The 115,343-nt window shown below is 61.2% G+C and carries 96 protein-coding genes, 1 pseudogene and 1 riboswitch (2 of these 98 cut by a window edge); of the genes and pseudogenes, 36 read left to right on the forward strand and 61 right to left on the reverse strand.

Annotated elements, in window-relative coordinates:
- The 12 genes from EI969_RS27760 to EI969_RS27815 form a co-directional block, all read right to left on the reverse strand.
- Positions 1-60, reverse strand: partial view of a methyl-accepting chemotaxis protein gene (locus tag EI969_RS27760; protein ID WP_160390519.1) — the 5' end (the start) only. 1,875 nt of this gene lie to the left of the window's left edge; only the first 60 of its 1,935 coding nucleotides appear in the window; the start codon lies at positions 58-60; its stop codon lies beyond the left edge, outside the window.
- A gap of 138 nt (positions 61-198) precedes the next feature.
- Positions 199-1,488 (reverse strand): adenylosuccinate synthase, encoded by a 1,290-nt coding sequence (locus tag EI969_RS27765; protein WP_160390520.1) that lies wholly within the window; start codon positions 1,486-1,488, stop codon positions 199-201.
- Positions 1,489-1,542: 54 nt separating this feature from the next.
- Positions 1,543-2,730 carry an ATP phosphoribosyltransferase regulatory subunit gene (locus EI969_RS27770; RefSeq protein WP_008048076.1) on the reverse strand — a complete coding sequence of 396 codons (1,188 nt, stop codon included), beginning with the start codon at positions 2,728-2,730 and terminating at the stop codon, positions 1,543-1,545.
- Between the two features lie 310 nt (positions 2,731-3,040).
- A complete protein-coding gene (gene hflC / locus EI969_RS27775) occupies positions 3,041-3,910 on the reverse strand; it encodes a protease modulator HflC (protein WP_056725458.1) in 870 nt (289 codons plus the stop codon).
- A complete protein-coding gene (hflK, locus tag EI969_RS27780) occupies positions 3,910-5,085 on the reverse strand; it encodes an FtsH protease activity modulator HflK (protein WP_160390521.1) in 1,176 nt (391 codons plus the stop codon). The genes hflC and hflK overlap by 1 nt, the downstream gene beginning before the upstream one ends.
- A gap of 96 nt (positions 5,086-5,181) precedes the next feature.
- A complete protein-coding gene (hflX, locus tag EI969_RS27785) occupies positions 5,182-6,483 on the reverse strand; it encodes a ribosome rescue GTPase HflX (RefSeq protein WP_160390522.1) in 1,302 nt (433 codons plus the stop codon).
- Positions 6,484-6,495: 12 nt separating this feature from the next.
- A complete protein-coding gene (gene hfq, locus EI969_RS27790) occupies positions 6,496-6,756 on the reverse strand; it encodes an RNA chaperone Hfq (protein WP_057397732.1) in 261 nt (86 codons plus the stop codon).
- 95 nt (positions 6,757-6,851) lie between these two features.
- A complete protein-coding gene (miaA, locus tag EI969_RS27795) occupies positions 6,852-7,823 on the reverse strand; it encodes a tRNA (adenosine(37)-N6)-dimethylallyltransferase MiaA (protein ID WP_160390820.1) in 972 nt (323 codons plus the stop codon).
- Positions 7,823-9,733, reverse strand: coding sequence for a DNA mismatch repair endonuclease MutL (gene mutL, locus EI969_RS27800; RefSeq protein WP_160390523.1), 1,911 nt, complete (start codon positions 9,731-9,733; stop codon positions 7,823-7,825). The genes miaA and mutL overlap by 1 nt, the downstream gene beginning before the upstream one ends.
- The gene (locus tag EI969_RS27805; RefSeq protein WP_160390524.1) at positions 9,730-11,160 is read right to left on the reverse strand and encodes an N-acetylmuramoyl-L-alanine amidase; all 1,431 of its coding nucleotides are present in this window, start codon (positions 11,158-11,160) and stop codon (positions 9,730-9,732) included. Before EI969_RS27805 ends, mutL begins: the two co-directional genes overlap by 4 nt.
- Positions 11,161-11,631 (reverse strand): tRNA (adenosine(37)-N6)-threonylcarbamoyltransferase complex ATPase subunit type 1 TsaE, encoded by a 471-nt coding sequence (tsaE, locus tag EI969_RS27810; protein ID WP_046819842.1) that lies wholly within the window; start codon positions 11,629-11,631, stop codon positions 11,161-11,163. It lies immediately after the preceding gene.
- Positions 11,619-13,118: an NAD(P)H-hydrate dehydratase gene (locus EI969_RS27815; protein ID WP_160390525.1), complete on the reverse strand. Its 1,500-nt coding sequence runs from the start codon at positions 13,116-13,118 to the stop codon at positions 11,619-11,621. The genes tsaE and EI969_RS27815 overlap by 13 nt, the downstream gene beginning before the upstream one ends.
- 63 nt (positions 13,119-13,181) lie before the next feature.
- Here EI969_RS27815 and queG point away from each other — a divergent pair, with 63 nt between their 5' ends.
- Positions 13,182-14,261: a tRNA epoxyqueuosine(34) reductase QueG gene (gene queG, locus EI969_RS27820; RefSeq protein ID WP_160390526.1), complete on the forward strand. Its 1,080-nt coding sequence runs from the start codon at positions 13,182-13,184 to the stop codon at positions 14,259-14,261.
- Here queG and EI969_RS27825 read toward each other — a convergent pair.
- Positions 14,243-14,854, reverse strand: coding sequence for a trimeric intracellular cation channel family protein (locus tag EI969_RS27825; RefSeq protein ID WP_160390527.1), 612 nt, complete (start codon positions 14,852-14,854; stop codon positions 14,243-14,245). The genes queG and EI969_RS27825 overlap by 19 nt on opposite strands.
- Before the next feature lie 153 nt (positions 14,855-15,007).
- Positions 15,008-15,550 (reverse strand): oligoribonuclease, encoded by a 543-nt coding sequence (gene orn / locus EI969_RS27830; protein WP_110658016.1) that lies wholly within the window; start codon positions 15,548-15,550, stop codon positions 15,008-15,010.
- 106 nt (positions 15,551-15,656) lie between these two features.
- On the opposite strand from orn, the gene rsgA reads away from it, so the two are divergent.
- The 4 genes from rsgA to EI969_RS27850 all read left to right on the forward strand — a co-directional run bounded on the left by rsgA (position 15,657) and on the right by EI969_RS27850 (position 18,748).
- On the forward strand, positions 15,657-16,688 hold the full coding sequence (gene rsgA / locus EI969_RS27835) for a small ribosomal subunit biogenesis GTPase RsgA (RefSeq protein ID WP_015093224.1): 1,032 nt from the start codon (positions 15,657-15,659) through the stop codon (positions 16,686-16,688).
- A 199-nt stretch (positions 16,689-16,887) separates the two neighbouring features.
- On the forward strand, positions 16,888-17,295 hold the full coding sequence (locus EI969_RS27840; RefSeq protein ID WP_160390528.1) for a TIR domain-containing protein: 408 nt from the start codon (positions 16,888-16,890) through the stop codon (positions 17,293-17,295).
- A 2-nt stretch (positions 17,296-17,297) separates the two neighbouring features.
- Positions 17,298-18,257, forward strand: a complete 960-nt coding sequence (locus EI969_RS27845) for a caspase family protein (protein ID WP_008048055.1) — start codon at positions 17,298-17,300, stop codon at positions 18,255-18,257.
- A complete protein-coding gene (locus EI969_RS27850) occupies positions 18,257-18,748 on the forward strand; it encodes a toll/interleukin-1 receptor domain-containing protein (RefSeq protein ID WP_160390529.1) in 492 nt (163 codons plus the stop codon). The genes EI969_RS27845 and EI969_RS27850 overlap by 1 nt, the downstream gene beginning before the upstream one ends.
- A 162-nt stretch (positions 18,749-18,910) precedes the next feature.
- Here the strand turns inward: EI969_RS27850 and motB are convergent, their stop codons facing one another.
- Both motB and motA read right to left on the reverse strand, forming a co-directional pair.
- Positions 18,911-19,927: a flagellar motor protein MotB gene (gene motB / locus EI969_RS27855; protein WP_160390530.1), complete on the reverse strand. Its 1,017-nt coding sequence runs from the start codon at positions 19,925-19,927 to the stop codon at positions 18,911-18,913.
- Positions 19,928-19,930: 3 nt separating this feature from the next.
- Entirely contained in the window at positions 19,931-20,782 is an 852-nt protein-coding gene (motA, locus tag EI969_RS27860; RefSeq protein WP_015093220.1) for a flagellar motor stator protein MotA, read from the reverse strand.
- A 166-nt stretch (positions 20,783-20,948) separates the two neighbouring features.
- Between motA and EI969_RS27865 the strand changes: the two genes are divergently transcribed.
- From EI969_RS27865 to asd, 3 genes are read left to right on the forward strand one after another with little or no spacing between them, the layout of a single operon-like run.
- Complete coding sequence (locus EI969_RS27865) at positions 20,949-22,487, forward strand: HDOD domain-containing protein (RefSeq protein WP_160390531.1); 1,539 nt, start codon at positions 20,949-20,951, stop codon at positions 22,485-22,487.
- 42 nt (positions 22,488-22,529) lie between these two features.
- Positions 22,530-23,345, forward strand: a complete 816-nt coding sequence (locus EI969_RS27870) for a rhodanese-like domain-containing protein (RefSeq protein ID WP_160390532.1) — start codon at positions 22,530-22,532, stop codon at positions 23,343-23,345.
- A gap of 18 nt (positions 23,346-23,363) precedes the next feature.
- The gene (asd, locus tag EI969_RS27875; protein WP_160390533.1) at positions 23,364-24,224 is read left to right on the forward strand and encodes an archaetidylserine decarboxylase; all 861 of its coding nucleotides are present in this window, start codon (positions 23,364-23,366) and stop codon (positions 24,222-24,224) included.
- A 110-nt stretch (positions 24,225-24,334) separates the two neighbouring features.
- Here the strand turns inward: asd and serB are convergent, their stop codons facing one another.
- On the reverse strand, positions 24,335-25,549 hold the full coding sequence (serB, locus tag EI969_RS27880) for a phosphoserine phosphatase SerB (protein WP_057395688.1): 1,215 nt from the start codon (positions 25,547-25,549) through the stop codon (positions 24,335-24,337).
- A gap of 135 nt (positions 25,550-25,684) precedes the next feature.
- On the opposite strand from serB, the gene EI969_RS27885 reads away from it, so the two are divergent.
- Positions 25,685-27,196 carry an AhpA/YtjB family protein gene (locus EI969_RS27885; protein WP_160390534.1) on the forward strand — a complete coding sequence of 504 codons (1,512 nt, stop codon included), beginning with the start codon at positions 25,685-25,687 and terminating at the stop codon, positions 27,194-27,196.
- 250 nt (positions 27,197-27,446) lie between these two features.
- Here the strand turns inward: EI969_RS27885 and EI969_RS27890 are convergent, their stop codons facing one another.
- The 9 genes from EI969_RS27890 to EI969_RS27930 all read right to left on the reverse strand — a co-directional run bounded on the left by EI969_RS27890 (position 27,447) and on the right by EI969_RS27930 (position 36,889).
- Positions 27,447-28,160, reverse strand: coding sequence for a membrane integrity-associated transporter subunit PqiC (locus EI969_RS27890; protein ID WP_160390535.1), 714 nt, complete (start codon positions 28,158-28,160; stop codon positions 27,447-27,449).
- A gap of 184 nt (positions 28,161-28,344) precedes the next feature.
- Positions 28,345-30,615, reverse strand: coding sequence for a DNA topoisomerase IV subunit A (gene parC, locus EI969_RS27895; protein WP_160390536.1), 2,271 nt, complete (start codon positions 30,613-30,615; stop codon positions 28,345-28,347).
- 7 nt (positions 30,616-30,622) lie between these two features.
- Positions 30,623-31,147 carry a TIGR02281 family clan AA aspartic protease gene (locus EI969_RS27900; protein WP_160390537.1) on the reverse strand — a complete coding sequence of 175 codons (525 nt, stop codon included), beginning with the start codon at positions 31,145-31,147 and terminating at the stop codon, positions 30,623-30,625.
- Positions 31,144-32,133: an esterase-like activity of phytase family protein gene (locus tag EI969_RS27905; RefSeq protein WP_160390538.1), complete on the reverse strand. Its 990-nt coding sequence runs from the start codon at positions 32,131-32,133 to the stop codon at positions 31,144-31,146. The genes EI969_RS27900 and EI969_RS27905 overlap by 4 nt, the downstream gene beginning before the upstream one ends.
- A complete protein-coding gene (parE, locus tag EI969_RS27910) occupies positions 32,133-34,037 on the reverse strand; it encodes a DNA topoisomerase IV subunit B (RefSeq protein ID WP_150714639.1) in 1,905 nt (634 codons plus the stop codon). Before parE ends, EI969_RS27905 begins: the two co-directional genes overlap by 1 nt.
- Positions 34,038-34,106: 69 nt before the next feature.
- A complete protein-coding gene (locus EI969_RS27915) occupies positions 34,107-34,715 on the reverse strand; it encodes a YqiA/YcfP family alpha/beta fold hydrolase (RefSeq protein ID WP_160390539.1) in 609 nt (202 codons plus the stop codon).
- Positions 34,716-34,913: 198 nt separating this feature from the next.
- Positions 34,914-35,729: a 3',5'-cyclic-AMP phosphodiesterase gene (gene cpdA / locus EI969_RS27920; RefSeq protein WP_160390540.1), complete on the reverse strand. Its 816-nt coding sequence runs from the start codon at positions 35,727-35,729 to the stop codon at positions 34,914-34,916.
- Between the two features lie 99 nt (positions 35,730-35,828).
- Positions 35,829-36,281, reverse strand: coding sequence for a DUF1249 domain-containing protein (locus tag EI969_RS27925; RefSeq protein ID WP_007977461.1), 453 nt, complete (start codon positions 36,279-36,281; stop codon positions 35,829-35,831).
- Positions 36,272-36,889: an NUDIX domain-containing protein gene (locus EI969_RS27930; RefSeq protein WP_150714642.1), complete on the reverse strand. Its 618-nt coding sequence runs from the start codon at positions 36,887-36,889 to the stop codon at positions 36,272-36,274. Before EI969_RS27930 ends, EI969_RS27925 begins: the two co-directional genes overlap by 10 nt.
- A gap of 221 nt (positions 36,890-37,110) precedes the next feature.
- Here EI969_RS27930 and EI969_RS27935 point away from each other — a divergent pair, with 221 nt between their 5' ends.
- Complete coding sequence (locus EI969_RS27935) at positions 37,111-37,857, forward strand: RsiV family protein (RefSeq protein ID WP_160390541.1); 747 nt, start codon at positions 37,111-37,113, stop codon at positions 37,855-37,857.
- Here the strand turns inward: EI969_RS27935 and cytX are convergent.
- Both cytX and thiC read right to left on the reverse strand, forming a co-directional pair.
- On the reverse strand, positions 37,826-39,118 hold the full coding sequence (gene cytX / locus EI969_RS27940) for a putative hydroxymethylpyrimidine transporter CytX (protein WP_160390542.1): 1,293 nt from the start codon (positions 39,116-39,118) through the stop codon (positions 37,826-37,828). The genes EI969_RS27935 and cytX overlap by 32 nt on opposite strands.
- 134 nt (positions 39,119-39,252) lie before the next feature.
- The gene (gene thiC, locus EI969_RS27945; protein WP_160390543.1) at positions 39,253-41,142 is read right to left on the reverse strand and encodes a phosphomethylpyrimidine synthase ThiC; all 1,890 of its coding nucleotides are present in this window, start codon (positions 41,140-41,142) and stop codon (positions 39,253-39,255) included.
- A 150-nt stretch (positions 41,143-41,292) separates the two neighbouring features.
- Positions 41,293-41,398: riboswitch (TPP riboswitch) on the reverse strand.
- A 205-nt stretch (positions 41,399-41,603) separates the two neighbouring features.
- On the opposite strand from thiC, the gene EI969_RS27950 reads away from it, so the two are divergent.
- Entirely contained in the window at positions 41,604-43,043 is a 1,440-nt protein-coding gene (locus tag EI969_RS27950; RefSeq protein WP_160390544.1) for a TolC family outer membrane protein, read from the forward strand.
- 83 nt (positions 43,044-43,126) lie between these two features.
- Here the strand turns inward: EI969_RS27950 and waaA are convergent, their stop codons facing one another.
- A complete protein-coding gene (gene waaA / locus EI969_RS27955) occupies positions 43,127-44,404 on the reverse strand; it encodes a lipid IV(A) 3-deoxy-D-manno-octulosonic acid transferase (protein ID WP_160390545.1) in 1,278 nt (425 codons plus the stop codon).
- Positions 44,405-44,415: 11 nt separating this feature from the next.
- Positions 44,416-45,318, reverse strand: coding sequence for a LysR family transcriptional regulator (locus EI969_RS27960; protein WP_178120860.1), 903 nt, complete (start codon positions 45,316-45,318; stop codon positions 44,416-44,418).
- 103 nt (positions 45,319-45,421) lie between these two features.
- Here EI969_RS27960 and EI969_RS27965 point away from each other — a divergent pair, with 103 nt between their 5' ends.
- The 4 genes from EI969_RS27965 to EI969_RS27980 all read left to right on the forward strand — a co-directional run bounded on the left by EI969_RS27965 (position 45,422) and on the right by EI969_RS27980 (position 48,901).
- Complete coding sequence (locus EI969_RS27965) at positions 45,422-45,754, forward strand: multidrug efflux SMR transporter (protein WP_015093202.1); 333 nt, start codon at positions 45,422-45,424, stop codon at positions 45,752-45,754.
- A 161-nt stretch (positions 45,755-45,915) separates the two neighbouring features.
- A complete protein-coding gene (locus EI969_RS27970; protein WP_160390546.1) occupies positions 45,916-47,091 on the forward strand; it encodes an FAD-binding oxidoreductase in 1,176 nt (391 codons plus the stop codon).
- Positions 47,088-47,900: an aldo/keto reductase gene (locus EI969_RS27975; RefSeq protein ID WP_160390547.1), complete on the forward strand. Its 813-nt coding sequence runs from the start codon at positions 47,088-47,090 to the stop codon at positions 47,898-47,900. Before EI969_RS27970 ends, EI969_RS27975 begins: the two co-directional genes overlap by 4 nt.
- A 32-nt stretch (positions 47,901-47,932) precedes the next feature.
- Positions 47,933-48,901 carry a metal ABC transporter ATPase gene (locus EI969_RS27980; RefSeq protein ID WP_160390548.1) on the forward strand — a complete coding sequence of 323 codons (969 nt, stop codon included), beginning with the start codon at positions 47,933-47,935 and terminating at the stop codon, positions 48,899-48,901.
- Positions 48,902-49,020: 119 nt separating this feature from the next.
- Here EI969_RS27980 and hldE read toward each other — a convergent pair whose 3' ends face one another.
- From hldE to msbA, 4 genes are all read right to left on the reverse strand, one after another.
- A complete protein-coding gene (hldE, locus tag EI969_RS27985) occupies positions 49,021-50,445 on the reverse strand; it encodes a bifunctional D-glycero-beta-D-manno-heptose-7-phosphate kinase/D-glycero-beta-D-manno-heptose 1-phosphate adenylyltransferase HldE (protein WP_160390549.1) in 1,425 nt (474 codons plus the stop codon).
- 102 nt (positions 50,446-50,547) lie between these two features.
- Positions 50,548-51,153 (reverse strand): adenylyl-sulfate kinase, encoded by a 606-nt coding sequence (gene cysC, locus EI969_RS27990; protein ID WP_160390550.1) that lies wholly within the window; start codon positions 51,151-51,153, stop codon positions 50,548-50,550.
- Positions 51,146-51,850 (reverse strand): sulfotransferase family 2 domain-containing protein, encoded by a 705-nt coding sequence (locus EI969_RS27995; RefSeq protein WP_160390551.1) that lies wholly within the window; start codon positions 51,848-51,850, stop codon positions 51,146-51,148. Before EI969_RS27995 ends, cysC begins: the two co-directional genes overlap by 8 nt.
- Positions 51,851-52,034: 184 nt before the next feature.
- Positions 52,035-53,837 carry a lipid A export permease/ATP-binding protein MsbA gene (gene msbA, locus EI969_RS28000; RefSeq protein WP_160390552.1) on the reverse strand — a complete coding sequence of 601 codons (1,803 nt, stop codon included), beginning with the start codon at positions 53,835-53,837 and terminating at the stop codon, positions 52,035-52,037.
- A 155-nt stretch (positions 53,838-53,992) separates the two neighbouring features.
- On the opposite strand from msbA, the gene EI969_RS28005 reads away from it, so the two are divergent.
- Entirely contained in the window at positions 53,993-55,855 is a 1,863-nt protein-coding gene (locus tag EI969_RS28005) for a bifunctional O-antigen ligase/aminoglycoside phosphotransferase family protein (RefSeq protein WP_160390553.1), read from the forward strand.
- Positions 55,855-57,075 carry an acyltransferase gene (locus EI969_RS28010; RefSeq protein ID WP_160390554.1) on the forward strand — a complete coding sequence of 407 codons (1,221 nt, stop codon included), beginning with the start codon at positions 55,855-55,857 and terminating at the stop codon, positions 57,073-57,075. Before EI969_RS28005 ends, EI969_RS28010 begins: the two co-directional genes overlap by 1 nt.
- 28 nt (positions 57,076-57,103) lie before the next feature.
- Here the strand turns inward: EI969_RS28010 and EI969_RS28015 are convergent, their stop codons facing one another.
- The 15 genes from EI969_RS28015 to glnE form a co-directional block, all read right to left on the reverse strand.
- Positions 57,104-57,988, reverse strand: coding sequence for a glycosyltransferase (locus EI969_RS28015; RefSeq protein WP_160390555.1), 885 nt, complete (start codon positions 57,986-57,988; stop codon positions 57,104-57,106).
- On the reverse strand, positions 57,985-59,139 hold the full coding sequence (locus EI969_RS28020; RefSeq protein WP_160390556.1) for a glycosyltransferase family 4 protein: 1,155 nt from the start codon (positions 59,137-59,139) through the stop codon (positions 57,985-57,987). Before EI969_RS28020 ends, EI969_RS28015 begins: the two co-directional genes overlap by 4 nt.
- On the reverse strand, positions 59,136-60,578 hold the full coding sequence (locus EI969_RS28025) for a PIG-L deacetylase family protein (protein ID WP_160390557.1): 1,443 nt from the start codon (positions 60,576-60,578) through the stop codon (positions 59,136-59,138). The genes EI969_RS28020 and EI969_RS28025 overlap by 4 nt, the downstream gene beginning before the upstream one ends.
- A gap of 8 nt (positions 60,579-60,586) precedes the next feature.
- Entirely contained in the window at positions 60,587-61,483 is an 897-nt protein-coding gene (locus tag EI969_RS28030) for an antimicrobial resistance protein Mig-14 (protein ID WP_160390558.1), read from the reverse strand.
- Entirely contained in the window at positions 61,483-62,613 is a 1,131-nt protein-coding gene (locus EI969_RS28035) for a glycosyltransferase (RefSeq protein ID WP_160390559.1), read from the reverse strand. The genes EI969_RS28030 and EI969_RS28035 overlap by 1 nt, the downstream gene beginning before the upstream one ends.
- Entirely contained in the window at positions 62,597-64,354 is a 1,758-nt protein-coding gene (locus EI969_RS28040; RefSeq protein ID WP_160390560.1) for a carbamoyltransferase, read from the reverse strand. Before EI969_RS28040 ends, EI969_RS28035 begins: the two co-directional genes overlap by 17 nt.
- 166 nt (positions 64,355-64,520) lie before the next feature.
- Positions 64,521-64,856, reverse strand: coding sequence for a YceK/YidQ family lipoprotein (locus EI969_RS28045; RefSeq protein ID WP_160390561.1), 336 nt, complete (start codon positions 64,854-64,856; stop codon positions 64,521-64,523).
- A gap of 222 nt (positions 64,857-65,078) precedes the next feature.
- A complete protein-coding gene (locus EI969_RS28050; RefSeq protein ID WP_160390562.1) occupies positions 65,079-66,530 on the reverse strand; it encodes a lipopolysaccharide kinase InaA family protein in 1,452 nt (483 codons plus the stop codon).
- Positions 66,530-67,282: a lipopolysaccharide kinase InaA family protein gene (locus EI969_RS28055; RefSeq protein ID WP_160390563.1), complete on the reverse strand. Its 753-nt coding sequence runs from the start codon at positions 67,280-67,282 to the stop codon at positions 66,530-66,532. The genes EI969_RS28050 and EI969_RS28055 overlap by 1 nt, the downstream gene beginning before the upstream one ends.
- On the reverse strand, positions 67,279-68,013 hold the full coding sequence (locus tag EI969_RS28060; protein ID WP_160390564.1) for a lipopolysaccharide kinase InaA family protein: 735 nt from the start codon (positions 68,011-68,013) through the stop codon (positions 67,279-67,281). Before EI969_RS28060 ends, EI969_RS28055 begins: the two co-directional genes overlap by 4 nt.
- On the reverse strand, positions 68,013-68,819 hold the full coding sequence (rfaP, locus tag EI969_RS28065; protein WP_160390565.1) for a lipopolysaccharide core heptose(I) kinase RfaP: 807 nt from the start codon (positions 68,817-68,819) through the stop codon (positions 68,013-68,015). The genes EI969_RS28060 and rfaP overlap by 1 nt, the downstream gene beginning before the upstream one ends.
- On the reverse strand, positions 68,820-69,941 hold the full coding sequence (locus tag EI969_RS28070; protein ID WP_160390566.1) for a glycosyltransferase family 4 protein: 1,122 nt from the start codon (positions 69,939-69,941) through the stop codon (positions 68,820-68,822).
- Positions 69,941-71,002, reverse strand: coding sequence for a lipopolysaccharide heptosyltransferase I (gene waaC, locus EI969_RS28075; protein ID WP_160390567.1), 1,062 nt, complete (start codon positions 71,000-71,002; stop codon positions 69,941-69,943). The genes EI969_RS28070 and waaC overlap by 1 nt, the downstream gene beginning before the upstream one ends.
- Position 71,003: 1 nt before the next feature.
- Entirely contained in the window at positions 71,004-72,038 is a 1,035-nt protein-coding gene (gene waaF, locus EI969_RS28080; protein ID WP_160390568.1) for a lipopolysaccharide heptosyltransferase II, read from the reverse strand.
- Between the two features lie 203 nt (positions 72,039-72,241).
- On the reverse strand, positions 72,242-75,181 hold the full coding sequence (gene glnE, locus EI969_RS28085; RefSeq protein WP_160390569.1) for a bifunctional [glutamate--ammonia ligase]-adenylyl-L-tyrosine phosphorylase/[glutamate--ammonia-ligase] adenylyltransferase: 2,940 nt from the start codon (positions 75,179-75,181) through the stop codon (positions 72,242-72,244).
- Positions 75,182-75,564: 383 nt separating this feature from the next.
- Here glnE and aceE point away from each other — a divergent pair, with 383 nt between their 5' ends.
- The 5 genes from aceE (at position 75,565) to msrA (ending at position 85,654) form a co-directional block, all read left to right on the forward strand.
- A complete protein-coding gene (gene aceE, locus EI969_RS28090; RefSeq protein ID WP_160390570.1) occupies positions 75,565-78,210 on the forward strand; it encodes a pyruvate dehydrogenase (acetyl-transferring), homodimeric type in 2,646 nt (881 codons plus the stop codon).
- An 11-nt stretch (positions 78,211-78,221) separates the two neighbouring features.
- Positions 78,222-80,171, forward strand: a complete 1,950-nt coding sequence (gene aceF / locus EI969_RS28095; RefSeq protein ID WP_160390571.1) for a dihydrolipoyllysine-residue acetyltransferase — start codon at positions 78,222-78,224, stop codon at positions 80,169-80,171.
- Positions 80,172-80,626: 455 nt separating this feature from the next.
- Positions 80,627-82,021, forward strand: coding sequence for an alkaline phosphatase D family protein (locus tag EI969_RS28100; protein ID WP_160390572.1), 1,395 nt, complete (start codon positions 80,627-80,629; stop codon positions 82,019-82,021).
- Positions 82,022-82,249: 228 nt separating this feature from the next.
- Complete coding sequence (locus tag EI969_RS28105) at positions 82,250-84,943, forward strand: bifunctional diguanylate cyclase/phosphodiesterase (protein WP_160390573.1); 2,694 nt, start codon at positions 82,250-82,252, stop codon at positions 84,941-84,943.
- 63 nt (positions 84,944-85,006) lie between these two features.
- On the forward strand, positions 85,007-85,654 hold the full coding sequence (gene msrA / locus EI969_RS28110) for a peptide-methionine (S)-S-oxide reductase MsrA (RefSeq protein ID WP_160390574.1): 648 nt from the start codon (positions 85,007-85,009) through the stop codon (positions 85,652-85,654).
- A gap of 104 nt (positions 85,655-85,758) precedes the next feature.
- Here the strand turns inward: msrA and EI969_RS28115 are convergent, their stop codons facing one another.
- From EI969_RS28115 to putP, 5 genes are all read right to left on the reverse strand, one after another.
- Complete coding sequence (locus tag EI969_RS28115) at positions 85,759-86,595, reverse strand: 23S rRNA (adenine(2030)-N(6))-methyltransferase RlmJ (protein WP_108216288.1); 837 nt, start codon at positions 86,593-86,595, stop codon at positions 85,759-85,761.
- A gap of 223 nt (positions 86,596-86,818) precedes the next feature.
- Positions 86,819-87,130 carry a hypothetical protein gene (locus EI969_RS28120; RefSeq protein ID WP_160390575.1) on the reverse strand — a complete coding sequence of 104 codons (312 nt, stop codon included), beginning with the start codon at positions 87,128-87,130 and terminating at the stop codon, positions 86,819-86,821.
- Positions 87,131-87,485: 355 nt separating this feature from the next.
- Positions 87,486-87,869: a hypothetical protein gene (locus EI969_RS28125; RefSeq protein WP_160390576.1), complete on the reverse strand. Its 384-nt coding sequence runs from the start codon at positions 87,867-87,869 to the stop codon at positions 87,486-87,488.
- Positions 87,866-89,281 carry a PAAR domain-containing protein gene (locus EI969_RS28130; protein ID WP_160390577.1) on the reverse strand — a complete coding sequence of 472 codons (1,416 nt, stop codon included), beginning with the start codon at positions 89,279-89,281 and terminating at the stop codon, positions 87,866-87,868. The genes EI969_RS28125 and EI969_RS28130 overlap by 4 nt, the downstream gene beginning before the upstream one ends.
- Before the next feature lie 283 nt (positions 89,282-89,564).
- Entirely contained in the window at positions 89,565-91,049 is a 1,485-nt protein-coding gene (gene putP, locus EI969_RS28135; protein WP_160390578.1) for a sodium/proline symporter PutP, read from the reverse strand.
- Between the two features lie 461 nt (positions 91,050-91,510).
- Here putP and putA point away from each other — a divergent pair, with 461 nt between their 5' ends.
- Together putA and EI969_RS28145 are read left to right on the forward strand one after the other, a co-directional pair.
- Complete coding sequence (putA, locus tag EI969_RS28140; RefSeq protein ID WP_160390579.1) at positions 91,511-95,461, forward strand: trifunctional transcriptional regulator/proline dehydrogenase/L-glutamate gamma-semialdehyde dehydrogenase; 3,951 nt, start codon at positions 91,511-91,513, stop codon at positions 95,459-95,461.
- Positions 95,462-95,717: 256 nt separating this feature from the next.
- Positions 95,718-97,520 (forward strand): acyl-CoA dehydrogenase, encoded by a 1,803-nt coding sequence (locus tag EI969_RS28145; protein ID WP_160390580.1) that lies wholly within the window; start codon positions 95,718-95,720, stop codon positions 97,518-97,520.
- A 155-nt stretch (positions 97,521-97,675) separates the two neighbouring features.
- On the opposite strand, the gene EI969_RS31115 is transcribed toward EI969_RS28145, so the two are convergent.
- The 4 genes and pseudogenes from EI969_RS31115 to EI969_RS28160 form a co-directional block, all read right to left on the reverse strand.
- Entirely contained in the window at positions 97,676-98,521 is an 846-nt protein-coding gene (locus tag EI969_RS31115; protein WP_371926041.1) for a methyl-accepting chemotaxis protein, read from the reverse strand.
- An 18-nt stretch (positions 98,522-98,539) separates the two neighbouring features.
- Positions 98,540-99,613 (reverse strand): annotated as a pseudogene (locus EI969_RS31120) (cache domain-containing protein); the annotation flags it as partial.
- A 100-nt stretch (positions 99,614-99,713) separates the two neighbouring features.
- Entirely contained in the window at positions 99,714-100,016 is a 303-nt protein-coding gene (locus tag EI969_RS28155) for a cell division protein ZapA (protein ID WP_007981180.1), read from the reverse strand.
- Positions 100,013-100,222 carry a hypothetical protein gene (locus EI969_RS28160; protein ID WP_110662666.1) on the reverse strand — a complete coding sequence of 70 codons (210 nt, stop codon included), beginning with the start codon at positions 100,220-100,222 and terminating at the stop codon, positions 100,013-100,015. The genes EI969_RS28155 and EI969_RS28160 overlap by 4 nt, the downstream gene beginning before the upstream one ends.
- Positions 100,223-100,522: 300 nt before the next feature.
- Here EI969_RS28160 and EI969_RS28165 point away from each other — a divergent pair, with 300 nt between their 5' ends.
- Genes EI969_RS28165 through selO form a run of 3 tightly spaced genes read left to right on the forward strand, consistent with a single transcriptional unit; the run spans position 100,523 to position 107,171 of the window.
- Positions 100,523-102,265, forward strand: coding sequence for a potassium/proton antiporter (locus tag EI969_RS28165; protein WP_160390582.1), 1,743 nt, complete (start codon positions 100,523-100,525; stop codon positions 102,263-102,265).
- A 34-nt stretch (positions 102,266-102,299) separates the two neighbouring features.
- The gene (mscK, locus tag EI969_RS28170; protein WP_160390583.1) at positions 102,300-105,659 is read left to right on the forward strand and encodes a mechanosensitive channel MscK; all 3,360 of its coding nucleotides are present in this window, start codon (positions 102,300-102,302) and stop codon (positions 105,657-105,659) included.
- A 48-nt stretch (positions 105,660-105,707) separates the two neighbouring features.
- Positions 105,708-107,171: a protein adenylyltransferase SelO gene (selO, locus tag EI969_RS28175; RefSeq protein WP_160390584.1), complete on the forward strand. Its 1,464-nt coding sequence runs from the start codon at positions 105,708-105,710 to the stop codon at positions 107,169-107,171.
- Between the two features lie 6 nt (positions 107,172-107,177).
- On the opposite strand, the gene EI969_RS28180 is transcribed toward selO, so the two are convergent.
- Positions 107,178-107,579, reverse strand: a complete 402-nt coding sequence (locus tag EI969_RS28180) for a type II toxin-antitoxin system HigA family antitoxin (protein ID WP_160390585.1) — start codon at positions 107,577-107,579, stop codon at positions 107,178-107,180.
- Positions 107,576-107,872: a type II toxin-antitoxin system HigB family toxin gene (locus EI969_RS28185; RefSeq protein ID WP_160390586.1), complete on the reverse strand. Its 297-nt coding sequence runs from the start codon at positions 107,870-107,872 to the stop codon at positions 107,576-107,578. Before EI969_RS28185 ends, EI969_RS28180 begins: the two co-directional genes overlap by 4 nt.
- A gap of 194 nt (positions 107,873-108,066) precedes the next feature.
- On the opposite strand from EI969_RS28185, the gene trxC reads away from it, so the two are divergent.
- Positions 108,067-108,501 (forward strand): thioredoxin TrxC, encoded by a 435-nt coding sequence (trxC, locus tag EI969_RS28190; protein ID WP_160390587.1) that lies wholly within the window; start codon positions 108,067-108,069, stop codon positions 108,499-108,501.
- Between the two features lie 41 nt (positions 108,502-108,542).
- On the opposite strand, the gene EI969_RS28195 is transcribed toward trxC, so the two are convergent.
- Complete coding sequence (locus EI969_RS28195) at positions 108,543-109,313, reverse strand: ParA family protein (RefSeq protein ID WP_160390588.1); 771 nt, start codon at positions 109,311-109,313, stop codon at positions 108,543-108,545.
- 355 nt (positions 109,314-109,668) lie between these two features.
- Here EI969_RS28195 and EI969_RS28200 point away from each other — a divergent pair, with 355 nt between their 5' ends.
- The 8 genes in view from EI969_RS28200 to EI969_RS28235 are tightly spaced (at most 9 nt apart) and all read left to right on the forward strand, a layout consistent with a single transcriptional unit that may run on beyond the window.
- The gene (locus tag EI969_RS28200; protein WP_160390589.1) at positions 109,669-110,394 is read left to right on the forward strand and encodes a beta-ketoacyl synthase chain length factor; all 726 of its coding nucleotides are present in this window, start codon (positions 109,669-109,671) and stop codon (positions 110,392-110,394) included.
- The gene (locus tag EI969_RS28205) at positions 110,370-111,179 is read left to right on the forward strand and encodes a 1-acyl-sn-glycerol-3-phosphate acyltransferase (RefSeq protein ID WP_160390590.1); all 810 of its coding nucleotides are present in this window, start codon (positions 110,370-110,372) and stop codon (positions 111,177-111,179) included. The genes EI969_RS28200 and EI969_RS28205 overlap by 25 nt, the downstream gene beginning before the upstream one ends.
- Positions 111,160-111,420, forward strand: a complete 261-nt coding sequence (locus EI969_RS28210; RefSeq protein WP_150714698.1) for a phosphopantetheine-binding protein — start codon at positions 111,160-111,162, stop codon at positions 111,418-111,420. Before EI969_RS28205 ends, EI969_RS28210 begins: the two co-directional genes overlap by 20 nt.
- Before the next feature lie 9 nt (positions 111,421-111,429).
- Positions 111,430-111,684, forward strand: coding sequence for an acyl carrier protein (locus EI969_RS28215; protein WP_007992314.1), 255 nt, complete (start codon positions 111,430-111,432; stop codon positions 111,682-111,684).
- Positions 111,681-112,226 carry a hypothetical protein gene (locus tag EI969_RS28220; RefSeq protein WP_160390591.1) on the forward strand — a complete coding sequence of 182 codons (546 nt, stop codon included), beginning with the start codon at positions 111,681-111,683 and terminating at the stop codon, positions 112,224-112,226. Before EI969_RS28215 ends, EI969_RS28220 begins: the two co-directional genes overlap by 4 nt.
- On the forward strand, positions 112,223-113,902 hold the full coding sequence (locus EI969_RS28225) for an acyl-CoA synthetase family protein (protein ID WP_160390592.1): 1,680 nt from the start codon (positions 112,223-112,225) through the stop codon (positions 113,900-113,902). Before EI969_RS28220 ends, EI969_RS28225 begins: the two co-directional genes overlap by 4 nt.
- Complete coding sequence (locus EI969_RS28230) at positions 113,895-114,629, forward strand: glycosyltransferase family 2 protein (protein ID WP_160390593.1); 735 nt, start codon at positions 113,895-113,897, stop codon at positions 114,627-114,629. Before EI969_RS28225 ends, EI969_RS28230 begins: the two co-directional genes overlap by 8 nt.
- Positions 114,626-115,343 carry the 5' portion of a glycosyl transferase gene (locus EI969_RS28235; RefSeq protein ID WP_160390594.1) on the forward strand. It continues 227 nt past the right edge of the window, so only the first 718 of its 945 coding nucleotides appear in the window; it begins with the start codon at positions 114,626-114,628; its stop codon lies off the right edge, out of view. Before EI969_RS28230 ends, EI969_RS28235 begins: the two co-directional genes overlap by 4 nt.

Consider the following 115,343-nt stretch of genomic DNA (forward strand, 5'->3'; position numbering starts at 1 on the left):
CAAGGTAACGAACACGGGCCGCAACAAACGGCTTTGTAACAGTGAGAGAACGGCCGACACTGTGAATCCCTCTACTTGGACGCCATTAATTTGATGGCATTCTTTTGAGAATATTTACAGCAAAGGTCATGCCGTTCGACAGGCATAAACGACAAAGGCCCCGATTAAGGGGCCTTTGTGTTTTACATCAACGACTTATCAAGCAAACGGATGACGCAGAACGATGGTTTCGTTGCGGTCCGGGCCCGTCGAGATAATGTCGATCGGCGCGCCGATCAGCTCTTCGACGCGCTTGATGTAAGCACGGGCGTTAGCTGGCAGCTCTTCCAGGGTTTTGGCACCCACGGTCGACTCGGTCCAGCCCGGCACTTCTTCGTACACAGGCTGCAGGCCCACGTAGCTGTCGGCGTCAGTCGGGGCAACGTCATTGCCCTCTGCATCCTTGTAGCCGACGCAGATGTTGATGGCTTCCAGACCGTCGAGTACGTCCAGCTTGGTCAGGCAGATGCCCGAAATGCTGTTCACATCGATAGCGCGACGCAGGATAACGGCGTCGAACCAGCCACAACGACGAGCACGGCCGGTGGTCGCGCCGAACTCATGACCTTGCTTGGCCAGGTGCGCGCCGACTTCGTCGAACAACTCAGTCGGGAACGGACCCGAACCTACGCGGGTGGTGTAAGCCTTGGTGATGCCCAGGATGTAGTCCAGGAACATCGGGCCAACGCCCGAACCGGTAGCAACGCCGCCAGCGGTGGTGTTGGAGCTGGTCACGTACGGGTAGGTGCCGTGGTCGATGTCCAGCAGGGAGCCTTGGGCGCCTTCGAACATGATGTCTTTGCCAGCGCGACGCAGGTCGTGCAGCTCGGCAGTCACGTCCAGCATCAGCGGCTTGAGCAGCTCAGCGTATTCCTTGCATTCGGCCAGGGTCTTGTCGAAGTCGATGGCCGGCTCTTTGTAGTAACCCACCAGCATGAAGTTGTGGTAATCCACCAGTTCACGCAGTTTGTCTTCAAAGCGCGGCATGTTGAGCAGGTCGCCCACACGCAGGCCACGACGTGCAACCTTGTCTTCGTACGCCGGGCCGATGCCGCGACCGGTGGTACCGATCTTCAGCTCGCCACGGGCCTTTTCACGGGCCTGGTCCAGCGCTACGTGGAAAGACAGGATCAGCGGGCAGGACGGGCTGATACGCAGGCGCTCGCGCACCGGTACGCCTTTCTCTTCCAGCTTGGTGATCTCGCGCAGCAGGGCGTCAGGTGCAACCACCACGCCGTTGCCGATCAGGCACTGCACGCCTTCGCGCAGCACGCCCGACGGGATCAGGTGCAAGACAGTTTTTTCGCCGTCGATCACCAGGGTGTGGCCAGCGTTGTGGCCACCTTGGTAGCGCACTACGGCGGCAGCATGTTCGGTCAGCAGATCAACGATCTTGCCTTTGCCCTCATCACCCCATTGGGTGCCCAGGACTACGACATTCTTACCCATAACACTTGTCCTCATTCGCGCAAACTTGGTGCCGGCGGCAGCCGGCGGGAAAACTCAAGAAGCCAGTGGCGATACTTGCCAAAGCCCGTTCTGCTGAATCAATTGCCGGTCGCAGTCCGCTTCACGGGCGGCGGCCAAAGGTTGTCCAGGCAAGGCCTGAACGACACGCTGACCCTCACTGCGCAACTGGCAAACCTGCTGCCAGAGTGCCGCATCCGTACTGTCAGGCATCCAGATACCGCCAGACGGTAGCTCGATCTCAGCACGCCCCAGGGTCACCAGGGTTTTCAAATCGGTGGAGAAGCCGGTTGCCGGACGGGCACGACCGAAGTCGGCGCCGATGTCGTCGTAACGACCGCCCTGGGCTATGGACTGGCCGACACCCGGCACGAACACGGCAAACACCACGCCGGTGTGGTAGTGGTAGCCACGCAGCTCGCCGAGGTCGAAGTACAGCGGCAGTTCAGGGAAGCGCACGGACAGACGCTCGGCAATCGCCAGCAAGTCGTCCAGCGCTGCCAGAACAGGAGCCGGCGCCTTGGCCAGGCGCTCACGGGCAGCGCTCAATACTTCACGACCGCCACACAGATCGACCAACGCACGCAGCATGCCCGACAGATCGGCAGGCAAGCCTTCGGTCAAGGTAATGACCTCATCGATGGCCTTGCGTTGCAAGGCATCGAACAACTGCTGCTCGACTTCACCGGACAAACCGGCCGCACGGGCCAGGCCACGGTAGATGCCGACATGGCCGAGGTCCATGTGCACATCCGGCACATCGGCCAGTTGCAGCATGGCCAGCATCAGGCTGATGACTTCGACGTCGCTGCTCGGGCTGCCGTCGCCATACAACTCGGCGCCCAGTTGAATCGGACTGCGCGAGGATGACAAGGCGCGAGGCTGGGCATGCAGCACGCTACCGGCATAGCACAGGCGGCTCGGACCTTCGCGGCGCAGGGTGTGCGCATCGATGCGCGCCACTTGCGGCGTGATGTCGGCACGAAAACCCATCTGCCGACCCGATTGCGGATCGATGACCTTGAAGGTGCGCAGATCCAGGTCCTGGCCCGCGCCGGTCAGCAGGGATTCCAGGTACTCGATATGGGGAGTCACGACAAACTCGTAACCCCAGCTCTGGAACAGATCCAACACCTGACGACGCGCGACTTCAATACGCGCAGCTTCCGGTGGCAGTACTTCTTCGATGCCATCTGGCAGAAGCCAGCGGTCTACCGTTGCCATTACGCCTTCCCCTATATCCGGGCAGCCAGCCTGTCGGCGAGCCTTGAGTGAAGCAGAAAATGATCGGCCCATGCACAATCCACGCGCATGAGCGACGGAGCGAAAAGCCCTTCTACCGGCTTCGCTGACCACTTTCCTCGAAAAACTGTCGAGCCAGTCGGCCCGGCATCTGCTTAAAAACCGCAATCAAACATGCAGACGCAAAAAAGCCGGGAATTTCCCGGCTGCCGCATCATACACACGTTTTCCCAAAGGATCACCCCGCCAGAGGTTTTAGCCGCCCGGCGGGAGGATTCAGGTCAACGCCGTATCAAGGCTTGGCTTTTTCCAGGTAGTGGAAGAAGTCGCTGCTTGGGTCGAGGACCAATACGTCGGATTTGTTCGCGAAGCTTTCACGGTAGGCACGCAGGCTACGGTAGAACGCGTAGAACTCCTGATCCTGACCGTAGGCCTTGGAGTAGATCGCAGCGGCCTGGGCATCGCCGTCACCGCGAACCTCTTCGGATTCACGATAGGCTTCAGCCAGCAGCACGCGGCGTTGACGATCGGCGTCGGCACGAATGCCTTCGGCCAGCTCGTTACCCTTGGCGCGGTGCTCGCGAGCTTCACGCTCACGCTCGGTGCTCATACGTTCGAACACGCTGCGGTTCACTTCTTTCGGCAGGTCGATGGTCTTGACCCGGACATCGACCACTTCGATGCCCAGTTCTTTCTCGGCCATCTTGTTCAGCGAAGCCGTGATATCCGCCATCAGCGCATCACGTTCACCCGACACCACTTCGTGCAGGGTGCGCTTACCGAACTGGTCACGCAGCCCCGATTCCAGACGACGGGACAGACGCTCGTCGGCGATCTGCTTGAGGCCGGAAGTCGCGGTGTAGTAACGCTCCGCGTCCTTCACGCGCCACTTGGCATAGGCATCGACCATCACGGCTTTCTTTTCCAGCGTCAGGAAGCGCTGTGTCGGTGCATCCAGCGTCATCAGGCGTGCGTCGAATTTACGCACCTGGTTAACGTAAGGCACTTTCACATGCAGGCCTGGCTGAACATCGGTCTGGACCACGCGACCGAACTGCAGCAACACCGCACGCTCGGTCTGAGCCACGATGTAGAAGCAGTTCCAGGCAGCGATCGCCACGACGACGCCGACAATAAGGGCGATCAGCGATTTATTGCTCATCAGCGACTCTCCCTGGTACGTGCTTGCTGTTGCTGCAGATCTGCTGCCGCACGCGCATTCGCTTCATTGCTGCTGGCGGCTGCGCCGGTCACCGGAGTGCTGGTGCTGCGACCACTTTCGACCATCTTGTCCAGCGGCAGGTACAGCAGGTTGCTCTGGCCGTTCTTGTTACCGGTCACGAGTACCTTGCTGGTATTGGTGAAGACTTCCTGCATGGTGTCCAGGTACAGACGCTGGCGGGTGACTTCAGGTGCCTTGCGGTACTCGGCAACCAGCTTGGTGAAGCGATCGGCCTCACCCTTGGCGCGCGAGACGGTTTCGTCACGGTAACCATTGGCATCCTCGAGGATGCGCTGGGCCTGACCACGGGCTTCCGGCACGACGCCGTTGGCATAGGTTTCAGCCTGGTTGCGCGAACGCTGCTCGTCTTCACGGGCACGGATCACGTCATCGAAGGCTTCCTGGACTTCGCGCGGTGCCGCTGCGCTCTGTACGTTGACCTGGGTGACAGTGATGCCGGTGCGATAGGTATCCATGAAGCGTTGCAGACGCTCCTTGATCTCGCTGGCCATCAATTCACGACCTTCGGTCAGTACCTGGTCCATTGCGGTGGAACCCACCACATGGCGCAAGGCGCTGTCGGTCGCGTGCTGCAGGCTGATTTCCGGCTGATCGACGCTCAGCACGAAGTCCTGCAGGTTGCTGATCTTGTACTGCACGGTCAGCGGCACTTCGACGATGTTTTCGTCTTCAGTCAGCATTTGACCCTGCTTGGTGTACGCACGCTCACGCGTAACGTTTTCCATATACTTCTTGTCGATCGGCGGGAAGTAGATATTCAGGCCGGGACCGACGGTTTCGTAGTACTTGCCGAAGCGCAGCACCACGGCTTGCTCCTGCTCGTCGACGACATAAACCGCGCTGTACAGCCAAACGGCGGCCAGCACGACCAGACCGATGCCGAGCAGGCCGCCAAAGCCGCCACTCTTGCCCGAACCACCGCCGTCGTCGCCACCACGTTTCTTACCACCACCGAACAACCCGTTCAGGCTTTCCTGCAGCTTTCGGAAGGCCTCGTCGAGATCCGGTGGTCCCTTGCGGTCGCCGTTGTTACGACGCTTGCCACCCCAAGGGTCCTGATTATTCGAGTTGCCACCCGGCTCATTCCAAGCCATAGCGCTCTCCATCTGATAAAGCAAAGACGCACCCACGGCGCGCCGACCAATGCTACAGAATGCCTGTCACCACGACACAACCGCTTTCTCAGGCTTTTATTGCAAAGTGTGTTGCTCGATGAATTCCATCGGCTGCAATCCTTCGCGGCTTACCAGTCGATTCAACTCGGCCCGGGGCAAACGAACGGCCAGCAAACTGATGCCTTCTTCGTCGTGTTCTTCTTTCTGCACCGCACCGAGTTCGAAGAACTGCGCACGCAGTCGAGCGAATCGTTGCGGCAAGCGCAAGGTACCCACGAACAAATCACTGCCCAGCAACTCGGCAATGGCTTGCTCAAGCAACTCCAGACCAGCGCCATCACGCGCCGACAGCCAGACCCGCTGGGGTTTACCGTTTTCGTCGCGCTGGATTTGTGGCTCAACGCCTTCAAGCAAATCGAGTTTGTTATAGACCTCGAGGATCGGCAAGTCCTGGGCACCAATCTCACCCAGCACCACCATCACCTGCTCGATCTGCAACATGCGATCCGGTTCGGCCGCATCGATCACGTGCAACAACAGGTCGGAGTTGCTCGACTCTTCGAGGGTAGACCGAAATGCCTCGACCAGCTTATGCGGCAAGTGACGAATGAAACCCACGGTGTCCGCCAGGACGATCGGCCCCAGATCGCCTATTTCCAGACGACGCAGGGTCGGGTCCAGCGTGGCGAACAATTGGTCAGCGGCGTAGACGTCGGATTTCGTCACGTTGTTGAAGAGCGTGGATTTACCGGCGTTGGTGTAACCCACCAAAGACACGGTAGGAATATCCGCACGGGAGCGACCGCGTCGCGACTGCTCGCGCTGGCTGCGCACTTTTTCCAGCCGGCCCTTGATCTGTCGCAGGCGAACCCGCAGCAAACGACGGTCGGTTTCCAGTTGGGTTTCACCCGGGCCACGCATGCCGATACCGCCACCCTGACGTTCAAGGTGAGTCCAGCCACGAACCAGCCGGGTGCTCATGTGGTCAAGCTGGGCCAGTTCAACCTGGAGCTTGCCCTCATGGGTACGGGCGCGTTGGGCGAAAATATCGAGAATCAGACCGGTGCGATCGATCACGCGACACTCGAAAACACGTTCGAGGTTACGTTCCTGACTGGGTGTGAGGATGTGATTGAAAATCACCAGATCGGCTTCTTCGGCCTTGACCAGGTCACGCAGCTCTTCGACTTTACCGCTGCCAATCAGGTATTTGGCGGTTGGCCGATGACGCGGCACGTTAAAAAACGCAACGGTCTCGGCGCCGGCCGAATTAGCCAACTCCTGAAACTCCTGCGGATCTTCGCGCGCCTCAGGGTCCTGTCCATCCAAGTGAACGAGGATGACTCGCTCACCACCACCGTGGCGCTCAAAGAACAAAGGAGACTCCTATCAGGCGTTACCTGGCTCAGTGTCACCCGCTTCGGATTCGGTTGCGCTAGGCAGACGAATTGGACGAACCGGCACCACTGTCGAGATAGCGTGCTTGTAGACCATCTGGCTGACGGTGTTTTTCAGCAGGATAACGAACTGGTCGAACGACTCGATCGTGCCTTGCAGTTTGATACCGTTGACCAGGTAGATGGACACCCCAACTTTCTCTTTACGTAAAGTATTCAAGTAAGGGTCTTGTAGCGAATGCCCTTTTGACATGTGCCGCACTCCTTTAAGGATTCAATAATAAAAAAATAGGTAAACAGATGGCTTTAGCCGCCACACCCCCAAGGATAGACGGCAATTGCAAGGACTCAGCTCAATATGGAGATGGTCCCAAGGTATTTCAAGGCGCGCGGCAGATTGTCGCAATCCAGACTGTCCAGCCAATGCAGGTCAGTCCAGCTGCGCAGCCAGGTGAACTGGCGTTTCGCCAACTGGCGCGTGGCAATGATTCCACGCTCCTGCATCTCGGCTGACGTCAGCTTGCCATCCAGGTAGTCCCAGACTTGGCGGTAGCCTACTGCACGTATAGACGGCAACCCGGCATGCAGGTCACTTCTCTTACGCAGGGCTACGACCTCGTCAATGAATCCCTGTTCCAACATTAAAGTGAATCTTTGTTTAATTCGCTCGTGCAGTACCTGGCGATTTGCCGGGGCAATAGCCAAGTTTGCGACAGTATAGGGCAATTGTTGCCGTCCCGAAGCGGCTGCTTCAGTACTTTGCACAGATTGTTTCAAACGCAGGTCAGTCATGCTTTGACCGCTTACGCGATAAACTTCCAGCGCTCGACTCAGACGCTGCGGATCGTTCGGGTGAATCCGCGCCGCCGACACCGGGTCGATTACCGCCAATTGGTCATGCAGGGCTTGCCAGCCAAGGCGTGCAGCCTCTTCTTCAATTTGCGCACGGACCTCGGGGTCGGCCGCCGGCATTTCTGCCAGGCCTTCGAGCAAAGCCTTGTAGTAGAGCATCGTGCCGCCTACCAACAGCGGAATTTTTCCCCGTGCGGTGATATCCGCCATGGCTTCGAGGGCGTCGCGACGGAAATCCGCAGCCGAATAGCTCTCGGCCGGGTCGAGAATATCGATCAGGCGATGGGGATACTGCGCCAGCAATTCCTTGGAAGGCTTGGCGGTGCCGATGTCCATGCCACGGTAAACCAATGCCGAATCGACACTGATCAACTCGCATGGCAGGACTTTGCTGAGCTCGATGGCCAGGTCGGTCTTGCCGGCGGCGGTCGGGCCCATCAGGAAAATCGCAGGTGGGAGCTGGCTCATCAACGACCGCGCAAGAACAGTTTGTCCAGATCGTCCAGGCCCAATTGGGTCCAGGTCGGTCGGCCATGGTTGCATTGACCGCTGCGCTCGGTGTTTTCCATGTCACGCAGCAGTGCATTCATTTCCGGCAGGGCCAAACGTCGATTCGCCCGGACCGCACCGTGGCAGGCCATGGTCCCGAGCAGTTCGTTCAGGTGCGCCTGAATGCGGTCGCTGGTGCCGAACTCCATCAGGTCGGCCAGGACGTCGGCGACCAGCCGATTGGCTTCGGCCTGCTTGAGCAGGGCCGGGATCTGCCGGATCGCCAGGGTTTCCGGGCCCAGGCGCTGCAATTCAAAGCCCAGGCGCTGGAACCAGGCAACGTGCTCTTCGGCGCAATCGGCCTCACGCTGGCTGACGGCCAGGGACTCCGGCACCAGTAACGGCTGGCCGCTCAGACCCTCGCTGGCCATCGCCACCTTCAGACGCTCATACATGATCCGCTCGTGGGCGGCATGCATGTCCACCAGCACCAGGCCCTGAGCGTTTTCCGAAAGAATGTAGATGCCCTTGAGCTGAGCGAGTGCATAACCGAGCGGCGGGATATCGTCCTGGCCGGCCGGCAGTGCGACGGCATTGGCCTCGGGCAGTGGCGCAAAAAACTCGCGATAGGCGGCCTGGGCTTCGGCGACAGGCACACCGGACTGCGGACGCGGCGTGTACTGATATTGATAACCCGCGCCAGCACCCGAACCCGCCGGCGCATTGAACGAAGGCTGGGCCTGAGGCTGTTCAAGCAGCGCATTGGCGGCCAGGCGCATTTCGCCCTGCGGCCCGAATTCACCGGCTTCGAGGCCGGTTGGCCGGACAATGGCCGTGGCAACCGGCGCCGCCAGGTGATCGTCCGGCCGCACATCGCCCAAGGCGCGGTGCAAGGTGCCGTAGAGGAAGTCATGAACCATGCGCCCTTCACGAAAGCGCACTTCGTGCTTGGTCGGGTGCACGTTGACGTCGACGCCAGTCGGATCGACTTCGAAAAACAGCACGAAGGTCGGGTGCCGACCGTTGAACAGCACGTCGCGATAGGCCTGGCGTACCGCGTGGGCTACCAGCTTGTCGCGTACTGCACGGCCATTGACGAAGAAATACTGCAAATCTGCCTGGCTGCGGTTGAAGGTCGGCAGGCCGACCCAGCCCCATAGATGCAGGCCGTTGCGCTCGATCTCGATCGGCAGCGCCTGTTCCAGGAAGCCCGGCCCGCAGATTGCCGCCACGCGCCGGGCACGGGCCGCATCATCATGGGCCTCGTGCAGGCTGAGGATGGTTTTGCCGTTGTGGCGCAGATGGAACGCCACATCGAAGCGCGCCAGGGCCAGGCGCCTGATCACTTCTTGCAGGTGATCGAATTCGGTTTTTTCAGTTTTGAGAAACTTGCGTCGCGCCGGCGTATTGAAGAACAGGTCGCGCACTTCAACCGACGTGCCGACCGGGTGGGCCGCAGGCTGCACGCGGGGCGCCATGTCACGGCCCTCGGTCTCGACCTGCCAGGCCTGATCGGCGTCGCGGGTGCGGGAAGTCAGGGTCAGGCGCGCCACGGAGCTGATCGATGCCAGGGCCTCACCGCGAAAGCCCAGGCTCATGACCTGTTCCAGGTCTTCGAGGTTGCGAATCTTGCTGGTGGCGTGACGGGCCAGCGCCAGCGGCAGGTCATCGGCGGAAATGCCGCTGCCATCGTCGCGCACCCGCAGCAGCTTGACGCCGCCCTGCTCCACATCGACATCGATGCGCCTGGCGCCGGAGTCGAGGCTGTTTTCCAGCAACTCCTTGATCACCGAAGCCGGGCGCTCGACCACCTCACCCGCAGCAATCTGGTTCGCCAGGCGCGGGCTGAGCAGCTCGATTCGAGCTCCACTGTTCAGGACCTCATTCATTCTTTGGCCGCCAGGTCAGTACCCGGGATGGTCAGGTGTTGACCGATCTTGAGCTCATCGCTCGACAGGTTGTTGGCGCTGCGCACCGCAGCTGGCGACACCTGATAACGCACGGCGATCATCGCCAGGGTCTCGCCCGGGTTGACGCGGTGGTCACGCGGACCTTGGACGATCTTGCCGGAGTCGCGCAACCAGGCAATGTAAGTGCCCGGTGGCGGGTTCTGCTGGAAGAACTGGCGCACGCCGCTGCTGATCGAACGCGCCAGCGCCTGCTGATGACCTGAAGCCGCGAGCTTCGAGGCTTCGTTGGCGTTGGAGATGAACCCGGTTTCCACCAGGATCGACGGAATATCCGGCGACTTCAGCACCATGAACCCGGCCTGCTCGACCCGCTGCTTGTGCAGAGGCGTCACCCGGCCAATGTTGCTCAATACCTTCTGGCCAACGTTCAGGCTGGACGTCAGGGACGCGGTCATCGACAGGTCAAGCAGCACGCCGGCGAGCATGCGGTCCTTGTCATCGAGGCTGACGTTGCCGGCACCGCCGATCAGGTCGGAACGGTTTTCGCTGTCGGCCAGCCAACGCGCCGTCTCGGAAGTGGCACCGCGATCGGACAGGGCAAATACCGAGGCCCCGAAAGCGGCGGCAGAGGGCGCGGCGTCGGCGTGAATCGAGACGAACAGGTCGGCGCCTTTCTTGCGGGCAATTTCGGTACGGCCGCGCAATGGAATGAAGTAGTCGCCGGTACGGGTCAGTTCGGCGCGGAAGCCTTTCATACCGTTGATCTGGCGCTGCAATTCGCGGGCGATCTGCAACACCACATCTTTCTCGCGCTGACCGCGAGAACCCGATGCACCCGGATCCTCACCACCGTGGCCGGCGTCGATCACCACTATGATGTCGCGCTTGCCGGCCGGGGCCGGTGGCAGCTTGATTGCCGGCTCGACGGGCGTGACAGGAACGGCGGGCACTGTGGCGACCGAAGGCGTGGGCGCGGGAGGAGGCGCGGCATCCGCGGCGTTATCGAACAGATCGACCACCAGGCGGTTGCCATATTGGGCGTTCGGCGCCAGGGAGAAGCTCTTCGGCGTTACCGCTTTTTTCAGGTCGATGACCACCCGCAGGTCGGTCGGCGTGCGCTGAGCCGAGCGCATGGAGGTAATCGGGGTGTTCGAGGTGTTGACGTTGAGCGGCGCGCCGAGGGTCGCGCCATTGATGTCGATGACCAGGCGATCCGGCGCCGTCAGGGTAAAGACGCTGTGTTGCACGGGACCTGTCAGGTCAAACACCAGTCGCGTGTTGTCCGGCGCCCGCCACAGGCGAACGCTGTTGACCTTCGAATCGGCCACAGCGTCGACGGTCACCGCCAAAAACAACACCCCTACGGCAGCCACCAACGCGCGAAAGCGCATACCTAACCCCATCATCTATTTGGATTCCAATGCCAAAGCGGCACACCAGGCCTCGCCACGCGAGCCCTGGGATAAAATTTTCAGCGAACGCCCGCTGTCTTGCGGGCTAATGGTAATGGTCAGGTCAGGCTTTGGCAAAAAGCCTGCACCTTTATCGGGCCATTCGATCAGACACAGGGCATCGTCTTCGAAGTAGTCGCGGATACCGAGGAACTCCAGTTCTTCCGGATCGACCAGACGGTACAAATCGAAATGGAAGGCGCGAATGTCGCCGATCTCGTAGGGTTCGACCAGGGTGAAGGTCGGGCTTTTGACGGCCCCGACATGCCCCAGGCCGCGGATGATGCCTCGGGACAACGTGGTTTTACCCATCCCCAGGTTGCCCTCGAGAAAGATCAGGCCATGGCCCCCGGTGATTCGGGCAATGCGTGCGCCAAAGTCGCTCATGGCCTGCTCATCGGCCAGGTACAGGGTTACTTCAGACACGGTGCTTGCTCCTCCAACAACTGACGAATGGCTGGGATCAGATCACTGGCCGCCAGCCCACGGCCCGATTTTCCTTGTTGCTCGCCGGCATTGGCGTGCAGCCAGACCGCCAGGCAGGCCGCGTCGAATGGCGCCATGCCCTGGGCCAGCAATGCGCCGAGCAAACCGGCCAGCACATCGCCCAAACCGGCAGTGGCCATGGCCGGATGCCCCTGATGACACAGCGCCAGACGCCCATCGGGATGGGCAATCAGGCTGCCGGCACCTTTGAGGACGACGACCGCTGTATATTTTTTACTCAATGCCCGGGCCGCAGCGGGACGGTCAGCCTGAACGTCGGCGGTGCCGATGCCAAGCAAGCGCGCCGCCTCCCCCGGATGCGGAGTGATGACACACCCCTCGGGCAGGCTCACCCGCTCTTCGGCCAACAGATTCAATGCATCTGCATCCCAGACCTGTGGCAGCGGCGCGTTGGCGGCGGCAGACAAAAGACTGCGCCCCCAGGCGGCCTGGCCCAGACCGGGGCCGACCACCAGCACGGAAACTTTTTGAAGCAACGCCATCAGCTGATTCGCCGACGAAGTCCCCAGCACCATGGCCTCGGGTGTTCTGGCCAGTGCAGCCGCAACATGTTCGCTGCGAGTCGCCACGGACACCATGCCGGCACCGCTGCGCAGCGCACTTTGCGCGCTGAGCAGGATCGCGCCACCCAACCCGCGATCACCACCGATCAGCAGCACGTGGCCGAACCTGCCTTTATGGGAAGTCGGCGCGCGCGAGGCAAGGCGCGGCAGATTGCCGGCCGTGAGGCGACGGGCACTGGTCGGCGCACCCTCGAGCAGCTGCGGATCGGCGTGCAGGTCGTTGAACACCAGCTCACCCACGACATCCGCCGCATCACCGGTGAACAACCCCGTTTTCAAGCCGATGAAGGTGACCGTCAGATCCGCTCGCACCGCGCAACCGAGGACGCGACCGGTATCAGCGCATAGCCCGGAGGGGATATCCACCGCCGCCACCGGCAGCCCACTGGCATTGATCGCAGCGATAACGCTGGCGTACGGCTCGCGCACCTCACCGGTCAGGCCGGTGCCCAGCAACGCATCCAACACGATGCCGCGCAACTCGGGCCGCACGCCCCAGGACTCGATGGCGACGCCTTCGGACACCGCTTCGGCGTGGGCCAACGCGGCATCCCCCTGCAGGCCCTGCGGATCTGCGACCGCCAGTACCCGCACGGACCATCCGGCGCGTCGGGCCAGCACGGCCACCAGATAGCCGTCTCCGGCGTTGTTGCCATGACCGGCGAGTACACTCAGTTCGTTCGCTGTCGGCCATTGCCGCACCAGCGCCCGCCACGTCGCTCGCGCCGCGCGCTGCATCAATTCGAAGCCCGGTGTGCCGGCCGCGATCAGGCTCGCGTCGAGTGCCCGCACCTGCGCGGCGCTGTACAGCGCGTCGGGTAATTCATCTTTAGTGTGCGGCATGCGTCTTCGGGCTCCGATGTCTGGCAGAATTATACGCACCTCAGCTCCGGTTTCTCTCGTCTCATGCCCGCTATTACCACAGACCTGCCTGCCCTCGCCCAATCCATCAAGGACTGGGGCCGCGAGCTGGGCTTTCAGCAAGTCGGCATCAGCGGCCTCGACCTGGGCGAGCACGAGCTGCACCTGGAGCGCTGGCTCGCCGCCGGCTACCACGGCGAAATGGACTACATGGGGGCCCACGGCAGCAAACGCTCGCACCCGGACGAACTGGTGCCCGGCACTTTACGCGTGGTTTCGCTGCGCATGGACTACCTGGCGGGCGATACCCACATGGCGAAAATGCTCGCCCAGCCAGAAAAAGCCTACGTCTCGCGTTATGCCCTGGGCCGCGACTACCACAAGTTGATCCGCAAGCGCGTGCAACAGCTGGCGGACAAGATTCAGGCGCAAATCGGCCCGTTCGGCTTCCGTGCCTTTGTCGACAGTGCTCCGGTGCTGGAAAAAGCCATCGCCGAACAGGCCGGCCTGGGCTGGATCGGCAAAAATACCCTGGTGTTGAATCGCAAGGCCGGCAGTTACTTTTTTCTCGCCGAACTGTTCGTCGACCTGCCGCTGCCGGTCGATCCGCCCCACGCCAGCGAACATTGCGGCCGTTGCAGCGCCTGCCTCGACATCTGTCCGACCAACGCCTTCGTCGGCCCCTATGTGCTGGATGCCAGGCGCTGCATTTCCTACCTGACCATCGAACTCAAAGGCGCCATCCCTGAAGACCTGCGACCGCTGATCGGCAACCGGGTGTTCGGTTGCGATGACTGCCAGATCGTCTGCCCGTGGAACCGCTTCGCCCGCCCGACCGGTGAAAGCGATTTCAAGCCGCGGCACAACCTGGACAATGCCGGGCTGGCGGAATTGTTCATGTGGGATGAAGAGAAGTTCTTGAGCAGCACCGAAGGCTCGCCATTGCGCCGGACCGGTTACGAAAACTGGTTGCGCAACCTGGCGGTAGGATTGGGGAACGCGCCTTCAACGATCCCGGTCCTGGAAGCGCTGAAGGCGCGACGGGAGCATCCTTCGGCACTGGTGCGTGAACATGTCGAGTGGGCGTTGCGGCACCATGCCGAACGTCAGGCTTCGTCGTTATAGACGAACTTGGGCATTTCCCAGTGAAAACGGATCGCCAGCAGGCGCAACAGAAATCCGCCGAACAAGGTGATCAGAATCGATTGCTCATCGGGTAATTGCAGATAGATGCAGAGCATGTAGGTCCACGCCGCGGCAAACGACACGCTGGCATAGAGCTCACGCCGAAAGATCAGCGGAATATCGTTGCAGAAAATGTCCCGCAGGATACCGCCGAAGACGCCGGTGATCACGCCGCTGACGGCGGCGACCAACATGCCATGACCCATTTCCAGGGCGGTGATGCAGCCGATCAGGGTGAAAGCCACCAGCCCCATGGCATCGAGCACCAGGAACAGCGAGCGTAAATGCCGCATCCAGCGCGCCGTGAACACGGTGATCATCGCGGCAGCCGTGGTCAGCACCAGGTATTCCGGGTGCTTGACCCACGTCAGCGGGTAATGCCCGAGCAACACATCGCGTACCGAACCGCCCCCCAGTGCCGTGACACAAGCGATCAACACTACACCGAACCAGTCCATGCCGCGGCGCCCGGCAGACAGGGCGCCGGTCATGGCTTCGGCGGTGATAGCGATCAGGTAGAGCATCAGTAGCATGGTGGCGGTCCTTGCACAAAGGCGCGCAGTCTACTCAGTTCGCTTGAGCACCAAAAGAGGGCATCGCGACATGCAGGAGCCGGCTTGCCGGCGATGGCGTCCTCATGGGCCCCATCGCTGGCAAGCCAGCTCCTGCAAGGTCGGGCTTCAAGATCAGGCTTTGATGAAATGCTTGCGGTAGTGCTGCAACTCGGCAATGGATTCGCGGATGTCGTCCAGCGCCAGGTGGGTGCTGCCCTTCTTGAAGCTGTCGCGCACGTCCGGCGCCCAGCGCGCGGCCAGCTCTTTGAGCGTGGACACGTCGAGGTTGCGGTAGTGGAAATAGCTTTCCAGGGATTTCATGTGGGTATAAAGGAAGCGACGGTCCTGGCAGATGCTGTTGCCGCAGATCGGCGACTTGCCCTTCGGCACCCACTTCTCGAGGAAGGCGATGGTTTGTGCTTCGGCTTCAGCCATGCTGATGCGGCTGTCGCGAACCCGCTGGGTCAGCCCGGAACCGCCGTGCTGACGGGTGTTCCACTCGTCCATGCCGGCGAGGATTTCGTCGCTGTGATGAATGGCGATCACCGGGCCTTCGGCCAGGGTGTTCAAGTCACTGTCGGTGACGATGGTGGCCATTTCGATGATGACGTCGGTGTCCGGGTTCAGACCGGTCATTTCCAGGTCGATCCAGATCAGGTTCTGTGGGTTTTGCATGTTCGGCTCCTAGGCAATGCTGCGCAGTTTAGCCTAGGCCGGTAGCCGGGCGTGCTAAACTCGCGGCCGTTTTACCTAATCGCTGCATTCTTGATACGGAACACCCATGGCCAAACGCCAACTCAATCGTCGTCAAAACTGGCGCATCGAAAAGATTCAGGGCGAACGCGCTGCCCGCGCCGCCAAACGCGAGTCCTCGGCTGTCGAGGCACTCGAAGGTGGCGACCTGGGCCCGGAACAGCACGGCCTGGTGATCGCGCACTTCGGTGTGCAGGTCGAAGTCGAGGCCCGGGACGGCGAACTGGCCGGACAGGTGTTCCGTTGCCACCTGCGTGCCAACCTGCCGGCGCTGGTGACCGGCGATCAGGTGGTGTGGCGTGCCGGCAACCAGGGCATCGGCGTGATCGTGGCGCAACTGCCGCGCAACACCGAACTGTGTCGTCCGGACAGCCGCGGCCAGCTCAAGCCTGTTGCGGCCAACGTCGACATGATCGTCATCGTGTTTGCGCCGCTGCCCGAGCCCCACGCCAACCTGATCGACCGCTATCTGGTGGCGGCCGAACATGCGGGCATCAAGCCGCTGTTGCTGCTGAACAAGTTCGACCTGATCGACGAAAACAACGCTCCGGCGCTGAACGCCTTGCTCGCCGTGTACCGCACCCTCGGCTATCCGGTGCTGGAAGTGTCCGCGCACCACGGCAACGGCATGGAGCAATTGCAGGCGCAACTGGACGGGCGCATCAGCGTGTTCGTCGGCCAGTCCGGTGTCGGCAAGTCGTCGCTGGTCAACAGCCTGCTGCCGGATGTCGAAACCCGCGTCGGCCCGCTGTCCGAGCTGTCCGGCCAGGGCACCCACACCACCACCACCGCGCGGTTGTTCCACTTCCCCGGCGGCGGTGAGCTGATCGACTCCCCGGGCATCCGCGAATTCGGCCTGGGCCACGTCAGCCGTGCCGATGTCGAAGCCGGCTTCATCGAGTTCAACGACCTGCTTGGCACCTGCCGCTTCCGCGACTGCAAGCACGACCGCGAACCCGGCTGCGCCCTGCTCAAGGCCCTTGAAGACGGCCGCGTGCAGCAGCAACGGATGAACAGCTACCGCTCGATCATCGCCAGCCTGCCGGAAAACGGCTACTAAACAGATGCACCGACCGCCCTGCCTTGAGCAGGTCGGTCGGCGGCCGAATCCTTCCCTCATTTACACGTCAGACCTTTCTGTAGGACGCGCGCCCGCGAGCCTGTAGGGAATTTCTCTTTCCGCGGCTGCCTCTTGTAGCCGCACTGCAATCGCCTAAGTTCAAACCCTCTTCGCACTCCGCGAGACCGAGGGAAAACCCATGCAAACCTACCATCTGTTCATCAGCCACTCGTGGAACTATCCGCATGCCCACGACAATCTCGTGCGCCTGCTCAACGCCAAGCCCGGCTTCACCTACAAGAATTTTTCAGTCCCCACGGACAACCCGATTGTCGGCGCGAAAACCGACAAGCAACTTGAGGAGGCCATCGAAAACAAGATCCGCCCATGCTCGGCGGTGTTGATCATGGCCGGGATGTATTCCACCTACAGCAAGTGGATCAACAAGGAAATCGAGATCGCCAAACGCATGGGCAAAGTGATCATTGCGGTGAAGCCGTTCGGCGCCGAACGCATTTCCACGGTGGTACGTGATGCGGCACACGCCGAATGTGCATGGAACACCAACAGCATCATCAGCGCGATTCGCCAGCATACGGCGGTGTAGCCATGCGCAAGGGACTGTTTATCGGCATCAACGACTACACCCACGTTTCGCGACTGAGCGGTTGCAGCAATGACGCTATGGCCATGGCGTCCGTGCTCAAGACTGACGCCAACGGCGATCCGAACTTCAAGAACATCGTGCTGACCTCCGCCGAGGACTACCTTAGCCGGGAAAAACTCGAAGACCAGATTCGCGAGCTGTTTGCCGGGGACTGCAATGTCGCGCTGCTGTATTTCGCCGGGCACGGCAGCTTCGACACCGACACCGACGAAGGCATGTTGATCCCGCAGGATTACAAGAGCGCCAAGGACGGGATTCGCCTCAGCGACATCCTCAACTGGGCGAGCAAGGCCACGAAGATCAAAAACAAAGTGATCATTCTCGATTGTTGCCAGAGCGGCTCGGCCGGCGAACTGCGCGCCTTGCGCAGCGAGGGCAGCGTGGTCGGCGAAGGCATGACCATTCTGACTGCCTGCAAAAAGGAAGAGCCTGCGATGGAGGGCGCGCAACACGGCGTGTTCACCGGGCTGTTGCTTCAGGCCCTGCACGGCGGGGCAGCCAACATCCTGGGCAAGATCACCCCCGGCAGCCTTTATTCATTTGTCGACAACGCACTTGATGCCTGGGAACAGCGCCCGGTGTTCAAGACCAACGTGTCGCAGTTCATTTCCTTGCGCGAAGTGTCACCGCTGATCCCCAAGGAAATCCTGCGCAAACTCCCCGAGTGGTTCGCAGAGGCCGAGTCGGTATACCCCCTCGCCCCCAGCTTCGAACCGACCGAACCCGAGTTCAACCCGGAACACGGCGATGTCTTCGCCCAACTGCAAAAGTGCAATCGTCACAGCCTGGTCGAACCGGTGGACGCCGAACACATGTACTACGCCGCCATCCACTCCACTGGCTGCCGCCTCACCGCCCTCGGCGCCTATTACCGCGAACTCGCGATCAAGGGACATTTCTGATGCCAGTATTTATCAGCTACCGCCACATGGACCGCGCCTATGCGATCAACATCAACACCCGCCTGATCCAGGCCAATATCAAGACCTACCTCGACGTACTGGACCCCGAATCCCAGACCACCGACGACATCACCGGGGTGATCACCCGCAACATCAGCGAATGCACGCACCTGCTCGCGGTGGTGTCGGAGAGAACCGCACGGTCGTGGTGGGTCCCGTTCGAAATCGGCGAGGCGACCATCACCAACCGGCGCATCTGCTCGTTCAAGACCGGCCCGACCGAGCTGCCGCTGTACTTGGACAAGTGGCCAAAGCTGACCAACGAGCGGGACATCGACTTCTTTATCGATGCCTATCGAAACGAAACGACACAAAAGCGCGCGATGGGGCTGGAATCGGTGACCGGCAGCGAATCGGTGCGCAGTGTTAACAAATCCAATGCGGATCGCTTTCACGCCGAGCTCAAGACGCGAATCCTCCGTGGGTTCTGACGCTCTGTAGGAGCCGGCTTGCCGGCGATGGATTTAAATTCGTCGAGTGGTTCCAGACAGTACGCGTAATCGTTAACGACCATCGCCAGCAAGCTGGCTCCTACAGGGGGGGGCGAGAACGCCGCACAAAAAAGCCGACATCGCTGTCGGCTTTTTTGTTGGTCACTGCTTGGCTGGCTCTCCCGGTTTCGGTGCCGGGTCTTCGAACAGGTTCAGACGCTCGCGCAGTTCGTGGGCCGGCAGCGGTTGCTTGTCCGCCGGCAGCGCATTCGGGTCGACCGGTGCAGCCGGCGCGGTCGAACCTTGCGGTGCATCAGGTGCCGGCTCTGCGCCCTGCGACCCTTCGATCGCACGCTGGGCTTTCTTGGTCAGCACGACGATGTCGATACGACGGTTGACCGGGTTGAACGGATGCTCGCGGTCAAACAGGGCCGACGAGGCATAGCCGACCACGCGTGCCACCTGTGCATCCGGATAACTGCCCGCCACCAGCGCACGACGGGCGGCGTTGGCACGGTTGGCCGAAAGCTCCCAGTTGCCGAAATCGCCGGTGCCGGTGTAGGGCTTGGCATCGGTGTGGCCGCTGATGCTGATCTTGTTCGGCACTGCCTTGATGGTGTCGGCCATGGCCAGCAGGATGTCTTCGAAATACGGCTTCAAGCGAGCCGAACCCGAGTCGAACATCGGGCGGTTTTCCGCGTCCATGATCTGGATGCGCAGGCCGTCCTGAGTGATCTCGAACAGGATCTGATCCTTGAACTTCTGCATCTGCGGGTTTTCTTCGACCTTGTTCTGCAGTTCTTGCAGCAACAGTTCGAGGCGTTCCTTTTCGACCTGCTCGGCCATGCCTTCGACCTGGTCGGTATCGACGGTGACCTTGTCCGGCTGCGGCTGGGACTTCACCTCGGGGTTGAGGGTGTTTTCCGGCGCCAGGGTCGGCGTGCCGCCCAGATCGATGATGTACGGCGTGCCGCTTTCGGAAAAGCCGATCGGGTCCTTGAAGTAACCGGCGATGGCAATCTTCTGCTCCGGCGTGGCGGTGGACAGCAGCCACAACACCAGGAAGAACGCCATCATCGCCGTGGCGAAGTCGGCGAAGGCGATTTTCCAGGCGCCCCCGTGGTGCCCGCCAGCAATGCGCTTGACGCGCTTGATAATAATCGGCTGATTATTTTCCATGACTTAACGACCGCGAACCGCTTGTTCCAGCTCGGCGAAGCTTGGACGGTGCGCCGGGTACAGAACCTTGCGCCCGAACTCCACGGCCAGCGATGGCGGCATGCCGGAAGCCGAAGCCACCAGCGAGGCCTTGATGGCTTCATAGACGTTCAGCTCTTCCTTGGCATCGTGGGCCAGGGAATGGGCCAGCGGGCCGAAGAAACCGTAGGCGGCGAGAATACCGAAGAAGGTACCTACCAGCGCCGCACCCACGTGCAGGCCGATGGACTTCTGGTCGCCCTCACCCAGCGAAGCCATGGTCACCACGATACCCAGTACCGCCGCGACGATACCGAAACCGGGCATGGCGTCGGCGATGCCGTTGACCGCGTGGGATGGGTGTTCCAGGTCTTCCTTGAGGCTGAACAGCTCCATGTCGAACAGGCCTTCAAGCTCATGCGGAGCCATGTTGCCGGAGGACATGATGCGCAGGTAATCGCAGATGAACGCGGTCATGCGTTCGTCCTTGAGCACTGTCGGGTACTTGGCGAAGATCGGGCTCGCGGCGGCGTCTTCGATGTCGCCCTCGATGGCCATCATGCCTTCGCGGCGGCTCTTGTTGAGGATCTCGTAGATCAGGCCCAGCACTTCCAGGTAGAAGGCATGGTTGAACCGCGAACTGAACATGCTCAGGGACTTCTTGAGCACGTGCATCGTCATGTAGCCGGGGTTGGCCTGCAAGAATGCGCCGAGGGCCGCGCCGCCGATAATCATGACCTCGAAAGGCTGGATCAGGGCGGCAATCTTGCCGTGGGAAAGCACGTATCCGCCGAGCACGCTCGCGAATACGACGATGATGCCGATAATTTTAGCCATAGGTAGGAGAGCACTTACTGAGTCGGGTTCAAGGTCATATTCGGAAGTTAAAAAATCTCTTCTTCTACTTATCGGCAAAACTGCGCCAGACTATAGCCAGTTCAGGCGAAAAGCTAATTCGACCCAATCCGGGCACAGGTAATGTTGACGATGATCGCCTCCCACCATGGTTAACGAAACGAACGTACCAACACCAAAACCGACAACGCTCGAGGGCTGGATCAAGCTGCTCGATGGCGTACGTCTTCCCGTTCCGCAAGCCAGCCACGACCGTGTCTGCAAGGCCATCCGCGACAATCGCAGCTCGCTGCGCGATATCGCCGACCTCATGCAAGGCAGCCCGGCCCTGGCCTTGAGCGTGATTCGCGAGGCCAACCGGCACAGCCACGGCGGCATGACCGAGCCTGCGGAAAACCTCGAGATCGCGATCAACCGCCTTGGCCTCAAGCGCACCGAAGAGCTGCTCGAGCGCCTGCCCGCCGAACCTCACGCCGAGATTCCCAAAGCCTTGCGGCAGCTGCAGATGATCAGCCAGCACGCCACGCAACAGGCCAACGGTTTTTTTGCCAGTCGCCTGGCGCGCCTGTGGCAGGACATCCACTGGGGCAGCCTGCTGTTTCTTTCGCCTCTGTGGCCGCTGGCGCTGACCCATCCAAAACTGCTCGAAGAGTGGGAACTGCGGGTCATCCAAAAAGGTGAGTCGGCACGCAAGGTCGAACAACAACTGTTTGGTGTACGCCTGCTGGACATCGGCCAGGCCCTGGTGGATATCTGGCGCTTGCCGATCTGGGTGCAGCAGGGTTATCGCCTGTTGCTCACGGAACAGCGGGAACTGGTCAAAGTCCTGCGCATCGCCCGCGACAGCGAGCACCCATTGCGCCAGCAGAACCGCCTCGATGACGATCCGACCCTGCGCCGCTGGCTCAACCAGCCAGCCAACACAGTGCTGCTCGCCAACGGTCTGGCGCTGTCGGCGCAACACGCCTGGGACAGTCCGCACAGTGAGCGCTGGCAGTACCTGACCAGCCTTTACCTGCAAATGCCGATGGACGATGTGCAACAACAGTTGCACCAGCAAGCCGCCAACAGCGCGCGCAATCACGCCATGCCCGACCTCTGGCACCCCGCCGAATCGCTGATCTGGCCGTGGGGCATGAACCGTGTCCACGCCGGACTGCTGCCGGCCGCGGCACCCACGGCCGAAGATCTGGCGAAATGGCGCAGGCAATGCGCCGAATTGCTGGTCGAGCCGAGCCGCTTCACCAATGCCATGCACTTGACCATCGCCGCACGGGACGCCCTCGTGGCCTGCGGCATGCGTCGGGTGATGATCCTGATGGCCGACCGCACCCACGCCAACCTGCGCGTGCACCAGACGGCCGGCCTGGCGAAGGAAGCGGCCGGGCTGAATTTCGTGGTCAGCCAGAGCAACGTGTTGCAACGCCTGCTCACGCAACAGGCCCAGGTGCGCCTGACGCCAGCCAACAACGCGCAATTCTCGGCCCTGCTGCCCAACAGCCTGCGTTCGCAGTTCAGTGGCGAACACCTGCTGCTGCGCTCGCTGGTCAACAATGGCCGGGTGATCATGATCGTCGTGGCGGACCAGGGCGGCGGGCCGTTTTCGGAAATTTCCGTACAAGCCTTCGGCAAAACCGCGCAGTGCATTGAAAAAGCCCTGCACAGCTTTAGCAACCGAGGCCAATAAGGCTGCGCTACAATCCTCCCTTTTGTGCTCTGGAGACCTCACATGTCTGACTTCTCTGGCTTGCCGCTGGTGATCGAGCCGAGCGACTTGCTCCCTCGCCTCGATGCCCGCGAACTGATCCTGGTGGACTTGACCAGTACCGCCCGCTATACCGAAGGGCACATTCCCGGCGCGCGCTTTGTCGATCCGAAACGCACGCAGCTCGGCCAGGCCCCGGCCCCGGGGCTGATGCCCCCGCCGGCAGCACTCGAAACACTGTTTGGCGAGTTGGGCCACAACCCCGACGCGGTCTACGTGGTGTACGACGACGAAGGCGGCGGTTGGGCCGGGCGCTTCATCTGGTTGCTGGATGTCATCGGCCACAGCCAGTACCACTATATAGACGGCGGCCTGCCGGCCTGGCTGGCTGAAGGCTTGCCGATGTCGATCCAGATCCCGCCACCCGTGGGCGGCCCGGTTCCACTGACCTTGCACGAGGAACCCACGGCCACCCGCGAATACCTGCAAAGCCGTCTCGGCGCCGCCGACCTGGCCATCTGGGATGCACGCGGGCCACTGGAGTATTCCGGTGAAAAGGTCCTGGCAGCCAAGGGCGGGCACATTCCCGGCGCGGTCAATTTCGAATGGACCGCCGGCATGGACAAGTCGCGCCAGCTGCGCATCCGCACCGACATGCCGCAGATCCTCGAACAACTCGGGATCAGCAAAGACAAAGAAGTGATTACCCACTGCCAGACCCATCATCGTTCTGGCTTCACCTATCTGGTGGCCAAGGCTCTCGGTTATCCGCGGGTCAAGGGCTACGCCGGCTCCTGGGGCGAATGGGGCAACCATCCCGATACGCCCGTAGAGATCTAAGGTTTTTAAGGACAGTAAATGAACAAGCGTCTGTTTATCATCAGCCAGTACCTGCTACCCCACAACCTGCTCTCGCGACTGGCCGGCTGCGTTGCCGAATGCCGCGTGCGCTGGTTCAAGAACGCCTTTACCGCCTGGTTCGCCAAGCGCTATCAGGTGGACATGTCCCAGGCATTGGTCGAAGACCTGACCGCCTACGAGCACTTCAACGCCTTCTTCACCCGCGCACTGAAAGACGGTGCCCGCCCGCTGGACGAGACCCCGGGCGCGATCCTCAGCCCGGCCGACGGCGCGATCAGCCAACTCGGCCCGATCGAGCACGGTCGCGTGTTCCAGGCCAAGGGTCACAGTTTCAGCGTGCTGGAACTGCTGGGTGGCGATGCGGCGAATGCTGCGCCGTTCATGGGCGGTGACTTCGCGACCATCTACCTGTCGCCGAAGGACTACCACCGCGTGCACATGCCGCTGGCCGGTACTCTGCGCGAAATGGTCTACATCCCGGGCCGCCTGTTCTCGGTGAACCAGACTACCGCCGAAAACGTTCCGGAACTGTTCGCCCGCAACGAGCGCGTGGCGTGCATTTTCGACACCGAGCGCGGGCCGATGGCCGTGGTGCTGGTGGGCGCGATGATCGTGGCATCGATCGAAACCGTCTGGGCCGGCCTGGTCACCCCGCCGAAACGCGAGCTGAAAACCTTCCGCTACGACGAAGCCGCACGTGCGCCGATCCACCTGGAAAAAGGTGCGGAACTGGGTCGCTTCAAGCTGGGTTCGACCGCTGTCGTGCTGTTCGGGCCGGATCAGGTCAAGTGGGCTGAAGAAATGACCGCCGGCACGGCGGTGCAGATGGGTCAGGGTATGGGCTCACCAAAAGCCTAAGCGCTCACCTGGTCCACCGCCGATGCAAACCTGTAGGAGCCGGCTTGCTGGCGATGGCGTCCTCAAGGGCCCCATCGCCAGCAAGCCGGCTCCTACAGTAGCTTGCAGTGTTAGAGCTGGCCGTCGCGATCGCGGAAGCCCAGCAGATACAGCACGCCATCCAGCCCCAGGGTCGAGATCGCCTGCTTGGCCGACTGCTTGACCAGCGGCTTGGCACGGAACGCCACACCCAACCCGGCAATCGCCAGCATCGGCAAGTCGTTGGCGCCATCGCCGACCGCAATGGTCTGCTCCAGGCGCAAGCCTTCCTTGTGTGCCAGTTCCTTCAGCAGATCAGCCTTGCGCTGCGCATCGACAATCGGCTCGACCGCGACGCCGGTGACCTTGCCGTCAACCACTTCAAGTTCGTTGGCGAACACATAGTCGATACCCAACTTGGCCTGCAGTTGCTTGGCGAAGTAGGTAAAGCCACCCGACAGGATCGCGGTCTTGTAGCCCAGGCGCTTGAGTTCGGCGAACAGGGTTTCGGCACCTTCGGTCAGGCGCAGCGAGGCGCCGATGGAATCCAGCACATTGACGTCCAGACCTTTGAGCAAGGCCAGACGCTCCTTGAAGCTGGCGCGAAAATCCAGCTCGCCGGCCATCGCCCGCTCGGTGATTTCCGAGACCTTGTCACCGACGCCAGCCGCCTTGGCCAGTTCGTCGATCACTTCGGCTTCGATCAGCGTCGAGTCCATGTCGAACACCGCCAGGCGACGGTTGCGACGGAACAGCGAATCTTCCTGGAAGGCGATGTCGACGTTCAGTTCCTGGGCGACGCTGAGGAATTCGGCACGCAACGCCTGCGGATCAGCCGCCTCGCCACGCACGGAAAACTCGATGCAGCCCTTGCCCTTGTCGGCCGGGGTGTCCAGCGGCATGCGCCCGGACAGGCGATCGATGTGGTCGATGTTCAGGCCATACTTGGCGGTGATTGAGCTCACGGCCTGCAACTGCCCGGCTGTCACCTTGCGGGTCAACAGGGTCACGATGTGGCGTTTTTTGCCCTGGTTGCCGACCCACTGCTGGTAATCCTGTTCGGACACCGGCGTGAAACGCACCTGTTGATCGAGCTCATAGCCCTTGAACAGGATGTCCTTGAGCACGGACTTGCCTTGTTCGGTGTCGGGAATTTCAACCAGGATGCCGAACGACAAGGTGTCGTGGATCACCGCCTGACCGATGTCGAGAATGTTCACACCACCCTGGGCCAGAACGCCGGTAATGGCCGCAGTCAGACCCGGACGGTCGACTCCCGTGATGTTTATCAGGACGATTTCGCGCAAGGCGCACCCCCGCAGGTGGAAAAAAACCGCATTCTACCCACTTTCAGTGACCATCGGGCACCGTGAGCGCTTTGACGGTCCTAGGCCTGTCGCTATACTGCGCGTCAACTTCACGGACAAAAGAGCCGAGCTCAAGTGAACCGGCCCACGCCAGTAAAAACCGATAACTTCTTCCTGCTGATCTTCCGGGCACTGCGCCACCGCCGTGTACCGATTGCATTGCGCATCGCCAGCCATAACGTGATCCTGGTCGCCCTGGCCCTGGTCATCTATGCCGGTGTGATGGGCTTGCAGTTCAAGCAGGCCATGCACGAGCAGGCGGATGCGCTGGGCGAAAGCCTGACGACGCAGACGGCCACCTCGGCCACCGAGCTGTTGGTGTCCAACGACATCCTCAGCCTCAACGTGCTGCTCAATAACCTGACCAAGAACAAGCTGGTGGCCCACGCCGCCATCTACAGCCCGGACAATCGCATCCTCGCCGAATCCGGCCAGCGGCCAAAGCATGGCCTGCTGGGCGAAGCCGAGGGCATGTACCAGAGCAAGATCACCTTCCAGGACGTGACGGCCGGGCAACTGCGCATCAGCCTGGACATGGACCAGTTCCAGCAGCCGATGACCATCAGCCTGCAAAGCATGGGCATCCTCAGCGCGATCCTGCTGGCCCTGTCCCTGGCCTTGAGCCTGCGCATGGGGCGGTATCTCTCCACGCCGCTGCTGCAATTGCGGGTGTGGCTGCGCAATATCGACGAATACACCCCGGCCACCGACCGTCAGGACGAGATCGGCGACCTGGCGCGCCAGCTGCACGCCAACTTCGCCCCGGAGCCCGCCCCTGTGCCGGAGCCGGAACCCGAACTCGACGACGTCGAAGACGAACCGGAATTCGAAGTCCGCAACCTGCGCGATCCGAGTTTCGACGAGAGCCGCCCGGTAGCCGCGCTCAAGCCTGCGCCACGGCAGATCGTCAGCACCGTTGAAGACGACGATGACGAAGATCCGTTCGCCGATCTGCGCGATGAATCGCTGAGCAGCCCCCCGCAACCGGTGATCCGCAAGGCCACGCCGAGCGTGCCGCAACACAGCGCGGTGCTGGCGGTGCAACTGGGTTCCCAGGAGCAATTGCGACGCCTGCCGCGGGCGCGTCTTGAAGAACTGCTCGAACGCTATCGCGATTGCCTCGACCAGGCCGCTTCGCTGTATCAAGGCGAAGTGGAGACCCTGAACGATGGCAGCACGTTGATGCTGTTCCACACCGAAGACAGCGGCGACGATTACCTGACCAACGCCATTTGCTGTGGCGAACTGCTGCGGGCCCTGGGCCACCAGTTGCAGATCGAAGTCGCGGACAGCGGCATCACCCTGCAATTGCAGCTGGGCCTGACGCTCGGCGACGAACTGTTCGGCCTGAGCCAGATCGACCTGCTGCTGACCGACCCCGCCCAGGACGCCCTGGCCCTGTCGCAACACAGCCGCAACCTGCTGCTGGTGGAGCGCAAGATCAGCGACGACGCATTAATTCGCCAGCGCGCACGGATCCGCCCGATTGCCAGCCCTGAAGGTGCTTGCTGCGTGGAGCGGTTGATGGAGCCATATCCGTCGATGCTGGAGCGGCAACTGGCGCGGATGCACGAGCGCCGCGCTTAAGCCACAGGCCCCGATGTGAAGAAGCCCGCAGATGAGTGATCGTCTGCGGGCTTTTTTGTTGCCTGCTCTGGCCTCATCGCGGGCAAGCCCGCTCCCACAGGTTCAGGGGCGCTCACATCATTTGTGTACGGCGCGGACACTGTGGGAGCGGGCTTGCCCGCGATGAGGCCAGAACAGGCCCTGAAGATCTCCCGGCTGCAGAAACAACAAAGCCCGCACAAGGCGGGCTTCGTTTCAAATCCATCCGGACTTAGAAGCGGAACACTTCCATATCCGTACGAATAGGCGCGGCCATCGGGATCTTCGGCTGCTTTTCCTGCTCTACCGCCGGTGCTGCCGGCTTGGCGGCCGGTTTGCGCGGGACTTCGGCGATCGGCGGCTGGTTGGCCAGCGGCTTGAGCGCCACCGACAGTTGCTCAGCCAGGCGTTGCAGTAACACGCCCTGGGCCTGGACCTGTGCCGCCGTCGTCCCGGCATGCTGCTCCTGCAAATGGATGATGCGGTTGTCGCGGACCTGCCCGCGACGGTCGATCAGGCGCCATTGCGCGTCGAGGATCGCCGGTTGCTTTGCACCCGAGTCCAGGCGCGTGATGGTCAGCAGCACCTGCACGTCCGGAGTGAAGCCCAGTGTCGCCGGGGCCAGCACTACGCGCTGGCTATCCAGGTGACCTGCGACCTGACGCAGCAACAACTGATCGATATCCGACGAAAGGCTGCCGGCCCAACGACCGTCGGTCGAAGCCTGCAAGCTGCCATCCGGCTGACGCTGCAACAGGGTTTCGCGTTGCAGGTAGTCGGCAACGGTGACCGGGCCCAACAATACCGCCATGCCCGCGTTCTGTGCAGGCTGAACCGGACTTCCAGCGTCCAGCTGATACAACGACACCGGTTGGTGAACGCTGCAACCCGCCAGGCCAAGAACGCCGGCGAGCATAAGAATAAAAGGAAGGCGCAGAGCAGTCATCGTCCCATCCAGGTGATCAATAAAAGGCTGATCACAGTGAAAATACTCAATAAATATGAAGAACGCGCGGCAGTGCCGGCGCTTGAAAGGCCATATCATCCGTGAATATGCGTTCCGACTCCAGCGCAAAGCGCCGAACTACGGGTTAAATCGTAGATCGGCGGCTCTAAATCGCCTTCTTCGGTCAATTGATCGAGTTTTCGACGAGCAGCGCATCGACCCTCTGGAAGCCCCGCGGTAGTTTATTGCCACGACGGCCACGTTCACCCTTGTAGTGTTCGAGGTCGTCCGCTTTCAGTGACAAGGTCCGTTTACCGGCCTGCAACACCAGCGTTGCACCGTCCGGCAATACGGCGATGTCCGTCACATACTCTTCGCGACTGGCCACTCGCTCACCGGGAATCCCGATGATCTTGTTGCCTTTGCCCTTACCTAATTGTGGCAGGTCGCTGATCTTGAATATCAACAGGCGACCTTCGGTCGTCACCGATGCCAGCCAGTTCTGCTCACGATCGGCCACAGGACGCGGCAACATGACCTTGGCATTGTTCGGCAGGCTCAACAGCGCCTTGCCTGCCTTGTTCTTGGCTTGCAGGTCCTCCCCCTTGACCACGAAACCGTAACCGGCGTCGGAAGCGATGACATACAACGCATCGTCTTCCGGCATCAGCACACATTCGAAACTCGCTCCCGGCGGCGGCGTCAGGCGACCGGTCAACGGTTCGCCCTGGCCACGGGCCGACGGCAAGGTGTGGGCGGCCACCGAATAACTGCGGCCGGTGGAGTCGATAAACACCGCGAACTGGTTGGAGCGCCCGGCTGCCAGCGCCTTGAAACCGTCCCCGGCCTTGTAGGAAAGGCCCGTGGCATCGATCTCGTGGCCTTTGGCGGAGCGAATCCAGCCTTTTTCCGACAGAACAACGGTCACTTTCTCGTTCGGCAGCAGATCGTGTTCGGTCAGGGCCTTGGCTTCGGCGCGCTCGACGATTGGCGAACGACGGTCGTCGCCATAGGTTTCGGCGTCCTTGATCAGCTCGGTGCGCACCAGCTTCTTGAGCTTGGCTTCGCTGCTCAGCAGGGCTTGCAGCTTGGCTTGTTCCTTGAGCAGTTCATCCTGCTCGGCACGCAGCTTCATTTCTTCCAGGCGCGCCAACTGACGCAGACGGGTGTCGAGGATGTAGTCGGCCTGGATTTCGCTCAGGGCGAATCGCTCGATCAGCGCGGCTTTCGGATGCTCCTCGGTACGGATGATGTGGATCACTTCGTCCAGGTTGAGGTAAGCGATCAACAAACCGTCCAACAGGTGCAGGCGACGCTCGACCTTATCAAGGCGGAATTGCAGGCGACGACGCACGGTCTGCACCCGGAACTCCAGCCATTCGACCAGCAGCGCACGCAGGTTTTTCAGCTGCGGCTTGCCGTCCAGGCCGATGATGTTGATGTTGACCCGGTAGCTCGACTCCAGCTCGGTGCTGGCGAACAGGTGCTGCATCAAGGCGTCGTGGTCGAAGTTTTTCCGCGCCCCAGGAATGATCACGATCCGGCACGGGTTCTCGTGGTCGGACTCGTCACGCAGGTCGGCGATTTGCGGCGCCTTGGACGGCTTGGCCTGCATCATCGCAGCGATCTGCTCCAGCACCTTGGCACCGGACACCTGATGCGGCAGCGCGGTGACGATGATGTCGCCGTCTTCGATGTGATACACGGCGCGCATGCGCACCGAGCCCTTGCCGGTTTCATACATTTTCAGCAGGTCGGCGCGCGGCGTGATGATTTCCGCTTCGGTCGGGTAGTCCGGACCCTGGATGTGCTCGCAGAGCTGTTCGACCGTGGCCTTGGGCTCATCGAGCAAACGCACGCACGCCGTGGCGACTTCGCGCAGGTTGTGCGGCGGCACATCGGTGGCCATACCCACGGCGATACCGGTGGTGCCGTTGAGCAGAATGTTCGGCAGACGGGCCGGCAAGACCAGCGGCTCGTCCAGCGTGCCGTCGAAGTTCGGCCCCCAGTCCGCCGTGCCCTGGCCCAGTTCGCTGAGCAGCACTTCGGAATAGCGCGACAGCCGCGCCTCGGTGTAACGCATGGCGGCGAATGACTTGGGATCATCCGGCGCACCCCAGTTGCCCTGGCCATCGACCAGCGTGTAGCGATAGCTGAACGGCTGGGCCATCAGGACCATGGCTTCGTAGCAGGCCGAGTCGCCGTGGGGGTGGAATTTACCGAGCACGTCACCGACGGTACGCGCCGACTTCTTGTGCTTGGAATCGGCGTCCAGCCCCAACTCGCTCATCGCATAAATGATGCGGCGCTGTACCGGTTTCAGGCCGTCGCCGATATGCGGCAAGGCACGGTCCATGATCACGTACATGGAGTAGTTGAGGTAGGCATTTTCGGTGAAGTCAGCCAGTGACCGGCGTTCTACACCGTCCAGGCTGAGATCAAGGGAGTCGCTCATGCGGGCCTCATCGGTTCGTTGTCTGGCGCAGCAGCATGGTGCCACCGCGCTGGGTAAATTCAAGTTTGTTCAGTGCGCTCATGCCGAGCAACACCTGATCGCCATGCAGCCCCGGGGCCACCAGTGCACGAACGTCGTGCAACACGATGTCGCCCAGTTGCAGGCGTTCGATACGGGTGCGATAACCCTGGCTCAGGCCATTGGCCGTGCTCAGGGTCACGCCGAATCCTTCTTCGAGCTTCAAACGCTTGGCCAGGTCCAGAGGGATCGATACATCGGTCGCCCCGGTATCGAGCATGAAGTCCACCGGCTGGCCGTTGATCTGACCGCTGGCGACGAAATGCCCCTGCACATTGCTGACCAGCTTCACTTCAATGAAGCCTTCGCCCTGCTCCGAACTGACCACCACATTCGGATTTTGCTGCCGCGCTTCCCACTGGCCGAAAAACCGCGTGGCCAGGAACAGCGCCGCGCACCAGGCCAGCACCATGAACACTCGGCCGATGCGCTGACCCGGCGATTGTTGTTTCACGGTTTGGCACTCCAGCCGCCTTCCGGTGCCGCGAAGCGCCAGACCACCGGACGCACTTCACCATCGGCACGCGCACCAAAGTTGTTGTCGACACCGATCCAGGCGCCATCGGCATCCACGATCAACGCTTCTTCCAACCCGTAGTTCTGTGGATAACGACGGTTTTCCTGCAGCAACTGGGCGGCGTACGACCAGCAGCGCTCAACCTTGGCCGTCTGCGCATCGCGGCGACAAATCTGATAGCTGTTGCGCTCAAGCGTGAACAGCTTGCCGTCGAACAGCGACACGTCAGAGAAATCCCGCGAGACAGCTCTGGCGCGGGGAAACTGCTCGGGTTGCATTTCCATGCCGGCCTCGCTCAGCAGCACGCAGCCACCGTCGCAATCCCACAACGTCTGCTGGCGCTTGATCATCAGCAGCCCCCGGCCTTGACGCTCGGCGGCGAGCCACATCTGATCCCCCGCCGGATTGATCACCAGCCCTTCGAACAGTGCATTGAATTGCAACAACAGGCCTCTGGCCCGAGCCTCGCGCACCAGCATCGGCGAGATCTTCAGCCAAGCGGGCGACCCCGTTGGCGGCACCTGCAAGACTGCGGCATGGCCTTCGCTGACGATGTAGCGATTGCCGGCGCTGTCGCAGGTGATGCCTTCGAAGTCCAGATCGCCGCCACGCACGAACGAAGCCCCCCAGACGCTGGACTTCAGCCCCCAGGGCAAACCGCTGTCAGGCACCGGTGGCACCTCAATGCGCACCTCTTCAGCCTGCCAGTCCGGTTCGCGGGTATCGAGGCGATAAATCTGATCATCGTCACGGTCGGAAACCGCCCACAGATCGTTGCCACACTGCGCCAGCCCGGACAGGTTGCCGCCGCGCATGCCGTTGACGACATGCCCGGACAACAGGCGCAACTCTGGCGCCGGTTCGGCACAGACCGTGATCGACGTCAGCAGCAACCCACAGGCCAGGGCAAAGCCCAGACGCATCAGCCCAGCACCTCGGCCAGGTTGCCCTTGGACTCCAGCCAGGTCTTGCGGTCACCGGCGCGCTTCTTCGCCAGCAGCATGTCCATCATTTCCGAGGTCGCCTCGAAATCTTCCAGGGTCAACTGCACCAGGCGCCGGGTGTTCGGGTCCATGGTGGTTTCACGCAGCTGCGGCGGGTTCATTTCACCCAGACCCTTGAATCGGGTGACCTGCGGCTTGCCGCGCTTCTTCTCGGCCACCAGGCGATCGAGGATGCCATCGCGTTCGGCTTCATCGAGGGCGTAGTAGATCTCTTTGCCCAGGTCGATGCGGTACAGCGGCGGCATGGCGACATAGACGTGACCGGCATCTACCAACGGGCGGAAATGCTGGACGAACAAGGCGCACAGCAATGTCGCGATGTGCAGGCCGTCGGAGTCGGCGTCGGCGAGGATGCAGATCTTGCCGTAGCGCAGCTGGCTCATGTCCGCCGCGCCCGGATCGACACCGATGGCCACGGCGATGTTGTGCACTTCCTGGCTGGCCAGCACTTCGCTGCCGTCGACTTCCCAGGTGTTGAGGATCTTGCCGCGCAACGGCAGGATCGCCTGGAACTCTTTGTCCCGCGCCTGCTTGGCCGAGCCGCCGGCGGAATCACCTTCCACCAGGAACAGTTCGGAACGCATCGGGTCCTGCCCGGCACAGTCGGCCAGTTTGCCCGGTAGCGCCGGGCCCTGGGTAATGCGTTTGCGCTCGACCTTCTTGCTGGCCTTGAGGCGACGACCGGCATTGTTGATCGCCAGCTCCGCCAGCAGCATGCCGGTTTCCGGGTTGGCGTTGAGCCACAGGCTGAACGCATCCTTGACCACACCGGAGACGAACGCCGCCGCTTCACGGGACGACAGGCGCTCCTTGGTCTGGCCGGAGAATTGCGGCTCCTGCATCTTCATCGACAACACGAAGGCAATGCGTTCCCAGACGTCCTCCGGCGCCAGCTTCACGCCGCGCGGCAACAGGCTGCGGAATTCGCAGAATTCGCGCATCGCATCGAGCAAGCCCTGGCGCAGACCGTTGACGTGAGTGCCGCCCTGGGCTGTCGGGATCAGGTTGACGTAGCTTTCCTGCACCGCGTCGCCACCTTCGGGTAGCCACAGCAGTGCCCAGTCGACCGCTTCCTTGTTCCCGGCGAAGGCGCCGCAGAACGGCTCGTCCGGCAGGCGTTCGAATTCGGTGACCGCGTCCACCAGATAGGAACGCAGGCCGTCTTCGTAATGCCATTCGACTTTCTCGCCGGTGGCCTTGTCTTCAAAACTGACCAGCAGCCCCGGGCACAGCACGGCCTTGGCCTTGAGCACGTGCTTGAGGCGGCTGATGGAGAATTTAGGGGAGTCGAAGTATTTCGGATCCGGCGCGAAGAACACGCTGGTGCCGGTGTTGCGCTTGCCGACAGTGCCGATGATTTCCAGCTCGGTGGCCTTGTAGCCATCCTTGAAGGTCATCTGGTACTCGTTGCCGTCACGCTTGACCCGTACCCGCACTTCGGTGGACAAGGCGTTGACCACGGAAATACCCACCCCGTGCAAACCGCCGGAGAACTGGTAGTTCTTGTTGGAAAACTTGCCGCCCGCGTGAAGCTTGGTGAGGATCAGCTCGACGCCCGAAACGCCTTCTTCAGGGTGAATATCCACCGGCATGCCACGGCCGTCATCGCTGACTTCCAGCGAGTGATCGGCATGCAGGATGACCTGCACCGAGCTGGCATGCCCGGCCAGGGCTTCGTCGACACTGTTGTCGATGACTTCCTGGGCGAGGTGGTTCGGCCGACTGGTGTCGGTGTACATGCCGGGGCGCTTGCGCACCGGGTCGAGGCCCGAGAGGACTTCGATGGCGTCTGCGTTATAGGAGCTAGCGCTGGGAGTGGCCATGGGGTCTCGTCGTCCTTCAGTGAAAAAAGTGCTCAGTGAATATGGAAAGCGATGAAAACAGACACTGCATCAAAGCGATGTGAAATCGATTGCCTGATACAAATCGGCGCCAATGCCGGCAAAACTCAGCATGGCCGGCAGTTGCGCGGCAAAACCCTGGAAACTGTGGTCGCCGCCGGCCTGGATACGCAAGGCGCATGCCCGGTAATACTGCTGGGCGAGGCGATAGTCCAGCGTTTCGTCAGCGGTTTGCAACCACACCTGATAACGCTGTGGATCCCGGGGCGCCGGCACTTCCAGCTCGGCCAGGGCCGTCACGTGGTCGTGGGTCAATTCCCAGGCTTCATCTGTATACAGGTTTTTCTGCGTTCCCAGATAACCGTCGAACATCCGGTGCGGGCCGACGGCAGGGTTGATCAACAAGGCTTTCAAACCATGGCGCTCGGCCAGGTGAGTGGCATAGTAGCCGCCGAGCGAGCTGCCGACCAGCAGTGGCCGTCCCAGTTCGGCAATCGCCTGTTCCAGCTGGGTTATCGCCTGGCGCGGGTGATGGTGCAATGCCGGCACGCGCAACTGTTCACTCAGGCCCAGACGCTCCATCACCGCGACCAACTGGCAGGCCTTCTTCGACAACGGCGAGCTGTTGAAGCCGTGGATATAAAGGATCGAACCGGACATTTGAGCTCCCTGTGCGCTGGCTAAAAAGGCGGAGTTTACAGGGACTCGGGGGAATCGGGGGTATCCGCGGAATTCAGGGTGCCTGAGCGGACGCCATCGCGGGCAAGCCCGCTCCCACAGGGATCTTGTGAATGACGCAAAACCAATGTGGGAGCGAGCTTGCTCGCGATGGCCGCGCCACGGTATCCCGGAATGACACTAATAACCGTTGGAACCGTAATCCACGGTGAAATCAAACCCCGTGACCCGCTCCACCCCGGTTTCCAACCGCCCGTCGGGCAGCAACCGCAACCAGCGATACCCGGGCGCCTGTTCGCCGACCTTGAAATCCTCGCTGCCCGGTTCGAACTGGATGCAGGTCGAGGGCGAGGCGAGCAAACGCACGCCGCTGCGCAATTGATCGATTTCCTGGTGCACATGCCCCCACAGCACGGCTCGTACCTGTGGAAAACGATCCAGCACTTCAAAAAACGCCTCGGGATTACGCAGGCCGATAGGCTCCATCCACGCGCAACCAATCGACACCGGGTGATGGTGCAAGCACACCAGATGATGGCGCTCCGGCGCCTCGCTCAACGAGCGGGCGAGCAACTGCAATTGTTCGTCCTGCAAGTAACCCGGCACCGAGCCTGGCACCGCCGAGTCGAGCAAGGTGACCCGCCAGTTGCCGATATCCACCACAGGTTCCAGCAAAGCGCTCTGCACCGCGGCCTCGGCCATGATCTGCGGCTCATCGTGATTGCCCGGAATCCAGCGCGCCGGTGCATCGAGCTGGCGTGTCATGTCGCGAAACTGCTGGTAGGACTCCAGCGTCCCGTCCTGGGACAGGTCACCCGTGGCCAGAATCAAGTCAATCCGCGGCTGTTGCGCGCGCACCAGTTCGATGACCTTTTGCAGGCTGTCGCGGGTGTTCATGCCCAGCAACGTACCGTCCGCTTCGGCATACAGATGACTGTCGGAGATTTGCACCAGCAACGCCGGATCGGCGGTGGTCAATGTGGATACGCTCGGCAAGGCGTTCTCCCAGGGCGTGATCACGGGGATGGGTAAGTGCCGCAATTATGCTGGGGGACGATCGAAAGGGGAAATCCGAGAACCTGACAGGGTTCACAACTAACGAACTACTTCGTATTCATGCCCCAGCGCCAGGCAATGGCTCAGCCATTCGCCCAGAAACATGTTCAGCTGGGCTTTTTCGTCCGGCTGGTGCATCGAGGCGTTCGGGTAAGGATAGATGCCGCGAAAGCGTCGCGCATGTTCGGCGCTGACCACTTCGGCCATGCGCGCGTCGTGATAGACCTGCACTTCCAGTTGCGGCACCGGCAGCCACGGCAGGCTGTGCTCCTGACGCACTTGCAGGGTCGTGGTGTAGGGACAGGTCAGCAACACCTCCAGGGCCAGCACACCGAGCATCTGGTCGCCATGGGTCACGGCGATGCGCCTGGCGGCCGGCTCGCTGCGCATGTCCGGCAGCAGTCGCATCAGGCGTGCGTAGTTCGCCTCGCAGGACGCTTGCAGCCCCACCAGGTCCACCCGATAGCGATCGCGCAGCTTGTTTACGACCATAACCCCCTCACTTCAACGCGGTTCAAAGCCAGCCATTGCAAGGCAATGATGCTCGCCGCGTTGGCAATCCGCCCATCGCGCACGGCTTGCAGGGCATCTTCGAACGCCCAGACCGTGACGCGAATATCTTCTGCTTCTTCCTCCAGCCCATGCAGGCCGCCGACGCCCGTCGTGTCGCAACGCCCCAGGTACAAATGCACGAATTCGTTGCTGCCGCCCGGCGATGGAAAATATTTGGTCATCGGCCACAACGCACCGATGACCAGCCCAGCTTCCTCCTGCGCTTCGCGGTGAGCAACTTCTTCCGGTTGTTCATCCTTGTCGATCAGACCGGCAACCAGTTCGATCAGCCACGGATTGTCGGTCTTGCCCAGGGCGCCGACGCGAAACTGCTCGATCAGCACCACTTCGTCGCGCTGCGGATCATAAGGCAGCATGCACACCGCATCATGACGAACGAACACTTCGCGATTGATCTCGCGGCTCATGCCGCCAGCGAACAATTCGTGGCGCAAGTGCACACGATCGAGCTTGTAGAAGCCCTCGAAGCACTTTTCGCGCCGAACGATATCTACGGCGGTCGGAATGGCGTTGGCAAAATCCGTCATGACAATCCTCTTGCTACAAACCTATACGAGGTTCCTTTTTCCGGAGCCTCGACTTCGCGCCATCCTAACGCGCCCGTGACGTTTGATGCAGCCCCTTTCCCGTCAGCGGGATGGACGGTGAGGGCGAAACCCTCTCTAATCAGCTTAGTGGCGAACTGATTGCTTTGTTGAGAGTCGAAGCCGGTAACTTTTTGCCTTCCCCTGTTTCAGAAAGGACGCCCATGTCGCTTTTCAAAATCGCCTCCGTGGCCGCCATCGCCCTGACCCTGGGCGCTTGCGCGAGCCTGTTCCAGCCTAACTACCGGACGCCGCTGGAAACCACCCGCGACGCCTCCGAGCAGCTACAGCCCGGCTGCAGCAACCCGGATTGCCCGCTGGTCAACATCGACACCCTGCACTTTGCGGACGAGCCTGCACTGGACGGCATCATCGAAAAACGTCTGCTGCAAATGACCCGCACCTCACCCGACGCGCCGGTCGCCCCGACCCTGGCGGCCTATCGCGAAGAATTTTTGCGCACCGCAGGTCCGCGCAACAGCAGCTATCTGCAGGCGAAGGTACGCGAGCAGCATGACGGCTTGGTGATCATCGAATTGTCCAGCTACCTGGACACCGGCGGCGCCCATGGCACCCCGGGTCGAGGTTTCATCAACTATTCGCGCCAGCAGCACAAAGTGCTGACACTGTCGGACATGTTGGTGCCGGGGCAGGAAGACGCGTTCTGGAAAGCCGCGCAGGTGGCACACAACAGCTGGCTGATCAGCACCAAGCTCGATCAGGAAGCGGAGTTCGTGAAGAGCTGGCCGTTCCAGAAAACCCAGAACGTGGCGCTGACCTACGGCGGGGTGATCCTCAAGTACGAAACCAGCACCATCGCGCCTTACGCGCTGGGCCATGTCGAACTGAAGATCCCCTACCCTCGCCTGAACGGCATCATCAAGCCCGAGCTGTTTCCCGGCCGTAACTGAAGGCCCGGCCCAGCACTAGCTGGAGCAACCCTGCCACGACCAGTGCTGGCAGGGTTGCACCGACATCCGGATACAGGTTGGCCAACAAGTGATAGGTGCTGACCCCGCCCAGCCAGGCGAGCAGCGCCGGCCAGCGCAGTGCCGCCGAGGCCACCTGGCCGCTACGCTTGCGCAGGATGAAGTGGTCCACCAGCACCACGCCGAACAACGGCGCAAACACCGAACCGATCAGCAGCAGGAAGTTCTGGTACTGGGCCAATGGCGCCAGCAAGGCAATCAGCGTGCAGATGACGCCGATGGCCAGGGCCAGGTGCTCGACCTTGGCGCGCAACAGAATCCCGCTGGACACCGCCGCCGAGTGAATATCGGCAAAGGCGTTTTCCGACTCATCCAGAAGAATCAGCAGCAGCGGAATCCCCAGGCCGGCACCGGCCAACGCCAGCAGCAAGGCATTGACTTCACCGCTCGGCGCGAACGCCAGGGTGTAGGCCACGCCCAGGCTCATCAGCCAGAAGTTGCCGATGAAGAAGCCGATGGCGGTGCCGCCGAAGACGTTTTTCGCCCGCTTGCCGAAACGCGAGTAGTCGGCGATCAGCGGCAACCACGAGAGCGGCATGGCAATCGCGATGTCGAAACCCACGGCGAACGGCATCGAACCGTCACCGGCCTGGGCCCACAACCCGGCCAGGTCGGCCTTGGCGAACAGGTTCCAGGTCAGCCAGATGCACGCGGCCAGCAGCAGCCAGATGCCCCATTTGCGCAGGATCTGCCGCACGAAGGTCAATGGACCGCTAACGGCCAACAAGGTCGCCAGTGCGCCGAAGAACAGCGTCCAGAGCACGGGGTTGGAGATCAGGCTGCCTTCACTGAAGGCCTTGGCGCCCAACAGGCTGGCCGCATCGCGCATGACGATGATTTCGAACGAACCCCAGCCGATCAGTTGCAACAGGTTCAGCACCGCCGGCAGGCTCGCGCCCTTGGTGCCGAGGCTGAGCTTGAGCGCGGCCATCGACGACAGGCCGGTGTCACTGCCGATGACTCCGACCGCCGCCAGCAGCAGAACGCCGACCAGGGTGCCGAGAAAAATCGCCAGCAACGAACCGGACAGGCCCAGGCCCGGCGCGAGCAATGCGCCGGTCTGCAGCACCATCAGGCCGATGCCGAGGGAGAACCACAGGGAAAACAGATCACGGCCGCCGAACACACGTTTGTCGGTCGGCACCGCGATATCAGGTGAATAAGTGCTGGGTTGAATGCTCAAGGGTGTTATCTCAGAGGGACATTTGTTGTTTTTTAGATCGCTATCGCGGGCAAGCCCGCTCCCACATGGTTTCTGTCGTACACACATTCCCTGTGGGAGCGGGCTTGCCCGCGATGGGGTCCTTTCAGGTCAGATCAAACTTTCTGGTAAAGCTGACTGCCTTCCTGCTTGAAGCGCTCGGACTGTTCAGCCATGCCTTTGGCAACGTCCACGTCCACCGCGTCGATCCGTTGGTTGGCCGCGTACTCGCGGACCTCCTGGGTGATTTTCATCGAGCAGAATTTCGGCCCGCACATCGAACAGAAGTGCGCGACCTTGGCCGAATCCTTCGGCAGGGTCTCATCGTGATACGAACGAGCGGTGTCCGGATCAAGGCCCAGGTTGAACTGGTCTTCCCAACGGAACTCGAAACGCGCCTTGCTCAAGGCATTGTCGCGGATCTGCGCGCCCGGATGCCCCTTCGCCAGATCGGCGGCGTGAGCGGCGATCTTGTAGGTGATGATCCCGGTCTTCACGTCATCCTTGTTCGGCAGGCCCAGGTGTTCCTTCGGCGTCACGTAGCAGAGCATGGCGCAGCCGAACCAGCCGATCATCGCCGCACCGATGCCGGAGGTGATGTGGTCGTAGCCCGGCGCGATGTCGGTGGTCAGCGGGCCGAGGGTGTAGAACGGCGCCTCGTCGCAGCACTCCAGCTGCTTGTCCATGTTCTCCTTGATCAACTGCATCGGCACGTGGCCCGGGCCTTCGATCATGCACTGCACGTCGTGTTTCCAGGCGATCTTGGTCAGCTCGCCGAGGGTTTCCAGCTCGCCGAACTGTGCTTCGTCGTTGGCGTCGGCAATCGAGCCAGGACGCAGGCCATCGCCCAGCGAGAAGCTGACGTCGTAGGCCTTCATGATTTCGCAGATTTCGTCAAAATGGGTGTAGAGGAAGTTTTCCTTGTGGTGCGCCAGGCACCACTTGGCCATGATCGAACCGCCACGGGAGACGATGCCGGTCACGCGCTTGGCGGTCATCGGCACGTAGCGCAACAGCACGCCGGCGTGGATGGTGAAATAGTCGACGCCCTGCTCGGCCTGTTCGATCAGCGTGTCGCGGAACAGCTCCCAGGTCAGGTCTTCGGCCACGCCGTTGACCTTCTCCAGCGCCTGGTAGATCGGCACCGTACCGATCGGCACCGGCGAGTTGCGGATGATCCACTCGCGGGTTTCGTGAATGTGCTTGCCGGTGGACAGGTCCATGACCGTGTCCGAACCCCAGCGAATGCCCCAGGTCAGTTTCGCCACTTCTTCTTCGATGGACGAACCCAAAGCGCTGTTGCCGATGTTGCCGTTGATCTTCACCAGGAAGTTACGGCCGATGATCATCGGTTCCAGTTCGGTGTGGTTGATGTTGGCCGGAATGATCGCACGGCCCCGGGCGATTTCTTCGCGGACGAACTCAGGGGTGATTTCTTTCGGGATGCTCGCGCCGAAACTGTGGCCGGCGTGCTGCTGCTTCAACAGGCCGGCGGCGCGGGCCTCTTGCAGCTTCATGTTTTCGCGGATGGCGACGTATTCCATCTCGGCGGTGATGATGCCCTTGCGCGCATAGTGCATCTGGCTGACGTTGGCCCCGGCCTTGGCGCGGCGCGGGTTATTCACGTGGGCAAAACGCAGCTTGGTCAGCTCCGCATCGGCGAGGCGTTCCTGACCGAAGTTCGAGCTCAGACCGCTCAGGCGCTCGGTGTCGCCACGGTCGTCGATCCACGCCGAACGCACATCACCCAGGCCTTTGCGCACGTCGATCACCACGTTGGGATCGGTGTAAGGACCCGAGGTGTCGTAGACGGTCACCGGCGCGTTGATTTCGCCGCCGAAGTCGGTAGGCGTCACGTCCAGGGTGATTTCGCGCATCGGCACGCGGATGTCCGGGCGAGAGCCCTGAACGTAGATTTTTTGCGAACGGGTAAACGGCTGAACCGACTGTTCATCGACCTTGGCCGATTCACTCAGATTGATCGCGTTTTTTGCTTTTATGGTCATCACGGGCTCTCCAGACAGCATCCAGGCAGTGGATTGTCGGAGCAGAACCTGAAAGGCACGGACGCACCAGGACTGGTGCTGTGCGTCGTCACACGGGGAGCGTTCGATTGTCGAACAATTTCCCGGACGAAGCACAAGAGGACTCGCCGGGTGACGAGAAATCTTGTTCCCTACGCAGGCGCTAACCTGATCAGGTTCAACGGGATCCGAAATTATTCGATCTCAGCCTCATAGCAAGGCACCCCGACAAGAACCCGGCCAGTCTAGACACAACTGGCAAAGAACGCCAACCCCACTGCAAATACCATGATGAATGGCGTTATTACACGCAGTATCAGGATTGTTGCCGCCCCGATGCGCAACTACACTCGCTACGCTGAGCCGCGCATTGACGCTGTAAAAGCAACGCCTTAGCCTTGGCGCTCAAATTACCTGTGTAATATCATTTCTAGGGATCGTCTATGCTGCGCAAACTTTCACTGGCCCTTGCCGTGTCTTGTGCGTCCAACGGAATGGCCTGGGCAGCAGATGCGCCCTTGTCGAACAAGACGGACCTCGTTAGCGTTTATCAGGAAGCCGTCAACAACAACTCCGACCTGGCGGCCGCCATCGCCCAGTACGGCGCGCAGAAGGAAATCGTACCCCAGGCCCGCGCCGGGCTGCTGCCGAACCTCTCGGGCGGCGCCAATGTTTCCGAGGTGCGTACGGCCCTCGACCAGCCGTCCGCCACGTCCAACCGCGATGCTCATTCCTACCAGGCCACTCTGGCGCAGCCCCTGTTCCGCGCTGATCGCTGGTTCCAGTTCCAGGCCGCCAAGGAAGTCAACGAACAGGCCGCCCTGCAACTCTCGGCGACCGAGCAGAACCTGATCCTGCAAACCGCTGACAGCTATTTCAACGTGCTGCGCAGCCAGGACAACCTGGCCTCGACCAAGGCCGAAGAAGCGGCGTTCAAGCGCCAGCTCGATCAATCCAACGAGCGCTTCGATGTCGGCCTTTCGGACAAGACTGACGTACTGAACTCGCAAGCCAGCTACGACACCGCACGCGCCAACCGCATCGTTGCGCAGCGCCAGGTGGACGACGCCTTTGAAGCATTGATCACCCTGACCAACCGCCAGTACAACTCGATCTGGGGCATCAGCCATAACCTGCCGATCCTGCCGCCAGTACCGAACGACGCCAAGGCCTGGGTCGAAACGGCGGGCCGGCAGAACCTCAACCTGTTGGCCAGCAACTATGCCGTCAGCGCCGCCGAACAAACCGTCAAGCAGCGCAAATCCGGGCACTTGCCAACGGTTGACGCGATCGCCCAGTACGAGAAAGGCGACAACGACGCGCTGGGCTTCAGCAATCCGGTTCCCTTGGGCCAACCCTATGGCGGCAACGTCGAGCAAACGACCGTGGGCCTGCAACTGAACATCCCGATCTACAGCGGTGGCCTGATCAATTCCCAGGTGCGCCAATCGTATGCGCAACTGGACCAGACCGAGCAGCAACGCGAATCCCTGCGCCGCAGCATCGTGGAAAACACCCGCGACCTGCACCGCGCAGTGAACACCGATGTCGAGCAGGTACAGGCGCGCAAGCAATCGATCATCTCCAACCAGAGCGCGGTGGAAGCGACTGAAATCGGCTATCAGGTGGGTACGCGAAACATCGTCGACGTGCTCGATGCGCAGCGTCAGCTCTACAGCTCGGTGCGCGACTACAACAACACCCGCTACGACTACATCCTCGACAACCTGCGCTTGAAGCAACAGGCCGGCACGTTGAACCCGGGGGATCTGCAAAACCTGGCACGCTGGCTCAATCCGAACTACAACCCGGACAAGGATTTCCTGCCACCGGATCTGGCCAAGGCGGCAGAGGAACAGTTGAAAGCGCGGCCTGATCAGTAAAAGCCAAAGCTTCGCGAGCAGGCTCGCTCCCACAGTGATTCAAGTGTGGGAGCGAGCCTGCTCGCGAATGAATACAACCCGGTCTAACGCTCGATCAACCGCCCCAACCCATCCAGCAAGCGCTGCAATGCGCCCTGATTGGTGCGCATTACTTTCAATCCCGCCTCTGCCATGCGCTGCGCATCACGCGGCAGCTCGAACAAGCGCTGCACCGCCACCGCCAGCCCTTCGGCATCCTCCACTTCCTGCAACGCCCCGGCACTGCGCAACTGCGCGGCGATTTCGAGGAAGTTGAACAGGTGCGGCCCGCTCAGCACCGGTTTAGCCAGGGCCGCCGGCTCCAGCAGGTTGTGCCCGCCGTTCGGTACCAGGCTGCCGCCGACGAATGCGCTGTCCGCCAGGGCGTAGAGGAACAGCAACTCGCCCATGGTGTCGCCCAGCAGCACCGACGTATTGGCACTGACCGCATCGCCGCTTGAACGGCGGACCGTGGCAAACCCTTGTTGCTGGCACAGCCCGTACACCGAATTGAAGCGCTCCGGATGACGCGGCACCAGAATCAGCAAGGCGTCGGGATGACTGGCCAGCAACTGCCGATGGGCCGCCAACACCACCTCGTCTTCGCCGTCATGGGTACTGGCCGCGATCCACACGGGTCGATCCTGCGCTTGCCATTGCCCACGCAATTGGCTGGCGCGCTCAAGCAGTTGCGGGTCGATGGTCAGGTCGAACTTGATCGAACCGGTCACCTCGACGGTTTCTGCCCGCGCGCCCAGGTCGCGAAAGCGCCGGGCTTCGGCTTCGGTCTGCACCGCGAACAGGCTCATCTCGGCCAGCATTGGCTGGGTCAGCTTGCGGAACCGGCCGTAGCCCCTGGCCGACCGCTCGGACAGCCGCGCATTGGCCAGTGCCACGGGAATCCCGCGCCTGGCGCATTGATGGATATGGTTGGGCCACAGTTCGGTTTCCATGATCACCGCCAGTTTCGGCTGGACCCGATCAAGGAAGCGCCGCGCCGCGCAAGGCAAATCGTAAGGCAAATAACAGTGCTGGATGCGCGGCTCATTGGCGAACAGCGCCAGGATCCGCTCCGAACCGGTCGGCGTCATGCAGGTCACGGTGATCGGCAGATCCGGATAACGCGCCAGCAAGGCGCGGATCATCGGTGCGGCCGCAATGCTTTCGCCCACCGACACGGCGTGCACCCAGATGCCGCCCGGTTTCATCGCCGGCATCCCGTAGGAAAAGCGCTCGCCGATGCGTTTGGCATACGCCGGCGCCTTGCGCGCGCGCAGCCAAAGCCGAATCGCTACCAATGGCAGCCCCAGATAAAACAGCGCGGTGTAGAGAGTTCTATTCATGGCGGCGGAGTTTATCGGCTTTTTTCGCCAATCGTCTGCAAGTGCACGGCAAAACGTTCGGCAAGCCAGCGCGCCGCCGGGCCGAGCGGTTCGTCCCGGCGCCATACCAACTCCACCACCAGGGCCGGCGGGGTCCATTCGCTGACCAGTTCGACCATCTGATTCTGATACGTCGGGTACTGCACCACGTGCCGTGGAAGCCAGGCCCAGCCGAGGCCACGCACCAGCCATTCGGCCATCACATAGAAACTGTCGGCGCGCCAGACTTGCGGGCTGGCGGGGTCACTGCCGGGATAGATGCTCGACTCCGTGGACATCAGCAACTGCCGATGCAGCGCCAGCTGTTGGCCGTCCACCGCGCCTCTGCCCGCCAACGGATGATCCTTGCCGCACACCGTGACCATTTCCACGCTGCCCAGCACCCGTCGCTCAAGCGCCTCGGGAATCTGATCGTGAAAGAACAGCAAGCCCAGATCAGCGCGCCGCTCCACCAGCTTGCGCGCGACGTCGCCCTGGGCAGCGCTGGTCAACTGCACTTCAAGGCTGGGGAATTTTTCCGCCAGGGCCTCGAAGCTTTCGATGATCGGCTGATAAGGCATCGCTTCGTCTTGCGCCACGCGCAGTCGTGCCTCCTGCCCGCGCATCATCGCCAGTGCCCGGCCGTTGAGTCGTTCGCACTGGCGCAGCACTTCCCGCGCTTCGTCCAGCAAAGCGCTGCCGGCTTCGGTGAGTTTCGGCTGGCGGCCGCTGCTGCGGTCGAACAGGCTGACGCCGAGGTCTTCTTCCAGCAACGCAATCGAACTGCTGACCGCCGACTGCGCCTTGCGCTGATCCCGCGCCACGGCAGAAAACGAGCGCTGCTCGGCTACGCTGACAAACAACCGCAGCTGCTCCAGATTCCATTGCATGCTCATGGCTCAACCCATCTTCCAAACAGATAGGTAATGACTTTACCGCATCTGGCGAATCACTAGAATGCCGACCTCAGAGAGCAACACTTCACACGAGGATTGACCCATGACCGCTTACTACTACCTGGCCATTGCCATCTGCGCCGAAGTGATTGCCACTGTTTCGATGAAAGCGGTCAAGGGCTTCAGCACCCCGTTGCCGCTGGTGCTGGTCATCGTCGGTTACGGCATTGCCTTCTGGATGCTGACCCTGGTGGTGCGCAGCGTTCCGGTGGGCGTGGCGTACGCCGTGTGGGCCGGCATGGGGATCGTGATGGTCAGCGTTGCGGCGCTGTTCATCTACGGGCAGAAGCTGGACGTGCCGGCGATGCTGGGGATGGCGCTGATTGTGCTCGGCGTGGTGGTCATCCAGCTGTTCTCCAAAACCGCCGGCCACTGACACTCTGTAGGAGCCGGCTTGCTGGCGATAGCAGTGCATCAGGCACACCGCGCTGGCCGGATCGCCAGCAAGCCGGCTCCTACAGGGTCACCTGCATCCTGCAACAGATCCTGAAGATGCCTTGTATACTGCGCCCTCGTCTTGAACACAGAGGTCGCCGAATGCCATCCGTTATTTCCACCGACGTGCTGATTGTCGGCGCTGGTGTCGCCGGCCTCTGGCTGAACGCGCGCCTGCGCCGCCAGGGTTTTTCGACCGTGCTGGTGGAAAGCGCCAGCCTCGGCGGCGGGCAGACCGTGAAGTCCCAGGGCATCATCCACGGCGGCGCCAAGTACGCGCTGCACGGCGCCCTGACCGGCGCCTCGGAAGCCATCGCCGACATGCCGCGGCGCTGGCGTGAAGCCCTGGCCGGGGATGGCGAGCTGGACCTGTCCGGCGTGCGCCTGCTGTCCGAAGCCCATTACCTGTGGTCCCCCGGCACCCTCGCCGGCAACCTCACCAGTTTCTTCGCCAGCAAGGCCGTGCGCGGTCGCGTCGACCAGGTCAAGGGCGACCAGTTGCCGCCCGCGCTGCAAGACAAGCGCTTCAAGGGCAAGGTCTATCGCCTGGCGGAACTGGTGGTCGATGTGCCGAGCCTGATCCAGCGCCTGGCCGACCTCGCAGGTGACGGTTTGCTCGCCGGGCAGAAGATCGAACCGTTGCTGGAAGGTGGCTTGCTGGTCGGCCTGATCGTCGATGAGCGCGAGATCCGCGCCCAGCGCATCGTCCTCAGCGCCGGCGCGGGCACCGCGCAACTGCTCGAAGCATTGGGCCTGAGCGAGCCGGCGATGCAGCGTCGACCGCTGCACATGATCATCGCCAAGGGTCCGAGCCTGAAACCGCTGTACGCCCACTGCCTGGGCGGCGGAACCAAACCGCGCATCACCGTCACCACCCACCCGGCCGCCGACGGCAATTGGGTCTGGTACATGGGTGGCGACATCGCCGAAAGCGAGGGCGTGACCCGTGAGCCTGCGCAACAAATCGCCACTGCGCAAAAGGAGATCGGCCAGTTGCTGCCATGGATCGATCTGAGCACGGTGCAGTGGGCCACCTTGCGCGTGGATCGCGCCGAACCCCTGCAATCGGGCCTGACCCGCCCCGACAATGCGTTTCTCGCAGAAGAAGGCCGTCTGCTGGTGGGCTGGCCGACCAAACTCGCCCTGGCGCCGGACTTCGCCGACCGCGTGATCGCCAACCTGACCCGCGACGGTATCCAGCCAAGCCACCCGACAGCCCTGCCGCAACTGCCGAAGCCGCCAATGGGCGTACCTGCCTGGGAGCAACTGCTGCCATGAGCCAACCGACCCTGCACCAATTGCATCGCCCGCTGGGCAGCACCGGCCTGCTGGTTTCCCCCCTGGGCCTGGGCACGGTGAAACTGGGCCGCGACCAAGGGGTGAAGTACCCCAGCGGCTTCCGGATTCCCGATGACGACGAAGCGCGCATGCTGCTCAAGCTCGCCCGCGACCTGGGCATCAACCTGATCGATACCGCCCCGGCCTATGGTCGCAGCGAAGAACGCCTCGGCCCGTTGCTGCGTGGTCAGCGTCAGGATTGGGTGATTGTCAGCAAGGTCGGCGAAGAGTTTGCCGACGGCCAGTCCCGTCACGATTTCAGCGCGGCACACACGCGAATGTCGGTGGAGCGCAGCCTGCAACGCCTGGAAACGGACTTCATCGATCTGGTGCTGGTGCACTCCGACGGCAACGACCTGGCGATCCTCGATGACTGCGAAGTCTACGACACCCTCGCCGCGCTCAAGGCCGAAGGCAAGATTCGCGGTTTCGGGCTTTCCGGCAAAACCGTCGAGGGCGGATTGAAGGCACTGGAGCAAGGCGACTGTGCGATGGTCACCTACAATCTGAACGAACAAAACGAAAAGCCTGTCATTGACTATGCTGCTGCACACGGCAAAGCCATTCTGGTCAAGAAAGCCCTCGCCAGCGGTCATGTCTGCCTGAGTCCGGGCGTGGATCCGGTGCGCGCCAGTTTCGAGTTGTTGTTTGAACATCCGGGTGTTGCCAGTGCTATTGTCGGCACCATCAATCCGCTGCACCTCGCCCACAATGTCGCGACCGTTGCCCAGGTCCTACGTAGCCACTGACGCCGCCCACGCGGCCTTAAGCAGGAGCCGACATGTCGCGTACGCTCATCAGAAAGAACCCGAGCAACTTCAAGACCCTGCCGTTATTCGTCGAAGCGACCCCCGAAGGCCTGAGTTACCAGAGCGTGGGCAGGCCGCTGAATTTCTCCCAGACCCTGCAACGTCGTCGCCCGGTGACGGTCGGCGACAGCGAACGGTTTGCCCTGGAGCTGGCCAATCTCGGAGTGTCGGTACGCCTGACCCTGCATTGGCAGAACCGCGATTATTGGGTGCTGGTGCGCCAGCGCCGGCAGGACCGTGGCGACGTGGTGCTCAAGCTGATTTCCGGGTACGTGCCGGCCCACGAACTGAACCTGCCCCTGCACACGGCGATCCAGGAGATTGCCGAAGAATGCCTGCTGGAAACACCTGAAGGCTGGCTCGGCGGGAGGTTCAATGACACCTGGCTGCCGGCGCCCTACTCGGCGGCCCTGCATTACCGTGAAGCCCTGCCGTTTCGCTTGTCGCCGCTGTCCGGCTCGGCACGGCCGGTACGTTGCGCCAACCTGATGCTGATGGAGCGCCCACGGGCTTACGTGCATTTGCCGACGGCGTCACTGCAACTGATTTACGACTTGCGCCTGGACGTTCCCAAGGAAGCCAAATCCCTGAGCCTGTTCCATGTCGATGAACGACTGGAAGGTGACCAACTCGTCGCCCGGCTGGACCGCAAACGACCCGATCTGTATTTGATGCCCTTGCAGGACGGCCACCCGATGGCCGAGCTCTACACCCTGAAAAAGGATCAACTGCACCCGGCCAGCACGCGCGGCCTGTACCTGGCCGAGAGTTTTGCCCGGCAGGAAGGCTGGCTGGTACGCGACGAACGAATTCGCTGGAAGGACTGGGTGAGGCAGCAGGGCTTGACCCCGCCGGGGAAGGATTCGGGATTGGCGCGGTTGCGCGGGAAGGCGAAGCTGTTGCTGAAGAAAATCGTGCCGCGAAAAAAAGTCAGCTCCTGAAAGCAAACCTTGTAGGAGCTGGCTTGCTAGCGATGGTCGTCAACGATGACGCGTATCTACTGATTCAACGCGTGCACCATGCCTCCATCGCGAGCAAGCTCGCTCCTACAAAAGCTGTGTTATTCGGACTTGCGGATCTTCTCGACAATCGCCGTGGTCGAGCTGTTTTCCACCAGCCCCAGCACTTTCACGGTACCGCCGTAGGCCTTCACGATGTCCGCGCCGACCACCTGGTCGATCCCGTAGTCACCACCCTTGACCAGCACGTCCGGCTTGATTGCGCTCAACAGGTTTTCCGGGGTGCCTTCGGCGAAGCTGATGACCCAGTCCACCGCGCCCAGGCCGGCCAGTACGGCCATGCGCCGGTCGACGCTGTTGATCGGGCGACCCGGCCCTTTCAGGCGGCTGACCGAAGCATCGTCGTTGATCGCGACGATCAGGCGATCGCCCTGGGCCCGCGCCTGTTCCAGATAGGTCACATGGCCGGCGTGCAGGATGTCGAAACAACCATTGGTGAAGACGATCCGTTCGTTGTGCGCGCGGGCATCATCGACCGCCAGCAACAGTTGCTCAAGACCCAGCACACCGCGCTCGGAACCCTCCGCGCGTTGAATCGCACGGCGCAGTTCCGGCGCGCTGATGGCCGCCGTACCGAGCTTGCCGACCACAATGCCGGCCGCCAGGTTGGCCAGGGCCACCGCGTGGGGCAGCTCTTCACCCGCGGCAATCGCCGCCGCCAGGGTGGAAATCACCGTATCGCCGGCACCGGTCACGTCGAACACTTCACGGGCACGGGCCGGCAAGTGCAGCGCCGGATGGTCCGGACGCAGCAAGGTCATGCCGTGCTCGCCACGGGTCACCAGCAAGGCACCGAGGTCCAGGTCGTGCATCAGCTGCGCGCCCTTGCTGACCAGCTCGTGCTCATCGGCGCAACCGCCGACGATGGTTTCGAATTCGTTGAGGTTCGGTGTGATCAGGCTCGCGCCTCGGTAGATCGAGAAATCCTTGCCCTTGGGGTCGGCCAGCACCGGAATGCCACGGGCGCGGGCGGCCTGGATCAGCACCTGATGGTTTTTCAGCGCGCCTTTGCCGTAGTCGGACAGCACCAGCACTTTGATGCCTTCGAGCAACTCGTCGACCTGCGCGGCCAGCGCCAGCGCGTCGGTGGCGAAGGGTTCTTCGAAGTCGATGCGCAGCAGTTGCTGGTGACGGCTCATGACCCGCAGCTTGACGATGGTCGGCTGGTGCGCAATGCGCTGGAAAATCGCCCGCACGCCAGCGCCCTTGAGGCTGTTGACCAGGCTGTTGGCGGCTTCATCGTCGCCGGTTACACCGACCAGCGAGGCCGGAGCCCCCAGGGCGGCAATGTTCAAGGCAACGTTGGCAGCGCCGCCCGGACGGTCCTCGATATGATCGACCTTGACCACCGGCACCGGCGCCTCAGGAGAAATCCGTGAGGTACCACCATGCCAGTAACGGTCGAGCATGACATCGCCAACCACCAAGACGGGGGCTTGATCGAATCGCGGCATGGACAACTTCATGGTGCAACCCACATACAGAATGAACAGGGGCGCGATATTAACACAGGGTTGGCGTCGGCTTGTGCGGTGGCTGCAACCGGATAATTATCCGGGCTTTATTGCTCATTTCTTGAGCAATAAAGCTGTCAGGCGAAGGCAGGCCTCAGCCATTTCCAGGGCATGCGTATCGATTTCGCACTCGGCCTGCAGCGGCGCCTCATAGGGACTGTCGATGCCGGTGAAATCCTTGATCCGGCCTTCCCGGGCCGCCCGATACAATCCCTTGGGATCACGTTGCGCGCAAACCGCAAACGGCGTGCTCACAAACACCTCGATGAACTCTGCGTCGGCAAACAATCGACGTGCCGCCTCACGATCGGCGCGGAACGGCGAGATGGCCGCGACGATCACGATCAAACCGGCGTCGACCATCAGGCGCGCCACTTCGGCGGTGCGCCGGATATTTTCCCGCCGACATTGCGCCCCCATCCCCAGGTCACGGCACAGGCCGGCGCGCAGGTTGTCGCCGTCGAGCACAAAGGTGTGCAGCCCCTGTCGATTGAGCTGCAGCTCCAGGGCATTGGCCAGGGTCGACTTGCCGGCCCCTGACAACCCCGTCAGCCACAGACAGCGCGGAGTCTGCGACTTGAGGGCGGCACGCTCCTCGCTCGACAGCAACAACGGGTAGGGCCTGATCGAGTGGCGGGACAACGACACGGCTTCATTCATATCCAAGCATCTCGTAATCACGCTGATAGACCCGTCGCACCAACCTGCGGGTGCGCACCGAGCAGAACTCGCGCACGGGCATCGGGCGCCGCTGCTGCGACCTGTTCACGTGGGGCAGGTCCACGGGGTAATCCAATTGTTCGCAAACCAGCCTGAAATCCCGCGCCAGGTGTTCCTGGTAGCCGATGAAGTCCAGCGCCAGACGGCCCATGGAGTCCGTCAGGAAATCCGTTTGCGCGGCGAAGTGCAGTTGCCGCCGGATCGTCTCCGGGTGCAGCCAGCGGCCGACGAAGTCGTCAAAGTCACGGTAATGGCTGACCATTCTCTGCGCCGCGTGATCGCGCGCCCCCAAGGCGTTGCCCCGCAGGAATGCGTAAGCCGAGTAGGCCCTTTCCAGGGGATCGCGCACGAAGGCGAACTTGAAACTGGCGGCAAACTGCGCGGGAAATTGCTGCTCGTACCAGTACAACGGCAAATGGCCCGGGCTCCAGTCGTCAAACATGGCCGCACAGACACTGCTGCCGGCACACTTGGGAACGTGGATAAACAGGCAGGAACGCTGCTCGAAGGGCTTGGGGAAGCTGACACTGGCCGACATCGACTTGTTCACCACTTGCCGGTCCACGACCGACAGGCGCCCCAGCAGAAACGCCCGTTGCGGCTTGGGTAACAGCTTCCAGAGATAACGTTGCAACATGCAGACACCCGCGCGAAAGGGATGGCCCTCTCGATTCAAGTCAAAGTTCGTTCAGGAACCTTAACAAGCACGTTGCCGAGATTTATTCCGGTTTGGTCAAGAAGCGTAAAGGACTGGATACAAATCACCGGACGCGTTGCACGCCGGGTGAGCAAAAGGGCGAGCCAGGCTCGCCCCTTCGGGGTCAGGCGATGTCTTCGGCCGGGGCGTCGAGGCCCATCGCGTTGAGGCGCGAGTAGTAGCCGTTCTGCGCCAGCAGTTGAGCGTGGGTGCCGCGCTCGACGATTTTCCCCTGATCCATGACCAGGATCAGGTCGGCCTTCTCGATGGTCGACAGGCGGTGAGCGATCACCAGCGTGGTACGGCCTTTCATGACCTGATCCAGCGCCGCCTGAATATGCCGCTCGGATTCGGTGTCGAGTGCCGAAGTCGCCTCATCGAGAATCAGCACCGGGGCATTTTTCAACAGCGCCCGGGCAATCGCCAGGCGCTGACGCTGGCCACCGGACAGCAGCACGCCGTTTTCCCCGACCTGGGTGTCCAGGCCTTCGGGCAACTGAGCGATGAAGTCCATCGCATAGGCGTCCTTGGCGGCTTTTTCGATGTCTTCACGCGGCGCCCCGGCCAGGTCGCCATAGGCGATGTTGTTGGCCACGGTGTCGCTGAACAGGGTCACGTGCTGGGTTACCTGGGCGATGTGTTTGCGCAGGTTCAACAGTTTGTACTGTTCCACCTCGACGCCATCGATGAGGATTTCGCCCTTGTCGTGGTGGTAGAAACGCGGAATCAGGTTGGCCAGGGTCGACTTGCCACTGCCGGAACGCCCCACCAGCGCCACCATTTGCCCGGGTTCAACCGAGAAACTGATGTCATCGAGCACCTGACGTTCGGTGTCCGGGTAGGTGAAGCTGAGGTTGCGCACGTCCAGGCGGCCGCTGACGACGTCACGCTCGACGGTGCCGGTATCGACTTCAGGCTCGACATCCAGTTGCTCGAAGATGCTTTCAGCGCCGGCCACACCCTTCTGGATGGTCGAGCTGACTTCGGACAGCTGGCGAATCGGCTTGGGCAGCAGGCCGGCCAGGGTGATGTAGGCCACCATGTCGCCGGCGGACGCATCGCCCCGCAGGAACAGCACGAGGAACATCAGCACTGCCATGGCGGTGTAGATCACCAATTGCAGCAGCGGTGTGTAGATGGCGCCGGTGCGGGTCATGCGCAATTGCTTGTCGGTATTGCCCTGGCTGGCGTCGAAGAAGCGTTTCTCCTCGTACTTTTCACCGCCGAAGCTGCGCACCACGCGATAGCCCTGGATCGTTTCGGACGCCACATGCGTCACGTCGCCCATGGCCAGCTGGATTTTCTTGCTCTGCTTGCGGAATTTCTTGCTGGCCGTGCGCACCATGATGGCGATCAGCGGCAGGATGGCGACCATCACCAGCGTCAGGCGCCAGTTCATGAACAGCAGCGAGGCAAACAGGAAGATCACTGTCATGCCTTCACGAATTACGACCTTGATCGCATCTGTTGCCGCCCCCGTGACCATGGTCACGTTGAAGGTGATACGTGAAATCAGGTGCCCCGAGTTATGCTTGTCGAAATAGCGGTTTGGCAACACCAGCAGGTTGTTGAACAGCTGGACGCGCAAGTCATGGACCAGGCCCAGGGAAACCTTGGCCAGGAAGTAGTTGCCCAGGTACGACCCCAACCCCTGCCACGCGGCGATCAGGATGATCAACAACGGCACCGCCTGCAGCAGTTGCAGGTCACGCAGGTAGGGCACGCTCGGAAACAGCACTGCTTCAGGATTGGACAGACCGTCGACGAAATACTTGAGGATGTAGCCCAGCATTGGCTGCGTCGAAGCGAAAATCAGAAAACCGACGATGCTGATCAGGAACAGGCTGATGTACGGCCGTACGTAGCCGAGCAGACGGAAATAGATTTTCAAGCTCGATGGGCTTGCGCAGAGACTGGAGTCGGTCATATCACGCGAATGTCGATGAAAAAGGACGCTGACTTTAGCACAGCTTCCTCTGGGTTCTGGCAATCGCATACAGTCTGTGTATTGTGGCGCGTCAAATAGCCACCAGATGTCCCTGCCTTGGTATGGTCGCTCAATTCAGGAATAAGTTACTCAGCATGCAATTAAACGCTTTGAACAGCACGTCCAATAGAATCTTCGATTTCATTTGTCTGTGGATCCTTCCGCTCGGTTATTTATTGCTGCTCTGCGCACTGTTTTTCCTGCCCGGGCGCAGTGTGCATCACAAGCTTTACTATGGCCTGTTCAGCATTCCGGCACTGATTGCACTGTGCCTGCGTCCGCGGCTCGCCAAGGAAATGCTGCACGAACCGATCGTCATTGCAGTCCTGCTGTTTTTGGCGTGGGCCTTGCTCAGCCTGGGCTGGGGCCCGGTAAACGACGTCCCGGCCGGCCAGTTCAAGCCGTCATTGCATACCCTGTTGCTGTTCGTAGGCTGCTACCTGCTGGTGCGCTATCGCAGCGAAATCATTCAGCCCCTGCTGTTCTGCGCCGCGATGGTGGCACTGGTTGCCTCTGTCTATAACCTGTACAGGTTCGGGCAAATCTACCAGCCGGAAATGCGCATGATCGGTGTAGGCGCATTCGACAACCCCCTGCTCAGCTCCCACATGTTCGGCGTTTTCTGCACCTACTGGCTGAGCCTGAGCATGACCTGCAAGCGCCCGCAGGTCCTTTGGTTGAGCTTGCCGGCGATGGCGATCATGTTCGCCGCGGTGCTGGCCACCGGTTCCAGGACGCCACTGGTAGCGCTGACGATCGCTGCACTGTGGCTGGGCTTGATCTGCTGGAATCGCCGCTCGGCCTTGCTGATTGGCGCCACGCTTATCGCCGGAACGGCGACATTCCTGCTATTTGCCGACAAAATCATCGCAAGAGGCAGCTCTTTCCGCATCGAACTCTGGCAATTGACCCTGGGCAGGATCGCTGAGCACCCATGGATCGGACACGGCTACAACGCCGAACTGAGCCTGGACCCCGGCGTCGGCTACACCCTCCAGGAACCCCATAGCTTTGCCTTGGGCGTGCTCTACTACGTCGGCATTATCGGCCTGCTGCCATGGCTGTTCTTCCTCGCGTACAGCTTTATCAGCAGCCTGCGCCATCGCGTGCAACCGCTGTTCATCATTGCCTCGGCCTGGCTGGCCTTCGGCGTCGGTGCGGGCCTGACCGAAGGTGGCGGGATCATCTCGCGCCCCAAGGAGCACTGGTTCCTGCTGTGGATCCCTCTGGCGCTGATTGCCGCATTGAGCATCAATCAACGGGCCAGGCGCCTGCTCGACAAGCCGATCAAGACCATGGCGCCAAACGCCCTGCAACAGCTGACGGCTGATGCCCGCATCATCGAAGAAGACGGTCTGGGCCCAAAAGTCCTGCGCCTGACCGACGGCAGCTTTCTCAAGCTGTTCCGTCGCCGCCGCTGGTACACCTCGGGCAGTTTCACACCCTATTCCGATCGTTTTGCCGTCAACAGCGTGCAACTGCGCAACATGGGTATCCCGACCCCGCAGATCCTCGACCTTTACCGCTTCGAAGACGGCAGCACCGCTGTGCACTACTCGCCGTTGCCGGGCAATACACTGCGCCAGATCCTGCAAGGCATTACCGCCCCGGCGGTGCGCCAGGCCCTGGTGGAGCGTTTCGGCAAGTTCATGGCTCAATTGCATCAGCAAGGGGTCTATTTCCGCTCCCTGCACCTGGGCAATGTGCTGGTGCTGGAGGACGGCGAGTTCGGGCTGATCGACCTGGCCGACCTGCGAATTTACCCTTCATCATTGAGCCCTTCCCTGCGTCGGCGTAATCTGCGCCATATGCAGCGCTACGCAGAAGATCGGCACTGGCTGTTCGAGGATCACTTCGAAGCGCTACTGCAGGGATACGCCGCGGCGGCTTCGAAAGCCGACGTGGATAATTTGCACAGGCAAGTGCTGGCCGGGAGTCCGCCGGCCCGGGCTCACTGATGACAGAAACCAACCCGCTTATCGCGATGACGGCCTACCTGCTCGCCATCGCGACCGCTGCGCTACTGCTGCGCACGGTACCAGGTCTCACCCGACAGCTGGAGCATGGCAATGAAAGCCGCTTTGCCGGTATCGACGGCCTGCGCGGGTATCTGGCCTTCGGTGTGTTTGTGCACCACTCGATCATTACCTGGATCTTTCTGCGAACGGGCGTGATCAATTTCCCGCCGAGCAATTTCTACTCGCAGCTCGGCCAGGGCAGCGTTGCCCTCTTTTTCATGATCACCGGGTTTCTGTTCTGGGACCGGCTGCTCACGCACGGGCGACGACACGACTGGCTGGCGTTTGCGCTATCGCGGTTGTTTCGCCTGTATCCGCTCTACCTGCCGCTGATGTTGACCGTGTTTATCTGCGTGTTCTATTTGCAGGACTGGGAACTCAAGGACTCCGGCATCCAGCTCGTTGGCCAGACCCTGGCCTGGCTGACCTTCGACCGGCCAGACGTCAACCAGTACCACCAGACCGGCATGCTGATCTCCAACGTCACCTGGACGCTGGGCTACGAAGTGTTTTTCTACCTGGCCCTGCCACTGGCGGCGATGGTGTTCATTTATCGCGGTGGCTGGCTACAGACGGTGCTGTGCCTGATCGGCATCTACGCCCTGTATGAGCTGATCGGCTGGGAACACTCGCTGAAGAAGCACTTCCTGGCCAGCTTCCTCGGCGGCATCGCTGCGGCGTACTGGATTCGCCGCCCGACATGGGTCGCCTGGAGCCTGACGCCGCTGGCGGGCATCATTGCCCTGCTCGCGCTGGCCATCACCTTTACGCTGTTCAGCCGGGCATTCAACCTCGGGGCGCTACTGCTGCTGTCACTGTTTTTCGGGATCGTGGCATCCGGCAATACCTTGTTCGGCGCCTTGCGGCCACGCAGCATCCGCTGGCTGGGGGAAATCAGCTACAGCACGTATTTGCTGCATGGTTTCGTGCTCTGGGTCCTGGTGCAGCGATTGCCGCCGTTGCTGCATCTCGACGCCCGGCAAGCCTGGGTCTTCCTGCCGTTGATGGCCGTGTGCAGTTGTCTGCTGATCATCATCAGCAGCCTGACTTACCGGTACATCGAAAAGCCCGGTATCAATGCCGGCAAGAAAACCCTGCACTGGTTACGCCAGAACAGAAGGGCCAGGGAAGACCTGGAGAAGACAGCTCAACAACGTTGAGCAATCCCTCCCGAGTCGAGCCTGAGGCTCAGTCTTTTTCCAGCCGCGAGAAGTACATCCGGCCCAACCCGCGCCAGGTTTTCTTGTTCCAGGCCTTGAAAGGAATCTGCGCCAGGAGCTCGCGCGCCAGCTTGCGGTCACGGTTGGCGGTCTTGAGGAACATGGAGTTGAGAAACTTGTAGCGCACCTCGTCATACAGCGGGTGATCGCTGAAGAGCGCGTACGTGCGCAGGATGCTGTCGATCATGAAGCGGTGGTTCTTGTAGGAGTTGGTGGCGTGCTTGCGATAGCGCGCCATCAATACATTCAGACCGTCGATGAAGTAACCGGCATGGGTCACCTTCAACTCGATCAGCAAGTCTTCCAGGCGAATGGTCGGGTCGAAACCGCCTACTTTCTCCAGCGCTTCGCGACGGATCATCAGGGTCGGCGCCGGAGGATAGGGCTTGCGCTCGAGGAACATGTCATCGAAGTCCAGGCGACGGAACGGCACATCCCGGCGCTGGCGCTTCTCCGGATAGAGATTGCCGTCGGCATCGATCAGCTCGATGTTGCCGGCGCAGATGCCGACCTCGGGCTTGCCGTCCATGTGCGCGACCTGGATGGCGATGCGCTCCGGCAACATGATGTCATCCGAACCGAACGGCACGATCAGGCTGCCCTTTGCCCGGGCAATCGCACCGTTGAGGGTGTTGGTCAGCCCCTGGTTTTCCTGGACCCGGAAGTCGAAACCATGGATGGCCTGCAACGCCTTGATCCGCTCGACACTGTCATCCTTCGAGCCATCGTCGATCACCAGCAACTCAATGTTCCGATAGGTCTGGTTGAGGACGCTGAGAATGCTTTGCTCAATGTAGGGGGCGTGGTTGTACGACGCGATGATGACCGTGACGATGGGTTGCGCGTCGTTCATGGCTGTTCCTTGCGGGCCTGTTCCAGGCCGGAGTCGATCAGATTGAGGTATTCGCGACGGAATTCCTCGATGTCATGGTGTTGTTGCAGATAACGGAAGGCCTGCTCGCCCTTGGCCTTGAGCTCGTCGTCCGACAGCCCCAGGTAAGTGTCCAGCGCAGCCTGCAACGTCGGCACATCCTTGGGCGTAATCGCCAGGCCCCCGGCGCCCTCGATCAGCGGCAACATCGCCGGCACGTTCGAGGCGATCACCGGCAAATGCCCACTCATGCCTTCAAGCAGCGCCAGCCCGAGGCCTTCGGCCAGGGAGGGCATGGTCCAGATGTCGAAAGCGCGAATGTACTGCAGGGCAATTTCCTTGAACCCCAGCAAATGGGCGCGACCGCTGAGACCAAGGCGGTCGATTTCCGCCGCCAGGCGCGACTCTTCGCGGCCGGCACCGATGATCGCCAGCTGGGTGTTCGGGTATTTGTCCTTGAGTGCGGCGAAGGCCTGCAGCAAATAGATATGGCCCTTGACCGGCACCAGCCGCCCCAACGCGCCGATCAGCCGCACCGACTGATCGATGCCGAGCATTTCGCGGGCCTTTTCACGACTGTGTTGCAGGCCTTCGGCTTGCTCGATGTCGATGGCATTGGTGATGGCGTAGGTATTCTGGTCGGTGAAGCCGCAGTCACAGTCCAGCAGATACTGTTTCACCGCAGGCGACACGCCGACAAAGCGCCAGTGACGATCGATCAGGCGCTGGGTCTGGCGGCGCCGGTAAAAACGGTCGTACTCGCCAAAGCCGTGGGAAATGCCGATGCACAGCGGCACTTTCAACCAGCGGTTGAGCGCCAGCATCATGTTCACCGGCTTGAAGCGGTTGCAGATCACCACGTCGAATTTTTCCCGGCGGCAGAACTTGTACAGCTGCCACATCGCCCGCAGGCGCATGCCCTTGAGGGACTTGTCGGAAAACTCGAAGTACACCGAACGGTCGGCCCGGCTCACCGCTTCGCCCGGCCCGGGCTTGCCGCGTAAAAACGCGGCGGTCACTTCATAGCGATCACTGGGCAGGGCCTTGACGATTTGCTCCGCGAGGTCGGCAAAATCATGGGCTTTGACGTTGTAGTCAGGCTGCAGCTGCAGGACCTTTGACCGCTGACTCATAACTCTCCCCGCTGAGAAACATTGCCTGGTGTGTGCTTGATGGACCACAAAAGCTCGTGGCGCCGGACTGCCTTGCGAAAGAATTCGTTCTCGCCATAGGTGGGCGGCAACCGGCCGGCCAACATCCGCTGGATCAGCCGACGCAAGCGACGCTTGAACGGCATTGGCGGTTGCAGGTCGTGCATCATGCCCAACGCCATGGCTTTGTCGCGCTGTTGCTCCAGCGGCATCGGCAGGCAGTACGGCTGCATCGGCCGGGCCGAATCGAAGGCCGGCGGCAAGGCGATGCCATCACCGGTATCACCCATCGGCCAGCGGTCGTTGTCGTGCAGGTGATTGGCGTAACCCAACAGTGTGCTCGGTTGCCAGTCCAGGCCTTGCAAGGCTTCGAGGACTGCTGCCTGTGCGCAGATATGATCGGGATGCGGATCCAGGGTCGGATGCGGCAGGACGATGACTTCGGGCCGGGCCCGCAGCAACAGCTCACGCAGATCCGCCAGCAGATTGTTCCAGGTCGGCGCGCCATCGGCATCGCCCGGCAGCGCGAAAGGATTCAACCGGCGGAACAGCCGGGTATCGCTCATGTCCGCTTCCCGCGATCCCGCCGGCACACCGGGCGCGGCCTGCATGCTCGCCAGTTGCAGGCAGAAATAACCCAACTGCACACAATGGGCTTCGGGCACGCCGGCCCAGCGTGGCACGGCGATGCTGTCCCAGGTGCGCAGACGGCCTTTCAAGCGAGCTGCGTCGGCCTTGTTCAGGCCCATCTGCCGGTAGTGTTCGGCCTCGATTTCACCGGCGGTCAGCGTGACGATCCAGGTTTCGTCAGCCTGGCTGTACAGACCGTAGGCCGCCAGTTCGGCGTCGTCGGCGTGGGGCGCGATGACCATCACCCGCTGGCGCCGGTAGTCCGGATGCTCGAAGGCCCACAGCACGGGCTCGCCGAGTACGCGACAGAAACGCCCGCGCAAGCGCAGGTCACCGCGGGACAGTGCCTGAGCCTGACCACTGAGATTGAGGTAACGCAGGCCGTTCACGCCCCGCTCGAACGATTGTCGGTCAGGGTTTTCGCCACCCAGCAACTCGACCACCGGATCGATAAAGCGTCCCAGCCAGGTGCTTTTTACCCGCAGGGCCAGTACCAACGTCGCGTCGTCGACCAGCATCACGCCCTCGTCCAGGCGCAAATGTTCGCCGCTCAGGTGCACCTTGGGTTGGGGCGTGTACGGGGGAAAGCTGTATTGGTAGTCGTCTTTCGGTGAGTAGAAAAGATGGTCGGCAAACCAGGCCTCGTGGGCAATCCAGCCGAGGACCGCCAGCACCAGCGGCAACCACCAGGCCACCAACAGACCGATGACGATCAACAGCACCAGCGCAATCAGCAGGCCGATACGTTTATTGCGCCGGTGGCGCTTGAGCAGTTGCTGTTTGCGGCTCATGGCTTGGCTCATACGGTGAAGACCGGTACGGGGTTGCACCAGCGATCCTTGTACTCACGGTCGGCGCGACCGAAGGAGAAGCGCAACGGTTTGTCCTGCGCCCGGGCATGCTCCCAGGCGCTTTGCGTATTGAGAAAACTCAGCACGCTGCCGGGGCTGAACTCGCGAGTCTCGGGATCGACCCCGCCGTTGATGTACTCGACGCTGATCCACTGCGGGGTTTCGACGCGGTACACCAGTTGAATCGCAATCGGCGCATCGTTGAGGAAAATCACCGAGCCGATCAGCAACTCGCGCAGCAACTCGATGACCTCGGCCATGCGTTCGGCACCCGTCGCCGGGAAACCCCAGCGGCGCTGGAACAGGTCGCAATAAATCGCCGACAGCTCTGCACTGGAAAATTCGGACACCGGCCGCACCACGCCACCGGCCTCTTCCAGCAAGCGCAATTCGCGGCGCTGGTTATAGCGAAACTTTTTCGACAGCTCTTCGGGCGTGCGGGCCATGGCCAGCTGTTCGGCCTGCAACCTGATGCCGGTGAAACGGCCTTCGTTCAGCGCCGACAGATACCGCGCGCGATGGCGCAAAGGTGCCTGGGCATCGGCGGCGGCCGGCAGGATGATTTCGGCGTTGCCCAGGTCGAACAGGCCTTTTTTGCCGCGACGCTTGAGCACGTCCTTGGACAAGGCCAGGTCGCGCCCCCAGGTCGGGATTGCCGCCTTGACCTCATCACCCTGCATCCAAGCCAGGTAACGCACCGGAATGTCGGCCAGTTGTGCCAGCCGCTCGACCACCATCGGATGGGTCGCGACGCTGCCGCCATAGCGCTGCCAGGTTTCGGCGTAAGTCGAGGCGTCGACTACCGCCCAGCCACGCTCGCGCCAGCCTTGAAATCGGTTGAGCATCAGCCCCTCTGTGCCAGTTCGGTAACGTGCGGCAAATGCCAGAAAGCGTCGCGCACTGCGCGATCGGAAAAGCGTTCGCGCAAGCGCTCGAGCATCAACTCGGCACACTGCCGGCGTTGCTGATCATCCATGCCGGCCAGGTGTTGCAGCCCCTGGGCCAGATGCTCGGCATCGCCCAGCGGGAACAGGATGCCCACGCCTTCGACCACTTCCTTCGCACCGCCGCACGCCGTGGCGAGCAAGGGTACGCCGGCAGCCATGGCCTCCAGCAGCACCATGCCGAACGGTTCGTGATCGGAACTCAGGGCAAACACATCGAAGGCCCGGAAGTAGTTGCGCGCATCCGCTACCTGGCCGAGGAACAGCACCCGGTCACCGATACCCAGTTCGCGGGCTTGAGCCTTGAGGTCTTCCTCCAGGCGCCCCTTTCCGAGAATCACCAGTTGGCTGTTGGCCGGCAAGCCGGGCAACGCCTTGGCGAAACCTTCGAGCAGCGTGGCCTGATCCTTGTCCGGATGCAGCCGTCCGACGTTGCCGACGATCCAGGCATCCGCCGCCAGCCCGAGGGTTTCCCGGGCCTCGCGTGCCGACACCTGGGTGGCTTGCAAGGCGTCCACGTCGATGCGGTTGTACAAGGTCTGAATGCGCGAAGCCGGCCACTTCGGCAGGCAATCGCGCATGTCGTCGCGGACTGCGTCGGACACGCCGAGCAGACTCAAACGCTTGCGGAATATATGCGCAAAGAGTTTACGGCTGCCCCGCTTGTAGTCTTCAAAGCCGTGGTGCACGCCAATGACCGGCAGCGAAGTGCCGAGCAAGGCGATGTAGATCGGCTTGAAGCGGTGGGCAATACAGAAACTGAAATTGCGTGAAGAGGCGATCTTGCGCAGATCGCCGATGGCGCCCAGCTTCAGGCCACGAATGGCCTTGGAGCTGTACTCCATGAACAGCACTTCGTCGGAAGCGCAGCCCGCGGCGACCTCGGCATCGGCAACCCCGGTGAGAAACACCGTGGTCACGCGATAACCGGTCCCCGCGAACAGGCTGGCGTACTGCCGTGCGCAGTCCAGGAACGGCCCGTCATAGCCGTGGCAGAACTGCAGCACATGGCGTTCAGCCGAACGTGTCATAGGCGTTCGCGCCCTCTTTGACCACCAGGATGTCTTCCATGATCAGATACTGTAGATCCGATCCGAAGAACATGTTCAGCGCATCGGTCGGCGAGCAGATCATCGGCTCGCCGCGACGGTTGAGCGAGGTGTTGAGCGACACACCGTTGCCGGTGAGCACTTCCAGCGCCTTCATCATGTCGTAGTAGCGCGGGTTGTATTCGCGCTTGAGCACCTGGGCGCGGGAAGTGCCGTCTTCGTGGACGACTTCCGGCACGCGGGTCTTCCACTCTTCAGCCACTTCGAAGGTGAAGGTCATGAACGGCGCCGGGTGATCGATCTTGATCATCTGCGGCGCGACGGTGTCGAGCATCGACGGGCAGAAAGGCCTCCAGCGCTCGCGGAACTTGATCTGGTGGTTGATGCGATCCGCCACGCCGGGAATGCTCGGGCAACCAATGATCGAACGACCGCCCAGTGCGCGCGGACCGAACTCCATGCGCCCCTGGAACCAGGCCACCGGGTTGCCATCGACCATGATCTTGGCGATCTGCTCCGGCATGTTGTCGAGCTTGCGCCAGGTCGGCTTGTTCTCGTGACGGGCGCAGGCCGCGATCACGTCTTCGTTGCTGTACGACGGGCCGAGGTAGACGTGTTCCATCTTCTCGACCGGTACGCCACGGGCGTGGGACACATAGGCAGCAGCGCCGACGGCGGTGCCGGCATCACCGGACGCCGGCTGTACGAACAGCTCCTTGACGTCGTCGCGGGCGATGATTTTCTGGTTCAGCTTGACGTTCAACGCACAGCCACCGGCGTAGGCCAGTTTGCCGGTTTCCTTGAGCACGTCGCCCAGGTAGTGGTCGATCATCTGCAGCGAAATTTTTTCGAACAGCGCTTGAATGCTCGCGGCGTAGTGGATGTAAGGCTCGTCGGCGATGTCGCCTTCGCGCTTCGGACCCAGCCACTCGATCAGCTTCGGCGAGAAGTAGTAACCCTTGCCCTTCTCTTTGTAGCGACGCAGGCCGATGACGTTGGCGTAGTCGGTGTTGATTACCAGCTCGCCGTTCTCGAACGAAGCCAGGCGCGAGAAATCGTATTTGCTGGCGTCGCCGTACGGCGCCATGCCCATGACCTTGAACTCACCGTCGAGCATATCGAAACCGAGAAACTCGGTGATCGCGCCATACAGGCCGCCGAGGGAGTCAGGATCGAAGAATTCCTTGATCTTGTGGATCTTGCCGTTTTCGCCATAACCGAAGAAGGTCGTGGCGTACTCGCCCTTTCCGTCGATGCCCAGGATCGCGGTTTTCTCTTTGAAACCGGAGCAGTGATAAGCGCTGGAGGCATGGGCCAGGTGGTGTTCGACCGGCTCGATCTTGATCTTCTTCGGATCGAAACCCAGTTGCTCCAGGCACCAGACGATCTTGTTGCGATAGCGCTTGTAGCGACGGTTGCCCATCAGGATCGCGTCGAGTGCGCGGTCCGGGGCGTACCAGTAACGCTTGGCGTACTGCCAGCGGGCCTTGCCGAACAGGCTGATCGGGGCGAATGGAATCGCGACCACGTCAACGTCGGACGGCTTGATACCGGCCTGTTCCAGGCAGAATTTCGCCGATTCGTAGGGCATGCGGTTCTTTGCATGTTTATCGCGTACGAAGCGTTCCTCTTCAGCCGCCGCGACCAGCTTGCCGTCGATGTACAGGGCTGCGGAAGGATCATGGCTAAGGGCGCCGGACAGGCCAAGAATCGTCAATGCCACAGGGGTCTAGCCTCTTTAGTCTGCATGCAGGCGCAAGCGCCTCAAAAATTAATGTGCCCTCGCAAGGGGCGAGAGACAGCTAAAGGGCGGGATTATAGCGTAAAAGCAGCGGCTAGCCTCTAGCTACAAGCGGCAAGCAACCGAGGCGCTAACCGTGCGATTACTTTTAACCGCGCGAAGGCCGCCAGTAGACAAGGATATTGCCGTCCACACTTTGCCGGTAAATCGTATAGGGCAAGGCGGCGGTGTCCAGTGCGCCGGACAGGGCCAGGTCGATCAGAATGAGCGGTACGAGGATGCCCGTGGGATCTGGCGGTGCGTTCAATACGCAGAAGTCATAGGCGAGGCCGCTGTAGACCCGGGGAATGGATTGGCAATAGGTCTTTTGCCTGCGCAACCCCTGTGCTGCCTCGGCTTCATCCTGCAGGACCGTAGCGGCGGTCCCGCAACCCATTAACGACACTGATAAAACACCCGATGAAACTGCCATTTTGATCGACACAGCTTGCCCTCCGAGAACGTCAGGCAAACTAGCATCGGGGTGATTTCAGCCACAGTTCATGGCTTCCCAAGAATGCGTAGGACGGATCACAAGAACCTGTCGCCCTTCTCGGCTGATCGTTCCGGCCTCATCGCGGGCAAGCCCGCTCCCACAGAGATCTGTGTCGCGCACAGGACCTACTGTGGGAGCGGGCTTGCCCGCGATAGGACCGAAGGTCCTGATTCAACCAGCGCTCGAGATATCCTTGGGCAAACGCTGATCAATCTCTTGATACAAGGCACTGCCTTCAGGCCAGTTGCGCATGAACCGCGCGCGATCCCTCGCATACGCCGGCGCAAAACTGCCAAGCGAGCCGTGCTGACACATCGAATCAAGGTCGATCAGCGCCCAGCGATCCTGCTGCCAGAACAGGTTATGCCCCTTGAAATCGCCATGGCTGATGCGCTCACGAATCAGTTCGGCAAACAGATGGTCCAGCGCCGCCAGTTCGGCCTCCGGTGCATCGCCGCTTTCAACATAGGGCGCAAAACGCTCGATGATGTCCGGTCCCGGCAGATACTCGGTAATCAGGTAAGCCCGGCTGCGCAGCCACAGAAAACGCGTTTCCAGCAACGCCAGCGGCTTGGGCGTGGAAATCCCCAGGAACGCCAGGCGATTGCCTTCGCGCCAGGAATGCCAGGCCCGGCTCGGGCGCCAGAAACGCTTGAGCCAGTGGGCGAACCCCTTGATGTTGTAGCGCTTGATCACCAGCGTGCGGCCATCCGCCTCGACCTTGCCGACGCTCGCCGCGCCGCCGGTCTTGTACAGATGCCCCCGGTCGAGCAGGGCATCGGCCTGCTCCAGCACCGGCAGCATGGCGGCCTCTTCTTCGCGGCGAATCGCCCGCAAGCCGAAGGCCCCGCGCTGGACGCTGAACAGCGTGCACTCGCGGCCGACCTTGATCAGATAGTCCTTGAGGCGCCAGCTGCGGACCTTGTCGATCTGCTTCTGCAACGCTTCCATGGGCAGGGCGTGTTCGCCGTTGCTGAGCAGGTAATACACCAGCAACTCTTCAATGAAGGGCTCGATCGATTTCGGCAACTGGGCGAAGAACACCCCGAGGTTTTCCAGGACCTTCTGCCGCGACAGCGGCTGGCCCGGCGTTTCGGAGCAAATCCCGGCGCCGTCGATCAAGTACAGGCGACCACGCTGACGCAGCAGGTTGTCCAGGTGCAGATCTTCCTGCCACAGGCCCTTGCGGTGCATCTGGCCAATCGCGCCCAACGCCTCGGCCAGCACGGCCCCTTGTCCATCGGAAAGAACCGGCTGCTGCTCGACCTGGTTCCAGGTATCGCCCAGGCTTTCGGCGCCTTCCAGAAACTCGAACAGCAGCCAGCCACCCTCGCCTTCTTTCAGGCCGTCGGCCAACAGCTGCGGCGTGGTCAGCCCCTGATCGGAGAGCCGGCGCACGCCATCCAGTTCACGCTGAAAATGCCGCGCGGCCTTGCTGCCGACCAGCAACTTGGCCAACACCGGCCGGCCACGCCAGACACCGGCACCGACATAACGCTGGCCCGGCAACACCCGCAACAGGCTCAGCAGCTGCAGATCGGCAGGGCCGGCGGCGTCGGCCAGCGAAACGCTCAGAGGCAAGCTTGGGGTGCGGCCAGCGGACTTCAGTTCGGACAATCGCATCAGCGCGGCCCCTTCTGACTGCGTCGCGCGGTCAACCGCTGCAGCCAGCTGTCGATCAGCGTGCTGTCTTGCGGTTGATCCAGATAGGCGGCCAGCAATTGCCGCAGTTGCGACTCGCCCCACTCGGGCGCGCGGCGTGTCAGCGGTTCCAGGTCCTTGATTCGGTCGCGCTGCCCGTACAGCAGCGGCCGGGTCTTTTCCAGGTCGATCAATTGCGCCTGATAGCCGGTGCCGGCGGCGCGCATGAAAATGTGCTTGGGATAGAAGCACCCATGCACTTGGCGTGCGGCGTGCAGTTGCCGGGCCAGCTCACCACTGGCCTTGAGGATTTCCGAGTGCTGCTCGGGGCTCAATTCATTCCAGCGCTGCAACAGCGAGTCGAGGTCGTCCCAGCCATCCAGGGCGCGGGTCAGCAGGATCGCGCGGACCTCGCCATCGACCTTGCGCTCCCCGTAGAACGCCGCCTCCAGCGCCGGAATGCCCATCTTCCGGTAACGGGAGATGTTGCGAAACTCACGGGCAAAACTCGGCTCGCCGAACGGCGCGCGCAAGGTGCGGGTCAGGTAGTTGCTCTGGCGCTTGAGGTAGTAACCATGGCCTTCCAGGTCCAGCCGGAACACGCTGCTCCAGCCGCCGCGAGCGGTGTTGGGTTCGTCCACCGCATCGAGCTGTTTGGCCCAGAGCGCCTCGAACGTACCGAGGCCATGGCGCTCAAGCAGCGCACGGTCTTCAGCGGCCAGGAAATCAGTCATTCGCGTCCCTCGAAAAATCTCACCACGTGCCGGATGCGCTTCTTGTCCGCGGCGTTGAGCCGGGTCCGGTCGCGGTATTGCAGGTAAAAGCGCAGGCGCTGGGTAGCCGACAGTTGATACTTGGCGACCTTGTCCAGGCACGCCAGATCCTTGGTGATGCGGTACTTGAGCCAGAAACCGCGCCAGAAATCGCCGTTGGGGCAATCGATCAGAAACAGTCGGGCCTCATCATCGATCAGCAGGTTGCGCCACTTCAGATCATTATGGGTGAAGCGATGGTCGTGCATGGTCCGGGTGTACTGCGCCAGTTGACGGCTGACGGCGTCGACCCAGGCGCGATCCGACAGTTTCGGATCGTGCCGTTCGGCCAGTGCCGACAAGTCTTCGGTGCGCGGCAGTTCCCGGGTAATCATCGCGCCGCGGGCGTAGGCCGCGCCACGCCGCTCCAGCCCCCAGGCCACCACTTCGGCGGTGGGGATGCCCCACTTGGCAAAACGCTTGAGGTTCTGCCACTCCATTTTCACCCGTGGCTTGCCGAGATAGCGGCGCAGGCCTTTGCCAGCGCCGACGTAGCGCTTGACGTAATAGTTGACGCCATTGCGCTGCACACGAATGACCTCGGACAGCGGGTCCTTGGTCAACCGCTCGCCTTGCAGCGCGAACACGGCCTCAAGGCTGCCGAAGTCATCGGTCAGGTCGCTGTAGGCCGGCTCCAGTTTCCAGCCCGACATCAGAGCGCATCCCCGTATCGCTGCTTGCGGTCATAGAGCTTGTTGGCCTTGCCTTCGAGCCAGCTCAGCAGCCCGGCCTCTTCGCTCAGGATCTGCCGCAACGGCCGCTGGAAATAGCCCTTGAGAAAGCGCAATTTATCGCGGCGGGTCAGGCCTATATCCAGGGCGGAAAAGTACAGCGCGGCCAGATCCTTGTTGCGCCAGCGCGAGGTGATCGCCGGGCGGGTCTGGGCGCGGTGCAGGTCGATCACCGAGAGCTTGAAGTCATCAAAGGTCACCGGCTTGTCGGTGTGCAGCAGGAAATGGCAGATGTAGCAGTCGCGGTGGTTGACCCCGGCGCGGTGCATCATGCCGGTCATGCGTGCGACTTCGGCGATCAGCGCGCGCTTGAGTTTTGGCTCGGGCGGCTGCTTGATCCAGTTGATGCTGAAATCTTCGAGGCTGACCGTCGGCGCCAGCTCTTCGGTGACGATAAACGAGTGCTGGTCGGCCGGGTTACTGCCCTTCTCGCCGTACGCGACGGCGGTCATGGTCGGCACGCCGACTTCCTGCAGGCGCTGGATCGCCTTCCACTCCTGGCCCGCGCCGAGTACCGGCAATTTGGCGGTGAGCAGGTTCTTGAAGATTTCGCCCCAGCCGATGCCACGGTGGATTTTCACGAAAAACCCGTTGCCGTCAACTTCCGTGCGCAATGTCCGGCGTGCTTCCAGCTCGCGGTACACCTCGCCCTCGAGCCCCTCGACTTCGGCGAACGGGTCGCGTCCGGCCCAGAGGCTCTTGAACGGTTCAGCCAGCATCAACTTCATTTAAGCGTGCTCCGCCAGAATCACATCGGCCGCGTGCTGCGGCATGCTGTAGAGGTCGGCCGTCTCGGCGAAGGCCAGACCATTGCGGCTCCAGGCCGCCCTTGCTTGAGCGTCGTTCAACATACCGGTCAGGTACTGCGTGAGCTGGGCCTGATCGAACGGTTCGTCCAGCACCAGGCCGGCATCGGCCTCGGCGATGTAATGGGCGTAACCGCACACCGCGCTCACCAGCACCGGCAAACCGGCCACCAGCGCTTCGAGCAGAACGGTGCCGGTGTTTTCGTTGTACGCCGGGTGGATCAACAGATCGGCGCCCAGCAGGAAACGCGGGATATCGCTGCGCCCCTTGAGGAAGGTGACGTTGTCGCCCAGCCCCAAAGTCGCGCTCTGCATCTGGAATAACTTGGGGTCATCCTGGCCAATTACAAACAGCCGGGTGCGTTTCCTCAGCTCGGCGGGCAATGCCGCCAGCGCCTTGAGGCTGCGGTCCACACCCTTGGTCTTGAACCCGGAGCCGATCTGCACCAGCAGCAACTCGTCGTCCTTGAGATTGAATTCCGCGCGGAACCCGGCGCGGATTTCATCGGCATCGGCCGGCCGGCGACGGTCCTGGGCGATACCCGGTGGCAGCAGGTGGAAACGCTCCAGCGGCGTGTCGTAATGCTTGATGAACAGCGGCTGCTGGACCTCGGAAATCATCAACACTTCGGTCTTGGCGTCCTTGGCGAACACCGCGCGTTCGTACTCGGCGAAGTGGCGATAGCGACCCCAGCGGCGGTACAGCGAATTGCGCAGGTTCTGCGCCTTGTCTTCGAAGCAACCGTCGGCGGCGTAGTAGACGTCCAGGCCCGGCATCTTGTTGAAGCCGATCAGGCGATCGACCGGGCGCTTGGCCAGGTCCGCCTCCATCCATTCGCTGAGCTTTTCGTTGCGCCGATGGTTGAAGAACGCCTTGACCGGCGCCACCAGCACTTCGAAACCCGGGGGCACGTCGCCTTCCCAGATCAGCGTGTAGACGCGAATCTGATGGCCGCGCTTCTGGCACTCCAGGGCAATGCGCATGAAATCGCGCTGCAAGCCGCCAAACGGAAAATATTTGTACAGGACAAATGCCAATTGCATCAGCGCAGCTCCTCAGCCATTAACAACGTGCTCAGTCGGCTGGCGACACGCTCGGGGTTCAGACGCGTGAAGCACAACGGCCACTCGCGTTTCAGGTCGAATTGACGGGCATCTTCGGCCGTCGGTTGATAGGTGCACTTCTTTTGCAGGCACGGCGCGCAGGGGAAGTCGCTGGCCAGGTGAATCTGCACTTTGCCATAGGCGCCGGTCAGGCCCGGATTGGTCGGGCCGAACAGCGACAGCGTCGGCACATCCAGCGCGGCGGCCAGATGGCCCAGGCCGGTGTCCACCGCCACGCAGGCCTGAGCGCCGGCCAGCACCTTGCCGACACCCGCCAGGTTCAATTTGGGCAGCACTTCGGCGTGTTTGAAACCGGCGGCGATGCGCTCGGCCCGGGCTTTTTCCTGGGCGTTGCCCCACGGCAGCTTCACGCCGACGCCAAGGTAGCCGACCCGTTCGGTCAGCTCGCGCCAGTAGGCTTCGGGCCAGTGCTTGGTGTCCCAGGTGGTGCCGTGCAGAAACACCACGTACGGGTTCTTGCGCGGCAACTCCACCAGGCGCTCGACGCTCAAGCCATAGTCGCCCAGGCCCTTGGGCAAGTCGTAGCCCAAGGCGATGGCGAACAACTGACGCACTCGCTCCACCGCATGCTGGCCACGGGCAACGGCCAGGCGTCGATCGTAAAAGCGTGCAGCGATGGGCTCGCGCGCCGAGTTTTTATCGAGGCCGGCCACCGGCGCCTTGACGTAACGGGTCAGCCAGGCGCTTTTCAGCAAGCCCTGGGCGTCGATCACCAAGTCATATTTCGTGGCGCGCACGCTTTGCTTGAAGCGCTTCCACTCACCGCTCTTGATGGTCTGCCAGATGTTTTTGCGCCAGCGACGGATCGCCACCGGAATCACCTTGCCCACCGCCGGATGCCAGGTGGGGATTTCGGCAAAGCCTTCTTCCACCACCCAGTCGAATTTGATGCCGGGGATCGCCCGCGCCGCATCGGTCAACGCCGGCAACGCGTGAATGACGTCGCCCAGCGAAGAAGTCTTGATCAACAGAACCCGCAAGCTATTTGACCTCGACCACAGTGCCCTGCAACCGCTGCAAGGCTTCGTTCACAGCCTGCGGCATGAGCTGGCGCAGGCAGTTGTAATGGCCGAAACGGCAGGTGCGATCGAAGCACGGGCTGCACTCGATGCCCAGGCGCACGATTTCCACATGCTCGGCCAACGGTGGCGTGAAGCCCGGCGACGTCGACCCGTAGACCGCCACCAGCGGGCGGTTGAGCGCGGCGGCGACGTGCATCAGGCCGGAGTCGTTGGACACCACGGAGTCGGCACAGGACAGCAGGTCGATGGCTTCGGCCAGCGAGGTGCCGCCGCTGAGGTTGACCGACTCTTCGCGCAGGCCGGGAATCAACCGCGCGCGGATGTCTTCGCCCACGGCGTGATCGTTTTTCGAACCGAACAGCCAGACTTGCCAGCCTTCGCGGATCTTCGCTTCAGCGACCTTGGCGTAATGCTCGGACGGCCAGCGCTTGGACTCGCCGAACTCGGCGCCGGGGCACAGGGCCAACACCGGGCGGTCGAGGGTCAGGCCGAACTTGGCCAGGGCCGCCTGGCGGGTAACCGGGTCGATCTGCAGCGTCGGACGCGGATAGGGTTTCGGCAACTCGACGCCCGGCTCGTAAGCCAGGGCCATGAAGCGTTCGATCATCAGCGGATAGCGATCTTTATCCAGCGTGCGCACGTCATTGAGCAGGCCATAGCGGAACTCGCCACGCCAGCCGGTGCGTTTCGCGATGCCGGCAAAGAACGGCACCAGCGCCGACTTCAAGGAGTTGGGCAGCAGGATCGCCTGGTCGTACTGACCGGCCAGGGATTTGCCGATGCGCCGACGCGTCGCCAGCTCCAGCACGCCGTGACCGAGCGGAAAGCTCAAGGCCTGGCGCACTTCGGGCATGCGCTCAAGAATCGGCCGGCTCCACTCGGGGGCCAGCACGTCGATTTCGCATTGCGGGTGGCGTTGTTTCAAACACTGGAACAGTGTCTGCGCCATCACCATGTCACCGACCCAACTGGGCCCAACGATCAGAATTTTCATGTGGTTTCCATAAACGAACCGGGGAGGCCTACGCCTCCCCGCCTCGAAAATTCTACAAAACAACGCAAATCTACTGTAGGAGCGAGCGTGCTCGCGATGAACCTGAGAACTCCGCGGGGCATCAGGCTTGCCGCGTCATCGTTAACGACCATCGCGAGCGAGCTCGCTCCTACAGGGAATATTGGCGTATCGAATATCCCGTTTCAGCCTAGCCCCAGCTCGCGCCAGATCCGCATGACCTGCCGCCGTTCTTCCGCGAACTGGTCAGCCGGTATCACCCCCGGGTTCTTCTGCAGAGCCTGCCGGTGGGCGGCGGAACGGTACGCTTTATACGCTTCACGCAACAGGCCGGCATCTTCGACGGGCATCAGCCCTTCATGCTCCAGCTCTTCCAGAATGCGGATGTTGTCCGTCCAGCGCAGCAATGGCGGGTGTGTTTCCGACCACGCCAGGGCCGCGTATTGCACCATAAATTCAATATCGACGATACCTCCGGCGTCCTGCTTGATATCGAACGGCGCCGTGGCTTCGAAGGCATTTGCCCCGGTGCCGGCCGCCGTGCTCTTGCTGCCGAGGTTATCGCGCATCTTGGCGCGCATCTCGCTGACCTCCTGGCGCAGGGTCGGCAGATCACGCGTCTTGCCCAGTATCGCGGCGCGGACTTTCTCGAAGGCCTGGCCGACATCCTGACTGCCCACCAGCACCCGCGCCCGCACCAGCGCCTGGTGCTCCCAGGTCCAGGCTTCGTTCTCCTGATAGCGGGCAAACGCCCCCAGGGAACTCACCAACAACCCCGACGCACCGGACGGCCGCAGACGCATGTCCACTTCGTACAGCTGGCCGGAGTTGGTCTGCGCTGTCAGCAAGTGAATGATCCGTTGCCCCAGACGGGTGAAAAATTGCGCGCCGTCGATGGGTTTTGGCCCATCGGTCTCGGCCTGCGGATCGCCGTCGTGGATGAACACCAGGTCCAGGTCCGAACCATGCCCGAGTTCCAGGCCGCCGACTTTCCCATAACCGACAATGATGAAGCCGGGATCGCACAAGCTGCCGTCGGTGCGCAGCGGCGTGCCGTACTTGGCCACGGTCTGGCGCCAGGCCAGGGCCAGCACTTGCTCGAGAATCGCTTCGGCGAGCCAGGTCAGATAATCGCTGACTTTCATCAGCGGCAGGCTGCCGGCGATTTCCGAGGCGGCCACCCGCAAGCGGTGCGCCAGCTTGAAGTGGCGCAGGGCTTCCATTTGCTGTTCGAGGTCGTCCTCGGGAATCCGCGTCAGGCGCTCGCGCAGTTCGGCAGCCAGTTCCGGCGCCAATGGCGGCTTGAACAGCCGGCCTTCGTTGAGCAATTCATCGAGCAGCAGCGGGAAACGGGTGATTTGCTCGGCGATCCATGGGCTCGCCGCGCACAGCGTCAGCAAACGCCGCAAGGCGCCGGGGTTCTCGGTCAACAGCACCAGGTACGCAGAACGACGGGCCACGGCTTCGACCAGCGGCAGCACGCGTTCCAGCACCAGGTCCGGATTGGCATGTTCCACGGCCTGCGCGAGCAAACGCGGGATAAAGGCATCGAGACGTTCGCGCCCCAGACGCTGCATCGCCCGCAATTGCGGGCTGCTGCGCAAGCCGGCCAACGCATTCAAGGCCTTGGGAGCATCCTTGAAACCACCTTCTTCCAGCTGGCGGCAAGCGGCCTCATCGTCCTGGGCCTCTTCCCACAACGGCAACCACTCACCGCCGACCACCACTTCGCTTTCGGCGCCCTGCTCTTCGTCGGGATCGGCGATCACCTGCCCGAAGTGCCAGGCCACGCGGCCGCGCCAGTACATCAGTTGTTCGTGGAAGGCCGTCCAGTTGGCGAAACCCAGCATAAAGGCAATGCGCGCCTGATCCTGCTCGCCATCGGGCAACATTTGCGTCTGGCGGTCGGCAATCGCCTGGATCGCGTGTTCGGTGTATCGCAGGAATTCGTAGCCTTCACGCAGCTCGCTGATCACCGCCGGCGGCAGGTAGCCCTGCCCTTCCAGTGTGCTCAGCACCTTTAATAGCGGACGTTGCTGCAAGCTCAGATCGCGGCCGCCGTGAATCAACTGGAACGCCTGGGCAATGAACTCGACTTCGCGAATACCGCCGGAACCCAGCTTGATGTTGTCGGCCATGCCCTTGCGCCGCACTTCCTGCTGGATCAGCTGCTTCATTGTGCGCAGCGCTTCAATGGCGGAGAAGTCCAGGTAACGCCGGTAAACGAACGGCCGCAGCATGTCCTGCAGTTGCGCGCCGGCCACTTGATCGCCGGCCACCACCCGCGACTTGATCATCGCGTAGCGCTCCCAGTCGCGCCCCTGGTCCTGATAATACTGCTCCAGCGCATTGAAACTCAGGACCAGCGCGCCCGACGAACCATACGGACGCAAGCGCATGTCGACGCGGAATACAAAGCCGTCGACGGTCATCGGGTCCAGGGCCTTGATCAGCCGCTGGCCCAGGCGAATGAAGAACTCCTGGTTATCCAGCGCACGTTTCACGCCGACGGTTTCGCCGCCCTCGGGATAGGCGAAAATCAGGTCGATGTCCGACGACAGGTTCAGCTCCACGGCACCGAGCTTGCCCATGCCGAGAATGACCATTTGCTGCGGCTCGCCACTGCGTCGCCCGGTCGGTACGCCGAACTGCTGGCAATGACGCACATACAACCATTGATAGGCCTGATCGATGCTGGCATCGGCCATGTCCGAAAGGTCGCGGCAGGTCTGCACCAGGTCGGCCAGGCGGGTCAGGTCGCGCCAGATGATCCGCACCTGATGGCGCGCACGCTGGCGACGCAAGGCGCGACCAAGCAGATCGTCGGTCTCGGCCACGCTCACGGCGGCCGCGATCTGCGCGCACAACTCTCCGGGAGCGTAGCGGCGGTCCAGCTCACCGGACTGCACCAGCTGCAGCATCATCAAAGGGTCACGGACACACTGTTCAATCACGAAATCGCTGGCAGCTGTCACGCGGGCGAATTGCGCCCAGCGTTCCGGCGTCCAGGCAGACAGCCCGTGGTCATCGTCCAAAGCGGCGACGGCAGCCCGGAACGACTGCTCGGCGCGGGAGACAAACGGCAGGAGAATGGCGGGCAGTTCAGCAAGCGAAGGGAGGCTCATGGTCTATCCTTGATCGGCGTACAACGGACTGCATGTAGTGGTTTTCGAAAACCCACTACCTGAGGGACTGTCGAACAAAAGTTAGAAATAGCTGAAATTTCTTTTATTTTGGCAGCCAGCATCAAGCTTTTACCTTTTGTAGTTGGAAAAAGACCAACCTTAACGATTATTCTCACAACGCAGCCGTGGGCCACAAGCCGCTCATCTGTAGTTTTACTACTCGTATATACATTAGACGGGCTGAAATGCCGGAAGATTTGTAGTAAAACTACACGCCGCCGGAACAACCTGTCGGCAATCCAAGAATTCATAACGTCTGCCCACAAGGCCAGTCGCTAACTCAGGCAACCGATTCTGGTAGCCTTTCCGCCCTGGAGCAAGCCATGCAAGACCTCGATCCCGTCGAAACCCAGGAATGGCTGGACGCCCTGGAATCGGTTCTCGACAAAGAAGGCGAAGACCGTGCTCACTATCTGATGACCCGTATGGGTGAACTCGCGACCCGCAGCGGTTCGCAGTTGCCTTACGCCATCACCACGCCTTACCGCAACACGATCCCCGTTACCCACGAAGCACGCATGCCTGGCGACCTGTTCATGGAACGCCGCATTCGCTCGTTGGTACGCTGGAACGCGATGGCCATGGTAATGCGTACGAACCTGAAAGATTCTGACCTCGGCGGTCACATCTCCAGCTTCGCTTCCAGTGCGACCCTGTATGACATCGGCTTCAACTACTTCTTCCAGGCCCCGACCGATGAACACGGCGGCGACCTGATCTACTTCCAGGGCCACACCTCGCCAGGCGTTTACGCCCGCGCATTCATGGAAGGCCGCATCACCGAAGACCAGATGAACAACTTCCGCCAGGAAGTCGACGGTCAGGGCCTGTCGTCCTACCCGCACCCTTGGCTGATGCCTGACTTCTGGCAGTTCCCGACCGTATCCATGGGTCTGGGCCCGATCCAGGCGATCTACCAGGCACGCTTCATGAAGTACCTGGAACACCGTGGCTTCATCCAGCCGGGCAAACAGAAAGTCTGGTGCTTCCTGGGCGACGGCGAGTGCGACGAGCCGGAATCCCTGGGCGCGATCTCCCTGGCCGGCCGCGAGAAGCTGGACAACCTGATCTTCGTCATCAACTGCAACCTGCAGCGCCTCGACGGCCCGGTTCGCGGCAACGGCAAGATCATCCAGGAACTCGAAGGTGTGTTCCGCGGTGCTCAGTGGAACGTGACCAAAGTCATCTGGGGCCGTTTCTGGGACCCACTACTGGCCAAGGACGTCGACGGCATCCTGCAACGTCGCATGGACGAAGTCATCGACGGCGAGTACCAGAATTACAAAGCCAAAGACGGCGCGTTCGTACGTGAACACTTCTTCAACACGCCGGAACTCAAGGCGATGGTCGAAGACCTGTCCGACGACGAGATCTGGAAGCTCAACCGTGGCGGCCACGACCCGTACAAGGTCTACGCGGCGTACCACGAAGCGGTCAACCACAAAGAACAACCAACCGTCATCCTGGCCAAGACCATCAAGGGTTATGGCACCGGTGCCGGCGAAGCGAAGAACACCGCGCACAACACCAAGAAGGTCGATGTCGAAAGCCTGAAGTTGTTCCGCGATCGTTTCGACATCCCGGTCAAGGACGATGAACTGGAAAACCTGCCGTTCTTCAAACCGGAAGAAGGCAGCGCCGAAGCCCGTTACCTGAGCGAGCGCCGTACCGCACTGGGCGGTTTCGTGCCACAGCGCCGCGCGCAAAGCTTCAGCGTTCCGACTCCGCCACTGGATACCCTCAAGGCAATCCTGGACGGCTCGGGCGACCGTGAAATCTCCACCACCATGGCCTTCGTGCGCATCCTCGCGCAACTGGTCAAGGACAAGGAAATCGGTCCGCGCATCGTGCCGATCATCCCGGACGAAGCCCGTACCTTCGGTATGGAAGGCATGTTCCGTCAGTTGGGCATCTACTCCTCCGTCGGCCAGCTCTACGAGCCAGTCGATAAAGACCAAGTGATGTTCTACAAGGAAGACCAGAAGGGCCAGATCCTCGAAGAAGGCATCAACGAAGCGGGCGCCATGAGCTCCTTCATCGCTGCCGGTACTTCGTACTCCAGCCACAACCAGCCGATGCTGCCGTTCTACATCTTCTACTCGATGTTCGGCTTCCAGCGTATCGGTGACCTGGCCTGGGCCGCTGGCGACAGCCGTACCCGTGGCTTCCTGATCGGCGGCACCGCCGGCCGTACCACCCTGAACGGTGAAGGCCTGCAACACGAAGACGGTCACAGCCATCTGCTGGCCTCGACCATCCCGAACTGCCGCACCTACGATCCAACCTACGGCTACGAGCTGGCGGTGATCATTCAGGACGGCATGAAGAAGATGACCGAAGAGCAACAGGACGTCTTCTACTACATCACCGTGATGAACGAGTCGTACCAGCAGCCAGCCATGCCGGCCGGTGCCGAAGAAGGCATCAAGAAAGGCATGTACCTGCTCGAAGAAGACAACCGCGAAGCGGCGCACCACGTTCAGCTGATGGGCTCCGGCACCATCCTGCGTGAAGTCCGTGAAGCAGCGAAGATCCTGCGTGAAGAGTTCAACGTCGGCGCCGACGTGTGGAGCGTTACCAGCTTCAACGAACTGCGTCGCGACGGCCTGGCCGTTGAGCGCACCAACCGTCTGCACCCGGGCCAGAAGCCTAAGCTGAGCTTTGTGGAAGAGTGCCTGAACGGCCGTAAAGGTCCGGTCATCGCATCGACCGACTACATGAAACTGTTCGCCGAGCAGATCCGTCAGTGGGTACCGTCCAAGGAATTCAAAGTCCTGGGCACCGACGGTTTCGGCCGCAGCGACAGCCGCAAGAAACTGCGTCATTTCTTCGAAGTCGACCGTCATTTCGTGGTGTTGGCAGCCCTGGAAGCACTGGCTGACCGTGGTGACATCGAACCTAAAGTGGTGGCTGAAGCCATCGCCAAGTTCGGTATCAACCCGGAAAAACGCAACCCACTGGACTGCTGAGGAGAGATTCTGTGAGCGAACTCATTCGCGTACCTGACATCGGCAGCGGTGAAGGTGAAGTAATTGAACTGTTTGTGAAGGTCGGCGACCGTATCGAAGCCGACCAGAGCATCCTGACACTTGAGTCGGACAAGGCGAGCATGGAAGTGCCTGCGCCGAAGGCCGGTATCATCAAGAGCCTGAAAGTGAAGCTGGGCGATCGCCTGAAAGAAGGCGACGAACTGCTCGAGCTGGAAGTCGAAGGTGCCGCTGCTGCTCCTGCGGCTGCCGCTGCACCAGCGGCCAAGGCTGAAGCCAAGCCGGCTGCAGCCCCTGCCGCCGCGGCACCTGCTGCTGCGCCGGCTGCCGCCAGCGTTCAGCAAGTGCACGTGCCGGACATCGGTTCGTCGGGCAAGGCCCAGATCATCGAGATCCAGGTCAAGGTCGGCGACACCGTTGTGGCCGACCAGTCGCTGATCACCCTGGAATCCGACAAGGCCAGCATGGAAATCCCGTCGCCTGCCGCTGGCGTGGTCAAGGCCATCAGCGTCAAGCTCAACGACGAAGTCGGCACTGGCGACCTGATCCTGGACCTGGAAGTGGCAGGTGCTGCGGCACCGGCAGCTGCTCCGGCCCAGGCTGCCGCTCCAGCTGCCGCCGCTGCGCCTGCTCCTACAGCAGCTCCGGCTGCACCGGTTGCCGACAGCGTTCAGGACATCCACGTTCCGGACATCGGTTCGTCGGGCAAGGCCAAGATCATCGAAGTCCTGGTCAAGGCCGGCGACACCGTTGTGGCCGACCAGTCGCTGATCACCCTGGAGTCCGACAAGGCCAGCATGGAAATTCCATCGCCTGCCGCTGGCGTGGTGGAAAGCGTTTCCATCAAGCTCGATGACGAAGTCGGCACCGGCGACCTGATCCTCAAGCTGAAAGTCAAAGGCGCCGCTCCGGCCGCTGCACCGGCACCTGCCGCTGCTGCTCCGAGTGCAGCGGCTCCAGCTGCTGCTCCTGCCGCCGCTGCACCTGCTGCTGCCCCGGCCGCTGCTCCAGCCAAGCCTGGTGCAAAAGTTCACGCCGGCCCTGCCGTGCGTCAACTGGCCCGCGAGTTCGGCGTCGAGCTGAACGCCGTTGGCGCCAGCGGTCCACACGGTCGCATCCTGAAGGAAGACGTGCAGGTTTACGTCAAGGCCATGATGCAAAAGGCCAAGGAAGCACCGGCCGCTGCTGCTGGCGCAACCGGTGGCGCGGGCATCCCGCCGATTCCGGTCGTGGACTTCAGCCGCTTCGGTGAAATCGAAGAAGTGCCGATGACCCGCCTGATGCAGGTCGGCGCCGCCAACCTGCACCGCAGCTGGCTGAACGTGCCGCACGTGACGCAATTCGATTCGGCGGATATCACCGAGCTCGAAGCGTTCCGCGTTGCCCAGAAAGCCGTTGCCGAGAAGGCCGGCGTCAAGCTGACCGTCCTGCCGCTGCTGCTCAAGACCTGTGCGCACCTGCTCAAGGAACTGCCGGACTTCAACAGCTCGCTGGCGCCAAGCGGCAAAGCGATCATCCGCAAGAAATACGTGAACATCGGCTTCGCCGTCGACACCCCGGATGGCCTGCTGGTACCGGTCATCAAGAACGTCGACCAGAAAAGCCTGCTGCAACTGGCCGCCGAGGCCGCTTCCCTGGCTGAAAAAGCCCGGACCAAGAAGCTCTCGTCGGACGAGATGCAAGGCGCCTGCTTCACCATTTCCAGCCTCGGCCACATTGGCGGCACCGGCTTCACGCCGATCGTCAACGCGCCGGAAGTGGCGATCCTCGGTGTTTCCAAGGCAACCATCCAGCCAGTCTGGGACGGTAAAGCCTTCCAGCCGAAACTGATGCTGCCACTGTCGCTGTCCTACGATCACCGTGTGATCAACGGCGCCGCTGCCGCACGCTTCACCAAGCGTCTGAGCGACCTGTTGGGCGACATCCGCACCATGCTCCTGTAACACCGACCGGCCCTCCTTCACCGGAGGGCCAGTTGCGTTCCACGTTTCCGAGCGCCACGCTCGTACCTCAACCCCGCCAATTTGGCGGGGCTTTTTTTTGGTTATTTCACTGGCTTGGAGGTCACTTCATTTTCAGCGTGGGCATGGTCCCTTGTAGGAGCCGGCTTGCTGGCGATGGTCGTTAACGATAACGCGTGTAAACCGGATAAACGCGGCGCACTTGAGTCCATCGCCGGCAAGCCGGCTCCTACAGGTATTGCGTTGTCGGTGTTTCCCGGGATTGCATGAAGTTCCTGTTTCATACGCCTTCCTACATTTGTGGCTGATATCGCCCACAACTCGAATCCATTTCTGCCAGATATTTATTCAGGCCAAATAACTAGTCTTGGCTGAATACCCTCCATTACATCCGAAACAACCAACTACCCATTAACTGGCAGCGAATGGACTCAAACATGTTAAAACCAACTGTTGGGCCAATTATTGGCCACACTACAACCAATCATGCGCGTATATTTGTGCGCGGCGCAGCGCAAGAGAGTGCACCCGTATTTGCCGGCATCCGTTATCGGCAATCCGGGCATGAACAATGGATCGAAACCATCTTTACAAGACTGACAAGTCTGCAGGACATGTCCGATGTCCTTGTTCTCGATAACCTCGCGCCCGATACCGAATATGAATACCAGGCCGGCTGGTTCAGTACCGAGAGTGCCGGGCACACCGCAGATTCACTGCAGGAACTGCCGCTGCGATGGCCGCAGGAACTCTATCGCCTGCGTACGCGCTCCGCCACGTCCACCACGCCACGTGGCTATTTCGTCGGTTCATGCCGCTACCTGAGAATGACCGCCGGCGTTGCGTCGGCGCCAGAGTGGGGCGACCGGATATTCGCCTCGATTGCGCAATTGGCAGAACAAGCCGACCCTCCGGTCAGCGCGATGTTGATGGCTGGCGATCAGATCTATGTCGACGATTTGAATTTTTTCGCGCCTGATCGTGAATATCAGCAAATACTCGCGAAATACCGTGCGGCGTTCTCTCAGCCACATATTTCCAGATTAATGGCCAATGTATCGACTTACATGATCCTCGACGATCACGAAATTGAAGACAACTGGCCAGACAAGAAAAGATCAGGCGATGATATTTTATATAACAACGCCATAAGTGCTTATGAGATATATCAAGCCAGCCACAGCCCGGTATTTGAATTACTTGACGACGGCCGGATCAGCCGACTGGCGAAGCACTATTGGTATCAGTTCACCGATGGCGATATCGAATGGTTTGTCACCGATAGTCGCACCCGGCGCAATCTATCGGCCGATGATCGGCGCCTGCTGGATGTCGAACAGGAATATGCCCTGTGCCAATGGCTGATCAACAGCCCGGCGCGGGTCAAACTGGTGGTCACCAGCGTGATGTTCTTCCCCGATGCCAGGCAAAACGGGGATGACGCCTGGGCCGGATTTCCCGAGCAACGGCTGCGGTTGCTGGAGACCATTCGTACGCACCGGCTGAAGAATGTCATATTCGTTGCCGGTGACGTCCACGCCTCCATGACCAGCCGACTGACCCACAGCGAAGACCCGGACTTCGAAGTGCACACCATCGTTTCGTCGCCCTTGTGCAACTCCAGGCTGCTGCCCTATGCCAGTCAATCCGGCTTTATCCTCGACCGTCCGCTGGCACGCACCGCCGCAGGCGAATATCGGCAGGAATTGACCGGTAAAGTCATCAGTCAGGATAACTTCGCGCATCTGGTCATCGACGCAAAACGCATCCGGGTCAATTACCACGATCGCGATGGCAAGCTATTGCAATCGACAGGCATTGAATTGCGTTGACGGCAAAAATCACGGCCTTCGAGACGACTCCGAAGGCTGCGATCTGATCAATAGCAATACTTTTTACTGGAAACTGCAGAAATCTTCGCACCTGCCGACATATTCTTATAGCACTTGGCCTTCATCTCTCTTGTCAGTCGGTGTCGCAATGATGCAACCTTGCCGCAGGCAACAGTAAAGAGGGCGTGAGCCCAGCGCGTTCAGCATATTCGAAGCGAGTTTCCCTCCATGAAAAGCCAACCCGATGCCGCCAGCCGTATGGTGGCCGAGGTAGTGACGCAGTTGCCTGTGCCCTCGCGGCTCGGCATGCTGCGTTTCGAACGGCTTAATGAACCCAGCTGGGCGCTGCTGTTTCTCGATCCCAATTGCGAACGCCAGTTCGGCCTGCCGGCCGTGGAGCTGTGTGCGCTGGTGGGTTCGCCCTACGCCAGCCTGATGGAACCGGAAGCGCGCTATCAACTTCACGATGCGATCCAGCAACAGCTGACCCAAAGCACGCATTACCTGATCCGCTACACCCTGCACACGGCCTCGGGCTCCCTGAATCTGCTGGAGCTGGGCGAAGCCTACAAACAACACAATCGCCACCTGTTGCGCGGCTACCTGCTGGTCATTGACGGCCTGTTCGAGGATGACCCGCTGCAACCGGCCCTGGATCTGGAAACCCAGAACTCGCGCCTGCAAATCGCCCTGGAGCTCAATCAGCGCGCCCAGCAGGAGCAACTGCTGCATCTGGACCGGGTACGTGCCCAGCAGGACCTGATCCTGCTGCTGACCCGTCAACGCTACAGCAGCAACAACTCCTTGCGCGAAGCTGCCGAGCTGATCACCCGCAGCGCCTGCGACATTTACCAAATCGACTGCGCCAGCCTGTGGAGCCTCGAAGGCTCGATGCTGGTGCCGATCTCGGCCTATCACCGTGCGAATCAGGAATACCTGCTGCCGCAGCCGATCGACGTCAGCGTTTTCCCCGATTACCTCGACGCCTTGCACACCGGCCGCGCCATCGACGCCCATAACGCCATGCGCGACCCGCGCACCCGGGAGATGGCCGAGAGCCTGCGCCCGCGCGACGTCAACGCAATGCTCGACGCCAGTATCCGTGTCGATGGCCAGGTCGTTGGCGTTCTGTGCCTGGAGCAGACCGGCGCGACCCGCGCCTGGCAATCTGATGAAATCGCCTTCGCCGGCGAACTCGCCGACCAGTTTGCCCAGGTCATCAGCAACCACAACCGCCGAACCGCCACCAGCGCCCTGCACCTGTTTCAGCGTGCCGTCGAACAGAGTGCCAACGCCTTTTTGCTGGTCAACTGCGATGGCGTGGTGGAGTACGTCAACCCGAGCTTCACCGCGATCACCCAGTATTCAACCGAAGAAGTGCACGGTCAGCGCCTGTCGGAACTACCGGCCCTGGAGAACCTCAGCGAACTGCTGTTCGACGCGCCCTCGGCGCTGGCCAAGAGCAACAGCTGGCAGGGCGAATTCAAGAGCCGCCGGAAAAACCTCGAACCCTACTGGGGCCAGTTGTCGATCTCCAAGGTTTACGGCGACAACCGCGAACTGACCCACTACATCGGCATCTACGAAGACATCACCCAGACCAAGCTGGCCCAGCAGCGCATCGAGCGCCTGGCCTACACGGACAACCTGACCAATCTCGGCAACCGCCCGGCCTTCATCCGCAACCTCGATGAACGCTTCGCCCGGGACAGCGACGCGCCGATCAGCCTGTTGCTGGTGGACATCGACAACTTCAAGCGGATCAACGACAGCCTCGGCCACCAGACCGGCGACAAACTGCTGATCAGCCTGGCCCGGCGCCTACGCAACAGCTTGATCCCGAGCGGCAGCCTGGCGCGATTCGCCAGTAACGAATTCGCCGTATTGCTGGACAACAGCGACCTCACGGTGGGCCAGCAAGTGGCCAACCAACTGCTGGCGACCCTCGACAAACCGATGTTCGTCGACAACCAGTTGATCAGCGTCACCGGCTCCGTGGGCCTGGCCTGCGCGCCGCTGCACGGGCGCGACCCGCAAACCCTGATGCGCAACGCCGGCCTGGCGCTGCACAAGGCCAAGGCCAACGGCAAACACCAGGTGCAAGTGTTCACCGAAGCGCTGAACGCCGAGGCCAGCTACAAGCTGTTCGTCGAAAACAACCTGCGCCGCGCCCTGACCCAGAACGAACTTGATGTGTTCTACCAGCCCAAGCTGTGCCTGCGCAGCGGTCGCCTGCTGGGCATGGAAGCGTTGCTGCGCTGGGACCATCCGGAAAAGGGCATGATCCGCCCTGACCAGTTCATCAGCGTCGCCGAAGAAACCGGCCTGATCATTCCGATCGGCAAATGGATCGCCCGCCAGGCCTGCCGCATGAGCAAAGCGCTGACCGCCGCCGGCCTGGGTAACCTGCAAGTGGCGATCAACCTGTCGCCCAAGCAGTTCTCCGATCCGGACCTGGTGGCCTCCATCGCCAACATCCTCAAGGAAGAAGCCCTGCCGGCTCATTTGCTGGAGCTTGAGCTGACTGAGGGCCTGCTGCTGGAAGCCACCGAAGACACCCACCTGCAGCTCGACCAGCTCAAGCGCCTGGGCCTGACCCTGGCCATGGACGACTTCGGCACCGGTTACTCGTCGCTCAGCTACTTGAAAAAATTCCCCATCGACATCATCAAGATAGATCGAAGCTTCATCCACGAAATCCCGGACAACCAGGACGACATGGAAATCACCTCCGCGGTGATCGCCATGGCCCACAACCTGAAGCTCAAGGTCGTGGCTGAAGGCGTCGAAACCGCCGAGCAGTTGTCGTTCCTGCGCCGTCACCGCTGCGACGTCGGCCAGGGCTACCTGTTCGACCGTCCGATCCCGGGCAACGAGCTGATCGAAAAGCTCAAACGCTACCCGCGTGGCCCAATCGCCTGACAGCGACCCAACTCTCGGGCAAACTGTTTGTCTGTCTAATTATCCTGACTGAGAGGACTGATCATGGTTCTGCGCTCGGAAATCCTGGTGAACAAAAACGTGCTCCCTACTAAAGAACAAGCTCTGCCTGGCCGCGAAACCCCGATGAACCTGCCGGAAAGACATTTCGTCCACGACGCCCCGCTACTGGGCCCGTTCGCCTCCGATGTCGACTTTGCAATCTTCGGCCTCGGCTGCTTCTGGGGCGCAGAACGTCGCTTCTGGCAGCGTGAAGGCGTGGTCAGCACCGTGGTGGGTTACGCCGGCGGCTTCACGCCAAACCCTACGTATGAAGAAGTCTGCTCAGGCCTGACCGGCCACACCGAAGTGGTGCTGGTGGTCTACGAGCCGGCAAAAGTCAGTTACGAAGAATTGCTGAAGATGTTCTGGGAACTGCACAACCCGACCCAGGGCATGCGCCAGGGCAACGACATCGGCACCCAGTATCGCTCGGTGATCTATGCGACCAACCCGACGCAACTGGCCGCCGCCGAACACAGCAAAGAAGTGTTCCAGGTCGAACTGACCAAGGCCGGCAAAGGCGTCATCACCACCGAAATCGAAGAAGCCCCAACGGTTTATTTCGCCGAGGCGTATCACCAGCAGTATCTGGCGAAGAACCCTGAAGGTTATTGCGGGATTGGCGGTACGGGCGTGACCTGCCCGATCTGACACAAAGCACTTTTAGGAGCCGGCTTGCTGGCGATGGCGGCAGACTGTCCAGCGGTGAACTCTGGACTGCTATCGCCAGCAAGCCGGCTCCTACGGGCCGAGCATTACTCGGCAATCAACCAATCCATCCGCCAGCCACCCTGGGTCTGGCCAAGCTTCTCGGACAACCACGGCAGCAGTTCACGCAACTCTTCCTCCAGCCCCCACGGCGGATTGGCAATCGCCAGCCCGGAACCGTTCAGGCTGTTCGGCGTATCCAGCGGATGCACCAGCAACTCCACGCGCAACAACTTCGGCGCACCGGTACCGGCCAGGTCCTGGTAGAAACGACGCAGCGCGCGCTGATCCTTCACCGGGTACCAGATAGCCGCCACGGTCTGGCGCATCCGGCCAATCGCCTCTTTCAGCGACGCGGCACAGCGCTGCATCTCGTCGAGCTTCTCGAACGGCGGATCGATCAGCATCACCGCACGCTTCTCCGGCACGGGCAGCAAGGCCCGGGGCACATGCCAGCCTTCGCCCAGGTGCACCTTGACCCGGCGATCACCGGCCATGTTGTCCTTGAGCAGCACGCCATCTTCCGGATGCTTCTCGTTGAGCAACACACGGTCCTGCGGACGAGTCAGGCGCCTCGCCAGCTCCGGCGACCCCGGGTAATAGCGCAACTGGCCATCCGGGTTCATCTCATGCAGCACCTGCATGTAATCAGCGGTCAGGATCGGCAGATCCGGCTGATCCCACAAACGCGCAATGCCTTCCAGGTACTCGCCGGTACGGCTGGCCTGATCACCCTGAAGGTCATACAGACCGATGCCAGCGTGGGTGTCGAGATAGGCAAACGGCTGCTCCTTGCGCGACATCAGGGCGATGAGGCGGGTCAAGGTCAGGTGTTTGAACACATCGGCGTGATTGCCGGCATGGAAGGCGTGACGATAATTCATGATTGCTCCTGCGCAGGCCGGGAAGTTTACCTTTTACCGGCCGGCAAGTCAGGGATTGGCGGCCAAGCGGCCCTGACAAATGACTTGCAAGGGCGCAAACCTGTAGGAGCCGGCTTGCTGGCGATGGCGGTGTATCAATCAACATGGATAACGTCTGACACACCGCTATCGCCAGCAAGCCGGCTCCTACAGATATCAGGCGTACTTGCCGCTACTGCGAAGGCTACGCCCGCAACCGCCGCCCAACCACTTCCAGCACATCACAGCCATCGCGCAACGAAATGGCGCAGAGCAAGGCGAAATCGCTGAGGATGAAGGACTCGCACTCGATCGAACCGCGCATGGACAGATTCTCAAGCACTTGGGTGACTGCGCGGATTCTGTAGTTGGCAGTGTCGGCGAGGATGTCGAGTGGCGCCTGGGTATCGACGAACAGGGTGGGCATGTCGGTGCAGTTGCTGGTCAATGCCATGAAGCGGTTGTCGGGATAGGGAGTTGGTTTTTCGTAGGGTGGGTCGGGATAAATTGTTTTCATTTTTTAACCTCTGGTAGAAGTGGGACTACCATCGGCCTTCCTACGGGCTTGGGTGGCAGCCATACGCGGGGTAGGAATATCGAGACCAGAGAACTCGACCACGCCGAAGCGTGCCCGCGCACAGCCGCCGCAACAGATCTTACGGTCGCACGTTAGTGGCCGCAAATCAGGTGTCGATGCCAAGCGTGTCTCATGGTCTTAACGGGTTCCTACACCCCACCACTGAATTGTCAGTGGCCGCTAAAGACTATCGATGGAACTCGCATCGCACCACTTCATGAAAACCGCTACGTTTTGAAGGAAACGTCCTAGGACCTTGCCCGGAAAATTCGCAGCAGCCCCAGTGCGTGCTTTATTAAATCGTGCCAATAATTTTTCCAATGCACCACACTAAAAATAGTGCACCTGAGAGTAATATTACGCTCCGCCACAAAATAACCAGCTTGCACTTTATTGGCTTTGGAAGACTCTCTATGTCCTCAGCACTGATACTGCCGTTTTCGATACCTTCACGTGGTGCTGAGACGTAATGGGCAATGCTGCTGATCATCCTCAACCGCCACCATGGCCCGCCGCGTCGCCAGAAAGCGAGAGCCGTAATTGCTGGGCTGTTTTTTAGGTGCTCGAAAAGTATATCTATCTTGGTGTAAGCCATATGAAGTGCTACTACGATCCAGACGAAAATCAGCAGGAGGATTCCGCCTCCAATAAAACCGAATATCGTCTCCGTTTTGCTCATCTCGTTGCCTCGTAGATAACGTCACCAATCCACTCGCCAACGCCGCTACCTACTACTCCGCCCACCAAGGCCCCTGTTGTTACCGTCACAGCGGTGCACACCCCGGTCCCCAAGCCGCCATTAGTTACCCCGAGTGCAATGCAGAGCCTACCGGTGGCCTTTACCGACAAAACAGCGCCCGCGGCGGCACCTCCCATGATCCCGCCAGAAAAGCTTCCCGCCTCAGTAAACCTGATTCGCTCGCATGCTTCGGCACGCCCTGCAGCACATACCTCCTGAACGTTCGAGACAGATACCCCTCCACCGACAGCAGTACCTAGCCAACCGCCGTATTTAACGTATTTAGAAGCCTTCGCCACACCTTCTAGATGCGTGGCATGACCGGGTATTTGCCCGGAAGGACTGGCATTGCTCCAGTGATAAACCAGGCTTTGACTGGAGATGCCCAGCATATTTTTCAAATTGATGTGGTCGGGAAACCCAATTCCCTTGCGGGTCAGCGTCGTCATATGGCTGTTGAGTTGTGCAAGCAAACGCTGTCGCTCTACAAAAAAGGCCGGCGAGCGCAGATGCCCATCTCTTTGGAGCGTCGTCTGTTGCAAGACTTCAATCTCCCTCAAGGCATTGCCGACGTTATCCAGATTATTTTTGAAAATACTCGCGCCGACGCCAATGGCGCCAGATCCGAAGCCCAAGATCGTCTGAATGGCATCCCGGTGTTGCACCATGAAATCCGCTTCTTCCGGGCTAAGCGTTTCAAGCACCTGATTGGTCCTGGCTGCCACATCCATAAGCAGCGCTTCTTCACGGGTGCACTGGTAGTTATTGGGATCGCTCAGCACGATCAGCGAGCCGGCTTTGACGTCGCGCAGGTTGGGATTGAGCAATTCGAATTTGCCCATCACTGCCGGGTCGCGAAGAGTGAAAAGCGAGGCCTCAAGCTGTTCGCGGGTGGTGCTCTTCGGAACGATGTAGAAGCCCGGCTCTACTAACTCTGCGCTGTTGTCACGCACCGGCACGGGAAGTGTTGGCATCGGCGCAAAGCTGGATGATCGTGACGCTACCGGAGCCCTCGCAGCGACAGGCTCGGCTTGCGCAGTAGCGGTTCGCGTGGTGTGTGGTGCAGCACTGCGCTCGGACTGGTAGCCCGCCGTGTCCTGCGACGGGATAAGCCCGGCTCTGCAAGGACAACTACTGAAGCTATCCAGCGACCCCGCCACCATCCTGCCATTGCTTTTGATGTAGGAAACACCGCCAGCAATCACGTAGATTTTATTGTCTTTGCCGCAGGAAACCCGGTCACCGTCGCGCGCATGGGCGAAGCCAAACATCATGATGTGAGTATCGCCCTCCAGAACTTTGCCGCCGCAGGTGGTCTTGTCGCCCTCACGAATGAAGTATCCCTTTGCCATTTACTGATCTCCCTCTCTACTGGCGCCTCAGTCGTGGGAAGCGCGCTACGTCTAACGATGGATAACGCCGACTCGGGAAGAGCGGGCTAACGCAAAGTACGTGGACGGGGAGGAAACTCAATACGGCCGGGAAAATCAGGAAATTTCTCACGATTAGGACTGAAAAGGACCACGGACACTGGAAGTCCAATGCCCGCTCCTTATATCAAGGGTGCAAAAAAAACGGCCCGCAACCTGAGGCTGCGAGCCGTTCTTTCATCCGCGATGGGATGACCTCAAACGATTACTTGTTCAAGCGGTAATCATTCTCTGCAGCCGCAAAACGCTGGAACATGCCGGCAGTCGGCGTGCCCATTTTGCTGACGAAGTAGATCGCCAGGCTGGCGAAGATGAAGCCTGGGATGATTTCGTACAGGCCCAGCAGTTCGAAGTGTTTCCAGACGATCACGGTGATCGCGCCGACCAGAATACCGGCCAGTGCGCCGTTGCGGGTCATGTCTTTCCAGATCACGGAGATCAGTACGACCGGACCGAACGCGGCACCGAAACCGGCCCAGGCGTAGCTCACCAGGCCCAGTACACGGTTTTCCGGGTTGGAGGCCAGAGCGATGGCGATCAGGGCAACCAGCAGCACCATGGCGCGACCGACCCAGACCAGCTCGACCTGGGAAGCGGATTTACGCAGGAAGGTCTTGTAGAAGTCTTCGGTCAGGGCGCTCGAGCACACCAGCAGCTGGCAGCTCAGGGTGCTCATCACTGCAGCCAGGATGGCCGACAGCAGGATACCCGCGATCCATGGGTTGAACAGGATCTTGGCCAGTTCGATGAACACGCGCTCAGGGTTTTCGGTAACGGCACCGGCCAGCTCTGGATGTGCCGAGAAGTAAGCGATACCGAAGAAGCCCACAGCTACGGTGCCGCCCAGGCACAGGATCATCCAGGTCATGGAGATGCGACGGGCCTTGGCGATCGACTTGACCGAATCGGCAGCCATGAAACGCGCCAGGATGTGCGGCTGGCCGAAGTAGCCCAGACCCCAGCCCATCAGCGAGATGATGCCGATGAAAGTGGTGCCCTTGAGCATGTCGAAGTTGCTTGGATCCTGTGCTTCGATCGCCAGGAACGTGGTGTCTACACCGCCGGTAGCCAGCAGCACGATGATCGGCGTCAGGATCAGCGCGAAGATCATCAGGGTGGCTTGTACGGTATCGGTCCAGCTCACCGCCAGGAATCCACCGATAAAGGTGTAGGCAATCGTCGCCGCAGCACCGGCCCACAGCGCAGTCTCGTAGGACATGCCGAAGGTGCTTTCGAACAGACGGGCACCGGCCACGATGCCGGAAGCGCAGTAGATGGTGAAGAACACCAGGATCACGACCGCGGAGATGATCCGCAGCAGGCCGCTCTTGTCTTCGAAACGGCTGGCGAAGTAGTCCGGCAGGGTCAGCGCATCACCGTTGTGCTCGGTCTGCACACGCAGACGGCCGGCGACGAACAGCCAGTTCAGGTAGGCGCCGACGATCAGGCCGATGGCGATCCAGCTCTCGGACAAGCCGGACATGTAGATGGCGCCGGGCAAGCCCATCAACAACCAGCCGCTCATGTCGGAAGCACCGGCGGACAGTGCAGTCACGACGCTGCCCAGGCTGCGGCCGCCCAGGATGTAGTCGGAAAGGTTGTTGGTGGAGCGATAGGCCATCAGGCCGATCAGCACCATTGCTGCGATGTAGATCACGAACGTGATCAGGGTTGGATTGCTTACGCTCATTAAGTTACGCCCTGGCTTTGTTTTTATGTAGCGGCGGCTGGTGAACCGCTCGCAAACGCATACGTTTGACAGACGATTCGGGGGGCCACGCATTTATGACTGATGTTTCCCCAGGAAAGCCATCAGCCGGAACACCCGGACTTTGTTCGGGTTGCACCTTGGGCGCGAATGCTATTCAACAAAGCAAATAAGGTGCAACCAGTTTCTCGAGAATAAGTTGCACCCAGTCGGAAATAAATTTCAAACCCGGTTTTTTGCTCCTTTTCGGAGCAAGAAAGAGCGCTGACCAACCTAAAAAGCACCAAGCAGAGGCGGCAGCGCCGTACCAGAATTTATTTCCTGACGAGCTGCGTAATATTCCGACAAAAAAAGGGTTGCACCCGGTTGCACCTCAACAGTCGCACGGCTAATCTTGCCGCCAGCTGATGCCACGCAGTCGTGGCAAACATGAGGATAAAAACATGGCTACCACCACCCTTGGGGTCAAACTTGACGACCCGACCCGCGAACGCCTCAAGGCTGCCGCGACCTCGATTGATCGCACGCCGCACTGGCTGATCAAGCAGGCAATCTTCAATTACCTGGAAAAACTCGAGGGTGGTGCAACCCTGACCGAGCTGAGCGGTTTGACCAAGGATTCCGACGACAACGTCGATGCGCCTCTGGATCACGCCCACCAGTGCTTCCTCGAATTCGCCGAAAGCATCCTGCCGCAATCGGTGCTGCGTGCATCGATCACCGCCGCCTACCGTCGCCCTGAGCCGGAAGTCGTGCCGATGCTGATCGAGCAGGCGCGTCTGCCAGCTCCGATGGCCGAAGCCACCAACAAGCTCGCCGCCTCCATCGCGGAAAAACTGCGCAACCAGAAGAGCGCTGGCGGCCGTGCCGGCATCGTCCAGGGCCTGCTGCAGGAGTTCTCCCTGTCGTCCCAGGAAGGCGTGGCGCTGATGTGCCTGGCCGAAGCGCTGCTGCGCATCCCGGACAAAGGCACCCGCGACGCGCTGATCCGCGACAAGATCAGCACTGGCAACTGGCATCCGCACCTGGGCAACAGCCCGTCGCTGTTCGTCAACGCCGCCACCTGGGGCCTGCTGCTGACCGGCAAGCTGGTGTCCACGCACAACGAAGCCGGCCTGACTTCCTCCCTGAGCCGCATCATCGGCAAGAGCGGCGAGCCGATGATCCGCAAGGGCGTCGACATGGCCATGCGCCTGATGGGCGAGCAGTTCGTCACCGGCGAAACCATCGCCGAAGCCCTGGCCAATGCGAGCAAGTTCGAAGCCAAGGGTTTCCGTTATTCCTACGACATGCTGGGTGAAGCCGCACTCACCGAGCACGACGCGCAGAAGTACCTGGCCTCGTACGAACAAGCCATCCACTCGATCGGCAAAGCCTCCCACGGTCGCGGGATTTATGAAGGCCCGGGCATTTCGATCAAGCTGTCGGCCCTGCACCCGCGCTACAGCCGCGCCCAGTACGAGCGCGTGATGGACGAACTGTACCCGCGCCTGCTGTCGCTGACCCTGCTGGCCAAGCAATACGACATCGGCCTGAACATCGACGCCGAAGAAGCCGACCGCCTCGAGCTGTCGCTGGATCTGCTCGAGCGCCTGTGCTTCGAGCCGCAACTGACCGGCTGGAACGGCATCGGCTTCGTCATCCAGGCTTACCAGAAGCGTTGCCCGTACGTGATCGACTACGTGATCGACCTGGCTCGCCGCAGCCGTCATCGCCTGATGATCCGCCTGGTGAAAGGCGCGTACTGGGACAGCGAGATCAAGCGCGCCCAGGTCGAAGGTCTGGAAGGCTACCCGGTCTACACCCGCAAGGTGTACACCGACGTTTCCTACATCGCTTGCGCCCGCAAGCTGCTGTCGGTACCGGAAGTCATCTACCCGCAGTTCGCCACGCACAACGCCCACACCCTGTCGGCCATTTATCACATCGCCGGTCAGAACTATTACCCGGGTCAGTACGAGTTCCAGTGCCTGCACGGCATGGGCGAGCCGCTGTACGAACAGGTTGTAGGCAAAGTTTCCGAAGGCAAGCTGAACCGTCCGTGCCGCGTGTACGCTCCGGTCGGCACCCACGAAACCCTGCTGGCGTATCTGGTTCGTCGCCTGCTGGAAAACGGCGCGAACACCTCGTTCGTCAACCGCATCGCCGACCAGTCGATTTCGATCCAGGAATTGGTGGCCGATCCAGTTGCTCAGATCGAGCAGATGGCGACCGTGGAAGGTGGTTTCGGCCTGCCGCACCCGCGCATTCCGCTGCCGCGTGACCTGTACGGTTCGGAACGCGCCAACTCCAGCGGCATCGACATGGCCAACGAACATCGCCTGGCTTCGCTGTCTTGCGCACTGCTCGCTACCGCACACAACCACTGGAAAGCGGCGCCGATGCTCGGTTGCGCCTCCAGCAACGAAGCGCCGGCACCGGTGCTGAACCCGTCCGACCTGCGTGACGTGGTCGGCCATGTACAGGAAGCCACCGTCGAAGACGTCGACAACGCGATCCAGTGCGCCTTGAACGCTGCACCGATCTGGCAGGCCACCCCGCCCGCCGAGCGCGCCGCGATCCTGGAACGTGCTGCTGACTTGATGGAAGCCGAGATCCAGCCGCTGATGGGCCTGCTGGCTCGCGAAGCCGGCAAGACCTTCGCCAATGCCATCGCCGAAGTGCGTGAAGCCGTGGACTTCCTGCGTTATTACGCAGTGCAGGCACGCAACGATTTCACCAACGACGCCCACCGTCCGCTGGGTCCAGTGGTGTGCATCAGCCCGTGGAACTTCCCGCTGGCAATCTTCAGTGGCCAGGTGGCTGCCGCACTGGCTGCCGGTAACCCGGTATTGGCCAAGCCTGCGGAACAGACTCCGCTGGTTGCCGCCCAAGCCGTGCGCCTGCTGCTCGAAGCCGGGATTCCGGAAGGCGTGCTGCAACTGCTGCCGGGCCGTGGCGAAACCGTCGGTGCCGGCCTGGTGGGCGACGATCGCGTCAAAGGCGTGATGTTCACCGGTTCCACCGAAGTCGCGCGCTTGCTGCAACGCAACATCGCCGGTCGCCTGGATAGCCAGGGTCGTCCGATCCCGCTGATCGCCGAAACCGGTGGCCAGAACGCAATGATCGTCGACTCTTCGGCACTGACCGAACAGGTGGTGATCGACGTGGTTTCGTCGGCCTTCGACAGCGCCGGCCAGCGTTGCTCGGCCCTGCGCGTCCTGTGCCTGCAGGAAGATTCCGCCGACCGCGTCATCGAAATGCTCAAGGGCGCGATGGCTGAAAGCCGTCTGGGCAACCCTGAGCGCCTGTCCGTGGACATCGGCCCGGTGATCGACGCCGAAGCGAAAGCCGGCATCGAGAAACACATCCAGGCCATGCGCGACAAAGGTCGCAGCGTGTACCAGGTGGCCATCGCCGACGCCGAAGAAGTCAAACGCGGTACCTTCGTGATGCCGACGCTGATCGAACTGGAAAGCTTCGACGAGCTGCAGCGTGAAATCTTCGGCCCGGTCCTGCACGTGGTTCGTTACAAGCGCAAGGACATCGATCAACTGATCGGCCAGATCAACGCTTCCGGCTATGGCCTGACCCTGGGCGTGCACACCCGCATCGACGAGACCATCGCCAAGGTGATCGACAACGTCAATGCCGGTAACGTCTATGTAAACCGCAACATCGTCGGTGCCGTGGTCGGCGTGCAGCCGTTCGGCGGCGAAGGCCTGTCGGGTACCGGCCCGAAAGCCGGTGGTCCGCTGTACCTGTACCGCCTGCTGTCGACTCGCCCTACCGATGCCATCGAACAATCCTTCGCTCGCGGTGATGCTGCCGTGGCACCGGACGTTCGTCTGCGCGAAGCCATGAGCAAGCCGCTGACCGCCCTGAAAGCCTGGGCCGACAGCAACAAGTTCGCCGACCTGAGCACATTGTGCGTGCAGTTCGCCGCGCAATCGCAAAGCGGTATCACCCGCGTACTGGCCGGCCCGACTGGCGAGCGCAACAGCTATGCGATCCTGCCGCGCGAGCACGTACTGTGCCTGGCCGAAGTCGAAGGCGATCTGCTGACCCAGCTGGCTGCGGTACTGGCGGTTGGCGGTTCTGCGGTCTGGCCTGAAGGCGAGCTGACCAAGGCGCTGTTCGCACGTCTGCCGAAGGATATTCAGGCGCGCATCAAGCTGGTTGCCGACTGGAACAAGGACGAAGTGGTGTTTGATGCGGTTCTGCATCACGGCCATTCCGACCAGTTGCGTGCGGTGTGCCAGCAGGTTGCCAAGCGTGCCGGCGCCATCGTTGGCGTGCAGGGTCTGTCGCAAGGCGAATCCAACATTGCGTTGGAGCGTTTGGTGATCGAGCGGGCGTTGAGCGTTAATACCGCTGCGGCGGGTGGTAATGCGAGCCTGATGACCATCGGCTAAACCCGATAAGCCGGACACCGCATAGGTGTCCTGGTCAGCAAAAAAACCTGTGGGAGCTGGCTTGCCAGCGATAGCGATGTGTCAGTCACCCTCAATGTTGACTGATCTGCCGCCATCGCTGGCAAGCCAGCTCCCACAGTGTTTTGGGGTGTTTGCTAAGTCGGCGCTCGGCTCCAACATCACGCTTATCAATCATCCTGTTCAGGCTTTATCAGCAAGCCTAGACTCGGCCCACTCCAACAAAAGGTAGGCCGCCATGTCCGAGACGTTGCTCAGTTCCCGCAATCTGGCTTTCGAGCTGTATGAAGTCCTCGATGCCGAGGGCCTGACCCAGCGTGAGCGTTTTGCCGAGCACAACCGCGAAACCTTCGATGCCGCCATCGGTACCGCTCGCAGCATCGCCGAGAAATTCTTCGCCCCGCACAACCGCAAGGGCGACGAGAACGAGCCGCGCTACGAGAACGGTCAGGCGATTCTGATTCCGGAAGTGAAACCGGCGGTGGATGCCTTCCTCGAAGCCGGCTTCCTCAACGCCGCGCGCAGTTTCGACGCTGGCGGCATGCAGCTTCCTACCCTGCTTTCCCAAGCCTGCTTTTCGCACTTCCAGTCGGCCAACGCCGCTTCGACCTCTTATCCGTTCCTGACCATGGGCGCGGCCAACCTGATCGAAAGCTTCGGCACCGACGAGCAGAAGCAGCGCTTCCTGCAACCGATGATCGACGGCCGCTTCTTCGGCACCATGGCCCTGACCGAACCGCACGCGGGCTCCTCCCTGTCGGATATTCGTACCCGCGCCGAGCCGGCATCCGACGGTACCTATCGCCTCAAGGGCAACAAGATTTTCATTTCCGGTGGCGATCACTCGCTGTCGGAAAACATCGTGCACATGGTGCTGGCCAAGCTGCCGGACGCGCCGGCCGGGGTGAAGGGCATTTCGCTGTTCATCGTGCCCAAGTTCCTGGTCAACGATGACGGCAGCCTGGGCCAGCGCAACGATGTGTTGCTGGCCGGGCTGTTCCACAAGATGGGCTGGCGCGGCACCACGTCCACCGCGCTGAATTTCGGCGATAACGGTGAGTGTGTTGGCTATCTGGTGGGCAAGCCGCACCAGGGCTTGAGCTACATGTTCCAGATGATGAACGAAGCGCGGATCGGCGTCGGCATGGGCGCGGTGATGCTCGGCTATGCCGGCTACCTGTACTCGCTGGAGTACGCTCGCGAACGCCCGCAGGGCCGCGTGCCGGACAGCAAGGACCCGACCACCGCCCCGGTGGCGATCATCAACCACGCCGACGTCAAACGCATGCTGCTGACGCAGAAGGCCTACGTCGAAGGCTCGTTCGACCTCGGCCTGTACGCGGCGCGGCTATTCGATGACACCACGACGCTGGCGACCGAAGCCGAGCGCAAACAGGCGCACGAGCTGCTGGATTTGCTGACGCCGATCGTCAAATCCTGGCCATCGGAGTTCTGCCTGAAGGCCAACGAACTGGCGATCCAGATCCTCGGCGGCCACGGCTACACCCGCGAATACCCGGTGGAGCAGTACTACCGCGACAACCGCCTGAACCCGATCCACGAAGGCACCCACGGCATTCAGTCGCTGGACCTGCTGGGGCGCAAACTGGCGCAGAACGGTGGCGCTGGGCTCAAGCAATTGATCCGCCTGATCGCCGACACCGCCGAACGTGCCCAGGCATTCGAGTCGCTGACGCCACTGCGCGAGCCGCTGGAAAAACTGGTGGCGCGCCTGCAGACCGTGACCATCGGCCTGCTGACCGACCTGGCCCAAGGCAAGGTCAACAGCAGCCTGGCGAACTCGGCGCTGTACCTGAAAGTGTTCGGCCACACGGTGATCGGCTGGCGCTGGCTGGAACAGGCGATCCGCGCCGAGGAAGGGTTGGCCAAGGGCAATGCGGCGGATGTGAGCTTCTATAAGGGCAAGTTGCAGGCGGCGCGGTACTTCCTGACGTGGGAAGTGCCTGGGTGTCACCATGAGCTGACATTATTGGAAGCTCGGGATGATGTTTGCCTGACGATGCAGGATGAGTGGTTCTGATCCTGATCCTGTTTAGCTGCTGAGATCCAATCGTCGGATCGCCGCCCGGAGCAAGCCCGCTCCCACAGGTTTTTGTATTGGACACATAACTTGTGAACAACAGAAATTCCTGTGGGAGCGGGCTTGCCCGCGATGGCGTCAGCACAATCAACACATCAGCTCAACTTGAACCCACCCACCTGCCGCGCCAGATCATCCGCCAACCGCTGCAACGTCTGACAGTCATCCCGGCAGGCCCTGACCTCCCCCGCCGTCTCCCGGGCCAGATCGGAAATGCCCTGCACATTGCGATTGATTTCCTCGGTCACCGCCGATTGCTCTTCCGTCGCCGTCGCCACCTGATGGTTCATGTCGCTGATGCGCTCCACCTGCCCGGTAATGGCGGTCAACGAGGTGCCGGTACGCTGGCTCGACTCGACACCCGTGCCCGTCGCGGCTTGCCCGGAATGCATCGACGACACCGCGTTTTCCGCGCCTTGCTTGAGGCTGCCGATCATCTGCTGGATTTCATCGGTGGAAGCCTGAGTACGTCGGGCTAAAGTGCGAACCTCATCGGCCACCACGGCAAACCCGCGCCCCATATCCCCGGCCCGCGCTGCTTCGATGGCGGCATTGAGCGCCAGCAGGTTGGTCTGCTCGGAGATCCCGCGAATCACTGCCAGCACCTGATCGATGGACGCCACTTGATGGGCCAGTTCACCCACCGCCGTTGCCGCGACGCCGATTTCCCGGGACATGTTTTCAATGTGACGGATCGATCCACCCACCACTTCCCGTGCCTGCATTGCCTCATCACGGGCGGTTTGTGATGCGAACGCCGCATTGCCGGCGTTCTGCGCGATGTCCTGCACGGTCAGGCCCATTTCGTGAACAGCGGTGGCGACCATGTCGGTCATTTCCTGCTGACGACCGGAGCGCTCGGCGGTGTTGTCCACCACCCGCGCCACTTGGCCGACAGCAGTGCGCAAGCGTTCACTGGTGGTCAGCACTTCGCCGATCATGTCGCGCTGGCTGTCGAGGAATCGATTGAAGCCACGGGCCAGATCGCCCAACTCATCGGCGCGGCTGGAATCCAGCCGATGGGTCAAATCTCCACCGCCGCTACCGATTGCTACCAATGCCGCTGTTACCTGACGAATCGGTCGTACCAGGCCACGGGCCAGCAGCACCACCAGCAACAGGCACACCAGCGCTACTGCCAGGCCGATGCCGCTGCTCATCCACATGGCGCGGCGGGCTTCGGCGTAGATCTGCGATTGCGGCACTTCGGCCACCAGGGTCCAGCCGAGATCGCGCAGCGGCAAACTCAAGGCGAGGAAGTCTTCACCGTCGCGCTGGAAGCCGTTAGTGGTGGCGGCTTTTTGACTCATCACCGCTTGAGCCGCCGTAGCGCCGATCTGCTCGGTCAAGGTGCGCTTGCCGCTGAATTGCGCTTCGGGATGGACCTGGATCAAACCGTCGGAACGCACGAGATAGACCTTGCCGCGCTCCCCGAAGCTGAAGTTGTGAATTAGCTCCGACAGCTCTTTCATGCTCAGGCCAAGCCCGGCAACACCCACGACCTTGCCGGCCTGCTCGACTTTGAAGTCGATGAAAAGCGCCAATTCTCCGGTGGCCGTGTCGTTATCGATATTGAGGGTGCGCGGCTGGTTGCTGTCGAGAAACGAGTAGAACCAGACGTCTTTCGGATTGGATCGACTGAGGGTCCGGTCCAGGCCTTTTTCGTTGAAGTAATGATTGGACGCCGTGCCGGCAATAATCGCGGTAAAGGCTTTGTGCTCGGCGCGCACGCCTTCGAGATAGGTCGTGAAGGTGCCGGCCTGCGCACCGTCCTCACCCTGCGCCAGCCAGTCGCGCACCATGCTGTTGCTGGCGATGTCCTTGGCGGCGGTGAGGGGCTGGACAAGGATCCGCTCGATGTCGTTGCGCATCGCTTCGATGCTCGACGGCAAGGCTTGCTCGACCAGATAGCTCTGGGCGAGACGATTGACCACCAGGGTATAAATGCCAACCACGATCAGGATACTGACGAGCAGAGCGGTGCCCATGCTCAGGATCAATTGCCATTGGATACTGCGTCGCCAGAACTGCATGGAGCACCCCCAAAGAATAAGAGGCTGAAACACTGCAACAGCCGTGCCGATTGTATACAAACCAACCGACAATCTATTCTTTGGTTGTGCGCAAAGCCGATCAGGCCTGATTGATCGTCTTGGAGATCACTTCAACCGTGGCGCTGACTTGCTCTTGGTAACGGTCGAGTTCGAGCTTGTGCTGCTTTTGCATTTCGATCTGCTGGGAGCACAGATTCATCGCCGCCAGCACCAACAGGCGGTCACCGATCAGCGTCGGGTACTTCCTCTTGGTTTCGGCCAGGGCTGCCTTCAACATCATCGCGGCGTCCAGCAGGGTCTGCTCTTCCCCGGCCGGTGCCTTGATCGAATAGTCCTCCCCCAGGATCGAGACGACTTTTACCCCTGCGGCGTTGTAACTCATGCGCTGACAGGGCCTGCGCTGACGCGCTCAACCAGGGCCTGGATGCGAGCCGCCGTGGCGCCTTGCTTCTCTTCGTGTTCCATCAGGCTCAGTTGCAGGCTTTCGTTTTCATCCTTGGCCTGGGCCAGTTCCGCGGTCAGGCTCTGGTTCTGTTGCACCAGGTCACTGACCAGTTGTTCCAATTGACTGAGGGATGCTTCCAACATTTTGATTTTCCGGGCTTTTTCAAAGGGCGCGTACGATAAAGAAAAGTCACCGCGTATGCCAGGGTTATACAGGCGCAAAGCCTTGATTTTGCTGACGAGTGACCTTTCTCGCGAACTGTAGAGACTGTGATTGCCCGATCTGGTTCCTGCACTTCGTCGCCATGGCGTTTGTGCGGTCCCTTTCCCTGCGCAAGCGACAAAAGCTTTTTGACAGCATCACATTTCAACAGGTTAGAATCGCTGGCACGCAGACTGCATGGTCAGTTTGCGCCCGCCTTTCAGCTTTCTGGAGTACTGCCTTTGAATGCGACGACCATCAACAGCCTGTTCTTGATCGGCGCGTTGCTGGTAGGTGCAAGCATTCTGGTGAGCTCACTTTCGTCGCGCCTCGGCATCCCGATCCTGGTGATCATCCTGGCCGTCGGCATGGCGGCCGGCGTCGATGGCGGCGGCATTATTTTCGACAACTACCCCACGGCTTATCTGGTCGGCAACCTGGCACTGGCAGTGATCCTGCTCGACGGCGGCTTGCGCACCCGGGTCTCGAGTTTTCGCGTGGCGTTATGGCCCGCACTCTCGCTGGCCACGGTCGGGGTATTGATTACCACCGGACTGACCGGCATGGCAGCCGCCTGGCTGTTCAACCTGAACCTGATCCAGGGCCTGCTGATCGGCGCCATCGTCGGCTCCACCGACGCCGCGGCGGTGTTCTCGCTATTGGGCGGCAAAGGCCTGAACGAGCGGGTCACCGCCAGCCTTGAAATCGAATCCGGCAGCAACGACCCGATGGCGGTGTTCCTCACCGTCACCCTGATCGACATGCTCGCCAGCGGCCAGACCGGCCTGCACTGGAGCTTGCTGACCCACCTGCTGCGCGAATTCGGCATCGGTGGCGTCATTGGCCTGGGCGGCGGCTGGCTGATGCTGCAACTGGTCAACCGCATCAACCTGGCCACCGGTTTGTATCCGATCCTGGTCATCGCCGGCGGCCTGGTGGTGTTTGCCCTAACCAACGCCCTGCATGGCAGCGGCTTCCTTGCCGTGTACCTCTGCGGTCTGGTGATCGGCAACCGTCCGGTGCGCAGCCGCCACGGCATCCTGCACATGCTCGACGGCATGGCCTGGCTGGCGCAGATCGGCATGTTCCTGGTGCTGGGCCTGCTGGTGACGCCTCACGACCTGCTGCCCATTGCCTTGCCGGCACTGGCACTGGCGCTGTGGATGATTCTGTTTGCCCGGCCACTGTCTGTAGTGGTTGGCCTGCTGCCGTTCAAGGCGTTCCATGGGCGCGAGAAAGCGTTCATTTCCTGGGTCGGCCTGCGCGGCGCGGTCCCGATCATCCTGGCGGTGTTCCCGCTGATGGCCGGCCTGCCCAACGCCCAGCTGTACTTCAATCTCGCCTTCTTTATCGTGCTGGTGTCGCTGCTGGTTCAGGGCACGAGCCTGCCGTGGGTCGCCAAGCTGTTGAAGGTGACGGTACCGCCGGAGCCTGCGCCGATCTCCCGCTCGGCCCTGGAAGTGCACGTCACCAGCGAGTGGGAGCTGTTCGTTTATCGCCTCGGCGCGGAAAAATGGTGCATCGGTTCGCCCCTGCGCGAGCTGAAAATGCCCGAAGGCACCCGTATCGCCGCCCTGTTTCGTGGTCAACAATTGCTCCATCCGTCGGGTAGTACGGTGCTGGAAGTCGATGATTTGCTGTGTGTTATCGGCCATGAACACAACCTGCCGGCCCTCGGAAAACTCTTCAGCCAGGCGCCGCAACGAGGCCTCGACCTGCGCTTTTTCGGCGACTTCGTACTCGAAGGAGACGCCCAACTGGCCGCGGTTGCGGCCCTCTATGGCCTGAAGGTCGAAGGCATCGATCCGGACATGTCCCTGGGCCGCTTCATTGCCCAGAAAGTCGGTGGCGCACCGGTGGTGGGTGACCAGGTGGAATGGAACAACACCATCTGGACGGTTGCAGTCATGGACGGGAACAAGATCGGCAAAGTGGGCGTCAGATTCCCCGAAGGAAGTCGCCCGGGTCCCGGACTCTTCCTCTAAACTGCTTCCACTATCATTTGCTTGACCGGTCTTTATGCCTAACCTGCGCTCCATTTTCGCCATCGCCCTGTTGGGCTTGAGTCTCTCTGTCGGCACCGTTGGTTTATCGCAAGCGGCCGAACCGCCCTCCAGCGAAGCCGTGCAGGCGAGCCTGGACAAGATCGCCGACCGCAAACTGCCGGAAGCCGATCAGAAGGCCCTGCAGAGTGTTCTGCAAAACACGTTGACCCAACTCGACAACAAACGTGACTACGAGCAGAAGCTGGCCGACCTCAAGCAAACGCTGAGCTCTGCGCCCAAGATGACGCTCGAGAACCAGCGGGAATTGACTCGCCTCAAGGCCAGTGCCGTGGTGCCGGTGGCGCAGCGCTTCGCCAAGGAACCGATCCAGCAGCTTGAACAAGTGCTGACCGATCGCTCCACCCAGCAAAGCGATCTGCAAAAAGCCCTGGCCGATGCCAACAGCCTGATCATCACCGCCCAGACCCGCCCCGAGCGCGCCCAGGCGGAGATATCCAGCAGCCAGACGCGCATTCAGCAGATCAACAACATCCTCAAGAACGGCAAGGACGCCGGCAAGACCTTGAGCGCGGAGCAGCGTGACCTGCTCAATGCCGAGCTTGCGGCACTGAACGCACTGATTCCGCTGCGCCGCCAGGAACTGGCCGGCAATACCCAATTGCAGGATCTCGGCAACAGCCAGCATGACCTGCTGTCGGAGCGCTCCGACCGCCTGGACCGGGAAATCCAGGAACTGCAAACCCTGATCAACCAGAAGCGTCTGGCGTTGTCCCAGGAAACGGTCACCCAGCAATCCATCGAAGCGCAGAAGGCCGGCGGCAGCAGCCTGCTGGCCACCGAGAGCGCGGCCAACCTGAAGCTCTCGGACTACCTGCTCAAGAGCACCGACCGCCTCAACGAAGTCACCCAGCAGAACCTGCAGACAAAGCAACAGCTGGACAGCCTGACCCAGAGTGATTCAGCGCTGGACGAGCAAATCAACGTGCTCAAAGGCAGCCTGCTGCTCTCGAAGATTCTCTACAAACAGAAGCAGGCCCTGCCGCGCCTAAAGGTAGACCGCAACCTGGCCGACCAGATCGCCGACATTCGCCTGTATCAGTTCGAAGTCAGCCAGCAACGGGAACTGCTCAGCAATCCGGTCACCTACGTCGAAAACCTGCTGTCGACCCAGCCGCCCGAGCAAGTCACGCCGCAGTTGCGCAAAAGCCTGATGGAACTGGCCACCACCCGCGCCGACCTGCTGGAGCGCCTCAACCGCGAACTGAGCGCGGTGCTCAATGAATCCATCACCCTGCAACTGAACCAGAAGCAACTGCTGAGCACGGCGCAAAGCCTGCGGGCGACGCTCGATGAGCAGATGTTCTGGATTCCGAGCAACAAGCCGCTGGACCTCGAATGGTTTCGCAGCGTGCCGGATCGCCTGGAGCGTCAAATCGATTCACTGCCGGTACTTTCCAGCCTGAGTGAACTGAACGACGGCCTGACCCAGCGTCCGCTGCTGTTCCTGCCGCTCGCGCTGCTGATCGGCGCACTGCTGTGGCGCCGCAAGCATCTGTACGCGCGACTGAACAAGGTTCACCAGGACATCGGTCACTTCAAACGCGATAGCCAGTGGCACACGCCGCAAGCGATCCTGGTCAATATTCTGCTGGCGATGCCGGTTTCCCTGGGCCTGGCATTGTGCGGGCTGGCCCTGCAAATCGACGCCCGCGGGCAGAACGCCAACATGGGCGCGGCGCTGCTGCAAATGGCCGGGGCCTGGCTGGTGTTCTACACCGCCTACCGGATCCTCGCGCCGGGTGGCGTGGCGGAACTGCATTTCCGCTGGGAAAAACCCCAGGTGGAATTCCTGCGCAGATGGATCCGCCGCCTCGGCATCGTGGTAATGGCATTGGTGACCGTGGTCGCCGTTGCCGAACTGCAACCGGCGGCGCTGGCCGATGACGTGATCGGCATGCCGGTGGTGCTCACCTGCTACGCCTTGATGACCCTGCTGCTCAGCCGCTTGCTGATCAGCAGCCCGACCCACGAGAACGCCTCGCTGTTCCGCAAGCTCGTGGGCATCCTGTTCACCGCCCTGCCCGTCGCGCTGTTCGTGGCGGTGTGCTTCGGCTACTACTACACCGCGCTGAAGCTCAGCGACCGCTTGATCAACACCCTGTACCTGCTGATGTTCTGGCTGGTGATCGAAGCCACCTTCGTACGCGGTCTCAGCGTGGCGGCCCGGCGCCTGGCCTACCAGCGCGCCCTGGCCAAACGCCTGGCCGCCAAAGAGGCCGGCGATGGCGAGGCGGTGATCGAAGAACCGACGCTGGACATCGAAAAGGTCAACGAACAGTCCTTGCGCCTGATCCGCCTGGCCCTGCTCGGCGGCTTCATCGCGGCACTGTATTGGGTCTGGGCCGACCTGATCACGGTGTTCTCGTACCTGGACAACGTCACCCTCTACGAATACACCAGCGGTACCGGCGCCAACATGAGCATGGTGCCGATCAGCATCGGCGACATGCTCGGCGCGCTGATCATCATCGGCATCACCTTTGCCCTGGCGCGCAACCTGCCGGGTCTGCTCGAAGTGTTTGTGCTGTCCAAGCTCAACCTGGCCCAGGGCAGCGCCTACGCGACCACCACGTTGCTCTCGTACGTGATCGCCGGCGTCGGTTTCGTCTCGACCCTGTCGACCCTGGGCGTGAGTTGGGACAAGTTGCAGTGGCTGGTGGCGGCCTTGTCGGTCGGCCTCGGCTTCGGCATGCAAGAGATTTTCGCCAACTTCATCTCCGGCATCATGATCCTGTTCGAACGTCCGGTGCGGATCGGTGACACCATCACCATCGGCAACCTGTCGGGCACCGTGAGCAAGATTCGCATCCGTGCCACGACCATCACCGACTTCGACCGCAAGGACATCATCGTCCCGAACAAGACGTTCATTACCGGGCAACTGATCAACTGGTCGCTGACCGACACCATCACCCGGGTGACCCTCAAGCTCGGCGTCGACTACGGCTCGGACCTGGATCTGGTCAAAGAACTGTTGCTCAAGGCGGCACGCGATAACCCGCGCGTCCTGAAAGATCCGGAGCCGCATGTGTACTTCCTGAACTTCGGCGAAAGCACCCTCGACCACGAGTTGCGCATGCACGTGCGCGACCTCGGCGACCGTAACCCGGTGCTCGACGAGGTCAACCGCTTCATCAACCGCGAGTTCAAGAAGCAGCACATCAATATCTCGTTCCGGCAGATGGAGGTTTACCTCAAGAACCTGCACGGCCAGGAGTACAAGATGGTGCCGATCGAACCGGAAACGAAAACCATCGTGCCGATCGTCGACGGCAAGCCGGCGCAAGAACCGCCCGCCGCCAAACTCGACTAACCGGCCTTTCCCCAGCAGAATGCTCGGACATTCTGCTGGAGCCGGCCCTTGAAAGCCCTCGACGAACTCACTTTCGATAATCGCTTCGACCGTCTGGGCGACGCGTTTTCCGCCCATGTGCTGCCCGAGCCCATCGATAATCCGCGCCTGGTCGTGGCCAGCCCCGCCGCCATGGCCCTGCTGGACCTCGACCCTGCCGTGGCCGAAACCCCGGAGTTCGCCGAACTGTTCAGCGGCCACAAGCTCTGGGCCGACGCGATTCCACGGGCGATGGTCTATTCCGGGCATCAGTTCGGCTCCTACAACCCGCAACTGGGCGACGGTCGCGGCCTGTTGCTCGGCGAGGTGTACAACGAGGCAGGCGAACACTGGGACCTGCACCTCAAGGGCGCCGGCCAGACGCCGTTTTCACGCATGGGTGATGGCCGGGCGGTGCTGCGTTCGTCGATCCGCGAATTCCTCGCCTCCGAAGCACTGCACGCGCTGAACATCCCGACCACCCGCGCCCTGTGCGTCATCGGCTCCGACACCCCGGTGTGGCGCGAAAAGCAGGAGCGCGCGGCCATGGTCCTGCGTCTGGCGCCGAGCCATGTACGCTTCGGCCACTTCGAATATTTCTACTACACCAAACGCCCCGAGCAGCAGAAAACACTGGGCGACCACGTGCTGGCCATGCACTTCCCTGAGTGCCTCGAGCAGCCTGAACCGTACCTGGCGATGTTCCGCGAAATCGTCGAGCGCAATGCCGAACTGATCGCCAAATGGCAGGCCTATGGTTTCTGCCACGGCGTGATGAACACCGACAACATGTCGATCCTGGGCATCACGTTCGACTTCGGCCCGTTCGCCTTCCTCGACGACTTCGACGCCAACTTCATCTGCAACCACTCCGACGACCAGGGCCGCTACTCCTTCAGCAACCAGGTACCGATCGGCCAGTGGAACCTCAGCGCCCTGGCCCAGGCCCTGACGCCATTCATCAGCGTCGAAGCCCTGCGCGAAACCCTCGGCCTGTACCTGCCGCTGTTCCAGGCCCATTACCTGGACCTGATGCGCCGCCGTCTCGGCCTGACCACCGCGGAGGATGACGACCAGAAATTGCTGGAGAACCTGCTGCAATTGATGCAAAACAGCGGCGTCGACTACAGCCTGTTTTTCCGTCGCCTGGGTGAAGACGCACCTGAAGAGGCCATCACACGCTTGCGCGATGACTTCGTCGACCTCAAGGGTTTTGATGCCTGGGGCGAGCTCTACATCGCCAGGGTGGCCCGTGAAGGCACGCTTGATCAGGAGCAGCGCCGCCAGCGCATGCACGCGGTCAATCCGCTGTACATCCTGCGCAACTACCTGGCACAAAAGGCCATCGATGCGGCAGAGAGCGGCGACTACTCGGAGGTCCGCCGACTGCACACAGTGCTGAGCAATCCGTTCGAGGAACAAGCGGGGATGGAAAGCTACGCAGAGCGACCACCGGAATGGGGCAAGCATCTGCAGATCAGTTGTTCGTCGTGAGGTGGGTCAGATAAAGACTTCAACCGACACGCTAAAGCGCTCGGCCAACCAGCGGACTTGGCGCAGGTTGAGCTGGCGCTTGCCACTCAGGATTTCGGACACGACCGACTGAGGACCGACGCCAGGCAGGTCGCTCTGGCTGAGGCCGTGTTCACGCATCAAGTAGCCAAGAATCTCGACCCCGCCAGGCTTTGGCATCGGGTGATGCTTATGGTCCCACTCCTCAATCCAGTCACCAATGATATCCACCAGGCTCATCAGCGGGTGGGACTCATCATCGCCAGTCATCTCGAGCAACTCGTCCAGCGCATGTGCCAGCAGGTCATAGTCATCTTCACTTTTCGGCTTTCGAAGAAGCGGTGAGACAAACTCCCAATGCTCGGCAGCTTTTTTGATCAGTACACTCATGCTTTTTCCTCCTTCCACTTGCCGCAGTCATATTCGCGATGATCCAGCACATGCTTGATATAAAGCTTTTGCGATCGATATCTGACAAAAGCTATCAACCGCAGCTTGTTGCCACCGATATCGAAAACATGAAGCTCACCTACCTTGTCGACAGCAGGGAATGTGGCTCTCATCGCCGCAAAATCCGACGGCTTGCTTCCTTTGGCTAATTGATACCAATGATCCAGCGCATTGGCTGCCATTGGCCATTTGGCCTTGGCTTCACGTACTCTTTTTTCAGTGAGAACATGCATGCAACATCCTTATCGCATTTTGCTATGGGGAGTTAATCACAGATAAAAAATATCGCAAGCTGCGATAATCCGAAGTAGACCAGCGGTCTGGCTCGGTACGACTCAGCCTAGTTTTAACGCTGGACACTGCGCGATTGAAAACATGAGCAAACGTCTCCAACTAGGTGATATCAGCTTCCCATTGGATATCACTCATGACCGACCCACTCCTCATCCCCTGCCCCCACTGTAACGGCCTCAACCGCATTCCCGCCGAGCGCCTCAACGACCATCCAAAATGCGGGCGCTGCAAGGCCGAAGTCCTGCTGAACAAGCCGTTTGAATTGAAGCAAGGCGACTACGCCAGCCAGATCAAGGGCGATCTGCCGCTGCTGGTGGATGTGTGGGCGGACTGGTGTGGGCCGTGCAAGTCGTTTGCACCGGTGTTCGAGCAGGCGGCCGGGCAACTGGCGGGCAAGTGCCGGTTGGCCAAGCTGGACAGCGAATCAAACCAGCAATTGTCGGCGCAGTTGGGGATTCGCTCGATTCCGAGCCTGATCCTGTTCAAGAACGGCCGGGAAATCGCCCGACAGAGCGGGGCGTTCCCGTTACCGCAATTGATGAGCTGGTTGCGTAGCCAGGGCATCTGAAACAACACAGCCCCCTTTGGGAGCTGTGTTGACAGCTAGAGTCAGGCGTTTTCCAGCAGGTTGTGCAGCTCAACGAATTGCTGGGTCAGCTTGTGCCGTGGATCGAGGTGGATCAGCGGCGTATTGGCCTGGTGGGATTCGCGCATGCGTACCGAGCTGGCCAGGTACACCGGCAACACGGGCAAGCCTTCGGCGATCAGTTCGTCGAGAATTTGCTGGGGCAGGCTGGCGCGGGCCTGGAACTGGTTGACGACGATGCCTTCGACTTCCAGGCCTTCGTTGTGGTCTTCCTTCAATTCTTCGATTTCCGCCATCAGGCCATACAGTGCCTGGCGTGAAAAACTGTCGCAATCGAAGGGGATCAACACACGATCGGCGGCAATCAACGCAGAAACCGCATAAAAGTTCAGTGCTGGCGGGGTATCGAGGTAAATCCGGTCGTAGTCTTCGCTCAGTTCTTCAAGCAACTTACGCAGCTTGTTGATCTTGTGCTTGGCTTCAAGCTTTGGCTGCAAGTCCGCCAGTTCGGCGGTGGCGGTGATGACATGGAGGTTATCGAACGGGGTTTCGTAGATGTCGACCTGATTTTTCTTGGAGAACGGCCCGGAAGACAGCGTCTGCTTGAAGAAATCGGCGATGCCCATCGGGATGTCGCTGCCCGTGAGCCCCGTCAGGTACTGAGTGGAGTTGGCCTGGGCATCGAGATCCACCAACAGGGTGCGAAACCCCTCGTTGGCACTGACCGCCGCCAGATTGCAGGCAATGCTGGATTTGCCAACACCACCTTTCTGATTGAACACCACGCGCCGCATGTCAAAACCTCCGTGTATCAAAGAATGACCGAGTGTAGTGGTCCACGGCGTTGGTTCGCTACCTTGTCGACACAGGGACTACACAGTCAGTTGACTTCTCTTGCTTGAAAAGCCCTGAACGCCCCATTTGCTTGATGTCGGAACCGACAAACGGGCCCATAATTTTGTGAATAATTACCAATCGCTCAACTTTTCCCAACCTGCCCTTTGATCTTGCTGAGCAAAATGTAACCAGCATTTGCTACACGTTCCCGGCACCGGGATAATGCGCGCCACTCGGCGCCAAACGCCGCGCAGGGTGAGTCTCGACTCTCGGTCGCTCCCCGCGTCAAGCAAGCCCGTGAGGGCGGGATGAATGTCTGTGATCAACTTCAACATCGCCCAATGGCGCGCCTGGGCCCCGGGGCTTGATAGCGTGAGCGATTGGCAGGCCTGGAGCCGACATCCGGTCGTGCTGCCGGACAGCGATGCCGTTCCCGACGTTTCCTTTCTGCCGGCCATGCAGCGCCGGCGGCTCAGCCGACTGGCACGCATGGCATTCAGTGTCGGCTGGCCACTGGCCGAAGGTCGGCAGGATCTGCCATTGGTCTTTGTTTCCCGTCATGGCGAAACGCCCCGGACTGTGGACATTCTCAGCGACCTGGCCGCCGACCAGCCGCTGTCGCCGACCCAATTCAGCTTGTCTGTGCATAACGCGATTATCGGCCTGTGGTCGATCATGCGCGGTGAAACCAGCGAAATGACGGCCCTGGCGGCCGCAGGCGATGGCCTTGAACACGGCATGCTGGAAGCTGCCGCGCTGCTCGCCGAAGGCGCTCGCGCGGTACTGCTGGTGGTCACCGAAGAGCAGCCGCCCGAGGCTTACTCGACCTGGATCGACGACGTGCCGTTCCCTTATGCCGTCGGCCTGCTGATCACGCCAGGCACCGACTGGCGGTTGTCCCTGAACAGCGTCCCGGATGCGTTGTCCAAACCCCGCTGGCCACACGCGCTGAATCTGTTGCCTACGTTGCTCGGCCAGCAAACCACCTGCCAACATGCCTGGAAAAATCGTGTATGGACCTGGCAACGCAACCCGTGACCGAGAGAAACCGCGACGCCTATTACTGGCGCTTGCTGGCCACCGCCGCGAGCTTTGCCCTGTTCGGGCTGGGCGGGCTGTGCCTGCGCCTGGTGATTTTCCCTTTGCTCAACTGCCTGCCCGGCGACGCCCGGACCCATCGGCTGCGGGCCCGGCAAACGGTCAGCCGCTGTTTCTGGATTTTTGTGCGCTTCATGGCGCGCACCGGGGTGCTGACCTACACCATTGAAGGCGCGGAAAAACTCGGTCGGCCCGGGCAAATGATCATTGCCAACCACCCATCGCTGATCGATGTGGTGTTTCTGATCGGCCTGGTGCGTCACGCCAACTGCGTGGTCAAGCAAAGCCTCTGGGAAAACCCCTTCACCCGCGCCCCCCTGCGCTGCACCGAATACATCAGCAACGACGGCAGCATGGACATGCTCGACGCGGCGGCCGACGCACTGAAAGACGGCCAGACCCTGATCATTTTCCCGGAAGGCACGCGCACCCGGCCCGGCCAGCCACCGGCCTTTCATCGGGGCGGTGCGGCAATCGCCCTGCGTGGTGCGAAAATCCTCACCCCGGTCATGATCAAGGTCAGCCCGACCACATTGACCAAGGCCGAACCCTGGTATCGCATCCCCAAGCGGCGCGTGCACTTCAGTATCAGGGTCGGTGCCGATATAGACCCACAGACTTTCGCCACGCAGGGGCCGCCTCCGCAGGCCTCGCGCAAGCTCAACGATTATCTACATTCTTACTTCATCAAGGAGCTCGCCGAAGATGAGCGATCTGCACCGTGATATCAAAATGCTTATCATCGACGCCCTGGGCCTGGAAGACATCAGCGCCGAGGACATCGACAACGAACAGACGCTGTTCGGCGAAGGCCTGGGCCTGGACTCGGTGGACGCCCTGGAGCTGGGCCTGGCGATCCAGAAAAAGTACGGCATCAAAATCGACGCCGATGCCAAGGACACCCGCAATCACTTCAGTAACGTGGCGAGCCTTGCGGCCTTCGTCACCGCAAAACAGGCAGCTTGAGACCGGACCATGCAAACTCGTGACGACATTTTCAACACCCTGCGCGATGCCCTGGTCGAACTCTTCGAACTGGACCCCGAGCGTGTGAGCCTGGAATCCAACCTGTATCAGGACCTGGAAATCGACAGCATCGATGCCGTCGACCTGATTGACCACATCAAACGCCAGACCGGCAAGAAAATCGCCGCCGAAGAGTTCAAATCGGTGCGTACCGTCAGTGACGTGGTCGAGGCGGTCTACCGCCTGGTTCAACCGGCCGCATGAGTCGACTGATTGGCCTCGGCCTGCTGCTGGCAGGCCTTTTGTATCCTTTTGCGGTGTATTTCGGCATGGAGCATTTCGCCCCATGGCAGTTCGGCCTGCTGCTGGGCGGACTGTGGCTGGCCCGGGCGCTGACTGGCCAACGACGCCCCGGCAGCCTGTGGATGGCGGTGGCGGCCATGGTGTTCTGCCTGTTGCTGGCACTGTTCGACAGCCCGGCGCTGTTGCGCTGGTATCCGGTGTTGATCAGCGGCTTCATGCTGGTGCTGTTCGGATCGAGCCTGTTGTTCGGCCCCCCGATCGTTGAACGCCTGGCCCGGGTGCGCGAACCGCAATTGCCGGCCGAGGGCATTCGTTATACCCGTCAGGTGACCATCGCCTGGAGTGTGTTTTTTCTCTGCAACGGTTTGTGTGCCGCTGCCCTGACCGTCTGGGCGCCGCTGAGCTGGTGGACGCTGTACACCGGCCTGATTTCCTACGGATTGATAGGCCTGATGTTTGCCATTGAATGGCTGATACGACTAAGGGTACGAGGCCACCCATGAATTGGATAAAACTTGAGCACCTGCTGCTCAAGGCTCAGCCGGACCGCGCCGTAACCACCGCTCCGGCGCTGGATCACGCCCGGCTGTGCGAACAGGCGCTAAGGCTGGCTGCCGGCCTGAAAGCCCTGGGGGTACGGCAGATGGCCGTGCACCTGGAAGATGCCGCCGAACTGGCGGTCGCCTTGCTTGGCGCCTGGCGTGCCGGGGTCAGCGTGCTGCTGCCTTCGGACTTGCAGCCGCAGACTCGTCAACGCTGGTCGAATGACGTCGACCTGTGGCTGACTGATCAGCCCGGCGACACACACCTTGGCGGTTTCCAACAGCCGCCGCTCAATGCCGCGGCGCTGGACCTGGATCAGTGTCGTTTGAGCCTGTGCACATCCGGCTCCAGCGGCGAGCCCAAGCGTATCGAAAAAAACCTGCGGCAACTGGCCAATGAAGTCGAAGCGCTGGAACAGCTATGGGGCACTGATCTGGGCCCGGCATGCATCATTGGCAGCGTCGCCACCCAGCACATCTACGGCCTGCTGTTTCGCGTGCTGTGGCCGCTGTGCGCAGGGCGCCCGTTCGTACGTCGGCAACTGGCCTTCCCGGAGGATCTGCAACGCGCCAGCCGCGAACACCCGGCCTTCGCCTGGGTGGCCAGCCCGGCACTGCTCAAGCGCATGGGCGACAACCTCGACTGGCCTGCCTTGAGCGCCGTACGCCGGGTGTTTTCCTCCGGCGGCGCATTGCCGGTCGAGGCCGCACAGAGCCTGCATGAGCGTCTGGGGCAATGGCCAACGGAAATTTTCGGCAGCTCGGAAACCGGTGGCATCGCCTGGCGTCAGGGCGCCGGACTCTGGCAGCCCTTTGCCGATGTCACGCTGACCCAAGACAGCGATGGTGCGCTGCTGATCGCTTCGCCCTATTTGCCTGACGGTCATGTCGAACAGACTGCCGACTCAGCGCGCATCGCCGTCGATGGTCGCTTCGAATTGCTCGGGCGGCTGGACCGCATCGTCAAGCTGGAAGAAAAACGTATCTCGCTGCCGATGCTGGAACAGGCGCTGACGGCCCATGAATGGGTCAGCGAAGCACGTCTCGGCGTGGTCAAGGAAAACCGCGCTTCCCTGGGGGCGTTGCTGGTGCTGAGCGAAACCGGATTGCATGCGCTGCGCAATCTGGGCCGCCGCAGCCTCACCGAGCAATTGCGCCAACACCTGAGCCAACACTGCGAAGCCCTGGCCCTGCCAAGACGCTGGCGCCTGCTGCGACACCTGCCGCTGAACGCCCAGGGCAAACTGCCCCAGGCCGACGTCGACGCCCTGTTGCTGGCGCCGCGTCCGAAAGCGCCTGAAGTACTGGAGCAAGTCGAAAGCGATGGAGAGTGGAGCCTGCAACTGGCCGTGCCACCGGACCTGGCCTATTTCAGCGGGCACTTTCCCAAGGCGCCGGTGTTGCCTGGCGTGGTGCAGGTGGACTGGGCGCTGAGCCTGGGCCGGCAACTGATGAATCTGCCGGAAAAATTCGCCGGCATGGAAGTCTTGAAGTTCCAGCAACTGGTGCGCCCGGGCGATGAGATCCAGCTGCACCTGCGCTTCGATGCGGTGCGCGGCAAATTGTATTTCGCCTATCGCAACGAAACCGCCACCTGCTCCAGCGGGCGGATCTTGCTGGAGGCGGCGCATGCATAGCCCCTGCGCCATCGTCCCGGTGTACAACCACGAAGACGCCATCACCACGGTGGTCGACGCGCTGATCGCCAGCAACCTGCCATGCATCCTGGTCGACGATGCCAGCAGCCCGCGCTGCGCCCGGGTGCTCGATCGCCTGGCCCAACGTGACATGGTGTACCTGATCCGCCTGGCCGAAAACCAGGGCAAGGGTGGCGCGGTCATGACCGGCTTGCGCGAAGCTTCGCGCCTGGGCTTCAGCCATGCCTTGCAGGTGGACGCCGATGGCCAGCACGATCTGCAGGACGTCAAACGCTTCATCGAACACTCACGCCGCCACCCCGGGGCGGTGATCTGCGGTTATCCGCAATACGACGCCAGCGTGCCGAAAGGCCGTTTGTATGCGCGCTACCTGACCCACGTCATGGTCTGGATCAACACCCTGTCGTTGCAGATTCGCGACTCCATGTGCGGTTTCCGGATTTACCCCTTGTCACCGGTTCTGGCGTTGATCGAGTCCGCGAAAATCGGCAAGCGCATGGACTTCGATTCGGACATCCTGGTGCGCCTGGCCTGGCGTAATCAGCCGATGTTGTGGCTGCAAACCAAGGTCCATTACCCGCTGGACGGCGTTTCGCATTTTCGGATGTTCCACGACAACGTGCTGATTTCCAGCATGCACACGCGGCTGTTCTTCGGCATGTTGCTGCGCTCGCCCATGATCCTCTGGCGACGGTGGCGGGCATGAGCCGCACCGACAAGCAGCACTGGGCCGACCGTGAAGAACGGGGCAGTTTCTGGCTGATGAAGCTCACTGCGTTCGGCGCCAAAGTGCTCGGTCGTCGCGTACTGAGCCCGTTGCTGTACGGTATCGTCCTGTACTTTTTCCTGTTCGGCCGCAGCGCCCGACACAGTGCCTGGCAATACCAGCAACGCCTGGCCGACTGGAGCGGTCGCAGCGAACTGCGCCCCAGCCATTGGCGGGTGTTCAGCCAGTTCATGGCTTTCGCCGATTCCATGCTCGACAAACTCGACGTGTGGAACGGCAAGCTGAGCATCGAACAAATCGAAATCATCGACCCGGCGCTGCTGCGCGACCAGTTGCGCGGTGCCCGCGGGCAGATGCTGGTGGGCGCTCACCTGGGCAATCTGGAAGTCTGCCGCGCACTCGCGGAAATCGGTGAGAAGGTCACGATGAACGTGCTGGTGCACACCAAGCACGCCGAACAGTTCAACCGCTTGCTGGGCGAAGCCGGGGCGACCAACCTGCGCCTGGTCCAGGTCAGCGAACTCGACCCCGGGATCATGCTGCAACTGAGCGAGCGCCTGGAGCGCGGCGAGTGGCTGGCGATTGCCGGTGACCGCGTGCCGCTGCATGGCGGACGCTGCGCGACCGTGGACTTCCTCGGTCATCCGGCCAGGTTCCCCCAGGGCCCGTGGCTGCTGGCCGGCCTGCTGAAAT

The organism is Pseudomonas sp. PB101 (genome assembly GCF_009764265.1).
Classification (GTDB): Bacteria; Pseudomonadota; Gammaproteobacteria; order Pseudomonadales; family Pseudomonadaceae; genus Aquipseudomonas.

Excerpts from the sequence above, each read along its gene's own strand:
- parE (WP_150714639.1), bottom strand. The coding sequence starts at position 34,037 with ATGGCCACTCCCAGCGCTAGCTCCTATAACGCAGACGCCATCGAAGTC.
- EI969_RS27925 (WP_007977461.1), bottom strand. The coding sequence starts at position 36,281 with ATGGTCGTAAACAAGCTGCGCGATCGCTATCGGGTGGACCTGGTGGGG.
- EI969_RS27805 (WP_160390524.1), bottom strand. The coding sequence starts at position 11,160 with ATGATGGGGTTAGGTATGCGCTTTCGCGCGTTGGTGGCTGCCGTAGGG.
- EI969_RS28115 (WP_108216288.1), bottom strand. The coding sequence starts at position 86,595 with ATGAATTATCGTCACGCCTTCCATGCCGGCAATCACGCCGATGTGTTC.
- hfq (WP_057397732.1), bottom strand. The coding sequence starts at position 6,756 with ATGTCAAAAGGGCATTCGCTACAAGACCCTTACTTGAATACTTTACGT.
- EI969_RS28105 (WP_160390573.1), top strand. The coding sequence starts at position 82,250 with ATGAAAAGCCAACCCGATGCCGCCAGCCGTATGGTGGCCGAGGTAGTG.
- hldE (WP_160390549.1), bottom strand. The coding sequence starts at position 50,445 with ATGAAGTTGTCCATGCCGCGATTCGATCAAGCCCCCGTCTTGGTGGTT.
- EI969_RS28035 (WP_160390559.1), bottom strand. The coding sequence starts at position 62,613 with ATGACACGTTCGGCTGAACGCCATGTGCTGCAGTTCTGCCACGGCTAT.
- EI969_RS28120 (WP_160390575.1), bottom strand. The coding sequence starts at position 87,130 with ATGAAAACAATTTATCCCGACCCACCCTACGAAAAACCAACTCCCTAT.
- putP (WP_160390578.1), bottom strand. The coding sequence starts at position 91,049 with ATGAGCGTAAGCAATCCAACCCTGATCACGTTCGTGATCTACATCGCA.
- waaA (WP_160390545.1), bottom strand. The coding sequence starts at position 44,404 with ATGAATAGAACTCTCTACACCGCGCTGTTTTATCTGGGGCTGCCATTG.
- EI969_RS27815 (WP_160390525.1), bottom strand. The coding sequence starts at position 13,118 with ATGCCGCACACTAAAGATGAATTACCCGACGCGCTGTACAGCGCCGCG.
- EI969_RS28125 (WP_160390576.1), bottom strand. The coding sequence starts at position 87,869 with ATGAGCAAAACGGAGACGATATTCGGTTTTATTGGAGGCGGAATCCTC.
- EI969_RS28160 (WP_110662666.1), bottom strand. The coding sequence starts at position 100,222 with ATGTTGGAAGCATCCCTCAGTCAATTGGAACAACTGGTCAGTGACCTG.
- asd (WP_160390533.1), top strand. The coding sequence starts at position 23,364 with ATGAACAAGCGTCTGTTTATCATCAGCCAGTACCTGCTACCCCACAAC.
- EI969_RS28060 (WP_160390564.1), bottom strand. The coding sequence starts at position 68,013 with ATGTCGGGCTGGAAACTGGAGCCGGCCTACAGCGACCTGACCGATGAC.
- motB (WP_160390530.1), bottom strand. The coding sequence starts at position 19,927 with ATGGAAAATAATCAGCCGATTATTATCAAGCGCGTCAAGCGCATTGCT.
- EI969_RS28195 (WP_160390588.1), bottom strand. The coding sequence starts at position 109,313 with ATGCGGCGCGTGGTGTTCAATCAGAAAGGTGGTGTTGGCAAATCCAGC.
- putA (WP_160390579.1), top strand. The coding sequence starts at position 91,511 with ATGGCTACCACCACCCTTGGGGTCAAACTTGACGACCCGACCCGCGAA.
- EI969_RS27770 (WP_008048076.1), bottom strand. The coding sequence starts at position 2,730 with ATGGCAACGGTAGACCGCTGGCTTCTGCCAGATGGCATCGAAGAAGTA.
- EI969_RS27915 (WP_160390539.1), bottom strand. The coding sequence starts at position 34,715 with ATGTCCGGTTCGATCCTTTATATCCACGGCTTCAACAGCTCGCCGTTG.
- EI969_RS27960 (WP_178120860.1), bottom strand. The coding sequence starts at position 45,318 with ATGAGCATGCAATGGAATCTGGAGCAGCTGCGGTTGTTTGTCAGCGTA.
- EI969_RS27850 (WP_160390529.1), top strand. The coding sequence starts at position 18,257 with ATGCCAGTATTTATCAGCTACCGCCACATGGACCGCGCCTATGCGATC.
- EI969_RS27840 (WP_160390528.1), top strand. The coding sequence starts at position 16,888 with ATGCAAACCTACCATCTGTTCATCAGCCACTCGTGGAACTATCCGCAT.
- EI969_RS28015 (WP_160390555.1), bottom strand. The coding sequence starts at position 57,988 with ATGAACGACGCGCAACCCATCGTCACGGTCATCATCGCGTCGTACAAC.
- EI969_RS28155 (WP_007981180.1), bottom strand. The coding sequence starts at position 100,016 with ATGAGTTACAACGCCGCAGGGGTAAAAGTCGTCTCGATCCTGGGGGAG.
- rfaP (WP_160390565.1), bottom strand. The coding sequence starts at position 68,819 with ATGAAGTTGATGCTGGCTGAACCGTTCAAGAGCCTCTGGGCCGGACGC.
- EI969_RS28025 (WP_160390557.1), bottom strand. The coding sequence starts at position 60,578 with ATGAGCCGCAAACAGCAACTGCTCAAGCGCCACCGGCGCAATAAACGT.
- EI969_RS28205 (WP_160390590.1), top strand. The coding sequence starts at position 110,370 with ATGGACCTGGCAACGCAACCCGTGACCGAGAGAAACCGCGACGCCTAT.
- EI969_RS28225 (WP_160390592.1), top strand. The coding sequence starts at position 112,223 with ATGAATTGGATAAAACTTGAGCACCTGCTGCTCAAGGCTCAGCCGGAC.
- EI969_RS28185 (WP_160390586.1), bottom strand. The coding sequence starts at position 107,872 with ATGCATGTTCTCACTGAAAAAAGAGTACGTGAAGCCAAGGCCAAATGG.
- EI969_RS27865 (WP_160390531.1), top strand. The coding sequence starts at position 20,949 with ATGGTTAACGAAACGAACGTACCAACACCAAAACCGACAACGCTCGAG.
- EI969_RS28020 (WP_160390556.1), bottom strand. The coding sequence starts at position 59,139 with ATGAGTCAGCGGTCAAAGGTCCTGCAGCTGCAGCCTGACTACAACGTC.
- EI969_RS27825 (WP_160390527.1), bottom strand. The coding sequence starts at position 14,854 with ATGCTACTGATGCTCTACCTGATCGCTATCACCGCCGAAGCCATGACC.
- hflC (WP_056725458.1), bottom strand. The coding sequence starts at position 3,910 with ATGAGCAATAAATCGCTGATCGCCCTTATTGTCGGCGTCGTCGTGGCG.
- EI969_RS31115 (WP_371926041.1), bottom strand. The coding sequence starts at position 98,521 with ATGATCGGCGAAGTGCTGACCACCAGTGAACGCTTGCGCACTGCTGTC.
- motA (WP_015093220.1), bottom strand. The coding sequence starts at position 20,782 with ATGGCTAAAATTATCGGCATCATCGTCGTATTCGCGAGCGTGCTCGGC.
- aceE (WP_160390570.1), top strand. The coding sequence starts at position 75,565 with ATGCAAGACCTCGATCCCGTCGAAACCCAGGAATGGCTGGACGCCCTG.
- EI969_RS27930 (WP_150714642.1), bottom strand. The coding sequence starts at position 36,889 with ATGACGGATTTTGCCAACGCCATTCCGACCGCCGTAGATATCGTTCGG.
- EI969_RS28055 (WP_160390563.1), bottom strand. The coding sequence starts at position 67,282 with ATGACTGATTTCCTGGCCGCTGAAGACCGTGCGCTGCTTGAGCGCCAT.
- EI969_RS28130 (WP_160390577.1), bottom strand. The coding sequence starts at position 89,281 with ATGGCAAAGGGATACTTCATTCGTGAGGGCGACAAGACCACCTGCGGC.
- EI969_RS28010 (WP_160390554.1), top strand. The coding sequence starts at position 55,855 with ATGACAGAAACCAACCCGCTTATCGCGATGACGGCCTACCTGCTCGCC.
- EI969_RS27950 (WP_160390544.1), top strand. The coding sequence starts at position 41,604 with ATGCTGCGCAAACTTTCACTGGCCCTTGCCGTGTCTTGTGCGTCCAAC.
- msbA (WP_160390552.1), bottom strand. The coding sequence starts at position 53,837 with ATGACCGACTCCAGTCTCTGCGCAAGCCCATCGAGCTTGAAAATCTAT.
- EI969_RS27890 (WP_160390535.1), bottom strand. The coding sequence starts at position 28,160 with ATGACTGCTCTGCGCCTTCCTTTTATTCTTATGCTCGCCGGCGTTCTT.
- EI969_RS28030 (WP_160390558.1), bottom strand. The coding sequence starts at position 61,483 with ATGCTCAACCGATTTCAAGGCTGGCGCGAGCGTGGCTGGGCGGTAGTC.
- EI969_RS28050 (WP_160390562.1), bottom strand. The coding sequence starts at position 66,530 with ATGCGATTGTCCGAACTGAAGTCCGCTGGCCGCACCCCAAGCTTGCCT.
- EI969_RS27965 (WP_015093202.1), top strand. The coding sequence starts at position 45,422 with ATGACCGCTTACTACTACCTGGCCATTGCCATCTGCGCCGAAGTGATT.
- EI969_RS27935 (WP_160390541.1), top strand. The coding sequence starts at position 37,111 with ATGTCGCTTTTCAAAATCGCCTCCGTGGCCGCCATCGCCCTGACCCTG.
- msrA (WP_160390574.1), top strand. The coding sequence starts at position 85,007 with ATGGTTCTGCGCTCGGAAATCCTGGTGAACAAAAACGTGCTCCCTACT.
- EI969_RS27845 (WP_008048055.1), top strand. The coding sequence starts at position 17,298 with ATGCGCAAGGGACTGTTTATCGGCATCAACGACTACACCCACGTTTCG.
- orn (WP_110658016.1), bottom strand. The coding sequence starts at position 15,550 with ATGCAAAACCCACAGAACCTGATCTGGATCGACCTGGAAATGACCGGT.
- EI969_RS27995 (WP_160390551.1), bottom strand. The coding sequence starts at position 51,850 with ATGTTGCAACGTTATCTCTGGAAGCTGTTACCCAAGCCGCAACGGGCG.
- rsgA (WP_015093224.1), top strand. The coding sequence starts at position 15,657 with ATGGCCAAACGCCAACTCAATCGTCGTCAAAACTGGCGCATCGAAAAG.
- EI969_RS27765 (WP_160390520.1), bottom strand. The coding sequence starts at position 1,488 with ATGGGTAAGAATGTCGTAGTCCTGGGCACCCAATGGGGTGATGAGGGC.
- EI969_RS27870 (WP_160390532.1), top strand. The coding sequence starts at position 22,530 with ATGTCTGACTTCTCTGGCTTGCCGCTGGTGATCGAGCCGAGCGACTTG.
- EI969_RS27975 (WP_160390547.1), top strand. The coding sequence starts at position 47,088 with ATGAGCCAACCGACCCTGCACCAATTGCATCGCCCGCTGGGCAGCACC.
- EI969_RS28230 (WP_160390593.1), top strand. The coding sequence starts at position 113,895 with ATGCATAGCCCCTGCGCCATCGTCCCGGTGTACAACCACGAAGACGCC.
- EI969_RS28180 (WP_160390585.1), bottom strand. The coding sequence starts at position 107,579 with ATGAGTGTACTGATCAAAAAAGCTGCCGAGCATTGGGAGTTTGTCTCA.
- thiC (WP_160390543.1), bottom strand. The coding sequence starts at position 41,142 with ATGACCATAAAAGCAAAAAACGCGATCAATCTGAGTGAATCGGCCAAG.
- EI969_RS28200 (WP_160390589.1), top strand. The coding sequence starts at position 109,669 with ATGTCTGTGATCAACTTCAACATCGCCCAATGGCGCGCCTGGGCCCCG.
- EI969_RS28210 (WP_150714698.1), top strand. The coding sequence starts at position 111,160 with ATGAGCGATCTGCACCGTGATATCAAAATGCTTATCATCGACGCCCTG.
- queG (WP_160390526.1), top strand. The coding sequence starts at position 13,182 with ATGCCCGCTATTACCACAGACCTGCCTGCCCTCGCCCAATCCATCAAG.
- hflK (WP_160390521.1), bottom strand. The coding sequence starts at position 5,085 with ATGGCTTGGAATGAGCCGGGTGGCAACTCGAATAATCAGGACCCTTGG.
- EI969_RS28145 (WP_160390580.1), top strand. The coding sequence starts at position 95,718 with ATGTCCGAGACGTTGCTCAGTTCCCGCAATCTGGCTTTCGAGCTGTAT.
- EI969_RS27905 (WP_160390538.1), bottom strand. The coding sequence starts at position 32,133 with ATGCGTCTGGGCTTTGCCCTGGCCTGTGGGTTGCTGCTGACGTCGATC.
- EI969_RS28005 (WP_160390553.1), top strand. The coding sequence starts at position 53,993 with ATGCAATTAAACGCTTTGAACAGCACGTCCAATAGAATCTTCGATTTC.
- EI969_RS28100 (WP_160390572.1), top strand. The coding sequence starts at position 80,627 with ATGTTAAAACCAACTGTTGGGCCAATTATTGGCCACACTACAACCAAT.
- trxC (WP_160390587.1), top strand. The coding sequence starts at position 108,067 with ATGACCGACCCACTCCTCATCCCCTGCCCCCACTGTAACGGCCTCAAC.
- waaF (WP_160390568.1), bottom strand. The coding sequence starts at position 72,038 with ATGAAAATTCTGATCGTTGGGCCCAGTTGGGTCGGTGACATGGTGATG.
- glnE (WP_160390569.1), bottom strand. The coding sequence starts at position 75,181 with ATGAGCCTCCCTTCGCTTGCTGAACTGCCCGCCATTCTCCTGCCGTTT.
- miaA (WP_160390820.1), bottom strand. The coding sequence starts at position 7,823 with ATGAGCCAGCTCCCACCTGCGATTTTCCTGATGGGCCCGACCGCCGCC.
- EI969_RS28070 (WP_160390566.1), bottom strand. The coding sequence starts at position 69,941 with ATGCAATTGGCATTTGTCCTGTACAAATATTTTCCGTTTGGCGGCTTG.
- EI969_RS27980 (WP_160390548.1), top strand. The coding sequence starts at position 47,933 with ATGTCGCGTACGCTCATCAGAAAGAACCCGAGCAACTTCAAGACCCTG.
- cysC (WP_160390550.1), bottom strand. The coding sequence starts at position 51,153 with ATGAATGAAGCCGTGTCGTTGTCCCGCCACTCGATCAGGCCCTACCCG.
- EI969_RS27970 (WP_160390546.1), top strand. The coding sequence starts at position 45,916 with ATGCCATCCGTTATTTCCACCGACGTGCTGATTGTCGGCGCTGGTGTC.
- mutL (WP_160390523.1), bottom strand. The coding sequence starts at position 9,733 with ATGAATGAGGTCCTGAACAGTGGAGCTCGAATCGAGCTGCTCAGCCCG.
- EI969_RS28220 (WP_160390591.1), top strand. The coding sequence starts at position 111,681 with ATGAGTCGACTGATTGGCCTCGGCCTGCTGCTGGCAGGCCTTTTGTAT.
- mscK (WP_160390583.1), top strand. The coding sequence starts at position 102,300 with ATGCCTAACCTGCGCTCCATTTTCGCCATCGCCCTGTTGGGCTTGAGT.
- EI969_RS28215 (WP_007992314.1), top strand. The coding sequence starts at position 111,430 with ATGCAAACTCGTGACGACATTTTCAACACCCTGCGCGATGCCCTGGTC.
- parC (WP_160390536.1), bottom strand. The coding sequence starts at position 30,615 with ATGAGCGACTCCCTTGATCTCAGCCTGGACGGTGTAGAACGCCGGTCA.